Genomic DNA, 111,113 nt, shown 5'->3' on the forward strand with positions numbered 1-111,113 from the left:
TTACGCCGACGTGAAAGATTTTCGTCGAATCCATAATCAACTCGATCGCTCAGGTCGATGTATAGCGCCAGACACCTCGGTCGGTCCCCTCTCCCTCTGGGAGAGGGCTAGGGTGAGGGGCTGCTTTTCAGATCACAACGACAACACCCCGCTATACAACCCATACGCCGCCAGCCCCGCCCCGATCACCACGCAAGCAAAAATCCCCTTTTCCACCGTAGTGAAAACCGGTTGCCCCTGTTCACGCTTGGCCTTGGCAAACAGAATCACCCCCGGCGCATACAGCAGCGCCGACAGCAGCAGATACTTCACCCCACCGGCATACAACAGCCACACCGCGTAAACCAGTGCGATGCCGCCGATCAGCAGATCCTTTGTACGTTCCGCCGAGGCGTGTTCGTAGGTTTCGCCGCGCCCGCTGAGCAGCACCGCGTAGGCCGCCGACCACAAATACGGCACCAGAATCATCGACGAGGCCAGGTAAATCAGACTGGTGTAAGTGCCCGCCGAGAACAATGTGATCAGCAGGAAAATCTGGATCATCACATTGGTCAGCCACAGCGCGTTGACCGGCACGTGGTTCTTGTTTTCCTTCTTCAGGAACGCCGGCATGGTTTTGTCTTTGGCCGTGGCGAAGAGGATTTCCGCGCACAGCAAGGCCCATGACAACAACGCGCCCAACAGCGAAATCGCCAGCCCGACGCTGATCAGCAACGCACCCCACGGCCCGACGATGTGTTCGAGCACCGCTGCCAGTGATGGGTTTTGCAGATTGGCCAGTTCCGGCTGACTCATGATCCCCAGCGACAGCACGTTGACCAGCACCAGCAGCGCCAGCACGCCGATAAAACCGATGACCGTGGCACGGCCGACGTCGCTGCGTTTTTCTGCGCGAGCCGAATAGACGCTGGCGCCTTCGATGCCGATGAACACGAACACGGTGACCAGCATCATGTTGCGCACCTGGTCCATCACCCCGCCGAAGTTCGGGTTGCTGCGGCCCCAGATGTCACGGGTGAAAATGTCAGCCTTGAATGCCACGGCAGCGATGACGATGAACATGATCAGCGGCACGACCTTAGCCACGGTGGTCAGTTGGTTGATCAGCGCCGCCTCCTTGATCCCGCGCATCACCAGAAAGTGCACCGCCCACAACAGCACCGAAGCGCAGCCGATGGCGATCGGCGTGTTGCCCTGACCGAACACCGGGAAGAAATAACCGAGGGTGCTGAACAGCAACACAAAATAGCCGACGTTGCCCAGCCAGGCGCTGATCCAGTAACCCCACGCCGACGAAAAGCCCATGTAGTCGCCGAACCCGGCCTTGGCGTAGGCGTAGACGCCCGAGTCCAGCTCCGGTTTGCGATTGGCCAGGGTCTGAAAGACGAAGGCCAGCGTCAGCATGCCGATCGCGGTGATGCCCCAGCCGATCAGGATCGCCCCGGCATCGGCGCGCGCCGCCATGTTTTGCGGCAACGAGAAAATCCCCCCGCCGATCATCGACCCCACCACCAGCGCGATCAACGCACCAAGGCGCAGCTTTTGCGTCGGTTGCGACATGCAGATCTCCTTGAAAGAGCCGTTGTTGTTTATTTGTAACAACTGCCGACTAAAAGCCTAAGGGTAGATGACGTTTATCAGGTAATGGCCAATTTCGCACCGTTATATATAGCCGACCACGATAACGCTTAGCACGTTAAGTCAGTTTTGTGCGCCAATCTTGATTATTCAATTCTGTACTGAAAACAGATGACGGACATTTGCCAAACGCGGAAAAGCAACTAGCGTCATAGTTCGAAAGCATTAATTGCTATTCCCAATTGCGTAAGCGAAACGGCTCTGGGACGGGCCTTCCAGAGCACAGTGCTATGCCCGCAACGGGTGGATAAGTCATTCATTAACAATGGAATGTGGCCATGCACTGATCCAAGTCAGCTATTCGAACAGACAACGGTACTAGGCTGTGAGCTCTCCTTTCCTGCAATGGAGTCATGCAAATGTCTGAAGCGCCCGGAAAACTAAGACTCGGTGCACTGGTTGCACTGGTAGTCGGTTCAATGATCGGTGGCGGGATATTTTCGTTGCCACAAAACATGGCCGCCAGCGCCGACGTCGGTGCAGTGCTGATCGGCTGGGCCATCACCGCCGTCGGCATGCTCACCCTCGCATTTGTTTTTCAAACCCTCGCCAATCGCAAGCCTGACCTGGACGGCGGGGTCTACGCCTACGCCAAGGCCGGATTCGGCGACTACATGGGTTTCTCATCGGCCTGGGGCTACTGGATCAGCGCCTGGCTGGGCAACGTCGGTTACTTCGTTCTGCTGTTCAGCACCCTCGGCTATTTCTTTCCGATCTTCGGCGAAGGCAATACCCCGGCGGCGGTGATCGGCGCGTCCTTGCTGCTGTGGGGCGTGCATTTTCTGGTGTTGCGCGGGATCAAGGAAGCGGCGTTCATCAACCTGGTGACCACCGTCGCCAAGGTCGTGCCGCTGCTGCTGTTCGTGTTGATCGCAGTCTTCGCGTTCAGACTGGACATCTTCACCGCCGACATCTGGGGCGTGAAAAACCCCGATCTGGGCAGTGTGATGAACCAGGTGCGCAACATGATGCTGGTCACCGTCTGGGTGTTCATCGGTATCGAAGGCGCGAGCATCTTCTCCGCCCGCGCCGAGAAACGCTCGGATGTCGGCAAGGCCACCGTGATCGGCTTCATCACCGTGCTGCTGTTTCTGGTGCTGGTGAACGTGCTGTCGCTGGGCATCATGACCCAGCCGGAACTGGCGAAACTGCAGAACCCGTCGATGGCCGCCGTGCTTGAGCATGTGGTCGGTCACTGGGGGGCGGTGCTGATCAGCGTCGGCTTGATCATCTCGCTGCTCGGTGCGCTGCTGTCGTGGGTGCTGCTGTGTGCGGAGATCATGTTCGCCGCCGCCAAAGACCACACCATGCCGGAGTTTCTGCGCAAGGAAAACGCCAACCATGTGCCGGTCAACGCCCTGTGGCTGACCAACGCGATGGTGCAGGTGTTCCTGATCATCACCCTGTTCTCGGCCAGCACTTACCTGTCGCTGATCTACCTCGCCACCTCGATGATTCTGGTGCCCTACCTGTGGTCGGCGGCCTATGCCCTGCTGCTGGCGGTGCGCGGCGAGAGCTACGAAGGCTTTGCCGCCGAGCGGCGCAAGGATCTGATCATCGGCGGTATCGCCCTGATCTATGCGGTGTGGTTGTTGTACGCCGGCGGGGTCAAGTACCTGCTGCTGTCGGCCCTGCTCTACGCGCCCGGCGCGATCCTGTTCGCCAAGGCCAAGCTGGAACTCAAACAACCGGTTTTCACCAACGTCGAGAAGCTGATTTTCGCCGCAGTGGTCGTGGGTGCCGTGGTGGCGGCCTACGGTCTCTACGATGGCTTCCTGACGCTGTAACCCCTGATTGAATTGTCATCTGGAGGAACACAGAAATGACCACGGAAAAAGTGAAGTACGGCGTCCACTCCGAAGCCGGGAAACTGCGTAAAGTCATGGTTTGCTCCCCAGGTCTGGCCCATCAGCGGCTGACCCCGAACAACTGCGATGAACTGCTGTTCGATGACGTGCTGTGGGTGGCGCAGGCCAAGCGCGATCACTTCGACTTCGTCACCAAGATGCGCGAGCGCGGCATCGACGTGGTGGAAATGCACAACCTGCTGACCGACATCGTTGCCATCCCCGAAGCGCTGGACTGGATTCTTGAGCGCAAAGTCACTGCCGACTCGGTGGGCCTGGGCCTGATCAGCGAAGTGAAATCCTGGCTGAAAAGCCTCGAGCCACGGCACATCGCCGAATTCCTGATTGGCGGCGTGTCGGCCGATGATCTGCCGGACAGCTTCGGTGGCAAGACCATCCAGATGTTCCGCGACTTCCTCGGCCACTCCAGCTTCATCCTGCCGCCGCTGCCCAACACCCAGTTCACCCGCGATACCACCTGCTGGATCTACGGTGGCGTGACGCTGAACCCGATGTACTGGCCGGCGCGCCGTCAGGAAACCCTGCTGACCACCGCCATCTATAAATTCCATCCGCAATTCACCAACGCCGAATTCGAGATCTGGTACGGCGACCCGGACAAGGACCACGGCAACTCCACCCTCGAGGGCGGCGACGTCATGCCGATCGGCAACGGCGTGGTGCTGATCGGCATGGGCGAGCGCTCATCGCGGCAGGCCATCGGCCAACTGGCGCTGAACCTGTTCAACAACAAAGCGGTGGAAAAAGTCATCGTCGCCGGCCTGCCGAAGTCCCGCGCAGCAATGCACCTGGACACCGTGTTCAGCTTCTGCGACCGCGACCTGGTGACGATCTTCCCGGAAGTGGTCAACCAGATCGTCGCCTTCACCCTGCGTCCTGACGAAAGCAAACAGGGTGGCATCGACATCCGCCGCGAAGAAGGCAGCTTCCTCGACACCGTCGCTGCGGCGCTGAACCTGCCGAAACTGCGCGTGGTGGAAACCGGCGGCAACAGCTTCGCCGCCGAACGCGAGCAATGGGACGACGGCAACAACGTGGTGGCAATGGAACCAGGCGTGGTCATCGGCTACGACCGCAACACCTACACCAACACTCTGCTGCGCAAGGCTGGCGTGGAGGTCATCACCATCAGCGCCGGCGAACTCGGCCGAGGCCGTGGCGGCGGCCACTGCATGACCTGCCCGATCATCCGCGACCCGATCGACTACTAATCTTTGAGCCTTCGCCGCGACTTATCGAGCGCGGCCAAGGGGATAACCGAAACCCAAGGAGATCCATCATGGCTTTTAACATTCACAACCGTAACCTGCTCAGCCTGGAACACCACACCCCACGTGAGCTGCGTTACCTGCTCGACCTGTCCCGTGATCTGAAACGCGCGAAATACACCGGCACCGAGCAACAACACCTGAAGGGCAATAACATCGCCCTGATCTTCGAGAAAACTTCGACCCGCACCCGTTGCGCCTTCGAAGTGGCGGCCTATGACCAAGGCGCCAACGTCACTTACATCGACCCGAACTCGTCGCAAATCGGCCACAAGGAAAGCATGAAGGACACCGCCCGCGTGCTCGGGCGCATGTACGACGCCATCGAGTACCGTGGCTTCAAACAGGAAATCGTCGAGGAGCTGGCCAAGTTCGCCGGCGTGCCGGTGTTCAACGGCCTGACCGATGAATATCACCCGACCCAGATGATCGCCGACGTGCTGACCATGCGTGAGCACGCCGACAAGCCGATCCATGAAATCAGCTACGCCTACCTGGGCGACGCGCGCAACAACATGGGCAACTCGCTGCTGCTGATCGGCGCCAAACTGGGCATGGACGTGCGCATCTGCGCGCCAAAAGCACTGTGGCCGCTGGACGATCTGGTGGCGCGCTGCAAAAAATACGGTGAGGAAAGTGGCGCACGCATCACCCTCACCGAAGATCCGAAAGAAGCGGTCAAGGGCGTGGACTTCATTCACACCGATGTCTGGGTATCGATGGGTGAACCGGTGGAAGCCTGGGCCGAGCGCATTCAGCAACTGCTGCCGTATCAGGTCAACGCCGAGCTGATGAAGGCCACCGGCAACCCGCGTACCAAGTTCATGCACTGCCTGCCGGCGTTCCACAACAGCGACACCAAGGTCGGCAAACAGATCGCCGAACAATATCCGCACCTGAAAAACGGTATTGAAGTGACCGACGACGTGTTCGAGTCGCCGGCCTGCATCGCCTTCGAGCAAGCGGAAAACCGCATGCACACGATCAAGGCGATTCTGGTCTCGACCCTGGCTGATCTCTGACGCCACAGCGCTCCCACTGAAGGAACCGGAAACCCAATGTGGGAGCGAGCCTGCTCGCGAAAGCGGTGGGTCATTCAACAGCGATGTCGACTGATCTGACGCGTTCGCGAGCAGGCTCGCTCCCACAGGGATATCGGTTCCAGCAGGGAGATCGAATCGTTTGTCATTCCTCTGCTTAGAAGGATTGCACCATGCGTATCGTCGTAGCCCTGGGCGGTAACGCCCTGCTCCGCCGTGGTGAGCCGATGACCGCTGACAACCAGCGCGCCAACATCCGCATCGCCACCGAGCAAATCGCCAAGATCCATCCCGGCAACCAACTGGTCATCGCCCACGGCAATGGCCCGCAAGTCGGCCTGCTGTCGCTGCAAGCGGCGGCCTACACCTCTGTCACCCCATACCCGCTGGACGTGCTCGGTGCCGAAACCGAAGGCATGATCGGCTACATCATCGAACAGGAACTGGGCAACCTGCTCGACTTCGAAGTGCCGTTCGCCACCCTGCTGACCCAGGTTGAAGTCGATGCCAACGACCCGGCTTTCAAGAAGCCGAGCAAGCCGATCGGCCCGGTCTACGAGAAAGCCGAAGCGGAAAAACTCGCCGCCGAGAAAGGCTGGGCAATTGCCCCGGATGGCGACAAATTCCGCCGCGTCGTAGCCAGTCCACGGCCGAAGCGCATCTTCGAAATCCGCCCGATCAAGTGGCTGCTGGACAAGGGCAGCATCGTCATTTGCGCTGGTGGCGGCGGCATTCCGACCATGTATGACGAAAACCGTAACCTCAAGGGTATCGAGGCGGTGATCGACAAGGACCTGTGCTCGTCGTTGCTCGCCGAGCAACTGGAAGCCGATCTGCTGGTGATCGCCACTGACGTCAACGCAGCGTTCATCGATTACGGCAAGCCGACGCAGAAAGCCATCGCCGAAGCCCACCCGGACGAACTCGAACGCCTTGGTTTCGCCGCCGGTTCCATGGGACCGAAGGTGCAGGCAGCCTGCGAATTCGCGCGCCATACTGGCAAGGTCGCGGTGATCGGTTCGCTGGCCGATATCGAAGCCATCGTCCAGGGCACCGCCGGTACGCGGGTCAGCACGGCGAAGCCGGGGATCAGCTACCGATAACAATAAACGCCGGGGCAGGCTCAAGACCTGCTCCGCTTCCATGCCTTGAAAGGAGTAGCTCAATGGCCCAGTTCGAACCCGGTCATCTGCACATCGAGCGGCACGCGTTGACCGACGATGACGTCAATTACAACGTGCATCTGGACTATGAAGTGTTCACCGATCCGCAGAAAGGCAAGGGGATTCAGTTCACCCTGCACGGCAGCATGCAGGGCAAGGACATGAAGGAGGCGTTTTTCCTGCCCAAGGAAGAGGCCTACAACTTCGCCCGCGATGTCACGCGGATCGCCGAGAAGTACGGCATACCCAAGACCCACAGCCAGATCGGCTCGGTGCACAAGCATTACGATCTGATGTTTGAAGACATTCGGCAGAAGTTGAATATGCAGTCGGGGGATCCGGTGAACCTCGAGCATTTCGAATAAAAATCAAAAGCCCCTCACCCTAGCCCTCTCCCGGAGGGAGAGGGAACCGATTGGGGGATGCTGCAGCATTGCGTCGACCTGATCCTGCATCACTGAATCCATAATCGCCCGGTACTTTCAGGTCGATGCATAACCCCAGACACCTCGGTCGGCTCCCTCTCCCTCCGGGAGAGGGCTGGGGTGAGGGGGCTTTTGATTTAAGGCATACTTGCCCCCCTCCGCTCTGCAGATCACTGAACCGCCCCCATGCGTATCCACGTCAGCTTCATCGACCGCGTCGGCATCACCCAGGAAGTCCTGGCTATCCTCGGTGGGCGCAATCTCAATCTGGATGCGGTGGAGATGATCCCGCCGAACGTCTACATCGACGCGCCGACCCTCAGCCCGCAAGTGCTCGAAGAACTGAAAGATGCGCTGTTTCGCGTGCTCGGCGTGGAAGCGGTGACCGTGGTCGATATCCTCCCCGGCCAGCGCCGGCACTTGCAGCTAGATGCCCTGCTCGCGGCGATGACCGACCCGGTGCTGGCCCTCGACAGCGCCGGCAAGGTGCTGTTGGCCAACCCGGCGTTGATTGCCCTGTACGGTCGCGAACCGGCCGGTGAAAGTGTCTCGGCGCTGTTCAACGATCCGGGCCTGCTCGATACCCTGCTGGAAAACGGCTTTCGCCTGCCGCTGCGCGAGATCACCGTCAACGGCCAGACCCTGCTGCTCGACGCCACGCCGATCACCGACGCCGGCGCCCTGCTGACCCTGTATCAACCGAACCGCATCGGCGAACAACTCTCGGCACTGCACCACGATCACGCCGAAGGCTTCGACGCGCTGCTCGGCGAGTCTCCGGCGATCCGCACACTCAAGGCCCGCGCGCAACGCGTCGCCGCCCTTGATGCACCGTTGTTGATTCAAGGCGAAACCGGTACCGGTAAAGAACTCGTCGCCCGCGCTTGCCATGCCATCAGTGCGCGGCACAGCGCTCCGTTTCTCGCCCTCAACTGCGCGGCGCTGCCGGAAAACCTCGCCGAGAGCGAACTGTTCGGCTATGCCCCCGGCGCCTTCACTGGTGCGGCGCGTGGCGGTAAACCGGGGCTGATGGAACTGGCCAACCAGGGCACGGTGTTTCTCGATGAGATCGGCGAGATGTCGCCGTACTTGCAGGCCAAACTGCTGCGCTTTCTCAACGATGGCAGCTTTCGTCGGGTGGGCGGTGATCGTGAAGTGAAGGTCAATGTGCGCATCCTCAGCGCGACCCACCGCGATCTGGAAAAAATGGTCAGCGAAGGCTTGTTCCGCGAAGACCTGTTCTATCGCCTCAATGTGCTAAACGTCGAAGTGCCGCCGCTGCGTGAACGCGGTCAGGACATCCTGCTGCTGGCGCGCTACTTCATGCAGCAGGCCTGTGCGCAGATCCAACGCCCGGTCTGTCGTCTGGCGCCGGGGACTTATCCGGCGCTGCTCGGCAATCGCTGGCCGGGCAACGTGCGGCAACTGCAGAACGTGATTTTCCGCGCGGCAGCGATTTGCGAGAGCAGCCTGGTCGATATCGGCGACCTCGACATCGCCGGCACCTCCGTCGCGCGCCAGACCGACACTGAGGTGGAAAGTCTCGAACAAGCGGTCGAATCGTTCGAAAGGGCGCTGCTGGAAAAGCTTTACGTCAGCTATCCCTCGACCCGGCAACTGGCGAGCCGCTTGCAAACCTCGCACACCGCCATCGCCCATCGCCTGCGCAAATACGGCATTCCCAATAAACCCTGACTCACCACGCATCCCTATTGCAGGCTCGCTCCCACAAGGTTTTATGGCGGATTCAAAATCCGTTCAAAAACGACCTCTATCTGTACCGAAAGCGCTACAGCGGAACGATATCGCTACACCCGCCTGTGACCAGCGCTGCGCAACGCTTTGATCCGATTAAGCTTTTCTCCTCGCCCCAAGCTGTAGCGATTTCGCTACAGGCGCAACCTGCCGACACCCACCTAAAAAATCCAAGCCATTGATTTATATAGATAAATCAACCTTGGCCGCATTCTTGCTACCTGCCTCCTCATCTATAAAGGGCTTCCCCGCCCCAAGCTTTCCACCGCGTCCACCAGACGAGTCTGGCCCCTGAGGAGTTTCCATGAGCGAGTTGCGTTTTACTGAAGATCACGAATGGCTGCGCACCGAAGCCGACGGCAGTGTCACTGTCGGCATCACCGCATTCGCGCAGAACGCCTTGGGCGACGTGGTGTTCGTGCAACTGCCTGAGCTGCAGGCTTACGAAAAAGGCGCTGAAGCCGCCACCGTGGAATCGGTGAAAGCCGCCAGCGGCGTGTACATGCCGCTCGATGGCGACGTGCTGGAAGTCAACCCGGCGCTGCAAGACGCTCCTGAGCTGGTCAACGAAGATCCGCTGGGCGAAGGCTGGTTCTTCCGCTTCCAGCCAAGCGACGCCGCCGCTGTCGGCAAACTGCTCGATCAGGACGCCTATGACCGCCTGATCAAAGCCCAAGCCGAAGCCTGAGGAATTACGCCATGACCGCCATCAATCTCGGCACCGCCAACGAATTCATCGCCCGTCACATCGGCCCGCGCGCCGGTGACGAGCAAGCCATGCTCAACAGCCTCGGCTTCGATTCCCTCGAAGCGCTGAGCGCCAGCGTCATCCCGGAAAGCATCAAGGGCACCAGCGTGCTCGGCATGGACGACGGCCTCAGCGAGGCCGACGCCCTGGCGATGATCAAATCCATCGCCGGCAAGAATCAGCTGTTCAAGACCTACATCGGCCAGGGCTACTACAACTGCCACACGCCGTCGCCGATCCTGCGCAACCTGCTGGAAAATCCGGCCTGGTACACCGCTTACACCCCATACCAGCCAGAAATTTCCCAGGGCCGTCTCGAAGCGCTGCTGAACTTCCAGACCATGATCAGCGACCTCACCGGCCTGCCGATCGCCAACGCCTCGCTGCTCGACGAAGCCACCGCCGCTGCCGAAGCCATGACCTTCTGCAAACGCCTGAGCAAGAACAAGGGCAGCCACCAGTTCTTCGCCTCGATCCACAGCCATCCACAGACCCTCGACGTGCTGCGCACCCGTGCCGAGCCGCTCGGTATTGACGTGGTCGTGGGCGATGAGCGCGAACTGACTGACGTCACGCCGTTCTTCGGCGCGCTGCTGCAATACCCGGCGAGCAACGGTGATGTGTTCGACTACCGCGAACTGACCGAGCGCTTCCACGCCGCCAACGCTCTGGTGGCCGTGGCCGCTGACCTGCTCGCCCTGACCCTGCTCACCGCACCGGGCGAATTCGGTGCCGACGTCGCCATCGGTTCGGCGCAACGCTTCGGCGTGCCGCTGGGCTTCGGTGGCCCGCACGCCGCTTACTTCTCCACCAAAGATGCGTTCAAGCGCGACATGCCCGGCCGTCTGGTCGGTGTCTCGGTTGACCGTTTCGGCAAGCCGGCCCTGCGTCTGGCGATGCAGACCCGCGAGCAGCACATCCGCCGTGAAAAGGCCACCTCGAACATCTGTACCGCCCAAGTGCTGCTGGCCAACATCGCCAGCATGTACGCCGTCTACCACGGCCCGAAAGGCCTGACGCAGATCGCCAACCGCGTGCATCACCTGACCGCGATTCTGGCCAAGGGCCTGACCGCGCTGGGCGCTCAAGTCGAACAAGCCAGTTTCTTCGACACCCTGACCATCGCCACCGGCGCGCACACCGCCGCGCTGCACGACAAGGCGCATGCTGAGCAGATCAATTTGCGCGTGATCGACGCCGAACGTCTGGGCCTGTCGGTCGACGAAACCACCACTCAGGCTGATATCGAAACCCTGTGGGGCCTGTTCGCCGACGGCAAGACCCTGCCGGACTTCGCTGCGCTGGCCGCCTCGGTGCAGAGCACCATCCCTGCTGCGCTGGTGCGCCAGTCGCCGATCCTCAGCCACCCGGTGTTCAACCGTTACCACTCGGAAACCGAGCTGATGCGCTACCTGCGCAAACTGGCGGACAAAGACCTGGCGCTGGATCGCACGATGATCCCGCTGGGCTCGTGCACCATGAAACTCAACGCCGCCAGTGAAATGATCCCGGTGACCTGGGCCGAATTCGGTGCACTGCACCCGTTCGCCCCGGCCGCACAAAGCGCCGGTTACCAGCAACTGACCGATGAGCTGGAAGCGATGCTCTGCGCCGCCACCGGTTACGACTCGATCTCGCTGCAACCGAACGCTGGTTCGCAAGGCGAATACGCAGGTCTCCTGGCGATCCGCGCCTACCACCAGAGCCGTGGCGATGAGCGCCGCGACATCTGCCTGATCCCGTCGTCGGCCCACGGCACCAACCCGGCCACCGCGCAAATGGCTGGTATGCGTGTGGTCGTCACCGCGTGCGATGCCCGTGGCAACGTCGACATTGAAGACCTGCGCGCCAAAGCCATCGAGCACCGCGAACACCTCGCCGCGCTGATGATCACCTACCCGTCGACCCACGGCGTGTTCGAAGAAGGCATTCGCGAGATCTGCGCGATCATTCACGACAACGGCGGCCAGGTGTACATCGACGGCGCCAACATGAACGCCATGGTCGGCCTCTGCGCACCGGGCAAGTTCGGCGGCGACGTTTCGCACCTGAACCTGCACAAAACCTTCTGCATCCCGCACGGCGGTGGCGGCCCGGGCGTCGGTCCGATCGGCGTCAAATCGCACCTGACCCCGTTCCTGCCGGGCCACGGCCAGATGGAACGCAAGGAAGGCGCGGTCTGCGCGGCACCGTTCGGCAGCGCGAGCATTCTGCCGATTACCTGGATGTACATCCGCATGATGGGTGGTGCCGGTCTGAAGCGCGCTTCGCAACTGGCGATCCTCAACGCCAACTACATTTCCCGTCGCCTCGAAGAGCATTACCCAGTGCTGTACACCGGCAGCAACGGCCTGGTGGCGCACGAGTGCATCCTCGATCTGCGTCCGCTCAAAGACAGCAGCGGCATCAGCGTCGATGACGTCGCCAAGCGCCTGATCGACTTCGGCTTCCATGCGCCGACCATGTCGTTCCCGGTCGCCGGCACATTGATGATCGAGCCGACCGAAAGCGAATCCAAGGAAGAACTGGACCGCTTCTGCGACGCCATGATCCGCATCCGCGAGGAAATCCGCGCAGTGGAAAACGGCACCCTGGACAAGGAAGACAACCCACTGAAAAACGCCCCGCACACCGCAGCGGAACTGGTCGGCGAATGGACCCACCCGTACAGCCGCGAGCAAGCCGTTTATCCGGTCGCGTCGCTGATCGAAGGCAAATACTGGCCGCCGGTCGGCCGTGTCGACAACGTCTTCGGCGATCGCAACCTGGTCTGTGCCTGCCCGTCGATCGAAAGCTACGCTTAATGGAATGAGGGGCTGAATATCGGCCCCGATTTCAGCAATACCCTAGATCCCCCTGTGGGAGCGAGCCTGCTCGCGAAGGCGCCATTTCAGTCAACGTAAATGGTGGCTGATCCGACGCTTTCGCGAGCAGGCTCGCTCCCACAAGGGATCTGCACCGATCTCAAAAACTGCGCCAATCCCCATAACAAGAAACCGGAGAACCACTCATGTCGTTAAGCGTGTTCGACCTGTTCAAGATTGGCATCGGTCCCTCCAGTTCCCACACCGTCGGCCCGATGCGCGCTGCTGCGCGCTTTGCCGAGGGTCTACGCCGTGAAAACCTGCTGACCAGCACCGCCAGCGTGCGTGTCGAGCTGTACGGTTCGCTCGGTGCTACCGGCAAAGGTCACGGCAGCGATAAAGCCGTGCTGCTCGGCCTTGAAGGCGAGCACCCGGACACAGTCGACACCGAAACCGTCGCCGCGCGCCTGCAGGAAATTCGCGGCAACGGCCGCTTGAACCTGCTCGGCGAACACTGCATTGCGTTCAACGAGAAAGAACATCTGGCAATGATCCGCAAACCGTTGGCCTATCACCCCAACGGCATGATCTTTCGCGCCTTCGATGCGGCGGGGATTCAGATCCGCAGTCGCGAGTACTACTCGGTTGGCGGTGGTTTTGTTGTCGATGAAGATGCAGCCGGTGCCGATCGCATCGTCGAAGACGCCACGCCACTGACCTTCCCCTTCAAAAGCGCCAAGGATTTGCTTGGCCATTGCGCTACGTACGGGCTGTCGATCAGCCAGGTGATGCTCACCAATGAAAGCGCCTGGCGCCCGGAAGCCGAAACCCGTGCCGGCCTGCTGAAAATCTGGCAAGTGATGCAGGACTGCGTCGCTGCTGGCTGTCGTAACGAAGGTATCTTGCCGGGCGGTTTGAAGGTCAAACGCCGGGCGGCGGTGCTGCATCGGCAATTGTGCAAGAACCCGGAATCGGCCCTGCGCGATCCGCTGTCGGTGCTCGACTGGGTCAATCTTTATGCACTGGCGGTCAACGAAGAAAACGCCAACGGCGGACGCGTGGTCACTGCGCCCACCAATGGCGCGGCGGGGATCATTCCGGCGGTGCTGCATTACTACATGCGTTTTATCCCCGGGGCGAATGACGACGGTGTCGTGCGATTTCTGCTGACCGCTGCCGCAATCGGCATTCTTTACAAGGAAAACGCTTCGATCTCCGGCGCCGAAGTCGGTTGTCAGGGTGAGGTCGGTGTGGCCTGTTCAATGGCGGCCGGCGCTCTGTGCGAAGTGCTCGGCGGCAGCGTGCAACAAGTCGAAAACGCCGCGGAAATCGGCATGGAACACAACCTCGGCCTGACCTGCGACCCGATCGGCGGCCTGGTACAAGTCCCGTGCATCGAGCGCAATGCGATGGGTTCGGTGAAAGCCATCAATGCCGTGCGCATGGCCATGCGTGGCGACGGCCAGCATTTCGTCTCCCTCGACAAAGTCATTCGCACCATGCGCCAGACCGGCGCCGACATGAAAAGCAAATACAAGGAAACCGCCCGCGGCGGCCTGGCGGTCAACATTATCGAATGCTGATTACGAACTCAGCCAAACGTAACTAGCTCCCTCTCCCTCCGGGAGAGGGCTGGGGTGAGGGGCTCTTGATCTTGCCTCTCACCCGCAACCCAAATTCAAAGGAGCCACGCATGTCCACCGAACAACTCTCGAAAACCCCGCTGCACGCACTGCACCTCGAACTCGGCGCGCGCATGGTGCCGTTCGCCGGCTACGACATGCCCGTGCAATACCCGCTCGGAGTGATGAAAGAACATCAGCACACCCGTGAGCAAGCCGGGCTGTTCGACGTCTCGCACATGGGCCAGATTCGTCTGACCGGTGCCAATGCGGCCAAAGCCCTGGAAACCCTGGTGCCGGTGGACATCATCGACCTGCCGGTGGGCATGCAGCGTTATGCGATGTTCACCAACGAAAGCGGCGGCATCCTCGACGACCTGATGGTTGCCAATCTGGGCGATGACGAGTTGTTCCTGGTGGTCAACGCCGCGTGCAAGGATCAGGATCTCGCGCATCTGCAAAAACACATCGGCGATCAGTGCACCATTACGGCGCTGTTCGAAGAGCGCGCCCTGCTCGCCCTGCAAGGTCCGGCAGCCGTCACGGTGCTGGCGCGTCTTGCGCCGGACGTGACGAAGATGACCTTCATGCAGTTCAACCGTGTGTCGTTGCTGGGCGTGGACTGCTTTGTCAGCCGTTCGGGCTACACCGGTGAAGACGGTTTCGAAATCTCTGTACCGGCCGCCGAAGCGGAAAAACTCGCCCGCGCCCTGCTCGCCGAACCAGAGGTCCAGGCCATCGGCCTCGGCGCCCGTGATTCGCTGCGTCTGGAAGCCGGCCTGTGCCTGTACGGCCATGACATGAACACCGAAACCACGCCGATCGAAGCCAGCCTGCTTTGGGCGATCTCCAAGCCACGCCGCGCCGACGGCGCACGGGCCGGCGGTTTCCCGGGCGCCGAGCAGATCTTCGCGCAACAACAGAACGGCGTCGCACGCAAACGCGTCGGCCTGCTGCCACAGGAGCGTACCCCGGTGCGTGAAGGCGCAGAGATCGTCAACGAGGCCGGCGAGATCATCGGCAGCGTCTGCAGCGGCGGCTTTGGTCCAACCTTGGGCGGGCCATTAGCGATGGGTTACCTCGACAGCGCCTACGTCACGCTCGATACACCTGTGTGGGCCATCGTCCGTGGGAAAAAGGTGCAAATGCTTGTAAGCAAAATGCCATTTGTTCCACAACGCTACTATCGCGGTTGATCGACTGTTTCTATAAGTAACGCGATTGCGTTATGCGTGCACTAATGTGTAACGCAATCGCCATAAAACAGTGCGTTTTTTATCATCTGTTTCGAATATGAACGTTGCTTATAACGACTGCAAAAAACTGAACCAGACAATCGTCTAAGACTGCTCTAGTGAACTGACTAATTGCCGCGAAGAGCAGTAAAACCGGGGCCTCCGCAGGGCTTGTTTTTTCTCCCGTAGTTGGCGTAGAGTTTGTCCACTGTGTTTGCATGGGTCAGCTTGGAATCGTGACCTGGGCAGTAGCCTACAAGTTAGCTACATCCCGCTCGACGTCTTCTTACTCCTTGCAACCAGCTCCAGTACTCTTTCATGTGAAAGGGGCTGTCATCAATTTATGCGTCAAAGGAAATAAGAAATGTCCACACGTCAGAGCGGTACCGTCAAGTGGTTTAACGACGAGAAAGGTTTTGGTTTTATCACTCCAGAAAGCGGTCCGGATCTGTTCGTACATTTCCGCGCCATTCAGGGCAACGGCTTCAAAAGCCTGAAAGAAGGCCAGAAAGTGACTTTCGTTGCTGTGCAAGGCCAGAAAGGCATGCAGGCTGACGAAGTACAAGCAGAAGCCTGATCTTCTGATACGAAAAAGCCCCTGATATTGATATCAGGGGCTTTTTTGTGCGCGCTAATCCGTAAAATGGCGCTTCCATTCACGCCTTGAGGCTGCCATGTCGAAACACCTGCTCACGCCGCAAGGGGACTTTCCTCCCGTTGCTCTCGGTCGTCGTCTGGCGGCAATGTTCTACGACTTCCTGCTGTGCACCGCCCTGCTGATCGTCACCGGATTCATCTATAAGTTGATCCAGGCGGCGATCATTGGCGAAGAGCGTCTGCGAGTGATGACCGACGCCGGCCAGCTGGATGGTGATCCGCTCTACTCCACGGTGCTGCTGTTGGTATTGTTCGGCTTCTTCGCCAAGTTCTGGACCCACGGCGGGCAGACACTGGGCATGCAGGTGTGGGGGATCCGCGTGCAGAACGCCAACGGCACAGCGATCAGCCTGTGGCAGGCGCTGCTGCGCTTTATGGTGTCGATCGCGTCGTGGTTGTGTATCGGGCTGGGGTTCTTCTGGTCGCTGTTCGACAAGCAGAAACGCACCTGGCACGACATCTATTCGGATACGCGTGTGGTGCGGATCCCGAAGAAGAGCAAATAATTTCCATGCTCAAGAGTCGGCCTGTGGTGAGGGGATTTATCCCCGTCCGGCTGCGTAGTAGTCGTAAAGGAGCCCACGCGGTATCCCTGATATGCCGCGGTGTTTGATTTAGGGCGGCTTCGCCACCCAACGGGGATAAATCCCCTCACCACAGGGCTCACTCATACAAGGGGTTCTCTCAGGCGTTGCCGGCCAATTTCATCCGCGCTGCCTGGGTGAAGTCGAGCATGCGCTTCAATGGGCGGATCGCTTGGGGAATCAGCGCCGGATCGACAAAGATCTCGTTGGTGCCTTCCTTCAAGCTCTTGAGCGTGCGCTCAAGGGTGTTCATGGCCATCCACGGGCAATGTGCGCAACTGCGGCAAGCCGCGCCGTTACCGGCGGTAGGCGCTTCGATGAAGACCTTGTCCGGGCACAGCTGCTGCATCTTGTAGAAGATGCCACGGTCGGTGGCGACGATCAGGGTCTTGTTCGGCAGGCTTTGCGCGGCAGCGATCAACTGGCTGGTGGAACCGACGGCGTCCGCCAGTTCGATCACCGAAGTCGGCGACTCGGGATGCACCAGAATCGCCGCGTCCGGGTACAGCGCCTTCATGTCTTCGAGCTGCTTGGACTTGAATTCTTCATGGACGATGCAAGCACCGTCCCACAGCAGCATGTCGGCGCCGGTCTTGCGCTGAATGTAGGTGCCCAGATGCTTGTCCGGGCCCCAGATGATCGTCTCGCCGTTGTCCATCAGGCTTTCGACGATCTCCAGTGCACAGCTCGAAGTCACCACCCAGTCGGCCCGAGCCTTCACGGCGGCGGAAGTATTGGCATACACCACCACGGTGCGCTCTGGATGCTGATCACAAAACGCCGAGAACTCATCGACCGGGCATCCCAGGTCCAGCGAGCACGTCGCCTCCAGGGTCGGCATCAGCACTCGCTTTTCCGGGTTGAGAATCTTTGCCGTCTCGCCCATGAATTTCACGCCGGCGACCACCACGGTCTTGGCCGGATGGGCGTTGCCGAAGCGGGCCATTTCCAGGGAATCGGATACACAGCCGCCGGTCTCTTCGGCCAGGGCCTGAATCACCGGATCGCAATAAAAGTGGGCAACCAGCACCGCGTCCTGAGCCTTGAGCTCGGCGGCGATGGCGGAACGGTAATAAGCCTCCTCTTCTGCCGTCAGCGGTTTGGGCTGTTTGGCGTCGAGGTGGGCTTGAACCAGAAGGCGTTCGGAAATCTGCGTCATGTTCGCAAGACCTGCAGGCGCATTCGCGCGAAAGTCGAGTATACACCCGGCTCCGGACCGCTAGAGGGTACCGCCGGGAGAGTGAGTATCATCAGGCACGGGACAGCGTTGAAGCTGCGCAAGGCTACAGAATATCCCGTTGAGACAAAAGATGATTCTGACCTGTATCAGGTCGGGTCGCACTGAAACATCGAACGCCCGAATTGCAGGCAAAAAAAAACCCGGAAATCCTCACTTTCGTGGGCCTTCCGGATTTTCTAAACCGCCAAATATGGTGGGTCGTGTGGGATTCGAACCTACGACCAATTGGTTAAAAGCCAACTGCTCTACCAACTGAGCTAACGACCCGCTGTGTGGTGGCGCGTATAATACTGATTTTTAAGGACTATTCAACACCTTTTTTGAAAAAGATCAAAAATAAGGAGTTGGATCGCTCACACCCGCCGCCGCGAAGCCTTCAGCACGCAGGCGGCAGCTGTCACATTTGCCGCAGGCGCGGCCGTCATCGTCTGCCTGATAGCAGGAAACCGTCAGGCCATAATCCACGCCCAGCTTCACGCCAGCCTGGACGATCTGCGCCTTGCTCAGGTTTTGCAGTGGCGCCTGAATGCGGAAGCCATTGCCTTCCACGCCCGCTTTGGTGGCCAGATTGGCCATGCGCTCGAACGACTCGATGAACTCGGGACGGCAATCCGGGTAGCCGGAATAATCCACTGCATTGACGCCGATGAAGATGTCGCGCGCGCCGAGCACTTCGGCCCAACCCAATGCCAACGACAGAAACACCGTGTTGCGCGCCGGCACGTAAGTCACCGGAATGCCTTCGCCCAGCTCTTCCGGAATATCGATGCTGGTGTCAGTCAGCGCCGAGCCGCCCATGCCATTGAGGTTCAATCCGATGACCTTGTGCTCGACCACTCCCAGATCGCGAGCAACGCGGGCGGCGGCATGCAATTCAGCATGGGAGCGCTGGCCGTAATCGAAGCTCATGGTGTAGCAGGCGTAGCCTTCGGCGCGTGCCATCGCCACCACGGTGGCCGAGTCGAGGCCGCCCGAAAGCAGGATAACGGCACGTTTTTCGGTAGTGTTCGGTTGTTCAATCATCTCAGCGCCCCGGCTCATCATTCCATAGATATTTATGCAACTGCAGTTGCAGCCGCACTGGCAGGTTATCTGCCACCACCCAATCCGCCAGATCCCTGGCATTGAGGTCATGATGACTTGGGGAGAAAAGCACTTCACCCGCACGTCTATCAAGCCCGTACTGGATCAGTTTCGATACCGCCCAGTCATAGTCTTCCCGCGAGCAGATGACAAATTTCACCTGATCGTTGCGGGTCAGCAGTTCGATGTTCTCGTAACGGTTGCGATGGGCTTCTTTCGAGCCCGGCGTTTTCAGGTCGACGACGCGACTGACACGCGGATCGACGGCGGACACGTCGAGGGCGCCGCTGGTTTCCAGCGACACCTCGTAACCGGCACCACACAACCGTTCAAGCAAAGGAATGGCGTTCGGCTGAGCCAACGGCTCACCGCCGGTGACACAGACGTAGCGCGGACGATATCCGGCCACTTGCTCAACGATGTCGTCGAGGGTGCGGACGGTGCCGCCGCTGAACGCATAAGCGCTGTCGCAGTATTGGCAACGCAACGGGCAACCGGTCAGGCGCACGAAAACCGTGGGCAGCCCGGCAGTCCGAGTTTCCCCCTGCAACGAGTAGAAAACTTCGGTGATTCTCAATGTGTCTTGCATAGTCGCCACGGGCGTAACAGCTAAACAGGCTGTCCGCCTCCGTCAGGCACTTCAGGCAATCCCGCCAACGCGTAGACCACAAGAAGCGTGTTTCAGAAAAAGGGCGTGAATTCTAACGAAAAAACCCGCGACAAGCGCGGGTTTCTTCAAAACACGGATGAACAGGCTTACATGCGCTGCAAATCACGCTGGGCCAGCTGCGCGGCGGAAGTGCCCGGATATTGGGACACCACCTGCTGCAGAATGCCTTTGACCTTGTCGGTATGACCGAGGCGGCGTTCTACGTCAGCCAGCTTGTACAGCGAATCCGGCACTTTGTTGTGCTTGGGATACAGCTGCGAAACCTTGGCAAAGGCCTGACCTGCACCTTGCAGATCACCCTTGGCCAGGTTCACTTCGCCCAACCAGTACTGGGCGTTGCCCGCGTACTGGCTGTTGGGGTATTTGCGCAGGAAAGCGGCGAAGGCCTGGCTGGCCTTGTCGAAATCCTTGGCTTTGATCAGGTCGAAAGCGGCATCGTAATACAGCTTTTCCTTGGCCGGATCAGCCGGTTCGCTACCCGCAGCAGGGGCCTGGGCTGCCGCAGCAGCACCCGCGCCTGCGGCAGCACCGGCAGCAGCACTTGCATCGCCACCGGCAGAAGAATTCTCGGGAGTCGCGGCTGGTGCAACGCCGGATCCTATGCGCCGATCAAGATCCTGGTATCGCTCCAGGGATTCCTGCTTCATGCGCGAAACCTGATTCTGCAGTTCTTCGATCACGCCCTGTTGGCGCGAGATCTGATCCTGCATCTGTTGCAATTGGTTGAACAGCATGCCTTGTGCCGAGGCAGGGGCCGAAGCCGCTCCCCCGGCATAGGCGCCGTTCGTACCGTAACCCGCAGGCGGATAACTGCTCCCGCTATTGTTATAACCGGAGTTGTCATCGACCACAGGAACCGCAGCCCACGCCGCAAGCGGCGCGAGGCTGAGAGCCAGAACAGTTACAGCACGACGGCACGTTCGCATATCGAATTACTTACGCAGTTCGACGCGACGGTTCTGGGCCCAGGACTGCTCGTCGTTGCCGGTAGCAACTGGACGCTCTTCGCCGTAGGAAACCAGTTCCAGCTGAGCTGGGGAAACACCTTGCAGTACCAGGTAGCGCTGAACGGCTTTCGCACGACGCTCGCCCAGTGCCATGTTGTACTCACGAGTACCACGTTCGTCGGTGTTGCCTTCCAGAACAACGCGAGCGCCGTTTGCTTTCAGGTCTTTGGCGTGAACGTCCAGAGCGCGCATGGCTTCTGGCTTCAGGTCCGAGCTGTCGTATTCGAAGTAGAAGGTGGTGATTGCGCGCAGAGCAGCTTCTTCGCTCAGGGAACCGTCAACGGCACCGGTGTTTGCGCCGTAACCAGCGTTTGGATCAACAGCGCCTTCACCGGCGTTGTCGCCGCCTTTGGACGAGCAACCTACAGCTACAGCCATGGCCAGAGCCAGCGCAGCAAATTTACCAAACTTCAGCATTTCCATCGTGAAACTCCTAATGAACCCCAGTGTGTTAAGTAAAACGTGTAGCGCCCGCTCACTTCAGGTAAGGGGACCAGGACGGTTCTCTGACTTCGCCTTGAGCGGTAGGAAGCGGGAGCCTCACGCGTCCATTAATGGACACGAGCATCAAGACTCCCCGGCCCTGTTGGCGGGTGGCGTAGATTACCATGGTGCCGTTGGGCGCAACAGTAGGTGACTCGTCCAGAGTGCTATCAGTGAGGATCTTTACACTACCTCGCTGCAGATCCTGAGCTGCCACCTTGAAATTGGTGAAGCCATCCTGACGATGAATCATCACCAAAGTCTTTTCATCAGCCGAAAGTTTCGGGTTGGCGTTGTAGTTGCCCACGAACGTCACACGCTCGGCACCACCGCCACCGACGCTGGTTTTATAGATTTGCGGCTTGCCGCCACGGTCCGAGGTGAAATAGATGGTCGAGCCATCCTTGCCCCAGAACGGTTCGGTATTGATGCCCTGACCATTGGTTACGCGGCTGATCTGGCGCGAACCGAGGTTCATCACGTAGATGTCCGGGTTACCGTCTTTCGACAGAACGAACGCCAGGCGATTGCCATCCGGCGACCAGGCTGGCGCGCCATTGAGGCCTTCGAAGTTGGTGATCTGCTCACGGCGACCGGTGTCGATGTTCTGCATGAAGATACGCGGACGCTTCTGCTCGAACGACACGTAGGCGATACGCTTGCCATCCGGTGCAAAACGCGGCGACAGGATCGGCTCGCGCGATTGCAGCAGAGTCACTGCGCGGGCACCGTCATAGTCGGAACGTTGCAGGGTGTAACGCGTGTTCTTCTCGGAAAAACGCTCGGCCGTCACGTACAGCAGGCGCGTCGAGAAGGCACCCTCAATGCCGGTCAGCTTCTGGAACGACTGATCGGAAATGAAGTGCGCCATGTCACGGATCTGGTCGGTCGTACCGGAAACACTGCCGTCCGCCACTTTCTGCTCGGTGGCGACGTTGAACAGTGCCCACTGCACCTGCAGACGACCGCCCGCTGGAGCGATGCTGCCGACCATCATGTACTGAGCACCCACCGCCTTCCAGTCACGGAAGATGATTTCGCTCGGCTGGCTTGGCTGGCTAATCATGTTGGCTTTCGGAATCGGCGAGTAATAGCCCGAGTTGCGCAAATCGTTGCCAATGATTTCAGCCATGTCATCAGGCAGCACGGCGCCGCCCTGCATGCCGAACGGTACGACGGCGATCGGGGTGGCCCGATCGCTGCCGCTGGTGACCAGAATGTTCTTTTCATCTGCCGTCGCGATCCCTGCCATGCAGCAGATCACGACCAGCATTCCTCGAAGAAGGTTTCTCACAAGGCTAGATCCTCAGGTGTGAATGTCATCTTGAATGAACGATACGGAGCGAAATCGCTCGGCTTCATTCCCTGCATTTCTGTCAAACGTCCAATATTCTTCACTGCCGCGACTGCCGATGCATCGAACGGACCGTCACCACTGGACTTGGCGACGCTGACCGAAGTCACCGTGCCGTCCGGCAACATGCCGATTTGCAGCACGACCGTCATGCCTTTGCGCGCCGAAGGAGGACGAGCCCAGCCTTCCGCTGCACGAGCGCGAATCAGGTCATCGAAACTGCCGGCAACTTCGTCACCCTGCTCATCTGCCAGGGCCTGCTGACGCTGCGGCGTGTCGGAAAGCAGATCTGCCAGGGCCTGGGCCTTTTTGTCTTCGGCGGATTTGCGTGCCGCTTCCTGCGCTTTCTTCTTCGCAGCATCGGCAGCAGCTTTCTTCTTCGCGTCTTCGGCGACTTTCTTCTTCGCCTCTTCAGCTTCAGCTTTCTTCTTGGCGTCTTCTGCGGCTTTCTTCTTCGCGTCTTCGACGATCTTCTTCTTGGCTTCTTCGGCAGCGGCCTTCTTCGCCTCTTCCTCAGCAGCCTTTTTCGCTTCGTCTTCGGCCTTCTTCTTGGCTATATCAGCCAATTGTTTCTCTTCGGCCTTTTTCGCTTCGGCTTTCTTCGCGTCGTCGGCTTTCTTGGCTTCATCAGCCTTTTTCGCCTCGTCGGCTTTTTTCGCCTCGTCGGCCTTCTTGGCTTCCTCGGCCTTTTGAGCCGCTTCCTCTTTCTTTTGTTCCGCCGCCTTCACCGCTTCCTGCTCGATCTTTTTCTGCTCCATCTGTTCGACTTCGGTCTGGCGCGCGGCGGATTTCTTCGCCTCACCCGCAATCTTCTGATTGGTCTGGGTGGTCGCCTGACTTTTCGATTTCAGCTGGTACAGAGTCGCCTGGACGATCGGCTTGGCCGGCGGCAGTTCGGGCGTGAAGGCAAAACTGACGAACAGCATGCCGAACACCAGCACGTGCAGGACGATTGCCAGAACACTAGGCCAGAAGTAGCTTTCCGAGGCGGACGGCTCTCGCTGTTGCTGCATCAGGGGGCCTCGGTAATCAGACCAACGTTACCGACCCCGGCTTTCTGCAACCCGCCCATGGCACCCATGACGGCGCCGTAGTCGACAGTCTTGTCGCCACGAATGAACACCTGAGTGCGTTTGCCGCCCTCGGTGCCGGCGCGGATGATCTTGGTCACCGCGTCAGTCATCTGTGGCAGGGTCATGGCCCTGTCCTGTTGCTTCTCGGTGTCGACTTCGCTGCCAAGGTTCCAGTAGTAGGTCTTGTCAGCCTTGATCGAAATGGTCAGGACCTGAGTGTTGTTGTCCTGCGGCAAGGCTTCGCTGGAAACCTTGGGCAGATCAACTTTCACGCCCTGATTGAGCATCGGCGCGGTCACCATGAAGATGACCAGCAGCACCAACATCACGTCGATGTAGGGCACCACGTTCATCTCGGCGACCGGCTTGCGCTTTTTGCGAGCTCGAGCGATTAAAGCCATCGGGAAATACCTGCTTATTCTTCGCTGGTGTGCACTTTGCGGTGCAGGATCGCCTGGAATTCATCGGCGAAGGTGTAGTAGCGGCCCAGCAAGGTTTCGCTGCGCGCAGCAAAACGGTTGTAAGCGATGACCGCCGGGATCGCAGCGAACAGGCCGATCGCGGTGGCGATCAGGGCTTCGGCGATACCCGGAGCAACGGTGGCGAGCGTCGCTTGCTGGGCGCTGGCCAGACCACGGAAGGAGTTCATGATCCCCCACACGGTGCCGAACAGACCGATGTACGGGCTGACCGAACCGACGGTGGCGAGGAACGGCAGGCTCTGCTCGAGTTTCTCTTCTTCGCGCGAGATGGCCACGCGCATGGCACGGGCGACACCTTCCATCACGGCTTCAGGATCGACACCTGGCTGCTGACGCAGACGGGAGAATTCCTTGAAGCCGGCACGGAAGATCTGCTCCACGCCCGAATCCGGATCAGGGTTGCTGCCAGCCTGACGGTACAGTTTGGACAGGTCGATACCCGACCAGAAGCGCTCTTCGAAGCTCTCCAGGGCGCGTCGACCGGCGCGCAGCAAGTTGCTGCGCTGAAAGATCATGATCCATGAGGTCACCGATGCGGCCACCAGGGTCAACATTACCAACTGCACCACGATGCTGGCATTGCTGACCAGGCTCCACATGGAGGAATGGTCGACGACGTTAGCTTCCACGCTTTATCTCCTGCTTTGAGTGTGTACCCGGGCCGACCGCGTCGGCGAAGGCCGCACGCAGGTCTTCGGGAAGGGCCCGGGGTTTCAAACTGTCGGTGCGCACGCAGGCCACCAAAAACTGCCCTTCGCAGAGCAGCACATTATCCGTGGCCCGCCTGACCTGCTGTCGGAAGCGCAGGCTGGCACGGTTCAATTCGATTACATCAGCGCTTACCAGCAGTTCGTCATCCAGTCGCGCCGGCGCGTAGTAGCGCGCTTCGCTGGAATGCACGACGAACAACAGGTCCTCTCCGGCAAGCACAGATTGGGCAAAACCCAGTTCCCGTAGCCGCTCGGTTCGAGCCCGTTCCATAAACTTGAGGTAATTAACGTAATACACGATGCCGCCCGCATCGGTGTCCTCGTAATAAACGCGACAACGATGTGCGAACGGCTCAAGCCCGTTTTGCGCGCGCATACTCTAGTGCTTACTCCTCAGGTTGCCAATCCGGCCAGACAACTGTTTTTCGTGGTTTCAAAGCTTTAACGCAAAAGTACCGTCGTCTGACAGTACAAACCCTGAATAAATCACCAACAAATGTGTATCAATCGTCGACGGCGTCGAGAAACTCGTCTGCCACGGGCATCTCGCCCATGCGTGACGGAACATTCAAACCGAAATGCAGATAGGCATGCCGCGTCACTACCCTGCCCCGTGGCGTGCGCATGATGTAGCCCTGCTGGATCAGATACGGTTCGAGCACGTCTTCAATGGTGTGGCGTTCTTCACTGATCGCCGCCGCCAGACTGTCGATACCAACCGGACCGCCGTCGAACTTCTCGATCATGGTCAGCAGCAGACGCCGGTCCTGGTGATCGAAACCGTGTTCATCGACGTCCAGCAGGTTCAGCGCCAGATCCGCCACCGCTTTGGTGATGTGGCCCTTGGCGCGTACTTCAGCGAAATCGCGCACCCGCCGCAGCAGACGGTTGGCAATTCGCGGCGTGCCACGAGCGCGACGGGCGATCTCGAACGAACCTTCCGGGTCCAGCGGCAGACCGAGAATTGCCGCCGAACGACTGACGATCGTTGCCAGATCCGCCGTGCTGTAGAACTCCAGACGCTGGACGATACCGAAGCGATCACGCAACGGATTGGTCAGCATGCCGGCGCGGGTGGTGGCGCCGACCAGAGTGAAAGGCGGCAGATCGAGTTTGATCGAACGCGCCGCCGGCCCCTCGCCAATCATGATGTCGAGCTGAAAATCTTCCATCGCCGGGTACAGCACTTCTTCAACGATCGGCGACAGACGATGAATTTCGTCGATGAACAACACATCGTGCGGCTCAAGATTGGTCAGCAACGCGGCCAGATCACCCGGGCGTTCCAGCACTGGCCCGGAGGTGCTCTTGATCGACACGCCCATTTCCTGGGCAATGATGTTCGCCAGCGTGGTCTTGCCCAGCCCCGGCGGGCCGAAGATCAGGGTGTGATCGAGGGATTCGCTGCGGCCACGGGCAGCCTGGATAAACAGCTCCATCTGCTCGCGCACGGTCGGCTGGCCAATGTAATCAGCCAGGCTGACCGGGCGGATGGCCCGATCCTGGACTTCTTCGCGCTCGCGCGGGCTGTGCGCGGCGGCGATCAGACGATCAGCTTCAATCACTTAAATCATTCCCTTCAGAGCGCGGCGGATCAGGTCTTCGCTGCTCAGGTTCTTGTCTTTGATCGCGGAAATCGCCTTGCTCGCTTCCTGCGGCTTGTAGCCCAGCGAGATCAACGCGCTGACCGCATCGGTCTCGGCACTGTTGACCGGCGCCGGGCCGTCCGGCTGATTCGGCACCAGCGCGAACATCGCCGGCGAAGTTTCCCAGGCCTTGAAGCGATCTTTCAATTCCACCAGCAAACGCTCGGCGGTTTTCTTGCCAACCCCCGGCACCTTGGTCAGCGCCGAAGTGTCCTGAGACTGCACGCAGCGCACCAGCTCGTCGACTTCCAGGCTCGACATCAACGCCAGCGCCAGTTTCGGTCCGACGCCATTGAGACGGATCAGCTCGCGAAAGAAGTCTCGCTCACGCTTGCCGGCAAAACCATAGAGCAATTGCGCATCTTCGCGTACGACCAAATGGGTGTGCAGGGTCAGCGGTTCGCCGACCGACGGCAGACGATAAAGGGTGGTCATGGGCACTTCCACCTCATAGCCAAGGCCGTTCACATCGAGAATCAGGTGCGGCGGCTGTTTCTCAGCCAGGGTGCCGCGCAAGCGTCCAATCACGTTTTGAATCCTTGAGCGCTGGCCAGCCGTGGGCTGGCGACGATTGAAGGTGGCTTGCGCGCCGACAACACAGGCACCGCGAAGTCACTTTCGAGAAAATTGATGCTGATGCTATCAGAGACGCAGGCGCCCGCCACGACTGCGTGCGGTTCCCAGCCCGTGCGGCAGCAGGCTTGAGCGCGTGTGCGCATGGCAAATGGCAATCGCGAGGGCGTCGGAGGCGTCGATCTGCGGCTTGCTGGTCAACTTGAGCATGTGCATGACCATCATCTGCACCTGCTCCTTATTGGCCGCACCGGTGCCGACCACCGCCTGTTTGACTTGCGTGGCGGTGTACTCGGCGATTTCCAGACACTCTTCGGCGCCGGCGACAATCGCAGCGCCGCGCGCCTGCCCGAGCTTGAGCGCCGAGTCGGCGTTTTTCGCCATGAACACCTTTTCGATGCCCATGGTCACCGGGCCGTAGGTCTTGATGATTTCGCGCACGCCGCGATAGACGATCTGCAGACGCTCATGCAGCTCGCCGGAGCCGGTGCGAATGCAGCCCGAGGCCACATAGATGCAGCCACCCCGCCCGGTATCGCGAACGATCCCGTAACCGGTGATGCGCGAACCGGGGTCGATACCAAGGATTAGAGTCATAACGCCTGCAGATTCATAAAACGATTTACCTGACAGCCAATAGCAAATGTGGGAGCGAGCCTGCTCGCGAAGGCGGTATGTCAGCAGATACAGGTGCTGAATGACACACCGCTTTCGCGAGCAGGCTCGCTCCCACAAGGAAGACTAGTCGCTTATCAGCCAAGCTGAGCGGCGACGTCTTCCGGGATGTCCGCGTTGGAGTAGACGTTCTGCACGTCATCCAGGTCCTCAAGCATGTCGATCAGCTTGAGCACTTTCTCCGCACCTTCCAGATCCAGCTCGGCGCTGGTGGTCGGCTGCATGACGATTTCCGCATCATCGCCCTTGAACCCGGCCGCTTCCAGCGCGTTGCGCACCGCATAGAAACCGGTGAACGAGGTGAACACGTCGATCGAACCGTCTTCGTGGGTGACCACGTCATCGGCATCGGCTTCCAGTGCCGCTTCGGTCAGTGCGTCTTCATCGACGCCCGGAGCGAAGCTGATCTGGCCCTTGCGCTCGAACAGATACGCCACCGAACCATCGGTGCCGAGGTTGCCGCCACACTTGCTGAACGCGTGACGCACAGCCGCCGCAGTGCGGTTGCGGTTGTCGGTCATGCACTCGACCATCACCGCCACACCGCCCGGGCCGTAACCTTCGTAGGTCAGTTCTTCAACGTTGTCCGCTTCAGTGGCGCCGGCACCGCGCGCGACGGCACGGTCGATGATGTCGCGACTCATGTTCGCGCTCAACGCCTTGTCCAGAGCCAGACGCAGACGCGGGTTGGAACCCGGATCACCGCCACCCTGACGGGCCGCAACGGTCAGTTCACGGATCCACTTGGTGAAGATCTTGCCCCTCTTGGCATCCTGACGTTCTTTGCGGTGCTTGATGTTTGCCCACTTGGAATGACCTGCCATAACTTGCTCCGAATGCTCTTTGAAACCTTGCCCGCCCCGCCGAGGCAGCGGCCGGCAATTGAAAAATTCGACCTGAGAAAGAAAAAAGGCGCATCCGAAGATGCGCCTTCAGGCCCGTCTTACTCAGCCTTTGGCGTTTCGCGCAGGCGAATGTGCAGCTCGCGCAATGCCTTGGCATCCACTACGCCCGGAGCCTGCGTCATCACGTCGGCAGCACTCTGGGTTTTCGGGAAGGCGATCACTTCACGGATCGACTGGGCGCCGGTCATCAGCATCACCAGACGGTCCAGACCGAAGGCCAGACCACCGTGCGGCGGTGCACCGTACTTCAGCGCGTCGAGCAGGAAGCCGAACTTCTCTTCCTGTTCCGCTTCATTGATGCCCAGCAGACGGAATACCGCTTGCTGCATTTCCTTGCGATGGATACGGATCGAACCGCCGCCCAGCTCGGTGCCGTTCAAGACCATGTCGTACGCACGGGACAGTGCGCCGGCCGGGTTGGCTTCGAGCTCCTGCGGGGTGCACTTCGGTGCAGTGAACGGGTGGTGCAGCGCCGAGAAGCTGCCGTCGTCGTTCTCTTCGAACATCGGGAAGTCGACGACCCACATTGGCGCCCACTCGCAGGTCAGCAGCTTCAGGTCGTGACCGAGTTTGATACGCAGCGCGCCCAGGGCTTCGCTGACGATCTTGGCCTTGTCGGCACCGAAGAACACGATATCGCCATCGACTGCGCCAACGCGATCGAGGATCACGTTGAGCTTGTCTTCCGGGATGTTCTTCACGATCGGCGATTGCAGACCTTCAACACCGGCGGCACGCTCGTTGACCTTGATGTACGCCAGGCCCTTGGCACCGTAGATGCCGACGAACTTGGTGTAGTCGTCGATCTGCTTGCGCGGCATGCTCGCCCCGCCTGGAACACGCAGTGCGGCGATGCGGCACTTCGGATCGTTGGCCGGGCCGCTGAAGACTTTGAAGTCGACTTCTTTCAACTGGTCGGCAACGTCAACCAGTTCCAGCGGAATACGCAGGTCCGGCTTGTCCGAACCGTAGCGGCGCATGGCTTCTTCGAAGGTCATGTGCGGGAATTCGCCGAACTCCAGGTTCAGCACTTCCTTGAACAGGTTGCGGATCATCTGCTCGGTCAGGCCCATGATCTCTTTTTCATCGAGGAAGCTGGTCTCGATGTCGATCTGGGTGAATTCCGGCTGACGGTCGGCACGCAGGTCTTCGTCACGGAAGCACTTGGCGATCTGGTAGTAACGGTCGAAGCCGGCGACCATCAGCAGTTGCTTGAACAGCTGCGGCGATTGCGGCAGGGCGAAGAACGAACCGGCGTGGGTACGGCTCGGCACCAGATAGTCACGCGCACCTTCCGGAGTGGCCCGGGTCAGGATCGGCGTTTCGACGTCGAGGAAGCCGTTCTCGTCGAGGAAGCGACGGATGCTGGTGGTCATGCGCGAACGCAGGCGCAGCTTCTCGGCCATTTCCGGACGACGCAGGTCGAGGAAGCGATAGCGCAGGCGGGTTTCTTCGCCGACGTCGGAGAACTCGTTGAGCGGGAACGGCGGGGTTTCCGACTCGTTCAGCACTTCCAGTTCATAACCCAGCACTTCGATCATGCCCGAGGCCATGTTGGCGTTGGTCGCGCCGGCCGGACGCAGACGCACCTTGCCGGTGATCTTCACGACGTATTCGCTGCGCACGCGGTCGGCGGCGGCGAAGCTCTCGGCGCGATCCGGATCGAACACCACCTGAGCCAGACCATCACGATCACGGATATCGAGGAAAATCACCCCGCCGTGGTCGCGGCGACGGTGAACCCATCCGCAAAGGGTAATTTCCTGGCCTTCCAGGCTTTCGTTCAGTTGGCCGCAATAGTGGCTGCGCATCATGGTGTGGTTCGCTTCTCGTAATTCGAAATTCGGTGGAGATCCCGCCGCCATCAAGCAGGGCGGAAACTCACGCGTGTCGTTCGTTCAGGGTTGGAACCCTAGTCAGCTTTGTCGCCACCGGCCAGATTCTTCTTGGCTCCGGTCTTGAAGTCGGTCTCGTACCAACCGTTGCCGCTGAGGCGAAAACCCGGCATGGACAGCTGCTTCTTCAGTTCGGGCGCCTGGCAGGCAGGGCAATCGACCAACGGTGCGTCGCTGATCTTCTGAATGGCTTCCAACTGATGACCACAGGAAGCACATTGGTAATCGTACATTGGCATGGAGGTGTCTCGGCGATCAGATTGCTGCCGCGCGAAGGGCTTTGCGGCGAAAGCGCGGGATTATATCGATTAAATGCGGGCTGTGCAGCCGTAACGCTGCACAGCCCGCAACCTCGTTGCACCCGCCGTTCAGCGCGAAACTGCGGGTGCGAGATCTTTGATCCCGTTCATGACGCAAACCACCCGCACCAGCGCACTGAAATTCTTCACTCCGCCGTAACGCAGATGCACCTCACGATCAACGTGGGATAGTAGTGTGCTGATCGAGCAATGATTGTCCTCGGCCATGCCGCCGAGGATGTTCCAGTAGACCTGCTCGAGTCGCAGGCAGGTCGCAAAACCATTGAGGCGAATCGACCGCGACAGCGGCCGGATCAGATTCATGTCGAACTCGCTGACGAACGGATCGACCTTTATTACATGCCGCGAAGCCGACATCCTGTCGCTTCGCCTGTCTCCTTCTACCATAGCGTTGACACTCCTTTGCCATGACTGCTGATTTATAAGGCAACATCCTGCGCCTTCATAAAAACCCAGTGACAAAGTTAGCGCCATACGACTTGTTGACCAGCCTCGTAGGATAAGCCAACGACAACGGTAAGAGTCTGGAGAGCATGCGGACGACCTCAGGCCGTCCGCAGCGGCCGGGTCATTCCTCGAGCAGCGCGCGCAGCATCCACGCAGTTTTCTCGTGCACCTGCATGCGTTGGGTCAGCAGGTCAGCGGTCGGCTCGTCGCTGACCTTGTCCAGCAGCGGGAAAATGCCGCGCGCGGTACGGGTCACCGCTTCCTGACCTTCGACCAATTGCTTGATCATGTCTTCGGCGCTCGGCACACCGACTTCTTCTTTAATAGAAGAAAGACGCGCGTAGGTCGCGTAGGCACCCGGCGCCGGGAAGCCCAACGCACGGATACGCTCGGCGATCAAATCGACGGCCAGCGCCAGCTCGTTGTATTGCTCTTCGAACATCAGGTGCAACGTGCGAAACATCGGGCCAGTGACGTTCCAGTGGAAGTTATGGGTTTTCAGATACAGCACGTAGGTGTCCGACAGCAGTCGCGACAGCCCTTCGACGATGGATTTGCGGTCTTCTTCACTGATACCGATATCAATTGCCATGCTTGCCCCCTAACAGTGATTGAATTCATCCAGCAGGTTCGGTCCCACTGTAGCAAGGCAAGAGCCGGCTCGCAGCTATGAATCCGTGGTCAGACTGCGACAAATCGACCGTTTTTCTGCCGCTGGCCGGGCTGATTTGAGTAGCCGCAGGCTTTGCTGTTAAATAGGCAGTGTGTCGCCATGCCCTATTTTCCGGGGTGTTGCGCATAGGCTGATGCCGTGTACGTGTCCACCGCCTCTTATTTTGTCCTGAAGCGAACCGTGCGCCTTCAGCTCTTCCTTGTGAGCCGTCATAACGTGAGCCAATCAAAATGTTGAAAATCGTCCACCTGCTAATGGGCGCAGCAGCCTTGCTGCTGTCGTTCATACCCAGCCTGAAAGCCGAAGCCGTTCCTTACCTGCAACAGCCCGATGCACTTTACCTGGCCTTTTTCGGCCTGCTGAACCTGGTCATCGCTCCAGTGATTCCTTACTGGAACAAAGGCCCGCGCCAGCATCTGCAAAATCTGGTCAGCGCCCTTCTGGTACTGACTGTCGTCCTGCAAACTTTGACCCTGATCGCGCCGATGCCGGTCATCGCTGGCCAGCCGGCGGTGTTGTTCAGCCTGGTGATCGCCCTGGTTGCCGTGCTGCTGCATCTAGCCGTGAGCTTCTACAAATCGTCACCGGCCGCTGCGCCGACTACCTATGACATGAGCAATCGCGATACCGGCACCGTGAAGTGGTTCAACACTTCCAAGGGTTTCGGGTTTATCTCCCGGGATTCCGGCGATGATATTTTCGTGCACTTTCGCGCCATTCGTGGCGAAGGCCACCGCGTCCTGGTCGAAGGCCAGCGCGTCGAGTTCTCGGTAATGAACCGCGACAAAGGCCTGCAAGCCGAGGACGTGATCGCCGCCCTGCCGCGTCGCTGATCCAAAGCAAAAAAAAAACCGCGAGCAGCCTGACTGTTCGCGGTTTTTTTATGCCTGCCGAATGGCTCAATAATGCGGCGGCGGTGCATCTTCCTCAAAAGCACCGAACTGCCCGACCATCTCTTCGTGACGCTTGATCAGCGCTTCCATCTGCAATTGCAAGCGCTCGATGACCTTCTGCTGCGCCACCAGCACATCGTTCAAAGCCTGAATGGTGTCATCCTGAAAGGCCAGACGGCTTTCCAGATCGGTAACGCGTCCTTCAAGGCTCATTACTCAGCCCTCCAAAAAAGTGAATTCATCGGTCAGCACCAGACGCAAGCGTTCGCGAATGGTCGCTACCTGTTCTGCGCTGTAAGGCCTGGCCGGATGCTTGCCCCAGACCGGCGCCGGCCATGCCGCATCGTCACGCTTACGCACGATCACATGCATATGTAACTGGCTGACAACGTTACCCAGGGTTGCCACGTTCAGCTTGTCCGCGTCGAACGAATCCTTGAGCAACTCGGCGAGGGTGGTGGTTTCCTGCCACAGTTGCTGCTGATCGGCGACATCCAACTGAAACAACTCGCTGATATCCTCGCGGCGAGGCACCAGGATGAACCACGGGTAATTGCTGTCGTTGGACAGCAACAGCCGGCACAACGGAAAGTCGCCGATGACCAAGGTGTCCTGTTGAAGTCGTGAATCCAAAGCAAACACTGTGAGCACTCCCGCTGATCCTCTAACTCAGCTTAGCGGCGGCCCATTCGAAGCAGCGCGCCAAGCGACAGAACGGCAGCATACCTGCGAATGCAGCGAGCTTCACGCCGCTGCCAGCAGTAAATCGTCAGGCGCTCCGACATGAAACATTTATCCCGGCCGCGCACCAACACAGGCCTCGACATGAGCCTTGACGTGAAGAGCTGCACGAAAATCCTTGATCTACCGTACCTCAGGTCAGTCGCCGCCAGATTGCCCAAGGCTGGATTCATGATTTTTTTGCACCAAAACTGCACAACACGACTACGCTCACTGGGTCGGGCATCCGCTAAATACTCAGTAAGGGGTGAACCGGTAACGTTTTTTGCTGTCCTGCGCACCCTGGGTACGCTGCAACACCATTGGGAGAACCTCGTCAAGCCCGCAGCAAAAAAGGCTCCGGAGCCCCGTTTTCACACGGTTTTCACATCTGCGAGCGGCCCATAGAAAAATAACCGCAGCGTTTTCGCGGTTTGTGCACGCTTGTTGCATTAGTAACCGTATGGACTATAAGCGCACCACTGGAAGTGGTCGCTTGAAGCCAATAAAAACAGTGGCAGGGTTGCCCGATGGAGATTCAAGTGTTTTGCCAGGGACTCTTTTTTAGCGATGCAAAAAAGGCCCGGAAACAGCGATAAAGTTGTCAGTCCGGCTGCATCGGTACTGTGAATTTGCGACATCCAGCGCTCCTTTTGCGACAACGCCGTAAAGAAGCTGAAAGGTTGATTTCGCAAGTATCGCCAACAATGTCGGCGTGATATAAGTTTGCGCCGACACAAAAAGAAAGAGCCGCCCAGATAATAAAACAGGTGGGACGGCAGTACTCTTCTAAAAACCAAAGGAGCAAATCACGATGCGCGTGATGAAGTGGAGCATGATCGCCCTGGCTGTTGCAGCAGGCACCTCGCAGTTCGCAATGGCGTCTTCTCAAGATGAATCGAAAGGTTTTGTTGAAGACAGCAGCTTCAGCGTCAAGACTCGCATGCTGTATATGAACCGTGATTTCAAGAACGAAAACCTGAAAAGCAGCCCGTCGGGTGAGCGCCAGGGCTATCGGGAAGAAACCGGTATTGGCATGCATGCCATTTACGAGTCCGGCTTCACCCAAGGCACCATCGGTGTAGGTGTAGATGCTTTCGGTCTTGGCTCCATCAAGCTGGACACTGGACGCGGCCGCACTGGCAACGGTCTGTTCGCTCCCGATAGCGACGGCAGAGCTGAAGACACTCAGTCGAAAAGCGGTGGAGCAGTCAAGTTCCGTCTTTCCGACACTGTCCTGAAATACGGTAACCAGTTTGTCGCCAGCCCGGTTTTTTCCACCGACGACAGCCGCTTGCTGCCTGAGACCGCTACCGGCACCATGCTCGTATCCAAAGAGATCCCGGGCCTGGAACTGAGCGCAGGTCGCTTTACCGCGCTGAGCGCGCAAAGCCAGATGGGTCGTGACTCCATCGTTGAAGGTGGCCTGAAATCCGCTGACATCGCCGGTGCTACCTATCAGTTCACCGACAGTTTTGTCGCCGGTGTTGCAGCATCCGACGTGGAAGACCACTTCAAGAAGCAATACGTCAATCTGAACTACACCCTGCCGATCAACGACGAACAGTCGCTGAACTTCGATTTCAACGGGTACAAGAGCAAGAGCCAGGGTCAAGACCTGTCCGGCGACATCGACAACCGCATCTGGTCCCTTAGCGCTGCTTACAGCATCGGCGCGCACAAATTCACCCTCGCCCACCAGCGCTCCAGCGGTGACACCGGTTACGTGTACGGCGTGGACGGCGGCGGCACGATCTTCCTCGCCAACTCCGTGCAGTACTCTGACTTCAACGGTGCAGACGAGCGTTCGTGGCAGGGCCGTTATGACCTGAACATGGCTACCTTCGGCGTACCTGGTCTGAGCTTCATGACCCGTTACATCAAAGGTGACAACATCAGCACCGGCGCTGAAGAGGGCAAAGAGCACGAACTGGACTTCGAATCCAAATACGTTATGCAAAACGGTCCAGCGAAAGACTTGTCTTTCCGCCTGCGTAGCGCCTGGTATCGCTCCAACACTTCTTACAACGGTGGTGATAACAACGACCTGCGTTTGATCGTTGAGTATCCACTGAGCATCCTGTAATAAGGTTGCGAAGCTGACGTACTGTAGAGCTCTGCTCTAACAAAACCGCCCTCCTGAATCAGGAGGGCGGTTTTTTTATGGATGAATAACTGATCAAACAGAAAAAACATTAGCCAGCTACTTATTAGCAAGGATAGTTTTATCGCGCCGATAAAAAACCCGAGAGTGCACACACTGCTCGGGTTTTATATTAGTTGCTGACTGCCAAGCCAACTTCAAAGACGCTTACTGCGTGGCAGATTCCTGCACTACGCGTATAACCCGCTGCGGAAATGGAATATCAATCCCGGCAGCCTTCAAACGATCACGCGCCTGTTCATTGAACATGAACATCACGTCCCAATAGTCCGCAGTTTTAACCCATACGCGCAGGGATACAGTGATCGAACTGTCGCCCAATGTCGAAATCACTGCCTGTGGCTCCGGGTCCTGCATGACGCGGGGATCCTTGGCCAGATCCAGCAATACCTGACGGGCCTTCTGCAGATCCGCTTCGTAATCCACGCCGACATCAAACACGACTTTGCGGGTTGGCTGACGGTTGGTGTTGGTGATGATGCCGTTCGACAGGTTGCCGTTGGGCAGGATGATGGTCTTGTTGTCGCCGGTACGCAGCACGGTGTGGAAAATCTGGATGCTGTCGACGGTACCCGCCACGCCCTGGGCTTCGATCCAGTCACCGATGCGGAACGGGCGGAACAGCAGAATCAGTACGCCGCCAGCGAAGTTCGCCAGGCTGCCCTGCAAGGCCAGACCGATCGCCAGACCCGCAGCACCGATAGCCGCGACGAACGAGGTGGTTTCGACGCCGATCATCGACGCGACGCTGACAATCAGCAGCACCTTGAGAATGATATTGGCCAAGCTGCTGATAAAGCCTTGCAGCGCGAGGTCGGCATTGCGCAGAGCCAGCAGACCGCCGAGTTTTTGCGTGACCTTGTTGATCAGCCACCAGCCGATCGCCAGGGTAATCACTGCCAGCAGTACGCGGCTGCCGTATTCCATGATCATCGGGATCCACGCCTGGGACGCCTTGACCAGGTGGTCCACTTCCGCATTCAAATCCATGTTCTATCTCCTGATTTCCGGCTTCCCGGGGTGTATTCAAAACAACTGTGGGAGCGAGCCTGCTCGCGAATGCGGCGTGTCAGTCAACTTTTCGCTGAATGAAACACCGCATTCGCGAGCAGGCTCGCTCCCACATAGCCTTCAGACCAAGCTTAGTCGCGGAAGTTGTTGAACTGCAGCGGCATGCCGAATTCCCTGGCACGCAGGGCCGCGATGGCTTCCTGCAAATCGTCGCGCTTCTTGCCGGTGACACGCACCTGCTCGCCCTGAATGGCGGCCTGGACCTTGAGCTTGGCTTCCTTGATGTGGCCGACGATTTTCTTTGCCAGCTCCTTGTCGATGCCTTCCTTGAGGATGGCGTCCTGCTTCATCAGTTTGCCCGAAGCGTAAGCATCCTTGACCTCAAGGCACTGCACGTCGATCTTGCGCTTGGTCAGCGCCAGCTTGAGGATTTCGATCATCGCTTCGAGCTGGAAAGCAGCTTCGGCGGTGAGGCTGACGGTCAGGTCTTTTTCCTTGAACTCGAAGCTGCCCTTGCCTTTCAGGTCATAACGACGATCGAGTTCCTTCACGGCGTTCTCGACCGCGTTGGTGAGTTCGTGTTTGTCCAGTTCGGATACCACGTCGAACGACGGCATGTAATCTCTCCAATAAAAAGGCGCGCTCGATGTGGATGGAGCGCGCTTGGCTTGCGGTTAAAATCGGGCTCATTATAACGGGTCTTTTCCTACCGATACGGCGAGCCGCACATGCCTGCAAGCAATCGAGCAAAAAACTGATGTCGACCACCTGGCATGTACTTGGCGCCGGCAGCCTCGGCACACTCTGGGCGACACGTCTGGCTCGCGCCGGCTTGCCTGTGCAACTGATCCTGCGCGATGCCGCGCGTTTGCACAGCTACGAGGCAGTGGGCGGCTTGACCCTGGTAGAAAACGGACAAGCTCACACCTATGCAGTTCCCGGCGAAACCCCGGACAGCCCCGAGCCAATTCGCCGTTTACTGGTCGCGTGCAAGGCCTATGACGCCGAAGAGGCCGTCGCCCGCCTCGCTTCACGCCTCGCTCCGGACGCCGAACTGATCCTCCTGCAAAACGGCCTTGGCAGTCAGGACGCCGTGGCCGCGCGGGTACCGCAAGCGCGCTGCATCAGCGCGTCCAGCACCGAGGGCGCGTTCCGCGATGGCGATTGGCGCGTGGTGTTTGCCGGTCACGGTTTCAACTGGCTGGGCGATGCGGCAAATCCGCTGGCGCCGGTCTGGCTGGACGATCTGCAAGCGGCGAACATTCCCCATGAATGGAGCGCTGACATCCTCACCCGACTGTGGCGCAAACTGGCGCTGAACTGCGCGATCAACCCGCTGACCGTGCTCCACGATTGCCGCAACGGCGGGCTGAGCGAGCATCACTGCGAAGTTGCCACACTCTGTGCCGAATTGACCGAACTGCTCGAACGCTGCGGCCAACCCGCTGCGGCGGACAATCTGCAAGCGGAAGTCGAACGAGTGATCCACGCCACCGCCGCCAATTACTCTTCGATGTATCAGGACGTCGCCAACCAGCGCCGCACCGAGATCAGCTATCTGTTGGGCCACGCCTGCAAAGTTGCCGAGCGCCATCAGTTGAACCTGCCGCATCTGCAGCAGTTGCAGCAACGCCTGATCGCTCATCTGCACAAGCGTGGATTGCCCAGCGACTGAGCAGCCGCTAGGCTGACGACTTGTTCCCCTGCTGCGATAAACCTGATGCCATTGCGCCAGCGCCTTGAAAACCTGCCGGTCGGCCAGAAACTGCTGGCCGCCCTGCTGGTGTTGTTGACCACGGTTCTGCTGGTCGCCAACCTGACCTTTATCAGCGCCGCCTACTACATTTCTCAGGAAAGCATGGCGCCACAAGCCCTGCAGACCATCGGCCGGCTGATCGCCAATCCGAGTCTGGTCAGCGATGCGCTGGAGTCGCCGCGCAGCGCCGAGCGCCTGCTCAAGGAACTCGACAGTTATTCACCGCTGCGCGCCGCCGCCCTGTATGACGGCAAGGGTGAACGCCTGGCGCAAGTGCAGCGCGGCGAAAAACTCAGCCTCCCCGAGCGCTACCGCCATGTCGAAGCCTGGCAACTCACCGAGTTTCGCAGCAATCAACTGATCACCCTGCCCCGCCCCGGCGCCGCACCGGGGCATCTGTTGCTGGTGGCCAGCAGCGAACTGCCGATGGCGTTCTACACCGGCACTCTGACCGCCAGCCTCGGCATCCTGATCTTCAGCGTACTGCTGTGGCTGGTGATTGCCCGGCAGATCAAGCGCCTGATCACCCGGCCGATTCATCAGCTGGAGGAATTGTCCCGGCAGGTCACTCGCGAAGAGAACTACGCCTTGCGCGCCGCGCGCGGCAACCACGACGAAATCGGCAGTCTGGCCGAGGCGTTCAACACCATGCTCTCGCGCATCGAAGCCCGCGAGCAGCAGCTCAAGCGTGCCCGCGACGACTCGCAGGCCGCATACGATCAGGCGCAAGGCCTGGCCGAGGAAACTCGCCACACCAACCGCAAGCTGGAGCTGGAAGTCCAGGTGCGCAGCAAGATCGAAAAGAAACTCACCGGCTTCCAGAATTACCTCAACAGCATCATCGACTCGATGCCCTCGGCGCTGATCGCCCTCGACGAGCAGCTCTACGTCACCCAGTGGAACCAGGAAGCCAGCGCGCTCTCCGGCACGCGCCTGGACGAGGCGCTGAACCAGCCGATCTTTCTCGCCTTCGAACCGCTCAAGCCGTTTTTACCGCAGCTCAAGGCCACTGTCGAACAACACACCGTGGCTAAAGTCGATCGGGTGACTTGGTTCAAGGACGATGAACCCAAGCATTACGCGCTGACGTTTTACCCACTGATGGGCGGTGCCGGGCGCGGCGTGGTGATCCGTATCGATGACATCACTCAGCGTCTGTCGCTGGAAGAAATGATGGTGCAGTCGGAGAAGATGCTCTCGGTCGGTGGCCTCGCGGCCGGCATGGCCCACGAAATCAACAACCCGCTCGGCGCGATCCTGCACAACGTGCAGAACATTCGCCGGCGTCTGTCGGCGGATCTGCCGAAGAACATCGAGACCGCCGAGCAACTGGGCATCGAACTGGACACGGTAAACCGCTACTTGCAAGGCCGCGAAGTCCCGCAACTGCTCGATGGCATTCAACAGGCCGGCGCCCGCGCGGCGAAAATCGTCACGCACATGCTCAGCTTCAGCCGCCGCAGCACCCGGCAAATGGCGCCGTGCGATCTACCGGCGCTGATCGATCAGGCCGTTGAGATCGCCGGCAACGATTTCGATCTGGCCATCGGCTTCGACTTCAAGGGCCAGGCGATCATCCGCCAGTTCGACCCGGCACTGGGTCCGGTGCCGGGCACCGCCAACGAACTGGAACAGGTGCTGCTCAATCTGCTGAAAAACGCCGCGCAGGCGATTCATCAGCGCGAAGACGACAGCGAGCCGGGCCGGATCATTTTGCGTACCAGACTCAATCCGCCGTGGGCCGAGATTCAGGTCGAGGACAACGGCATCGGCATGAGCGAGAACGTGCGCAAGCGCACTTTCGAGCCGTTCTTTACCACCAAGGAAATCGGCCAGGGCACGGGGCTTGGTCTGTCGGTGTCGTACTTCATCATCACCAACAATCACAAAGGCCAGATGGAAGTGCAGTCGGCGCCCGGCCAGGGCACTTGCTTCACTCTGCGTCTGCCGCTGGTGCAGCCTGCGCCGTTGACCACCGAAACCAATTCACTACCGAGGTAACCCATGGGCTTTCGCTTGTCGAAGATCTACACCCGCACCGGCGACAAAGGCGAAACCGGCCTCGGTGACGGCCGTCGCGTCCCCAAGGATCACCCGCGCATCGAGGCGATCGGCGAGGTCGATACGCTGAACAGTCAGGTCGGCGTGTTGCTCGCCGGTTTGCTCGCCGAGCGCGAAGTGCATCCGGCGCTGAATGAAATCATCGAAGTGTTGGCGCCTTGTCAGCATCGCCTGTTCGACCTCGGTGGCGAACTGGCGATGCCTGAATATCAGGCGTTGAATGAGGCCGAAATCGAGCGGCTGGAAGCGGCCATCGATGTGTGGAATGAAGAGCTGGGGCCGCTGGAAAACTTCATCTTGCCGGGTGGTTCGATGTTGATTGCGCAGGCACATGTCTGCCGCAGTCTGGCGCGCAGTGCCGAGCGGCGGTGTCAGCATTTGAATGCGCTGGAGCCGTTGGCCGGGGTTGGCCTGGCGTATATCAATCGGTTGTCGGATTTGCTGTTTGTTGTGGCGCGGTTGATTGCGCGGCGGCAAGGGGTGGCGGAGATTTTGTGGCAGCCGGCTGCGAAACCTGGAGGAAAGTAGCGCCTGTCAGGGCGCCTTCGCGAGCAGGCTCGCTCCCACATTTGACTGCATTCTGACTGGAGAAATGCAATCCACTGTGGGAGCGAGCCTGCTCGCGAAGAGGTCGGTAGCCCTTACACTGGATCAGGCCAGAACGCCCGAATCCCCGCCACACCCTGAGCCCCAGTACCCCAAGCCTTCTCGCGCTCCGCCGGCCCTACTCCACCCAGCAGAAACACCGGTTTACTGAAACCGTCAATCAACGCCTGTGCCTGCTCCCACCCCAATGGCTGCGCATCCGGGTGCGTCAGCGTCGGCTGCACCGGCGACAGAGTGACGAAATCAACGCCCATCTGCTCGGCCAGCGCCAGCTCTTCAGCGTCATGGCACGACGCCGCGAGCCAGCGCTCAGCTGGCAACGGACGTCCTGCCGCTGCGTATTTACGCAGTTGGGCAGCGGTGATGTGCCATCCGGCAGACGGGAAATCGCCGAGCCATTCGAACGGCCCTTTGATCATCAACTGCGCCTTGCCGGCGCACAGGCCCACCGCATCCACCGCCAGATCCCGGTATTTCGGGTCGTAGCCGTTGGGTGCGCGCAGCTGGATCAATTTGATTCCGCCGGCAATCGCTTTCTGGATGCCGCGCAACAAGGCCGGGCCTTCCAGATCTTCGGGAGTGATCAAGTATTCGGCAGGCAAGCGCGCCGCCGCGACGATCGGCTGATTGGCCGCCGGGAACTCGTAGTTGATCAATTCCCTGGCAGTGACCCAGGCCAGTGGCTGGCCTTCAGCGCCGTGGGGTTCGCCACTGAACGCCGAGACTTCCCAGACATCCAGCAAGACCTGTTTGTCCGGGTAATCGTGGCGAACCTTGATCAGCGGCCGGGCAGCATCAACGACGATGCCCAGCTCTTCGTGCAGCTCGCGAGCCAGCGCCGATTCGACCGATTCGTCAGCCTCGACCTTGCCACCGGGAAATTCCCACAAGCCGCCTTGATGCTGGGTGTCGGCACGGCGGGCGATAAGGATTTTGCCGGCGCCGTCACGAATGACGGCAGCGGCGACGTGGACGCGTTTCACGGGTTCAATTCCTCCAGTCCAGCCTTTTGCCACGCTTTGAAGGCGGGCCATTGGTAGATGGTTTCAACATAAGCTTCGTCGACCGCCGGCAGCTTCACCTGATAGGTGCGCAAGCGCACGGCGATCGGTGCGAAAAAGGCATCGGCAAGGCTGACACGACCGAACAGGTACGGCCCCTCTTCCGTCGCCGCCGCGCGGCATTCGGCCCACAGCGCGAGCATGCGTTCGATATCGACCTTCACTTCTGGCGGCACCGGGTTCAGCGGTGCGTCCTGGCTCAGGTTGAACGGCATGTGGTTACGCATGGCGAAGAAGCCGCTGTGCATTTGTGCGCAGGCCGAGCGGGCCTGGGCGCGGGCGAAGGTATCGCTCGGCCAGAGTTGCTCGGACGGAAACTGCTCAGCGAGGTACTCAGCAATGGCCAGCGAATCGGCGATGGTGCCACGGGTGGTTTGCAGCAGCGGCACCTTGCCGGTCGGCGAGTGCTTGAGCAGGCGCTCGCGGGTGTCGGGTTTGCCGAGCTTGATCAGCTCTTCGCTGTAGGGTGCGCCGGTCAGGTCCAGCGCCAGTGCCGCACGCAGGGACCAGGAGGAAAGCAGTTTGTCGCCGATGATCAGGTGCAGGGACATGGTGTGGCGCCTTTTCGTCAGGGAAACAATCCAGAATGTCTGGCGTCTGGTCGTCCGTCATCGCGGGCAAGCCCGCTCCCACAGGTTTTGGTGGTGTACACGGCATTTGTGAACGACCGCAATCACTGTGGGAGCGGGCTTGCCCGCGAAGAGGCCGGCAGCCCACTCCCACACCTTGAATCAAGTACGGTATTCAGCGTTGATCTTCACGTACTCATGCGACAGGTCGGTGGTCCAGATGGTTTCGCTGCAATCACCGCGGCCCAGTTCGATGCGGATGGTGATTTCTTCCTGCTGCATCACGGCCGAGCCCTGGGCTTCAGTGTAGGTCGCGGCGCGGGCGCCACGGCTGGCGATGCACACGTCGCCGAGGAATACGTCGATCTTGCTCACGTCCAGGTCCGGCACGCCGGCACGGCCCACGGCAGCGAGGATACGGCCCCAGTTCGGGTCAGAGGCGAACAGCGCGGTCTTGATCAGCGGCGAGTGGGCCACGGTGTAACCGACGTCCAGGCATTCCTGATGGTTGCCGCCGCCATTCACTTCAACGGTAACGAATTTGGTTGCGCCTTCGCCGTCACGCACGATGGCCTGGGCGACGTCCATGCACACTTCGAACACCGCCTGTTTCAGCTTGGCGAACAGCTCGCCTTCAGCGCGAGTGATCTCGGGCAGCGCGGCCTTGCCGGTGGCGATCAGCATGCAGCAGTCGTTAGTCGAAGTGTCGCCGTCGATGGTGATGCGGTTGAACGACTTGTTGGCGCCGTCGAGCATCAGGTTGTGCAGCACCTCGCGGGAAACTTTGGCGTCGGTGGCAATGTAACCCAGCATGGTCGCCATGTTCGGGCGAATCATGCCGGCGCCCTTGCTGATGCCGGTGACGGTGATGGTCACGCCGTCATGCGCGAACTGGCGGCTGGCGCCCTTGGGCAGGGTGTCGGTGGTCATGATGCCGGTGGCCGCGGCTTCCCAGTTGTTCTCCGACAGATCATCCAGCGCGGCTTGCAGTGCGCCTTCGATCTTCTCGACCGGCAGCGGCTCGCCGATCACGCCAGTGGAATACGGCAGAATCTGGCTGGCGTCGACGCCGGTCAGCTCGGCCAACTTAGCGGTGGTGCGCTCGGCAGCCGCCAAGCCAGGCTCGCCGGTACCGGCGTTGGCATTGCCGGTGTTGGTCAGCAAGTAACGCACAGCATTGTGCACGCGCTTTTTCGACAGGATCACCGGCGCGGCGCAGAACGCGTTCAGGGTGAACACGCCAGCCACGGTCGAACCTTCAGCACAGCGCATCACTACCACATCCTTGCGCCCCGGGCGCTTGATGCCGGCCGAGGCGATACCGAGTTCAAAACCGGCAACCGGGTGCAACGTTGGCAAAGGACCAAGACCAACAGCCATGAATGCGCTCCTTACTCAATGATGTCAGCACCGCCACGGGAAAGGACGGTGGGATAAATGGCAAAACGCCGCGACGGCAGGAGCCGGTCGCGGCGCGGGGTGTTCAGCGATTGAAACGGGTTTTACTGGATCTGCCCGTGGCAATGCTTGTATTTCTTGCCCGAACCGCAGTAGCACAGTTCGTTGCGGCCCAGCTTCTGCTCGTTGCGCACCGGGGCAGCGGCGGTGGCCAGTGCCACATCGACCTCTTCACCCAGCGCTTCCGGCTGATCCAGGCCAGGCGCTTCGGCGTGTTCGAACTGCATGCGCGCCGCCAGTGCTTCGGCTTCCTGACGCAGGCGTTGCTCTTCGGCTTCCGGATCTTCGCGACGCACCTGAACATGCGAGAGCACGCGGATCGAGTCGCGCTTGATCGAATCCAGCAGCTCGGAGAACAGTGTGAACGACTCGCGCTTGTATTCCTGCTTCGGGTTCTTCTGCGCATAGCCACGCAAGTGAATGCCGTGACGCAGGTGATCCATGGTCGACAGGTGATCTTTCCACAGGTCGTCGAGTACGCGCAGGACAATCTGCTTCTCGAACGAGCGCAGCGCCTCGGCACCGGCCTGATCTTCCTTCTCGTTGTACGCCGCCATCAGCTCGGTCATGAGCTTCTCGCGCAGGGTTTCTTCGTACAGGTGATCGTCTTCGTCGAGCCATTGCTGGATCGGCAGTTTCACGCCGAAATCGCTTTCGATCGACGCTTCCAGACCGGCCACATCCCACTGCTCTGGCAGCGATTGCGGCGGAATGTGCGCACTGACGGTAGCGTTGAGCACGTCCTGACGGAAGTCGGCGATGGTCTCACCGATGTTGTCAGCGGCCAGCAACGTGTTACGCATGTGATAGATCACTTTACGCTGTTCGTTGTTGACGTCGTCGAACTCGAGCAGTTGCTTGCGGATGTCGAAGTTGCGGCCTTCAACCTTGCGCTGCGCCTTCTCGATCGCGTTGGTCACCATACGGTGCTCGATCGCTTCGCCCGGCTGCATGCCCAAGGCTTTCATGAAGTTCTTCACCCGGTCGGAGGCGAAGATGCGCATCAGGCTGTCTTCCAGCGACAGGTAGAAGCGGCTCGAACCGGCATCGCCCTGACGACCGGCACGGCCACGCAGCTGGTTGTCGATACGGCGCGATTCGTGACGCTCGGAAGCAATTACCTGCAAGCCGCCGGACTCCAGCACTTGCTGGTGACGCTTCTGCCAGTCGGCCTTGATCTGCGCGATCTGCTCAGGAGTCGGGTTCTCCAGCGAAGCGACTTCCACTTCCCAGTTGCCGCCCAACAGGATGTCGGTACCACGACCGGCCATGTTGGTGGCGATGGTCAGCGCACCCGGACGACCGGCCTGAGCGATGATCTCAGCTTCTTTTTCGTGGAACTTGGCGTTGAGAACCTTGTGTTCGATGCCTTCTTTGACGAGCAATTCGGACATGTGCTCGGACGTCTCGATGGTCGCGGTACCCACCAGCACCGGACGACCGGCGGCCATGCTTTCCTTGATGTCCGCGACGATCGCAGCGTATTTCTCTTCGGCGGTGAGGAACACCAGGTCGTTGTAGTCTTTACGCGCCAACGGTTTGTTCGGCGGAATGACCATGACTTCCAGACCATAGATCTGGTGGAATTCGAACGCTTCGGTGTCGGCGGTACCGGTCATGCCGGACAGCTTGGTGTACAGACGGAAGTAGTTCTGGAAAGTCGTCGAGGCCAGGGTCTGGCTCTCGGCCTGAATGTTCAGACCTTCCTTGGCTTCGATAGCCTGGTGCAGGCCTTCGGACAGACGACGACCCGGCATGGTACGACCGGTGTGTTCGTCGACCAGTACGACCTGACCGTCCTGGACGATGTATTCGATGTTGCGGTTGAACAGCTTGTGCGCACGCAGACCGGCGTAGACGTGGGTCAGCAGGCCAAGGTTGTGCGCCGAGTACAGGCTCTCGCCTTCGGCCAGCAGGCCGACGCGGGTGAGCATTTCTTCGATGAACTGGTGACCGGCTTCGTTGAGTTCGACCTGACGGGTCTTTTCGTCAACGGTGTAGTGGCCGGCCTTGGTGACCTGGCCTTCGACTTCCTCGACGTGCAGTTCCAGCTGCGGGATCAGCTTGTTGATCTCCATGTACAGCTTGGAGCTGTCCTCGGCCTGACCGGAAATGATCAGCGGGGTACGCGCTTCGTCGATGAGGATGGAGTCGACTTCGTCGATCACGGCAAAGTTGAGTTCGCGCTGGAATTTTTCATCCATGCTGAACGCCATGTTGTCGCGCAGGTAGTCGAAACCGAATTCGTTGTTGGTGCCGTAGGTGATGTCGGCGGCGTAGGCGGCACGCTTTTCTTCCGGCGGCTGGAACGGCGTCACGACGCCGACGGTCAGGCCGAGGAATTCATACAGCGGGCGCATCCAGTTGGCGTCACGGCGGGCCAGGTAGTCGTTCACGGTCACCACGTGCACGCCCTTGCCGGACAGTGCGTTGAGGTAAACACCCAGGGTGGCCACGAGGGTCTTGCCCTCACCGGTGCGCATTTCGGCAATCTTGCCTTCGTGCAGAGTCATGCCGCCGACGAGTTGCACGTCGAAGTGGCGCATGCCCATCACACGCTTGCCGGCCTCGCGGGCTACGGCAAAGGCTTCCGGCAACAGCTTGTCGAGGGTTTCCCCTTTGGCGATACGGGCCTTGAACTCGGCGGTCTTGGCGCGCAATTGATCGTCCGAAAGGGCCACCATTTGCTCTTCGAAGGCATTGACGAGCTGCACCGTCTTGAGCATGCGTTTGACTTCACGCTCGTTCTTGCTTCCAAAAAGTTTCTTTAACAAAGGCGCAAACATATCGGCAGGATCTTCCACACTAAAGGGATGGAGGGCGGCCCCGTGAGTCGCCCGTGCAGCCCTCATGGCCGCATGCGAACGAGCATTCTACCCGGAAACGGTGGTGAGGAAAGTGGCGATGTTCCACGATGCTGGCACTGCGCTTTGACGGGGCTCACTTAAAATAGGGGCGTTTTGCTCAACTTCAACCCGTCGGGGGAAAGAAGTCAGGCGTTGATTTAATGAGCAAATCAGGGACAAAAGCAATGGCCCAGAGGTTCCGCAGCTTTCTGCTACCATGGCGCCTCTGTGACTTTCAGGTGTTCGATCATGGCGTTTCGCCCTCTCACGGCCAGAGCACCCGCCGTTCTGTTACGTGAAGCCAAACCGCTCAAAGCCATCCTCGGCCATGCCCAGCGCCTGGAGCATTTGCAGCGCCTGCTCGAAAGCCAGCTGCAACCGGCCGCCCGCGAGCATTGCCGGGTGGCCAAATGGCGCGAAGGCGAGCTGTCGCTGGTGGTCACTGACGGTCACTGGGCGACGCGCCTGCGCTATCAACAGAAACGCCTGCAACGGCAACTGCAACTGTTCGAAGAGTTCGCCAACTTGACGCGGATCAAATTCAGCGTGCGCCCGCCGATCGTGCAGCATCGGGCAGTTGGGCACTCGATGGATCTGTCCAGCAGTGCGGCAGAGACGATTCAGTCGACGGCCGACGGGATCAGCGATCCGGGATTGCGCGCGGCGCTGGAGCGGCTGGCGGCGCATGCCAAGGGGAAAGCCTGAAGCAAAATCAAAAGATCGCAGCCTTCGGCAGCTCCTACAGAATGAATGCATTTCAACTGTAGGAGCTGCCGAAGGCTGCGATCTTTGCTTTTAGCGGCGCTTGCTGCCGCCGAGCAGCGACCCCATCAACCCGCGCACCAACTGCTTGCCGAGATTATTGGCCGCCTGGCGCATCGCCGATTTCAGCGCCTGCCCTGCCGCCGTGCCGAGGAATTCGCCAGCGCGGTCAGCCAGGCTCGGCTCTTCGGCCGCAGCTTTGCCCGCTGGTGTTTCAGCCTCGGGCGCCAGCCCTTTGCGTCCCATCAGGATTTCATAGGCCGACTCGCGATCGATCGGCTTGTCATAACGGCCCTTGAACGGCGAGCCGGCGATCAGCACGGTGCGCTCGGTTTCAGTCAGCGGGCCGATCCGCGATTGCGGCGGTGCCACCAGCACGCGCTGGACCATTTCCGGCGTGCCCTTCTCGGTCAGCGTTCCCACCAGCGCCTCGCCGATTCCCAGTTCAGTCAGTACCGACAGACTGTCGAACGCCGGATTCGGCCGAAAGCCATCCGCAACCGCACGCAGGGATTTCTGCTCTTTGGCGGTGAACGCACGCATGCCGTGTTGAATGCGCAAGCCCAACTGCGCCAGCACGTCATCCGGCAGGTCCGCTGGCGACTGGGTGACGAAATACACGCCAACGCCTTTGGAACGAATCAAGCGCACCACTTGCTCAAGCCGTTCCTGCAGAGCTTTGGGCGTGTCGCCGAACAGTAAGTGCGCCTCGTCGAAAAACAGCGCCAGCAGCGGTTTGTCGGCGTCGCCGCGCTCGGGCAGTTGCTCGAACAACTCGGCCAGCAGCCACAGCAGGAACGTTGCGTAAACCTTCGGCGCCTCGTGCACCAGACGGCTGGCGTCGAGCAGATGGATACGTCCACGGCCATCGGCGCCCGGTTGCAGAATGTCTTCGAGTTGCAGCGCCGGCTCGCCGAACAGGGCTTCGGCGCCCTGCTGTTCTAGCGTCGCCAACCGGCGCAACAGTGCCTGGCTGGAACCGGTGGTCATCAGCGCGGCGTCTTCGCCGAGCAACTGTGGATTGTCCTTGAGGTGATTGAGCAGCGCTTTCAGATCCTTGAGATCCAGCAGCAACAGCCCTTCGCGATCCGCCACCTTGAAGGCCGCGTACAGCGCCGACTGCTGACTGTCGGTCAGCTCGAGCAGGCTGCCGATCAGTAGCGGACCCATTTCGCTCAGCGTGGTGCGCAACGGATGTCCGGATTCACCGTGGATGTCCCACAGCGTGACGGGATAAGCCTGGGGCGTGTGACCGAGCCAGGGCATGCCGGCGATGCGCTCGGCCACTTTGCCCTGCGGGTTGCCGGCAGCACCGAGGCCGCACAGGTCGCCCTTGATGTCGGCAGCGAACACTGCCACACCGGCGTCGCTGAACGCTTCGGCCAGGCGCTGCAACGTCACGGTTTTACCGGTGCCGGTGGCGCCGGCGATCAGGCCGTGGCGGTTGGCCAGGCGCATGGCCTGAGCGATGGGTTGCGCGGCCGGATCAGCGCCGATAACGAGTTGCGAGGAGTCAGGCATTTTCTCACCCAATGGTTAATCTTTGATGACACATGGCCGATACATAAATTGGACAGACCCGCCAGAAAACCGGGTCGGACATTTCCCTAAGGAGAGCCGGAAATATCAATTTTTCAACCTTGCCCATAGTGCGCGTCTCTATCAAAGCACGCCCAGGACATTAAGACCTTAGCGGAACCCCAAGCCATGAACAAAAACCTGCGCTTCAGCCATAAGATTTTGCTTGCCGCCGCTCTCATCGTCATTGCCGCTTTTGCCTCGTTCACGTTGTACAACGACTGGCTGCAGCGCAATGCGATCCGCGATGATCTGAACAACTACCTCAATGAAATGGGCGAGGTCACCGCCGGCAACATCCAGACCTGGCTCAGCGGGCGCATTCTGCTGATCGAGAACGCCGCGCAGAACATCGCCATCAACCCGGAACCTGCCACGGTCGCCAGCCTGCTGGAACAGAAAAGCCTGACCTCGACGTTCATGGCCACCTACCTGGGCGATGCCACCGGGCATTTCACCATCCGCCCGGACGTGAAGATGCCGGACGGTTTCGATCCGCGCGTACGCCCTTGGTATAAAGGTGCCGAAAGCAGCAGCACCTCGACCCTGACCGAACCCTACATCGATGCGGCCACCGGCCAGTTGATCATTTCCATCGCCACCGCGTCGAAAAAGGCCGGGCAGAGCGTCGGCGTGGTCGGCGGCGACCTCAGCCTGCAATCGCTGATCGACACCCTCGCCGCGCGGGATTTCGACGGCATGGGCTATGCGTTTCTGATCAGCGCCGACGGCAAGATCCTCGTCCACCCGGACAAGGCCCTGGTAATGAAGTCGCTCAAAGAAGCCTACCCGCAGGACACGCCGCGCATCAGCAGCGATTTCAGCGAAGTGACAGTTGATGGCAAAACCCGCATCGTCACCTTCGCTCCGATCAAAGGCCTGCCGTCGGTGAACTGGTACATCGGTCTGTCGATCGATAAAGACCAGGCCTACGCGATGCTCAGCGAATTCCGCACCTCAGCGGTAATCGCAACCATCATTGCCGTGGTAATCATCATTGCCCTGCTCGGCATGCTCATCCGCCTGCTGATCCAGCCGCTGCACGTGATGACCCGCGCCATGGAAGACATCGCCGACGGCGAAGGCGACCTGACCAAACGCCTGAACATCGTCAATAACGATGAATTCGGCATCCTCGGCACCGCATTCAACCGCTTCGTCGAGCGTATTCACGGTTCGATCCGCGAAGTGTCCTCGGCCACCGGCCAGGTCAACGAGGTCGCCCTGCGCGTGGTCGCTGCGTCGAACTCGTCGATGTACAACTCCGACCAGCAAGCTTCGCGCACCAGCAGCGTTGCTGCCGCGATCAATCAGCTCGGCGCCGCCGCCCAGGAAATCGCCCGCAACGCCGCGCAAGCGTCGAATCAGGCCAGCGACGCCCGGGGTCTGGCCGAGGATGGCCAGCAAGTGGTCGAGCGCAGCATCAAAGCGATGAACCAGCTGTCGAGCATGCTCAGTGCGTCGAGCACCAACATCGAGTCGCTGAACAGCAAGACCGTCAACATCGGCCAGATTCTCGAAGTGATCACCAGCATTTCCCAGCAGACCAACCTGTTGGCGCTGAACGCGGCGATCGAAGCGGCGCGCGCCGGTGAGGCCGGTCGTGGTTTTGCCGTGGTGGCCGACGAAGTGCGCAACCTCGCGCACCGCACTCAGGAATCGGCCCAACAGGTGCAGACCATGATCGAGGAGCTGCAAGTCGGCGCCCGGGAATCGGTGAGCACCATGAGCGACAGCCAGCGCCACAGCCAGGACAGCGTCGAGATCGCCAACCTCGCCGGCGAACGCCTGAACAGCGTGACCCTGCGCATTGGCGAGATCGACGGGATGAACCAGTCGGTGGCGACCGCGACCGAAGAACAAACCGCTGTGGTCGAGTCGATCAATGTCGATATCACCGAGATCAACACGCTGAACCAGGAAGGCGTGGAGAACCTGCAAGCGACGTTGCGCGCTTGTTCGGATCTGGAGCAGCAGGCTTCGCGTCTCAAACAGTTGGTTGGCAGCTTCAGGATTTAAGCTGCGGCGACTGGCCACTTCGCGAGCAGGCTCGCTCCCACAGGGAAAATGCATTCCATTGTGGGAGCGAGCCTGCTCGCGAATATCTACCTTTCAACGAAACCCGACTGACACCCCACCGCGCAATCCCGACCGAACATCTATTCTGGATAAAGGTCAATCAAGGGAGAACAACACAGCGGAGGGTTGCTCACCGTGCATATCGCCGACATCACCATGTTCTACGCCCCGGCCAGCGGTGGCGTGCGGACTTATCTGGATGCCAAACACCGTCGCCTTGGCGAGCGCAACGCCATTCGCCACAGCCTGCTGATCCCCGGCGCGAGACTGGGTGAACATGACGGCATTTATACGGTTCCAGCGCCCGCCCTGCCCTTTGGCAAAGGCTATCGCTTCCCGCTGCGGCTGGCGCCATGGCGAAACGTCCTGCAGGATCTGCAGCCGGATCTGATCGAAGTCGGCGATCCCTACCTCACCGCATGGGCGGCGCTGGATGCGCGGCGGCAGCTGGACGTTCCGGTGATCGGCTTTTATCACTCGGATCTGCCGCTGCTGGCGGGCAATCGCATGGGCCATTGGGTCACACCGAATGTCGAGGCTTATGTCACGCGTCTCTACGGCAATTTCGACCGCGTTCTCGCACCGAGCCAGGTCATGGCCGACAAGCTCATCGGGCTTGGTGTACGCAATGTCCATGTGCAACCGCTGGGCGTGGATCTGCACACATTCCATCCCGACGCCCGCGACCCCGGGCTGCGGGCCGAGCTGGGCATTGCCGAAGACACGCGCCTGCTGATCTTTGCCGGGCGCGGTTCCAAGGAGAAAAACCTGCCGGTGCTGCTCAAGTGCATGCAACGCCTCGGTCCGCGCTATCACTTGTTGTTGGTCGGCTCGTCGATGCCTGCGGCGGTGCCGGACAACGTCAGCGTCATCGACGAATTCTGCCTGGCGCCGAAAGTCGCGCGGCTGATGGCCAGCGCCGATGCGCTGCTGCATGCCGGCGACCAGGAAACCTTCGGCCTGGTCATCCTTGAGGCCATGGCCTGCGGCATTCCCGTGGTGGCGGTGGCGGCCGGGGCGTTTGAAGAGATCGTCAACGATTCCTGCGGCCTGCTCTGTGCGCCGAACAATCCGCAGGCCATGGCCAATGCCGTGCGCGAGCTGTTCAGTCGCGGCTGCGCCCGCCTCGGTCAACAGGCGCGCCAGCACGTCGAACGGCATTATGCCTGGGACACCGTGGTCGACAGCCTGCTCAGCCACTATCACGCCGTGCTCGGCCATACGCTGCCACGGGTGGCCAATGGTTGAAGAAATGAAAGCTGTTTGCCTGGTGTTGCATGATGTGGCGCCCTCGACGTGGGCGGATTACCAGCCCTTCGTCGAGGCTGTCGATGCCTTGGGTGATGTGCCGATGACGTGGCTGGTGGTGCCGGATTTCCATCGCCACGATGCGCTTGACGCCAACCCGGCGTTTCGCCGAGTGCTCGATGCCAGGGTCGCCCGAGGCGATGAACTGGCGCTGCACGGCTACTACCACGACGATCAGGAACCCATGCCAAACACCCCGCGCGACTGGTTCATGCGCCGGGTCTACACCCATGAAGGCGAGTTTTACCGCCTGTCCCGCGAAGCTGCCCTTGCCCGCCTGCACGCAGGTCTGGACATGTTTCAGCGCTACGACTGGCCGGTGCAGGGTTTCGTCGCCCCGGCCTGGCTGATGAGCGACGGCGCCCGTCAGGCCTTGCGCGAATTGCCGCTCAGCTACACCAGCGATCCGCAGCACCTTTATCGCTTGCCCGACTTCAGCGCCATCGATGCACCGGGGCTGGTGTGGAGTGCGCGCAGTGCCTGGCGTCGTGGCTTGTCGAAAATCGTCAGCGACCAGCGTGAACAGCGCTGGCGCGAGGCATCGGTGATTCGTCTGGGCCTGCATCCGGTGGACATGCGTCACCGCTTTTCTCGCGATTACTGGTTGCACACGCTGCAACGCCTGCTGGCGGAGGGACGCGTGCCGCTGACCAAGATCGACTGGCTGGCCCGACAGCGCGGTCAGCTGGAACGCGCAGCATGAAGCGCAGCCTGTTGTTGCTGATCGGCCTGCTGGCGGCGGTACTGATTCCGGTACTGCTCGGCGGCGGCGAGACCTGGTCGCGCCTGCGCAGTTTTCCGCTGAACTGGCTGTTGATCATGTTCGGCATGATTCTGCTCTGCTGGGGGATCAATACGCTGCGCTTGCGTTTGTTGCTCGGCGACCAGCGAGAAAAAGTCGCGCCCTTGAAAAGCCTCGGCGTGGTGATGGCGGCCGAGTTCGCGTACTGCGCCACGCCCGGCGGTAGTGGCGGACCGCTGACGATCATGGCATTGCTCGCCCGGTGCGGCGTGCGTCCGGCGCGGGGCAGCGCGGTGTTTGCCATGGATCAGCTCAGCGATCTGCTGTTCTTTCTCTGCGCACTCAGCGGGATTCTGATCTATGCGCTGTTCCAGCACCTGAGCGATCGCCTCGAGTGGCTGCTGACCGTCAGCGCCGTTTCGTTGTTTGGGGGGTTGTTCAGTTGCGTGTTGATCGCGCGTTATCACCGAGCGTTGATTCGCCTGAGCGGGCGGCTGTTGGCAGGAATGAACGTGACGGCACGCACTCGTCGACGCTGGGCGCGCAAGTTGCTGCACTTTCTCGCAGCGTTTACCGATACCTTGAAGTTGCCCTGGCAGACGCTGGTTCAGGTGTTCGCCCTGACCTGCGTGCACTGGCTGCTGCGCTACAGCGTGCTGTATCTGGCCCTGCGCGGGCTCGGCGCGGATTTGCAGTGGGCGTGGAGCTTTCTGGTGCAGATGCTCTCGCTGGGCGCCGGCCAGTTCAGTCTGTTACCCGGCGGTGCCGGTGCGGCAGAGCTGACCTCGGCTGCGCTGCTCGCGCCGATGGTGGGCAAATCCACCGCAGCGGCGGCGATCCTGATCTGGCGCGTGGTGACGTATTACTTCTATCTGCTGGTTGGCGGCCCGGTGTTCGTGCTGATGCTGGGCAAGCCGTTGCTGAAGAAGTTGATGAACGTCAGGCAGGCTTCTTAGGTTCGTCCTGCTCTTGCTGGAGCTGCTCCCAAAGCTCGGCGGCACCGGGGAATCCGGTGCCGTCGTCCGGGCTCATGTCATCCGGGTCGTAACGACTCAGGCAACCCTCGCCGAGAGTGGCGGGCGCTTTGGAAGTGGCTTTGTCCAGCGGATCGCTCATGACTTTTCCTCGGGTTCAAATGACAAGGGCCTGAGCGATTCAACGCCCAGGCCCTTGGTTTTTCAAGCGTGTCGTGCTCGATCAGAACACGACTGTCTTGTTGCCGTGCACCAGCACGCGGTCTTCCAAGTGATAACGCAGACCACGGGCCAGCACCATCTTCTCGACGTCACGGCCGAAACGCACCATGTCTTCGATGCTGTCGCTGTGGCTGACACGCACCACGTCCTGCTCGATGATCGGGCCGGCGTCCAGCTCTTCAGTGACATAGTGGCAGGTTGCGCCGATCAGCTTGACGCCGCGCAGGGACGCCTGGTGATACGGCTTGGCGCCGACGAACGATGGCAGGAAGCTATGGTGAATGTTGATGACTTTGTGCGCGTACTCGCGACACATGTCCGGCGGCAGGATCTGCATGTAGCGCGCCAGCACCACCACTTCGGCGTCGTGCTGTTTGACCAGCCGCGATACTTCGTCGAATGCTGGTTGCTTGTCCTGCGGATTGACCGGCACGTGGTAGTAAGGGATGCCGTGCCACTCGACCATGCTGCGCAGGTCGTCATGGTTGGAGATCACGCAGGCGATTTCGCAATCCAGTTCGTCGCTGTGCCAGCGGTGCAGCAGGTCGGCCAGACAGTGGGATTCGCGGCTGGCCATCAGCACCACGCGTTTTTTCTGCTCGGTGTCGGTGATGCGCCAGTCCATCGAGAACTCTTCGGCGATCGGCGCGAACTTCTCGCGCAATTCTTCAATACCGAACGGCAGGGAATCGGCACGGATTTCGTGACGCATGAAGAACCAGCCCACTTGATTGTCAGAGTGGTGGCTCGCTTCGGTGATCCAGCCATTATGAGAGGCCAGAAAATTACTGACTTTGGCAACGATGCCAACGCGGTCCGGGCAAGAAATCACCAGCCGAAAAGTGCGCATGAGGGGGAAACTCCAGAACTTCACAAAGGCCGCCATTCTAGCGACTGCGCAGGAAAACTGCAGTACGCATACGCGCCGGGTGGGACAAAGCATGGACAAACGGCTTTCTGACGCAGGTCTTACGTCAAGACCGTGACGCTTTAGCGGGGCTTTTGTCAGACAACTGTAAATATCTGTGCTGACTGCATCACATTATTTAACGGAACATTCAAAGCGCGGCTAATTCCTGTAACTCATTTAAATAAAAAGCCGATCTAAATGTTTACTTGATGAAACAGCCTGACTATTATTGCGGCACTGTCCCCTGTCATTCAGCATTCTACAAAAGGTAGTACTCATGTCCTTGATCAACGAATATCGCGCCACCGAAGAAGCCATCAAAGAGCTGCAAGCCCGTCTGAAGAACCTGTCCGAAGACGACAAACTGCAAGCCGAACTGGAATTTGAAGGCAAACTGCGCACGCTGATGGGTGAATACTCCAAGTCCCTGCGTGACATCATCGCGCTGCTGGATCCAGAAGCCAAATCCAAGGCTCCACGCGGCGGCGCAGTGAAAACTACCGGCACCAAGCGTGCACGCAAAGTTAAGCAATACAAAAACCCGCACAACGGTGAAGTCATCGAAACCAAAGGTGGCAACCACAAGACTCTGAAAGAGTGGAAAGCCAAGTGGGGCGGCGACGTGGTTGAAGGCTGGGCGACCCTGCTGGGCTAAGCCGCAACGCCTTCGCAGAGCGATCCGCGAACAAAAGAACGCCAGCTAGCGCTGGCGTTTTTTTATGCCCGTAATTTATTGTCCGGGCATGTTCGATTTCACAGATTCAAACGTTTGCGTAATGCCTGGACATAATTCTGCCAGTCATTGAGCACCTCTCGCTGCATCGGTGACGCACTAAGCGACCATTGCTCTGCCGCCTCGATAAATGACTGCACGGTATTCGGCGCACCTGCCTCTGGTTGCGTCAGGCGTTGCTGACAAAATAATTTCCAGCGCTCTTGCTCGGCCACATCCAGGGTGTCCGGAAAGTTGCGTGCTCGATATCGAAAAAGTAATTCAGGCAAACGTTCATCATCGAAAGGCCACTGCTCTTGCGCCAACTGCGCAGGATCCGCCGTTCGAACTTGTTCGCATAAACGACGATCACGATCACCGATAAATCCATCGTACAACTGCTGCTCGGGATCTTCGCTGGGAGTGAAATCTTCGCTGGGAGTGAAATCTTCGCTGGCATAAATCGCCGCGACTTTATCTTTCCAGACTTGTTGTGCGTCAGTTAGTCGCACTGCCCGCTCATGATAAAGCGCCATGTCCAGCCCAAGGCGCTGCTGGTCTTGTGCGCGCAATACCGCCAGCGGCGCTACAACAGGGCAGCGATTGATATGAATCAGCTTGAGCGGTACCGGTAACTCACCTTCGGCCAACTCATCGCGACGGGTATAAAGACGCTGACGCAGGGCTTGCGCATCGAGGTCCAGCAACCCCTGCGGATCAAGATGCAGATCACAGACGATCAAGGCGTTTCGATTCTTCGGGTGCCAAGCCAGCGGCAACACCACGCCGACATAACTGCGCGCCGCCGAGAAACGCCCGGACACATGCACCAGTGGCTGCAACAGGCGGATCTGATCCATCACCTTCTGTTTGCTGCGCAACTGGAACAGCCACTCGTAGAGCTTGGGTTGTTTCTCGCGAATCAGCCGCGCCAACGCGATGGTGGCGCGCACATCCGACAGCGCCTCGTGGGCATGGCCGTGATCGATATTGTTAGCCGCTGTGAGGCGTTCGAGCTTGAGGGTCACGCGGCCTTCATCATCGGTCGGCCAGACCAGACCATCGGGGCGCAATGCGTAAGCGGCGCGCACCACATCAATCAGATCCCAGCGACTGTTGCCGCCCTGCCATTCACGGGCATAGGGGTCGAAGAAATTGCGATACAGGCTGTAGCGGGTCATCTCGTCGTCGAAACGCAAGGTGTTGTAACCGGCGCCACAGGTCCCCGGTGCGGCCAGTTGCGCATGTACGCGAGTCATGAAGTCGGCTTCGCTCAGGCCTTTTTCAGCGAGCTGGCCCGGGGTGATGCCGGTGATCGCGCACGCCGCCGGGTGCGGCAGGATGTCCTCGCTGGGCTGGCAATAGAGATTGACCGGCTCGTCGATCTCGTTGAGCGCATGGTCGGTGCGAATCCCGGCCACCTGCAGCGGTCGGTCGTTGCGCGGATTGATGCCAGTGGTTTCGTAGTCGTACCAGAAGATTGAAGTCACGGGCGAATCCTGAACAGAAGATCGGCGAAGTCTAGGCGTTTCAGGGTTGCCACGGCCAGCCTGGTCGCCCTCGAACAGCAATTTCTCCAGATTCCTACAACTGGAATGCATTGCCCTTGTGGGAGCGAGCCTGCTCGCGAAGGCTTTCCGTCAGTTGCACATAGGCTGACTGATCCACCACATTCGCGAGCAGGCTCGCTCCCACACCCGAGAGGCTGCTAGCATCAGGCGCACTTGCATCCCGAACAGGCGAACATCAGGTAGCCCATGCTCGAGCCCACAGCACCGCGAAGGAAAGCACCGCTGGATACCCGGCATCAGGTCGAAACGCCGGAAGGCATCGATCTGCCACTGCGCCCCGCCGGGTTGATGGTGCGCGCCGTGGCGTTTGCCATCGATCTAGGCATTCGCGGCTTGATCCTCGGCGTGCTGTTTATCGCGCTGGCATTTCTCGGCAAGCTCGGCATGGGCCTCGGTTCCTTGCTGCTGTTTGCCATCAGCTGGTGGTACATGGTGCTGTTCGAGGTGCTGCGTCAGGGCCGTTCGCCGGGTAAGCAATGGCTGGGTTTGCGCGTGGTGCACGATGACGGCACGCCGATCGGCTGGTCGGCCTCGCTATTGCGCAACCTGCTGCGCTTTGTCGATCTACTGCCCTTCGGCTATTTCCTCGGTGCGCTCAGTTGCCTGCAACACCCGACCTTCAAACGTCTCGGCGACATTGCCGCCGGCACCTTGGTGGTTTACAGCGAACGCCCGCTGAGCCGTCCGCAACTGCCTGACGCTGAACCTCGCCGCAGCCCCGTTCCGCTGACCTTGAGCGAACAACGCGCGGTACTCGGTTTCGCCGAGCGTCAGGCCGAGCTCTCTCCCGCACGGATCAACGAGCTGGCGGCATTGCTGGCGCAGCCGCTGCACATCTCTGCGCCCAAAGCCGTGTCTGAACTCAACGGCATCGCGCGCGGCCTGTTGGGGCCGAGCGCATGAAGCAGAGCCTGTTCGAAAGTCGCCACAAGGCCGAATGGGAGCGCTTCGCCGTGGCGCTCGAACGCCTAGAACAAGGCAAGGAGACAGCGCAAGTCAGCGATTTCCCCAAGGCCTATCGACGTCTCTGCCAACATCTGGCTCTGGCCCAGGCGCGCGGCTACAGCAGTTTTCTGATCGATTCATTGCAACAACAAGTGCTGCGCGGCCATCAACAGCTCTATCGGCATCGCAGTCGGCTCGGGGCGCAAATCATCAGCTTTATCCTCGCCGACTTCCCGCGACTGGTGCGCGAACAGTGGCGTTTTGTTGCGGCCGCCAGCCTGTTGTTCTTCGGCAGCCTGATCGGTTTCGGCGTGCTGGTTTATCTGAACCCGGAACTGATCTACAACCTGATCCCGGCCGAGCAGGTGCGCGAGATGCAAGGCATGTACGACCCCGTTGCCGGCCACCTCGGCCGCTCAGCGGAACGTGCGGCCAGCGAAGACTGGGTAATGTTCGGCTATTACGTGATGCACAACACGGGCATCGCCTTTCAGACGTTCGCCAGCGGTTTGCTGATGGGCGTGGGCAGCGGTTTTTTCCTGCTTTACAACGGCATGATCATCGGCGCGGTGGCCGGGCATCTCAGCGAGATCGGTTTCGGCCAGACCTTCTGGTCGTTCGTGATCGGCCACGGTGCGTTCGAACTGAGCGCCATCGCCCTCGCCGGAGCGGCGGGCCTGAAGCTGGGCTGGGCGCTGATCGCCCCCGGACGTCTGACATGGGGCGAGGCGCTGCGCCTGGCCGCGCGCAAAAGCGTGTTGCTGGTGTGTGGGGCCATGCTGTTCCTGTTGATCGCAGCCTTTATCGAGGCTTATTGGTCGTCGAAAACCAGCGTAACGCCGCTGACCAAATACGCCGTCGGCGCCGCGCTGTGGCTGGCCGTCGCGGTGTATCTGCTGTTTGCCGGAAGGATTCGTCATGCGCCTGAGTGACGCCAGCGTAGTGATCCGCCCGCGCACGACCTGGGAAGCCATGGACCTGGGTGTGTTGATGAGCCAGCAGCATCGGCGGTTGTTGATGACCAGTTGGGCGATCGTCACCCTGCCGCTGTTCGCCCTGCTCAGCCTGTTGCTGTGGGATTCGCCATCGCTGGCGGTGTTCATTTTCTGGTGGCTGAAACCGGCCTACGAACGCCTGCCGCTGTACATCCTCTCCAAAGCGCTGTTCGGTGAAACGCCAACCCTCAGACAAGCCTTGCGCGAGTGGCCGCGCCTGCTCAAGCCGCAACTGCTGGCCAGTCTGACCTGGCGCCGGCTGAGCCTGAGTCGCAGCTTTGTGCTGCCAGTGACCCAACTCGAAGGGCTCGACGGCGAGGCCAGACAACAACGTCTGCAGGTGCTGCTGCAACGCAACGGTGGCGCCGCGCAATGGCTGACGATTATCGGCGTGCATCTGGAAACCGCACTGTGGATCGGCTTGATGCTGCTGTTCTACATGCTCTTGCCGCAGCAGATCGAAACCGACTGGGACTGGCAGTCGCTGCTGCTCGCCGCCGATCAGGACTGGCGCTGGCTGGAGCACCTGACCAACGTTTTTTATGCGCTGATCCTGGTGGCCTGGGGACCGGTGTATGTCGCCTGCGGCTTCAGCCTGTACCTGAACCGTCGCACGCAACTGGAAGCCTGGGACATCGAGCTGGTTTTCCGCCGTTTGCGCCAGCGTTTGAACAGCAGCGTGCTCGGTGTGTTGCTGGCGGCGTGTCTGCTGCTGCCGAACCTGCAACCGGTATGGGCCAGCGATACGCCGGATGCTCCACGGTTGCTCAATCAGCCGCTGACCAGTCAGGCATCGCGCGACAGCATCCAGTCGCTGCTCGAACAACCGCCGTTCAAGAACAAGGAAAGCGTCACCCGCTATCGCTTCGGAGACGACCCGGCAAGCCCGGCCAAGGACGCGCAACCGGGTGAGGCTCCGCAGTGGCTGAAAACCCTTCTCGGTTGGCTCGACGGTCGACACCTTGATGCCTTGGCGAACGTGATTGAAGTGCTGTTGTGGGGCGCGCTGATTGCCGCGCTGGGCTGGCTGGTCTGGCGTTATCGCGAATTTCTCCGGGCCTTCGTCAGTCGTCGCCCGAACCTGCCAGCGCGCAGCAAACCACCGGCGGCGCCACACGTCTTCGGGCTGGATCTGAACCGTGAAACCCTTCCCGATGACATCGCCGCCAGTGCCGAACAATTGTGGCTGAGCGAACCTCGCGCCGCGCTGGGCCTGCTCTATCGCGGCCTGCTCAGTCATCTGCTGCATGATTTCGACCTGACGCTCAAAGCCGCCGACACCGAGAGCCAGATCCTCACCCGCATCGAGCAATTGCAACGCCCGGACCTGCTCGCCTACAGCCGCAACCTCACTGTTCACTGGCAGAACATGGCCTACGGGCACCGACTTCCAGCCGCGCACCTGCAAGCAGAGCTGTGTAACGGCTGGCGTGAATTGTTCAGCAAAGGATCCGGGCATTGAACCGGCGCATCGGCGGGTCGTTGGCTGCGCTGGCGCTTTTGCTGCTTGGCGGCTTGAGTCTGTTCCTCTACCTCAAAGCCCGTCCTTATCAGGAAGTCATCGATCACGGCCCCTCGCCTGCTGCGCAAGCCAATCCCTATCTGGCGGCAGAAATGTTCCTGCGCGAGCGCGGCCTCGCGGTCAGCCACGCCGAGACCTTGACGGTGCTGCCGCAGATTGATCCGCACAGCCACACCTTGTTGCTGTTCGGCGAGCGCGCACGGATGACGCCGCGTGAAGTCGATCAGGTGCTGAACTGGACTCGCGCCGGAGGACGTCTGGTGTTCGTCGCCGAATCGTTGTGGGATGCGCAAACCGGGCAAAGTAATGATCTGCTGCTCGATAAGGTGCAACTGCACCAATCGCTGAGCAAGGACTTGAAAGATCCTCCCGAGGACGGGGAAAAGGACCGCTTCCCGAAACTGACCAAACTGTATCTGGAAGATGAAGACGCGCCGGCCTACGCCGGTTTCGACACCGACTTCCACCTCGACGACCCGAACAATGTCGCGCAAGCCTGGGCCAACAGCGCCAAAGCCACGCACATGATGCAACGGGTGTACGGCCTCGGCACGATCACCGTGGTCACCGATGCCGAGCTGTGGAAAACCCCGGCTATCGGCAAATACGACAACGCCTGGCTGCTCTGGTATCTGAGCGCCGACACCGACGTCACGCTGATTTACAACACCGCGCACGATGGTCTGTGGACGTTGCTCTGGCGCTACTTTGCGCAGGCCATTGTCGCCCTGCTCGCCTTGATCGGTCTGTGGTTGTGGCAGGCGAGCGTGCGCCACGGGCCGGTGCAAATGCCCGCGCCAGCGGGTCGCCGTCAACTGCTGGAGCATCTGCGCGCCAGCGCCGATTTCCTCCTGCGCCACAACGGCCAGCAGGCGCTGCTCCAAGCCTTGCAACAAGACATCCTGCGCCGCGCGCGCCGCCGCCATCCCGGTTTCGATCAATTGAATGTGGCCGAACAATGGCTGGCGTTATCGCGCCTGACCCGGCAACCCACCCGCGCCATCAGCCAGGCCCTAAGCCCACGACCGAAGCAGCGTTTGTCCAGCGCCGAATTCAGCCGTCAGGTCGCTCATCTGCAAACCTTGAGGAACGCGTTATGACTGAACAGATCGAGCCCGGCAGCGCGACGCACGCCGCCCAGCAGCGCCAGCGCGCCAGCCAGTTGGCGCAGGCAGTGCGCAACGAATTGAACAAGGCGCTGATTGGCCAGGATGCGGTGGTCGACGCTGTCCTGACCGCGCTGATTGCCGGCGGCCACGTGCTGCTTGAAGGCGTGCCCGGCCTGGGCAAAACCTTGCTGGTGCGAGCACTGGCGCGATGCTTTGGCGGCGAGTTCGCGCGCATCCAGTTCACCCCTGATCTGATGCCCAGCGACGTCACCGGTCACGCCGTGTATGACCTGCAGACCGAGCAGTTCAAGCTGCGCAAAGGCCCGCTGTTCACCAACCTGCTGCTGGCCGACGAGATCAACCGCGCCCCGGCGAAAACCCAGGCGGCGTTGCTCGAAGCCATGCAGGAGCGCCAGGTGACACTCGAAGGTCGCGCCCTGCCCATCGCGCAACCGTTCATGGTGCTGGCGACGCAGAATCCGATCGAACAGGAAGGCACCTATCCACTGCCGGAAGCCGAGCTTGACCGCTTCATGCTCAAGGTGCGCATGGATTACCCCGACGCCGATCAGGAGCTGAACATGGTCCGTCAGGTCTGTCGTTCGACCCGCGCCGACATGCTCGATGTGCAACCGCTGCGCACGGTGTTGCAAGCCAAGGATGTTCAAGCCTTGCAGCGCATCGCCAGTGACTTGCCGCTGGACGATCAGGTCCTCGATTACGCCGTGCGCCTGGCGCGCAGCACGCGCACCTGGCCGGGGCTGACCCTCGGCGCCGGGCCACGCGCCTCGATTGCATTGGTTCGCTGTGCCCGTGCCCGGGCGTTGTTGCGCGGCGGCGAGTTTGTAATCCCGGATGACATCAAAGGCTGCGCGCTGGCGGTGTTGCGTCATCGCGTGCGCATCGCGCCGGAGCTGGATATCGAAGGCCTGCAGGTCGATCAGGTGCTCACGCAATTGCTCGATCAAGTGCCGGCGCCGCGCCTGTGAAACCGTCTCGGCTGCTGCTGATCTGGCTGGCCCTGCTGGTGGTTGTCAGTATCGTGCTCGGCGCGTTGCAGGCGTTGCAGATCGACCTCCCGTCCAGCCTGATTTCGATCAACTGGGGTTTGCTCCTGGCGCTGCTGGCCTTGGCGGTGATCGACGCTGTGCGCCTCAGACGCCTGCCCTCGCCGCGCATCAAGCGACAGATGCCCGGCAGCCTGGCATTGGGGCGCTGGGCGGAGGTGAAGCTGGAGGTGGCCCATGAATTTGCCGAGCCACTGGCCATTGGACTCTTCGACCACGTTCCCGACAGCCTGGCGTTTGAACATCTGCCGATGCTTGTCGAGCTTCAACCCGGCCATTTCAGCCAGATCAGCTACCGTCTGCGTCCTCTCGAACGCGGGCATTTCAGCTTCGAACAGTGCGAAGTCAACCTGCCCAGCCCTTTGGGATTATGGTCCGGCAAACGCCTGCTCAGCGTCCGCGACGAGACCCGCGTCTTCCCGGACTTCGCCCGGCTTTACGGCGGCGAGTTGCGCGCCGTCGACAACTGGCTCAGCCAGCTCGGCGTGCGCCAGCGACAACGTCGCGGTCAGGGTCAGGAATTCCATCAGTTGCGCGAATTTCGCGAGGGCGACAGCCTGCGCCAGATCGACTGGAAAGCCACCGCCCGTCAGCGCACACCGATTGCCCGCGAGTACGAAGACGAAAGAGATCAGCAGATCATTTTCATGCTCGACTGCGGCCGGCAGATGCGCAGCCAGGACGGTGAGCTGTCGCACTTCGATCACGCGCTCAATGCCTGCCTGCTGCTCAGTTATGTGGCGTTGCGCCAAGGGGATGCGGTGGGCATGAGTACCTTTGCCGGTGATAAGCCGCGCCATGTCGCGCCGGTTAAAGGCAGCGGCCAACTGAATGTCTTGCTCAACGCTGTTTATGACCTTGGGAGCACTCAGCGCCCCGCCGATTATCAGGCTGCCGCCAACCAGCTATTGGCCCGCCAAAAGCGCCGGGCGCTGGTAGTGCTGGTAACCAATTTGCGCGATGAAGACGAGCAACTGCTGGCCGCAGTCAAACGCCTGAGCGCACAACATCGGGTGCTGGTGGCGAGCCTGCGTGAACAGGCGTTGGATACATTGCGCCAGACCACGGTGCAAACGTTGCCCGAGGCGCTCGCCTACTGCGGCACCATCGATTTTCTCAATGCCCGCTCGCAACTCCATGAGCGGCTGACTGCTCATGGCGTTGCAGTGATGGATGTTCGGCCCGCCGAGCTGGGGGCCGGACTGGTGACAAGTTACATGAGCTGGAAAAAGACCGCTGCGATCTGACAGATTCGATCAGTTGGTGACTGCAACATACACTGCGCCGCTGTCCGAAGTGCCGTCGCTGTTTTCTACTTTGACGACCAGCGAAATCTGCTCCGTAAGGTTCATCGGCCGCCAGTGAGCCTGGTATCGCCCGCGGTGATCGGTAAACGACTCAGTGAACGGTGCTCCATTAGTGGAAACAAGGATTTTCCGTCTGGGCATGGGCTCTCGCCCCTCCTTGGCCACAATCAGCGCGGTCATGGAGACGTAGGTCTGCAAGGGAACCGGATTAGGCGACGCAACAACGGATTCCACCGCTGCTGGACACTCAGTGACGGTCAACCAGAGCGTTTTTACCACCCAGCCAGCCAAACCACCCTTTACCGACGCCCGCAATGCAGCCTCGCCTGCTCCTCCCAAGACAATGCGCGCCGTTGCCTTGCCTTCGGCATCCGTCAGGGTTGTCGGCAGCGAGGTGCGGTCGTACTCCCACATCACTTCGACATTGGCCAAGGGTTGCGCGGTACTGGCTGACACTACCAGGACTTGCGCGGTCATCACCTGCCCCGGATACCCGCTCGGATCAGCGCTGATCAGTTCCTTGATCTCCCGGGGCTCGTGCAGAACAAACGGTAAAGAAATCGACTCCGAATACAGCGCATCGCCCACCGTAGCGGTCAGTTGCGCCGCACCCGGTGTCGTCGGCACAAACCGTATCCGCGCTTCACCGTAGAAGTTGGTAGTGGTGGTCACCTCACCAAGGTCCGGACTGCTCCAGACAACCTTCATCCCCACCATCGGTCTGCCACTGATGCCCGACACAATGGTGATCTGCTCAGATACAGCCTCGCCCCAAAACAGCGTCTGACTGCTGCGCGAACGATCCGCAATTTTTACCACCTGCGCGCCTTGCCCCAGCGACATTGCAATAACCGGAGAAAGCCTGGCCAACCGCGCCGAGGAAAAGCGCAGGCCGAAACGCCCGTCCTTGAGGTCGCCCGCGTTGAACCGATAGGTCATTCCAGCGCTCGAGAAAAGCCTGGGGTCACCCAGACGTGGCTCCTCGAAGCGCATGCCCAATTCCGTCGGCCCGGTGCCGGTCATGCCCAGCGTCAGGTGCTGGTCAAACAACGCGCTGCCCGCCGGGGCACTCACGCGCAATTGGTGCTGCCCCTTGCGCCGAGGGAACTCAGCGCTTTGACCCAGTGGCTGAAACGGTTGGGAGTCGAAACTGTATTCAAATCCGGCCCAGGGATCCCCTTCCAGCGCTAGAACCTTCATGGTTCGGCGCTCTTCAAAACGGTCATAAGGGCTGATAACCGCCGCTGTCACCACATGTTCACCTGCGGTGGATGGCGCAAAGGGAAAACCACTCCAGCCGTCGGCAGCCGTCCTGTGCTCTTCGGTGCTGCCGTCGCCTGTCCATTGAACAGGCACTTGATCCAGAGCGAGGTCGGGACGATAAGGGGAGCGTACCTTCAGCCACATCCACGCAGGATCCTGCCCAATGACCGGATCCACCGCAGATGCACGGGCGTCTTCGATAGTGATTTTATTGTGGCCCAGGGTCATCGTATTGATGTCGCTGAAACCATGGGTATCGATAACGAACCGAAGTGCGAAGACACCGGGTTTGGTACTTTTTGAACAGTCCAGCGTCCAGATAAACCCGCTGTCATCCACAAAATTTTCGCTTCCGCGGGGTGGACTCAATTCGATTCCGAGCTCTGCCGCCGGGCTTCCACTCCATACCAGATCCATGGCAATACCCACTAAAGGGCTTAGCGCATTGGTGCGGAAGATATAGCGATGTACAGCGCCGATACACGGAAAGAGTGGCTGGCCCCTGAGATCGGTCATCTGATCCAGGACCACGGTCATTTCTTCATGGAGGTCAGGTGATAACAGTCGGCAAGAAAAATCCTTGTTCGTGAGAATGTCGGTGCGCAAACTCACCTCGAAAATACTGCTGGTACTTTCGATACGATCAGAGCTGAACAACCAACTCAAATCTTCCCCTTCGCGCAATATTCTCGGTACGTCAAGGTCGCTCACCGCCAGACCGTTCTCTGGATTTTCGTTCCGCCATCCGAGCGTAATTGCCTCGCCAATCAACGGGCTGCCCGCTAATGCCCGGACCGTCAGGATATGCCTCTGGCCGCGCTTGCATGCGATTCCGTCATGGGCAATCGGAACGGCATCAAACGTGATGCTGACCTTGTCCTTCCATTCGTCTCGTGCAAACGCCGTGACCGAAAATGAGTGTTCATCTGCCGGTCCGCCTTCGTAGGCACTCACACTGGCGGTAATCGTCTCGTTGCTCAAAGCCGTCAACGGTCGGTAATACAGGCTGGCCCAGCCCCCACTGCCGGTACGAGACTCGACAATGCCCTCGGGGGTTTGCCAGTCGACGATTGCATCAATCACTGGCTCACCGGCACCTTTGTCAGTGACATGCACCACCTGCACCCGCATCAACGTCTTTTCGGAGTCCTCGACGACCGGTGTAATATTCGGGCCGCGCGTGTCAGCGATCCTGACCTTGTTGCGCGCCAGCGACATGGGTTTACGCGGCGATGGCAGTAACAGCTTCGAGCAGACCAATGACAGTTCGAAGCGACCGTCCAGCCAGTCCTCGCAGGCCAGCGTCCAGAGACTATCGTCCCCATCGAAAGCGACCGGTTGCTGGAGTGGCGGGTTGACCGTGACCTTCAGCTCTTCATGCCCGACGCCGCTCCAGTGCAGCGATAGATCAGTCGCCAGCAAAGGGCTGTCGGCGGGCAAGCGCACAATGAAGGGGTAATCAGTGCCACGATTGGGATAACCGATCGCGCTCCACAGGGTTACCTGCGATTCGACAACGCAACGCAAGTCCATCCAGGGATCGGTCGCCAGCACCGTGACCGAAAACTCGAGAGTCACCTCGCCACTAGGGTAATAAGGACTGTCGACCGAAGCTGTGAGGACGAAATCGCCTGCTTGCTCAGGAACGAAATCGAAGTAGACCAAGCCTTGTTCATCAGTGATGCTGGTGCCCAGCACACCTTGCCCGGCAGTCGTCCACCTGACTTCCCGGCCATCAAGCGCCTGACTGGTGTAGTAAGAGAGAACCTGCACACCCAAACGGACGCTTTGCGCATACTCCAGGACCGGGTAATAAGCCGCGCACTGTACTTCGCGAAGCGCTAATCGGTGATGCCCCAACGACACGTCGATCGTGTAAGGCTCGGCGTTGTACTGGTTCACCAGACTTATCGTGAAGTCATGAGCCTTTTCCTCCTGCATATCCGGGCAATCGAGCGACCACTGCGACAATAGCGGTTGATAGGCGCCCCAGTCGGGGGTCGCCTTGACTGACTCCATCGGGTTGCCGTGAATGATCAATGCGATATTCGTATCCAGCCAGGCGCTGCCGTCTGCCGGAATAAAAGACAGGCCGTGGGGAATGAACAGAGAGTCGTCCGGGTCATCGCCAAGGGAAGCGCCCAGGCAAAGGTATAACGTCTGGCCTGGTGGCAGATCTTCGCTATCCAGTCGCACCGTCTGCAGTTGCAGCGGTTCAAGCTTCAGTTGCAGGTCGATTCGAGTGATGCAGATTGCCGAACGATTGTCGCCCGTGTTGTCAGGGACACCGCTGACCTCGAAGCTCAATGCGTCATCGCTGACGAATTCCAATTGATCCAGCGACCGTTGATACGCGCGCGGCTTGAATTCAAGCGGCTGTCCCGCCAGCCGTCGGGCGTTTTCGAGCTCCGGATTCCGACCTTCTGGCGCCGTGAGCTCGATGCTCATCAACACTTCACCGCGCTTGCGGATGTGCAACCAGCCCGATTCGCCCGACCATGAAACGCCGGGCCGCAGTTCACATAAAAACGTCAGTTCGTAACCGGCTTGTGCACCGGGGGTTTTGGGAGCTTTGACTTCCTGTGTGGCCGAAGCCCCGACACCGACCTCCATGAAATTGACTAACTCGCCATCATAAAACTCGCTCGCCAGGCCAACCCTACCGCTGGTACGCCACTCTTTGAGCCGATCATTGAAGTCACCATTGAGCAGCAGGCTTTCATTTTTTTGCACGACGGGCTCATTCATGATCGCTGGCTCCGTTGCGTTGGCGCGCCAGGTAGGTGTTTTCAGCCTCGGTCACCAGGTCTGTGACCTTTTGGACGTACGTCGGCTCGCCGGCCTTGATGGAGTACCGCACGCGAAGAATGATATTGGTCAAGGATTTGAGCATTGCAGCTTGCGGCTGATTAAGCGGGCGAGGAAAACTCAGCCGCCAATGGGAAACGGCACCCGTGTATTCAAACGGGTTGAGCAATCCTTCGTCGGGTTTCTGGTGGGTCTGGCCATTATCGCCAAGCCCGACCGACAAAACGATCTGCTGACCGCTGCGCAGGTTGAACAGCAGATCGCCAGGTGCGATTGCGGTGGGGTTATGCAAATACTGCACAGACTGTGTGGTCGGTCGGGTCGCGGTCACGCTACTGATCTGCAGCAACGTTGCCCGCACATCCTCGTAGGGACCGGCCAGCACAGGCAGATCGACTTCCACCGAACTGATCTGCCGGCAGAAATGGTCAGGATGATCACGGTCGAACAACAACTGGGTCAGTCTGAACTCCAACACACCTGTTGCCATCAATTGCGCGTGTGCATCTGCCCAGCTGGTTATGCCCTCTTGAGGCTCGATTCTGTCGTCGAACAACTGCCGCAAGGAAATGGTTTTGATCAGTTCCGGCCGCCGCTCGTAGCTTTGCAAGCGCCTGCGCTCCTGGTCCAGCAGGTACATATGCAGTTGTTCACCCGAGCCCAGACCATAACGGTGATCGAGCCAGGCCTGAGGCAAAGGGACGGGGGCATCATAATCCCCGGTTTCGGCAGCCAGTGAAGCCTGAGCACTAAGGCACAGGCTGACGACTGCGTCGTACGCCTGATAGTGCAGAGCCTTGAGCTGGCCAAGCATCCAGCCGAACAGCTCGGCATTGCTCGCGCGTTTTTTAAGGAAGTTGTACATGGTCAACGCTTGGCTGTTGGCCCTGAGCGTCTGTTCAAGGCTGGATCTCGCCGCGTTGATCGCATGGCTTTGCGCTTCGATCTGCGCATCGATTGCGCCCACCTCCGCCAGCGCCTGATCGCGTTGCAGCGCCCACTCACTGCGGCGACGGCGATAACCTTCAGTGGTGGCCTGTCGGTCGGCGTCGATTTGCAGCAATGACGAAGAAACCTCCAGGCCGAAAGCCACCGCATCGAAAGTGTGTTCGGGTTTGAAGCCACCGTTGGAAGTACCATAGATTTTTGGCAACGCCGCGATGACGCCCCCTGCCACCCTGACAACTTTGGCCTGCAGTGCTGATGTCTTCGACTGCTGCAGACTGGCCATGACCTGATACTCGATCGGCGAAACGTTTTCGCTGTAACGCATTGCATAGGCGTCGGCCCGGTCCTGCGCCATTGCCCGACTCTGCTTCAGCGCTGTGACATTCGCCTCCAATTGGGCGATGGATTGTTCCTGTACCGTTTCGGCATAGCGACCCAGCTCGAGCAAATGGTTCTGCTGCGATTCTTCCTGCTCGGCACGGTCGCGTTGCTCGAGCAGACGCAGCACCAGACTGCCGAAATCCCGCAGGCTCTGTACCCCGCGCAACGCGACTTCGAACGTGACCCGCCAGCGATACGCATTGACCACCAGGCGCCCGCCCATCGGTCTGGGCCCGGCCGCGCTACCAGCGGCCAGATCGCGGAGCAATTGCCTGGGATCGGTCATCGGGCTGAACAGCAACACGTCCAGCGGCTTGCCATCGATCGTGAGATTGTTGCGCAGGTTATCAAGGCGTTGCTGCGGCTTTGCGAACAGGTCGAGCAGCGATTGATTGATCGGAATTCTAAAAGGTTCGCAGGCCAACAAACCCAGGATCGGCGGGGTGTCGGAAGCGATCGGGTAATCTGCCAGGTTGAAATCCAGCGTTTTTTCAAGCGCTTCAAGCAGGGGTCGCGATTCGCAATTGTCCAAGAGGTTTTCCACGGTGTCGGTCTGCCAACGAGTCGCTGTGTCGGCGGTGGGCGCCTTGCCCATCAGAAACCCGGCCTGGACATAGCAAAGCTTGGCGGCCACCAGACTGTCACGGGTCAATTGTCGGTAATACCAATCGCCCCACGCCATCAGGTTTTCTACGTAGTCGGTGAACATCAGGATCTGAAAATGTGCGGGTGCGGCATAGCCAATGGCATCCGGATCGAGGGGATTCTGGATTTCCCACCCTGGATTGCCCGGCGCTGTTGCGATATCCAGAGGCCGGCAACGCCAATACGCCGGTTTCGGGTTCGCGATCGGAACCGGCGGATTGGCCGGATCTGCGGTGGCCTGTGGATCGAATACGTAATGCAGCCAGCTCTGCGCTTCCTGAAAGCGTTCTTCGTCGCGCAACCGGGTGGCAATCAAATGCGGCAGGTGAAAAAACAGCTCCCAGAAGTTCAGACCATTGGCACCGTCGAAGGCACCATTGGGTGGTTCAACGAACTCTGCGCCGATCGGCGACGGCTCGCGAATGAACTGGTTGGACCAGTCCAGCACGGCGTCCACGGAAATATTCGAGCATCTCACCAGTTCCGAGCCAAACAAGGAGTTGAGCCGAATGAATTTCAACGCCAGTCCAGCTTGATTGAATGAAAGAAACTGTGCCCCGTCGGTACTGTTCTTGTGCAGAGCTGGCGGGACGAAATCCATGAGATCGACAATCGTCAGGTCGAACTCTTTCTGTCCTGTCGGGGAAGTGGGAGAGGCGAATAAAAACGTGACTGGCGTGGGCCAGGTGCCTTTCGTCCGCGAGGCAGTCCACGACTGAGTTACCCAGCCCCCGCCTGCATCCTGTTCTTCGAGGATCGGCGGCGGGTCACTATCAGAAGGCAGACCTGCAATTTGCAGCACCATTTTCAACCGAGCGCTGTCCAGGCCCGAGGGGCTGCAAAAACCCTGCACCGTCAGCACATCTTTGTCATCCGCGCGCGTTGCCATAACGTGCAGGTCGAGATAGGGCGTCAGGGAACCATGGGTCTGTATGCGAGTGACAACAGTCACCTGACTGTTCAGTGGGTGCTGAACCGTATCGTTGCTGACAAATCGCTCCTCAAGCGCCAGATCCAGCCATGCGCCACCGTCCAGAAGGGGGCGCATCAGAACGTCGTAGACACCATGCACCCGCAGACTGCCGGATGGCGAAGATAGGTTGCCCGTCAGTAAAATCCCCAACTTGCCCTTCGGATTCAGATAATCGACCTGCACCGTCGCAATCAGTCTGGAGCTCGCCAAACCCTCGTCCTTGTGTTCTGAACTGTGCACACACAACGGCGCAGACCACTGCCCGTTCTGCTTCATGAATGCCAGATTGATCACCAGTTTGCTCGGGCTGAGCGACTCCGCTGCGCTCGCGACTACCGCGTCGCGCCATTCGGCCCAGACCACACACAACCGGCCATTCCAGAACACGGGGCGGATATCCAGCACCTGATCGGCGGTCGGGATTTCCACGGCCTGCCATTCACTCCAGACCGCCGGATTGACCGAAACGCTGGTTGCGCCCAGTTCGATCTCGGCCTTGCGCCAGAAATACTGAAACGGCTGCACCCGCTGCCGCCCCAGAAAGTAGTAATCAGCTTTGGCCGGTGTCACGCCGTCCATGAAACAGCTGATCACATCGAGATCGCAGACTTGTTCGAATGCCTGCAAATAATCCTGCAGCGCCGCCTGCACGGTATCTTTGTCCAGACGGGCCTGGTTCAGGTTGTTTTCCAGATTCTTGAACAGACTGGTTTTGCGCAATCGCACCGATGGAACGATGAAGTTTTCCGCATAGCATGAAATCTGGTGGGGCACGGTCCAGTCGGGATAATTGCTGAAAATCTCCCATTCGCGCAGATGACGCTTGTCGAACTCGTGATCCCGGAATCCTGGTTCCAGCTTTCGATACACCGCATGGATGTACTGCTGCACACAACTTATCGCTTCGGCAACTCTGGAACTCTTGACCTGATAAGTATCCAGAGGATCCATGCGCAGCAATTCAAACAAGTCTTCAGGTGTTTTCAGAAAAGGGTATTTATCATTGGCCACTTGACCGATGCAGTATTCAAGAAGTGCCGAGCGACGTTTTTCCAGCAGCCCGCCAATATTACTCAGTGCCATGATCTTGCTCCTTGGAATATGGCCCGGGGAAAAACGTTCGCCAGGCAGTACGCAACGCCCTGCCGCTACTCCCTGGCAAAGGTAATGGCATGGGGGAATATTCTTTCGCTTTCCCCAGACTGAGAGCGAACGCTGAACACGAATGTGCCGCCCGTCTTGCTTGAGACAAAAACCCGGGTAAGCCCCTGCTGATCAGTGAACCCCTGCGCCGGCCGAATAGTGACGGCATCCATCTTCGCGGGCGGAACGCTCTTGCCGAACCACTCCACGAGCGAGTTTTGTCCGCGGTTTCCGTAGTCGTCCTCCAGCACCGCATACAGTTCTACTTCATGACCGTATTTCACTGTTTCCAAAGGCGTAGGTGAAAGTTCTGCAATAGGGAACGACAACGTAGTGAAGTCGGCAGTTATTTCTATGGGAGGGGCGTATTGCGGCTCGAACAAGTCCAACCAAAGCATTGGCGTGTCGCGGCCCATGACCTTGCCGGGGATAAACTCGGCCAAAAGTGTCCCGTCCGTTCCCGTCGCCTTGTATTCAATGGTGCCCAATGTGGCGCGCCAATAAACATTGACGCCACTCAGCGACTTTCCATTGGCGTCTTTGAGGGTCACTTTATAAGTGACTTTTTCGTCTGGCTTGTTAGCCACGACGGTGCTGTCATCCACCACTTCGCACGTGATTGTGACCAGCCCTTTGACGTCGCCTGGAACGTGCACGATCGGGGCACGAGTATCGGACTCGCCGAGCAGGGCATGTTCGGCGGCATCGGCATAGGATTTTTTGTCGACGGTTTCGGGCAGATTACCAATGAGAAAAATCGTTAACGCATCCATGCCGCTCTCGGTGGACAGCGCCAGCACGCGCATCAACAAATCGAGCTGGGGAAGGTTTTTCAACACCTTCAGGTCGGGATCGATGCGGCTCACACATTCGCGCACTTCCTGAACGCTCCAGCCAAAAAAATCGGCCAGTTTGATCGCCGCCGCCTGTTGTGCCAGCCATCTCGCATCTCCGGTGACATCCGGCAATGCGTTGACCTGGCGCAGGTAGTCCAACAGCTTCTGTGGCGGTTGGCCGCTCGAGGCTGAGGCGAGGGCAAAAGCGCGAGTGAGCATGGTCAGGTAATAAAGCGTGCGCACCGTCAACGCATGCTTGTCGTCCTGAACCAGCCAGTCCTTGTAGCCGCTATCCAGATAATCCTGCAACAGCGCCGCGCTTAACCCCAGGGTCGACACCACCTCACTGCGCCGGCGAACTTCAGCCAGTAGATCGAATGATGTGTCGGCAACTCGGGGGCGAGTTCGGCCGCCCCCTTCGCTCCCCGCATCCGCTTGCTCCAGCACATGCAGCAGTAACTGATGCACCGTGACGTCTGCCCAGTTCAGGACCGGCAATGCCTGATCCACGCCAACGCCGGCGTATGCCGCCAGCGTCTCCTTGACCAGCGAAGTCTGCGCATCGCGCATCTGTAAAAACGCGCTGACCATGCTGTCGATGATGCTCTGCCGCAACGCTGGCTCGATCTCACCCAAGGCGCTGTCGACCGCCCAGGCGATTTTTTTATGGACGGAGGCCAGATACATCTCAGCGCTTCCCTCCGGAGGCAGGATCAAACCATGCCCGTCGGTTATCGGCCCCAGGCTGTCGGCGGATGTCGCGAGAAATTCGATCCAGTCCGCGGCCCCGGCTGCCGGAACGCCTGCCATGAGAAACGTACTATTGGACAACTGTGCAGTCGGCAGCAAATTGCGAACCTGCTCGAAAAACTGCTCATCCTGTTCGGATGGATCCTGAGCCGCTGGCGCAGCGACCGCATGCTGCAACACCCACAACACCGGCAGATTGTTTTGCGCGCACCACTGCACGCAACTTTGCATAGCCTCGATCAGTTCCAGCGCATCCGGTGAACCGTCCGGTACATCGTGGATGACAGGAGTACCGGCCAAGCCATTGACCCAGTCATCGCCGCCCAGGATCGATAGCATCAGCACGCCTTCAACCGGAGTGATGTTCAACAGCCGGGCCAGCCTCACCAAACGGTAGAAGCTCGAGATGATCGCTGCGTTGCGCTTCAATTTGTCGGTCAAGCCATGAGCCTTGGCCACAGCGTTCGCCAGCACGTAATAAGTCTGCGGATCAATCGCCAGACCACTGCAGAGCTGGCTGATCGTCAGATCCACCACGCCCGGTATCGGCGCCACCGCAAACTCATCGTTGTCGAGCTTGAAAGGCTCGCGATAACCGGTTTGAAAATTGAACACCTGATCGAATTGCGAGAGCGCTTCACCGCGGCCATAAACCGACAGCTCACCCACAAACACAGCAAAGTCCGCGGCGGTGCATTCGTAGCGCTCGCGCAACGTCTGGAACAACCCAAGCGCATGAACCGCGCCACTGGAGATGTCCATCCCGTTGCTGTGACCTTTCGTTGAATTGCCGCGCCCTGTTGCCCGGATGACCGATGTCAACACTGCGTCCAGCTGTTCGAACGGCAATCCTGTCCAGTTGGCCAGACGCACCATCTGATTCATCCGGGTATAGCGGTTGAACCCGATGAGTTCGTCGGGGTTTGCCGTCATTCGAATGCGAGGCTTGGTTGCAGGATCGAAACCCACCGCCGGCGCAGTACCGTCATTGATGTAAACCGAACCCGAGCGCTCGCTTTCAGGCTGCTTGGGCGTTTCATCCGGGTAGGTCACATTGGCCGAGCGCACGGGAGCAAAGTCGCCAATCGACAGAAGAGCCTCGATCTGTCGGCTGTCGAGCTTGGTGCGCTGACCGAAAAACTCCACCTGATTGAGATTCGAATACATCTCGGTATAGGTACCAAAGTTGTGCGCAAAAAAATCTTCGCGAAGGGCGAAATCCGCACGCGGTTCGGTCAGCAACTGGCGCTGATAAGGGCCAAGCCGCGAGGCATGGGCGAAACCCTGTGCAGTATTGGCACCTCGAGCATTGGCTTGCAGAAAATAGGGATAAGCCAGGTCGACCCGGTGCTCGAAGTCGCCCACCGACAAGTCATGAAACTGCGCGATACCATCAATTGTGACCCAATGCTGGTAATAAGGCAGACCATTGGGGTAGCGGGCTGCGATCAGCGCGTCTTCGATGGATTCGATATCCGTTTGCGCCGCGATGAATTTCTCCAGCACCTCAACGATGATGTCCACAGAAGAGATCGATTGATAAACCGCATTGAAGTCGACCTTCAGTGCCAAGAGATCTGTGCGCCGGTTATGCAGCGAGAAATCGTCTTCCTCTCTGATACCCTCCAGACGGTCACGAACCCAGCGCAACAAGTCGATCAGATACGCCACTGGCGACCAGATGGACTCCAGTGCATCTGGCGGGCACAACGCGGAAAAATCGGTACCGATCAGAGCGTGATAATTGGGACCGTCCACGATCGATAACAAACCGCTGGAGCTGCGCTTTGGCGCGGGCCTGGTGCCCCTCAGCGTCTGCTCGATAAATTGGCGCCGCTGAGACGTGGCTATGCTATTGGCGCCGCGCCAATATTGTTGCGCTTGCTCAACGCTGAGCTGATGCTCTTGGACCATGCATTGAACACCCCTTTCAACCAGTGGATAAATTGATCCACCGTTTTGCAGGTATGTCTCGAGGTTCTGCAGTCCGACGTTCTGTGCTCGTTGTTCCTCGCTGAACAACTCATCGAACAGTTGCAGGGCGGGACGGCGCGAATCAACCATGATCAGATTCCTTTAGGCGACAACTGGCCCGCGCAACCTGACGTCCTTCGTCAGGCTGCACATTCAGTGAGTACGATTGAGCGCTTCGAACGCCGTCAAGTCCACTGTCAGTTCTGACAGTTTTGATAGCCGTTCGTCGGAAGCCGGATTTCAGGAGTCGGCGTGGGGCAAGCGCGCAGCTTCGACTTCAAAACGCGCACTGTCGGCCCAATCAGACATCGTTGCGTCATCCGCCGCGTCAGTCAGCGTCTGCCGGAATCGGTACCAGTTGCCCGCCAGAGGCAGTGCCCTTGTCGCAGCCTCGCGCCAGTGCTCATCGACCACGGGTACCTGAGCCAGCCACTGCACATCCGGGTTGTACCAACTCACGATGGCGCCCACGCCCGGACGGCCCTTGCCGCTGAACTGCACTGGATGACTGACCCAACGTCCGGCTGCAGGCCCGTCGAGCACAGGTCGGAAAGTACCCAGAATGACCGAGCGCAGGGTTTCAAATGATTCGAACCCGTCCAGAGATGCGACTGCCTCGAGCCGGTAAAGCCCCCCGCCGAGCAGACTTGCATCGAGCATCACTGACCAGGTGCGATTTTCCTGCACGACGGCGCTTGCCGGCTCGGAACGCGCGGCACCTACCAGCGTCACCGTAACCGTATCGCCCGGCACGCCAAAACCGCACACCACCACCTGCTGCCCGATGGCATCGCCTTCGATCGGGGTTTCAATGAAGGGTGCCGCTGGCACAATGTCAAAGTGCAGCGGCTCGCTGTCTTTCGACTCCTGCAATTTGCCGCTTTCATCCATGAAACTTTGCCGGGCCCAGATCGTTTTGCTGCCCACCGGCAACGTCACTTCGGCTTGCCAATTGCCCGCCCAATCCACAATGACATCACTGAGCAGAGGTTCGGCAAGCCCTTGCAGACAGACTTCGACAACCCCGCCCCTCATGCCCGAACCCTTGAGCAACGCGGTTCGTGGCAACTTGCCGTGTTGTATCGGCTGGAGAAATTCTGGCGGTAGCAGCACCACCGTCAATTCATGCTCGTCACTGTGTAGCGACGGTCGACCGTCCAGTGTCTGCTGGGCGTCAAAGGTGTAGAGCCTGAATTGCTCGAGGCTCAGGTCAATCGACCAGTCGCCATCCTGGCTCAATATTTTCGGATCGCCCAAGGGACGATCAAACTGCTTGTCGCGCAGTTGCAAAGTGGCGCCCACCATACCCATCGTGCCCTCGACCGTTACAGCACGACCGACTTCCGAGCCGTCCGGCGGCTGGGTAATCACTGGCGTGACCATCGCTCTCCTGACTATGAAGGTCGTGGACGTCGGCTGCGAAGTTTGCTGCGCGGCGACTTGGGTTACCGTGACGGTATGTGTGATATCCAGGGCAAATTCTTTGTCGCGCCTGAACTGCCATGTGCCAGCACTGACGATGCCCTTGTGCACAATGCCAGTTTCGTCGCTGTACTCAATGTTCACGGTTGCACCCGGCCAGCACGTGCCGCCGAACCTGGGCGAAAGTCCGTCATCTTCAGGCTCGTTCAAGCCAGGGGCCTGCGGCGGGATGGTGACTTTGAGGACAAACCAGTTTGGCGACTGGTGCCCGTCGAGAAATTGCTTTATGTGTACTTCACGTTCGAACGAGGGTCCCCAAACGCTCGAAGCCTGGGTGGACCACCGCCCGCCGACGACCTCCACTTCAGGCGCTTCAAGATATGGGCTATTGGGCCTGCGTGGCTGAACCAAGGCTCTGTTGAAACCTTTGCCGCTGAAGGTCGGTTGGTAGTCGCTGGTGAATTGCACATCACTGACATCGGGGAGGATATTCTTTACTTCGAAGGTCAGCGGCAGCGAGTCGATCCAGCCGCTGGCGTTGTCTCTGATCTTCTGGACGGCGTTGATTTTATAGGTGCCAAATTTCCAGCCCGTTACGGTGGTGCTCCAAGTGCCGTTGCGCTGTACTTGTGCATTTGGAGGCGCGACCGGCATTGGGTCGGCTGGACTTTCGAGGATAGTGAACTCGATTTCGGTTCTGAGCTTCTCGTCGAAATGTCCGGTGCCGGAAAATGTGATCGTTTCATTGGCTTGCGTATATGTGACCGTCGGCTTGCCCGTGCGTACTCGTATGCCGAAGGGTTGGCTGGTCAGTGATGTCGTTCCCAAATAGGTATGCGTGCCGACAATTGAATGCGGACCAGGTGTCAGCGTGAAAGATGCAGACCATGCGCCTGTGGCGGCATCGGTTGGGGTGCTGATTTGAGCTTGGGTGTTTTCCGAACGCACAGCAACAGCACTGGAGATCCCGGCGACGACAGTGCCTGTGAACGTCGATGTCATGTCCACCGTCTGCGTCAATCCAGGAGACGTTATTCGAGGGGGGTCAATAACATAAAAATTTCGTTGGACTGACGGCACAGATGTTGCACCATCGTATCTTTGACTGGCGACTAGAGAATAATTTTTGCCGAACGCAAACTTATAAGTGCTGGTACCACCCCATGACCCATCAATTTCGATCTTTGCGTAGGCCAATACTTTGATCGATGTGTCTTTGATGTAAACATCCACTCTTGTCAACTCTTGGTGCAGACCGCCTGTACCCGCAAATTGCGGCGTTTGTGTACTTATAACCTGCGGCAACGGCCTGAGCGTTACAGGCTTGAGTACGGTCAGTGACGCTTTCCCCGCGTAGCGCCCCTGCGTATTTCCATACTCCTCACGGATAATGAAATCCTGTAAACCCTGAGGGACATTATCAAGGAGCGTGACAGTCCAATTTCCGTAGCCATTGGTAATGGCCGTTGTGCTCAGTACAGTGCCTGAATTGGGACGCACAAGCGTGATTTTGCTGCCTTTACCGGCGAGGCCTGGAACCGTTGTAGTCACAGTACGATTGCTGGCAATGCGAGCAGCCTTTCTGACCAGCAAAGTCCGCGGTGTCCACCTTGACCATTGATCAATGTAATCCCATCTTCCATCAACTCTGACTTGCAGGTCACTCTCGGGAAGGTCTTCGACTCGAATACTGTGCCAGACGCCCCCCAACCATGCACTTTCAGTGATACGTCGGTAGTAATTATCGGCTCCGTGAAAATCCAGATGAACGTTGTGATAACGGCCATCGTTTACCGGTATACGAAACTTGAAGTCCATCGTGGTATCTACTAACAGTGACTCGGAGCCGGCCTCATACTCCAAATCCGCGACCAGGATTCCCGGCTCTTCGGAAATCGGATCATCGGATTTTTGGGAAGGGCGATGGTCCTCAGGAAACGGGCCATCTTCTGGAGGATTGGAGCCTGGGTTCTCATGGTCGGACATGATCGAGCTTCCTTATACCGTCGGTACCTGGGTGCCTCATTGAAGAACCGTAAGCACGAAATGACACCTGTAAAACCTGACAGTCCCGATCAGCGGTAACTATTCCCACGCCGCAACATGCAGACGTCCTTCAGCCATTAACACGCGGCTACATCGGCTTGCGCCGTTGCCTACACATCACTCAGAATCCGCCGGCTTGTGCGCTTTGAAGCTGCCCCGTAACTTGATCCGTGCCGCTGCCAATCAGTGGTCGGGTTTAGTCGCCCGGGTCGTGCATTGCGCATAAGCGTCATCAAGTCGGGTAATCCCTATCCCCGCACTCGATGGTGGCTGTTCGCAGGGCGCCTCAGGGCGCGCCGGTTTGTGCACTCCCGGTCGACTAACCTGCTTACAGCCGCCACCCTTTCGTTTAGTCGCGAAGAGGTGGATGCCCCAACTATGAGTGTGCAGACAATGATCAAACCAACACCCAATCCCCCCGAAACCGAAGACTCGACCTCCCCCTACGCTTCCCCCGATTCCACCAGACTCCACGAGGCCGCTGAAAAAGCCCTCGATCACTACCTGAAAAAACCCGCCGCTGCGCCGTCGTGCAATTCCGTCGATCGCGGCATGCAGATGTTCATGGTCGCGCCCGACATCAACCCCGAAGCGATGGCCATTCAAACCTACGAAACCTTTTCTTCGGTCAGCATTCTGCTGCTCGACCTGGCGGACAGCCTCGAGGACAAGCCGCGACATCTGGCGATGGCGATCTATCAGTTGAGCGAGATGGGCTTATTGCTGGCGGAAAAGGCGCTGGATCAGGAGCGGGCGATCGCGGTGGCGTGACGTAAAAATCAAAAGATCGCAGCCTTCGGCAGTTCCTACATCTGGAATGCGTTCCCCCTGTAGGAGCTGCCGAAGGCTGCGATCTTTTGCTGTTCAGGCAGAAGCGGGCAACGGCTGAAAACTGAAATACTGCTTCAGCGCCAGCACCAGTTGGCCGAACTCCGGCGGAGCGCGGCGCAGGATGAACCCGGCGTCGTAATGCAGCGGCGTGGCGTCTTCATGGCACCACACGCAACAGGCGCTGAAATCGATGACTTGCTGGCTGCCATCGCGGGCGGGGACCTTGAGGCGTAACTGAAAATCCACCCCGATCATCATCGGCAACTGGCTGATCAGCATCAGCCCGTCCGTAGACACATTGCCGAGAAAGCCGACGGGTTTGTCGGTGACGCTGTTGAACACTCTGAGGTAATACGGCAGTTGATGCCGTTCGATCCGGCGGTCGGTAAACATGATGTGCTGTTCGCCATGCAGGGCTCCGTCACGGAGCCGCACCTGTGCTTCGGAACGAACCTGTGCGGCAGGCCCGCTCTCCCCGCTTCCGGTGTGACGGTCGCGACAATCGCCGTCACCTTGTAACTGCCAGTCGCAGGTGTTGCGCCGTTATCGAGAAAAGGCTCGAAACGGTTTCCTTGACTATAGCGGAGCTTGTACAGACGGCCAGATTTTGTACGAAAAGCGCGTCAGAAGCGCGTCGGCCGAACCACCGCAGCGGCGCTGCGTGTCGGGTAATGGCCCAGGCTCTGCAACGTTTCCAGACGCGCGCGGGCGCGGTAGGCGTATTCGCTGTTGGGGTACGAAGCGATAATGAACTGGTAGGTCTGCACCGCGTCGATGTAGAGCTTCTGCCGTTCCAGGCACTGACCGCGCATCATCGACACTTCCGGCCACACGTACGGGCGGGCGCGGCTGGCGCGTTCGACCTTGGACAGTTCGAGCATGACCTGCTCGCAGTTGCCGCGTTCATAGGCGCTGTAGGCGTTGTTCAAATGGTGGTTCATCGACCAACGGGTGCAGCCCGTCGCGGCGAGGGCGCTGAGGGCAAGGGCGGCAATGGGCAACAATCGCATGGGGGTTCTCCTGTCTTGTGCTCTGTATCGACCCCAGGTCGGAAAACTTCAGACGCGCTGGTCGCAAAGTTGCCGCGTTCAATAAAGAAAACGATAAGTAGTGCATTCGAACAATGACTACACCCTTCGAGCATAGTAGCCTCTGCCTGCGCTTGAACTCAGGAGTCTTTGCATGTCCGTCCGTCGTACCAAAATCGTCGCTACCCTTGGCCCGGCCAGTAACTCGCCGGAAGTTCTCGAACAGCTGATTCTGGCTGGTCTGGACGTCGCCCGTCTGAACTTCTCCCACGGCACCCCCGACGAGCACAAGGCTCGCGCGAAGCTGGTGCGTGACCTCGCTGCCAAGCACGGCCGCTTTGTCGCCCTGCTCGGTGACCTGCAAGGCCCGAAAATCCGTATCGCCAAATTCGCCAACAAAAAGATCGAGCTGAAGATCGGTGACAAGTTCACCTTCTCCACCAGCCATCCGTTGACCGAAGGCAACCAGCAGGTGGTCGGCATCGACTACCCGGATCTGGTCAAGGACTGCGGCGTGGGCGACGAGCTGCTGCTCGACGACGGCCGTGTGGTGATGCGCGTTGAAACCGCCACCGCCACTGAACTGCATTGCGTGGTGACCATCGGTGGCCCGCTGTCCGACCACAAAGGCATCAACCGTCGCGGTGGCGGTCTGACCGCGCCGGCCCTGACTGAAAAAGACAAGGCCGACATCAAGCTCGCCGCCGAAATGGAAGTCGACTACCTCGCCGTATCCTTCCCGCGCGACGCCGCCGACATGGAATACGCCCGTCAACTGCGTGACGAGGCCGGCGGCACTGCCTGGCTGGTGGCGAAGATCGAACGCGCCGAAGCCGTGGCCGACGACGAAACCCTCGACGGCCTGATCAAGGCCTCCGACGCGGTGATGGTTGCCCGTGGCGACCTCGGTGTGGAAATCGGCGATGCCGAACTGGTGGGCATTCAGAAGAAAATCATTCTGCACGCACGTCGCCACAACAAGGCCGTGATCGTCGCGACGCAGATGATGGAGTCGATGATCCAGAACCCGATGCCGACCCGCGCCGAAGTATCCGACGTGGCCAACGCCGTGCTCGACTACACCGACGCCGTGATGCTCTCGGCCGAATCCGCCGCTGGTCTCTACCCGCTGGAAGCCGTGCAGGCGATGGCGCGCATCTGCGTCGGCGCCGAGAAACACCCGACCGGCAAGACCTCCAGCCACCGCATCGGCAAGGAATTCAGCCGCTGCGACGAGAGCATCGCGCTGGCGACCATGTACACCGCCAACCACTTCCCGGGCGTCAAAGCGATCATCGCGTTGACTGAAAGCGGCTTCACCCCGCTGATCATGTCGCGGATCCGCTCCTCGGTGCCGATCTACGCGTTCACCCCGCACCGCGAAGCCCAGGCCCGCGCAGCAATGTTCCGTGGCGTCTACACCATCCCGTTCGACCCGGCCTCGCTGGAACCGCACGAAGTCAGCCAGAAAGCCATCGACGAGCTGACCAAGCGCGGCGTCGTGGAAAAAGGCGACTGGGTCATCCTGACCAAGGGCGACAGCTACCACACCACTGGCGGCACCAATGGCATGAAGATCCTGCATGTCGGTGATCCGCAGGTCTGAGTGACCGGCAGCTGAAACGCAAAAGCCCCGCCATGTGAATGGCGGGGCTTTTTTGCTTATGATTCAACAGATATTTTGTCTGGTAAGGCCCTTTTGCGAGCAAGCTCGCTCCCACACTTGAAATGCAATCTCCTGTGGGAGCGAGCCTGCTCGCGAAGGCGTCTTGACACTCAGCGAAAGAACCCGCTCAACGCCGCCACCGCCTCTGGCGAACGCAGCCGCTGGGTAAACAATGCGCCCTCCTCCTCGATCACTTTGCGCAGCAGCTCGCGATCGGGCGCTCGCATCAGTTGCTTGCTGATGTGCACCGCTTCGGCCGGCAGCTCATCAAACCGCAGCGCCATTTCCCGGGCCTTGCTCAACGCAGCCGCGCCACTGTCCAGCGCGTCTGTGGCAATTCCCCATTGCGCAGCCTGTGCGCCGCTAAAGCCTTCGCCGAGCAATAACAACTCAGCCGCTTTCGCTTGCCCGAGCAAACGCGGCAGGATCAGGCTTGAACCGAATTCGGGGCACAACCCGAGGTTGACGAACGGCATGCGCAGCCGGGCGTCGCGGCTGACATAGACCAGATCGCAATGCAGCAGCAGGGTCGTGCCGATACCCACCGCAGCACCGGCCACGGCGGCGATCACCGGTTTGCGGCATTCGAGCAGATTGAGCATGAAGTGAAACACCGGGCTGTCGAGGTCGCTCGGCGGTTGTTCGATGAAGTCGGCGATGTCATTGCCGGCGGTGAAGCACTCGGCGCTGCCGCTGATCAGTACGGCATTGATTTCGGGGTCGCTGTCGGCCTGTTTCAGTGCTTCGGCGAGGCGGCTGTACATGGCGCGGGTCAGGGCGTTTTTCTTGTCCGGGCGGTTGAGGCTCAGGGTCAGCAAACCGCGTTCGCGTTCCAGCAGGATGGCTTCGGTCATGGCGTGTCTCGCGTCTGAAAATCAGCGCTCAACCACGGCTCACAAACACGTCGGCCAGCAGTTGATTGCGCGGCAATCCGGCCAGATACAGACGCTTGGCGAACGCGTCGACACTGGTCGTCGAGCCGCAGACTAAGGCCAGGGTCTGCCGGGAAACAAGGCGCAGTTGCGCCAAAGCGGCGGCCGAGTCGGCCGCTGCCCACAGCTCGACATTGAGGTTTTCCCGCTGCGCGGCCAGTGCGGCAAGGGGTTTGGCCAGATAGTGTTCGCGTTCGTCATGGGCCAGGTGAATGACGCGAATGGCGCCTTGGTGATCCTCACGCAAGGCCTCACGCAGCACCCCGAACAACGGCCCCAAACCAGTGCCGGCAGCCAGCAGCCACAGCGGCCGGGCGTGCCAGTCCGGATCGTAATGCAAGGCACCGCCGCGCAGTTCGCCAAGGCGGATCGAGTCGCCGATCTGCAGCTTGCGTGCGGCATCGATGAATTCGCCGGGCTGGCGGCAATCCAGGTGAAACTCGAGAAAGCGGTCTTCTTGCGGCAGGCTCGCCAGCGAGTACGGTCGGGCGATGTGGCCGATCCACAGCACCAGATGCTGGCCGGCGCTGTAGCGCAATGGCCGCTGCGGGGTCAGGCGCAGGCGCAGAACGCTGTCGCTGAGCCAGTCCAGCGCTTCGACCACGGCCGGGCGGCCGTCGCTGATCGGGTCGAAAGTGTGTACCTGCAAGTCTTCGACCACCTGACACTGACAAGCCAGGCGCCAACCGTCCTGACGTTGCTCGGCACTCAAGGCATCCGGACGATTGTCGGCGGGCAGGCCCTGGATGCATTGCACCAGACAGGCATGGCAACTGCCGGCGCGGCAGCTGTAGGGCACGGCAACGCCGTTCTGATTGAGACTGTCGAGCAGGTTGCTGCCCGCCTCAACCGTCCACTGCCGATCACCGACGCGCAATTCAGGCATCAATGTTCTCCCACGCGGCGGCACAACGATTGCGCCCGTCACGCTTGGCCCGATACAGCGCCTGATCGGCACGCTGCAACGCCTCATCCAGATCATCGCCAACGGACAGCAGGGTCATGCCCGCCGACAGGCTCAGGTTGCGCACTTGCAGGCCCATCAATTCCACCTCACTGAAGGCGATGCGCAAACGCTCGCAACACGCGGTCAGGCGTTCGGCATCGCAGTCGGGCACCAGCACGACGAATTCCTCGCCACCATAACGCGCCAGCACGTCACCGTCGCGCAGACAGGCTTGCGCCACCCCGGCAAACGCCTGCAATACCTGATCGCCGGCGGCGTGGCCGTGCAGGTCGTTGATGCGCTTGAAGTGGTCCAGATCGATCAGCGCCAGCCCGTGCATCACGTCGCTGTCCAGCGCGTTCAGCTCGCGGGAAGCGATGCGCAGGAAATGCCGGCGATTGAACAGCCCGGTCAGTTCGTCGGTGGCGACCAGATCTTCAAGCTGGCGCATCATCCCGCGCAGGGTGTCCTGATGCGCCTGCAAGGCAAACCGACGCTGGCGCTGACGTTGTCGGGAAACCTGGACAAAACGTGCGTAAAGCACCAGCCACGCCAAGACCATCGCCAGAATGCACACCTGCAAAGCCGCGAGCGCAGGCTCGGCCAAGCGGAAGTGATACGCGTCCCACAGGGTAATCGCGGAAAAACTGAAAAACACCAACAGCGCACAGCGGATGAACACCCGTCGGGTGAGATGGAACAGGCCGAACAGCAGAATCAGCACATAGAACACCAGAAACGCACCGCGCGCCTCGTCGACATGGGCGATCAGCCACGTCTGCCAGCCCAGACCCATCAGCACTTGCGCTTCGGTCAGGCTGGGGTCGGCGAAGCGCTGGTTGCGCCCGCTCCAGAACATCGCGAAAAGGCTCGCCTGACTGATCACCACCAGCGCGCTGCCGATGGCCACGCCACTGAGCGATTGCTGGTAATGCCCGGTGAAAAACGCCAGCCACAGCAGCAGCAGAGCCAATCCGTAGGTGGCCGCAGCGAGGGCGAAGCGTTTGAGCAAAAGGCGTTGAATGGCGTTATGGGTCAATCGTTGACTCACCGTGCGATAGGAGGCTGACCGAGTGTCCTACTCTACAGACCGGATGCCACTTTAGAGGGCCGGTCGCTAAATGACCACCGATTTTCGGGCTCGAAAATTGACGTCAAAAGTGTGGCCCACTGACACCGCCAAAAGCCCCTCACCCTAGCCCTCTCCCAGAGGGAGAGGGGACTGACCGGGTTGTTTATCCGAGTTACACCGACTTCAAACATCGCGCCGAACTCGAGTCTGGAAACGGCACAAAACAGCTTCATTTTCCTGAGCCGGACTTAGTTTTTGAACAAGATGAAGATCGGCTCCCTTTCCCCCTCGCCCCATCTGGGGGAGAGGGCTGGGGTGAGGGGGGCGATCCTGAAGTGCAAACCCGCTGTCCGATATTCGCCCACCCATGCGACCAACGAATGACTGCCGGCGCGTGTACGCCCCACCGAGGCGCGGTATACTGCCGCGCCTTTTTAGCGTCGCGCCAGCAGCCCCGGCGTGCCAGAGGATCAGCTGTGAGCCGAAAGCCTCAAGCTGCCCCATAGAATGTTCCCGTGTTTCAGAGGAGCGCGACTCATGACCGTGATCAAGCAAGATGACCTGATTCAGAGCGTTGCCGACGCCCTGCAGTTCATTTCCTATTACCACCCCGTGGATTTCATCCAGGCGATGCACGAAGCCTACCTGCGCGAAGAATCGCCAGCGGCCCGTGATTCGATGGCGCAGATCCTGATCAACTCGCGCATGTGCGCCACCGGCCATCGCCCGATCTGCCAGGACACCGGTATCGTCACCGTGTTCGTCCGTGTCGGCATGGACGTGCGCTGGGATGGCGCCACCATGGGCCTGGACGACATGATCAACGAAGGCGTGCGTCGCGCCTACAACCTGCCGGAAAACGTCCTGCGTGCCTCGATCCTTGCCGACCCGGCAGGCGCTCGCAAGAACACCAAGGACAACACCCCGGCCGTAATTCACTACTCCATCGTCCCGGGCAACACCGTGGAAGTGGACGTGGCGGCCAAGGGCGGCGGTTCCGAGAACAAGTCGAAAATGGCCATGCTCAACCCGTCCGACTCGATCGTCGACTGGGTATTGAAAACCGTGCCGACCATGGGCGCCGGCTGGTGCCCGCCGGGCATGCTCGGCATCGGCATCGGCGGCACCGCCGAGAAAGCCGCGGTGATGGCCAAGGAAGTGTTGATGGAATCCATCGACATTCACGAGCTCAAGGCCCGTGGCCCGCAGAACCGCATCGAAGAAATGCGTCTGGAACTGTTCGAGAAGGTCAACCAGTTGGGTATCGGCGCCCAGGGCCTCGGTGGCCTGACCACCGTGCTCGACGTGAAGATCATGGACTACCCGACCCACGCCGCATCCTTGCCGGTGTGCATGATCCCCAACTGCGCCGCTACCCGTCACGCACACTTCGTGCTCGACGGTTCCGGCCCGGCCTCGCTGGAAGCGCCACCGCTGGACGCCTACCCGGAAATCGTCTGGGAAGCCGGCCCGTCGGCGCGTCGTGTCAACCTCGACACCCTGACCCCGGAAGACGTGCAGAGCTGGAAGCCGGGCGAAACCGTGCTGCTCAACGGCAAGATGCTCACCGGTCGCGACGCCGCGCACAAGCGCATGGTCGAGATGCTGAACAAGGGTGAAACCCTGCCGGTGGATCTGAAAGGTCGTTTCATCTATTACGTCGGCCCGGTTGATCCGGTCGGTGACGAAGTGGTTGGCCCGGCGGGTCCTACCACCGCAACGCGGATGGACAAGTTCACCCGCCAGATCCTCGAGCAGACCGGCCTGCTGGGCATGATCGGCAAGTCCGAGCGCGGCCCGACCGCGATCGACGCGATCAAGGACAACAAGGCTGTGTACCTGATGGCAGTCGGCGGCGCTGCGTACCTGGTTGCGCAAGCGATCAAGAAGTCCAAGGTGCTGGCATTTGCCGAGCTGGGCATGGAAGCGATCTACGAGTTCGAGGTCAAGGACATGCCGGTCACCGTAGCGGTGGACAGCAAAGGTGAGTCGGTACACATCACTGGCCCGGCGATCTGGCAACAGAAGATCAGCGAAAGCCTGGCGGTAGAAGTGCAGTAAGCCTCAGGCGTATGAAAACGGCCGGCGCATCCGCAAAGATGCCCCGGCCGTTTTTGCTTGTTCAAACCAATCGCGATAACAGAATTTCCCATGCACAGAAAATGATCTTGCGCACCTGTCAGATCTGACAGGTCCATCTCTGGCCCACTCCTGTTAGCGTCTGTCCATACGCCCTATGTAGCGCGAACGGATTCGACCATGGCCGATCAAGACCTCAGCATCACAGCTCCTTCCATCGCCAAGAGCTCATCGATCGCCACCATCGGCAAAAGCTGGAGCGCCGTCGGGCCGACCGCCTCGGCTGGATGCGAATTGCTGATCCCGCTATCGAGCGGTCGTGGCTACGACCCGCAAATACCCTTGGCAATCAACAGCCAGAGCGGTAACGGTCCGTTTGGCCTTGGTTGCCACCTGGGCCTGAGCCAGATCAGTCGCCGCACCAACAAAGGTGTTCCACGTTATACCGAGCACGATGAAATCATCGGGCATGACGGCGAGGTGTGGATGCCGGAGCTCGATGATGCCGGAGACTTGAAGTCACGCACGGAACACAGCTACAGAGACCGCCCCATTCCCGAACACAACGTCGTGTCTTACCGGGCGCGGATCGAAAGCGATTTTTCCCTGCGCGAATGCTGGCATCCGGCTGACGGTGGAACCCCCTTCTGGCTGGTCCACGGTGCCGACGGCACGTTGCATGTCTACGGCAAAACCAGCGCCTCACGCCGTGCCGACCCCGACGACGAATCGCGCATCAGTAGCTGGCTGCTGTGTGAAAGCATGAACGCCCATGGCGAACACATCTGCTACGAGTACAAGCCCGACGATCAGCCTGACGAGCACGATCCGATTCACGACTACCGCGCCCAGCGCTATCTGCGCCGGGTGTGTTATGGCAATGCCACGGCGAGCGACCGTCTCTATAGCTGGGACACCGACCGGCCGACGGATTTGCCTTGGCATTTTCAACTGGTGTTCGATTACGGCGAACGCAGCAGTTCGCTGACGGAGACCCCGAGCTACGAAGAAGTGAACCGCTGGCGGCTGCGACCGGATCCGTTTTCCACCTATGGCCAGGGTTTTGAACTGAGCACCCGCAGGCTGTGCCAGCAAGTGTTGATGTTTCATCACTTCCCCGAAGGGCTGGCGACAGAGGCGAAGCTTGTACGTCGCCTGCTGCTGGAATATCGACCTATCCAGAACTCTGCTCCGTGGGCCTACAGCCAGATCAGCGCGGCGCACTATCAGGCCTTCGATGCGCAAGGCAATGTCGAGCATTCACCGCCGCTAGAGTTCGAATACTCGCCCTTCGAGATCAACAAGACACCTGCACGCCTGTTGGAAAACGAGACTCAACCGGGCATCGAAGACGGCGGGTTCTACCAATGTGTCGATCTGTATGGCGAGGGCGTGCCGGGTTTTCTCTGCCGCTATGACAACGCCTGGTACTACCGCGAGCCGCTGCGCGCGGCGCCTGGTACCGAACTGATCGGTTACGGCCCATGGGCTCTGCTGGACAAGATCCCGGTGGCAGATCGTAACCGCGCCGTGGCGCAACTGCTGGATCTGACCGGCGATGGGCGCCTGGACCTGATCATCGCCCGGTTGGGTTACTGCGGGTTCCATGCGCTGAATGCGCAGCGACAATTCGAATTGTTCAGCGCGTTCGACACGTTTCCCCGGGAACACCAGGATCTGACTTTGACCATGGGGGATTTCAGCGGGGACGGCCTGATGTCAGCGGCCAGCATCAGCCACGATCGTGTGAGGCTCTATGCCAGCCTGCGCGAAAAAGGCTTCGCCGCCGCACAGGAAATCCCCCATGCATACGAAGACGACCGTCTGCCGGTATTCAGCAACTCGCGAACCGAACTGGTGCTTCTGGGCAATCTGCTCGGCAGCGACATGCCCGAGCTGTGTCGCATCCGCCATGACGAAGTCCGCTGTTGGCCGAATCTTGGTCATGGCAAATTCGGTCAAGGTCGCAAGATCAGTGCCCTGCCCTTCACCTACGACGAATTCGACGCCGCACGAGTGCGCCTGGCCGACCTCGATGGCTCCGGCGCGCCCGCGCTGATCTATCTGCGATCCGAAGGATTCGACATTTACCTGAACCGGGGCGGCAACGGTCTGGAGCAGATTCCCGTCAGCGTGCCGTGGCCCGAAGAGGTGCGCTATGACCGCTTGTGCCAGGTCAGTTTCGCCGACCTGCAAGGCCTCGGTTGCGCCAGCCTGATTCTGACGGTGCCGCATATCCAGCCTCGGCATTGGCGCTACGATTTTGTTGCAGCCAAGCCCTATCTGCTGGTCAACAGCAACAACAACATGGGTTACTCCAGCAGCGTGACTTATCGCAGTTCGGCTCAGGAATGGCTGGATGAAAAGGAGCGGCTGCTGGCACTTGCGCGTGCACCGGTATGTCATCTGCCGTTTCCGCAGCCCGTGGTGAAGAAACAGGAGCAACACGACGAGATCACCGACAACCGGTTGACCCAGTCATTCACCTGGCGCGAAGGGTTCTACGACGGCAGGGAACGGGAGTTTCGCGGGTTCGGCTATTTGCAGCAACTTGACTGCGAGATTGGAGCCGATCCTTCAGAGCCTGGCTTCAACGAGCCGGTGCAAACATGCACCTGGTTTCACAACGGGCAGGAAATGAATCGTTCCCGCGAGGATTATTTCAACGCGGACGTGGACGCCTGCCCGTTGGGCGAAACCCTGTTCAGTCGTTATCACCCCAAAGGTGAAATCGATGAGCCTGTCACCCCGGAAGATGCCGACAGTCGCTACCGGATTGCGCAGGCACTGGTCGGCTCGGTCGCCCGAACGGAGACCCTTGCCTACCAGGAAGATTCGCAGGTACCTGGCGCTGCCAAGCTGTACTCGGTAGAGGAAAAGCGTTATCTGGTGCGCGAGGTGCGGCCCCAGGGGCCATATGCCGCAGCCGTTCTGCTGCCCCTTCAGGTTGAAGCAATCAGTTATCAGTACGACGGCTTTATCAATGACCCGCTGTGCCGCCACGATGTCAGCCTGCGCTGGGACGCTTATGGCGCCGCGACCCATGCACTGACGGTGAGCTATGCGCGCAGGTTGACCGCCCAGAGCCCGCCACCCTTCACCGAGGACCACCTGAATCAATGGTGGTCCGACGCTCACGACGAGGCGCAGCAATACTTTTACATCAGTGAGACCCGTGCGCGTCTGATCAATCTGCCAGAGCCGCAGCAATGGCGACTGGGCTTGCCCTATCAGGAACGGGGCGACGCGCTGAAATTGGCCAAAGGTACGCTACCCGGCGAGCTGAACCCGGCACAGATATCTTTCGAATCGTTGAGAAAGCTGCAGGATTCGCAAGAATGGGCCATCGAACGGGTACTGACTTCCCAATCCATACAGCACTATGTGGACGTAGAGGGTATTGAACTGGAAGACGGCGTCGCCGGATTCGAAGCCCTGTCGCATTCTCTGGAGCTTGCCCTGCTGGACAAGACCGCGCTGGACGCTTACAGCATTGTGCCGGATCTGAACATTCGCGAGGCCCTCAAGGCAATTGGTTACTCGCCCATGCCGATGCTGTTCGAAACGCCGCCGAGCGAGGAACAAAACCTTTGGTCATCGCGGTTCAATCTGGCTCGGTACGGCGACTTGCAAGCGTTTTATAAAGTGCTCGATTTCAACGAAACGCCAAGCCATGGCGTGACCAAAGCCGAATACGATCAACACTGGCTGACGGTCATGCGCATGGAGTTGCCCGACGGTTGTGCCGTGCAGGTCGCGGAATTCGATTACCACGCCCTGAAACCCAAGCGAATCACCGACGCCAACGACAACACTGAAGAAGTCATCCATGAGCCTTCCGGTCAGCCGCTGGTCATCAGCTTTCACGGTACCGAGAATGGCAAACCTGCCGGATTCGACAAGCTGACCGATGACTGGACCTTGCCGGCCCCCAGTCCGGAACAGGCCATCCAGTATCCGGAGGACACTGTAAAAAACGCAGCCAGCACCCTGCACAAAAACCTGTTCAGCTGGATGGGCCTGATACCCGCCTCCACGCTTCAAACCCTGTCAATCAAGCAGGACGATCTGTTGCCCGGCGGGCAGATCCGCGCCAGCGCAAGACGCCGGCTTGCGCAAAATCACGTCCTGACGCCTGAAGACCAGCAATTGCTCGAGGCAATTGAACTGGCGTACCGAGAGCCGGTACACACCGTGGTGCTCAGTGCCGACCGCTATCCCTATGACACCGTCAAGGCACAGATCCAGATTGTCAAAACCTGCGTCGATGGCTTTGGTCGGGTACTGCAAACCCAGCAGAAGGTCGACCCCGGGCTGGCTTATGTGGTGGGTGAGGATGGTCAATTGCTGATCGAAGAAGGTGAGCAACCGACGCAGACACGCTGGCGTATCAGCGAACGCGTCGAATACAACAACAAAGGTCTCGCGCAGCGCCAATACCGGCCGTTTTTCGCTAACACGCACCGCTACGTCAATGATCAATCGCTGCGCCAACTCGGGCTCTTCGATCAGCTGTTCTATGACGCAACGGGACGTCCGATCAAGCTGATCAACGCCAAGGGCGACTTTTCCCGCGAGACGTATCATCCCTGGTATCACACCAGCGAAGACTTCAACGACACCGCTGAAGAGGTGGTGTCTACGCGTGGGTCAGGCGCATGAGCGCCTCCACACATTGGCGCACGCCTTTGCTGACCGTCAGCGACGGACGTGGCCTGCCAGTCCGTCAGGTCGCTTATTTGCGTACCGTGGCAGAGGACGCGGTCAGCGCTGTTGTGACGTTTCAGGAACACGATGTGGCCGGACATCCGGTCGCGCAACAGGATCCGCGCCTGCCCATTGCAAACACCACCACTGTTTATTCCATCAATGGCGATGCGGTGTTCACCGACAGTGTCGATAGCGGCTGGCGTTTGCTGCTGCCGGGGCCGGCCGGGGAGCCTCGGCAGCAATGGGACGCGCGCGGCCATGTCTGGCAATCGACCTTTGACGGGCAATTGCGCGTGGTGCAGCTCGAAGTGTCGGGAAACGGCGAAAATCAGCTCGATACCTTCACTTACGCTCCGGGCTCTGCCGGAGCAGACTCCAACCTGCGCGGCCGGTTGATCCAGCAGACAGATCCGTCAGGCTCGCTGGATATCACCAGCTATGCCCTCACCGGACAGGCACTGGTGGAAAAGCGCACATTTGATGATCACCAAGCGTTCACCAGCCATCAGGTGTTCAGTCCGCTTGGCGCCGTGCTTGAACAGACCGACGCCGGCGGCCATCGCAGAACCTCGCGCTATGGGCTTGCCGGGCAACTCAGGCAAATGCACTTGCAAGTGAAGGCGAACATCACGCAAGTCCTGGAGGATGCGCACTACAACGCCAATGGCCAGCTCATCGAGCAACAGGACGGCAACGGTGTGCTCAACGAATGGACCTACGATCCAGCCGACGGACGCTTGCGCACGCGGATCAGTCATAAGCCCGGCCAACCCGCATTGCAGGATCTGCAATATTTCTACGATCGCGTCGGCAATATCATCCGCATCGAAGACCACGCCTTCGAGCCCACCTGGTTCGCCAATCAACGGGTCGACGGCCACCGTGAATTCAGCTACGACTCCCTGTATCGCCTGATCCGTGCGACCGGTCATGACGACGCCCTGCCCCCGGACATTCCCGGCCTGCCGCGACCGCCCGACGAGCGAAACCGCCTCAATTACACCCAGACGTATAGCTACGACGATGGCGGCAATCTGACCGAGTTGCGTCATCAGCGCGACGGCAACAGTCGCACCCGCACGATGCGCATCGACGACAAAAGCAATCGCGGGGTGCGTTGGCAAACAGGTGACGAGCCGCCGGACTTCGACATCTGGTTCGACCCGCACGGCAATCAACGCAAGCTGCGCCACGGTCCGTCATTGCACTGGAACAGCCGTGACGAGCTGGAGCGCGTGGATCTGGTTATCCGTCAGGACAGCGATAACGATGCCGAGTATTACCAGTACAGCGCGGGCCAGCGGGTCCTCAAATGTCATGAATGGTTCACCGACAAGGTCCGCCACTTCCAGCAGGTGCGTTACCTGCCGGGGCTGGAAATTCGCAGCAAGGACAACGGCGAAGAGCTGCACATCATCAGCCTCGGTAACGCGCGTTGCCTGCATTGGGCGCAACGTTCAGCGCCGATAGACGACCAGATGCGCTACACCCTCGAAGACCACCTAGGCTCTTGCGTGATGGAGCTCAATGAAGACGCTGTGGTCACCAGCGCAGAAGGCTATTACCCGTTCGGCGAAACCGCGTGGATGGCGCCGGAATCGGAAATCGAATACCGCTTTATCCGTTATTCCGGCAAGGAAATGGATGTCAGCGGTTTGTACTATTACGGCGCCCGTTATTACGCGCCGTGGTTGCAGCGCTGGGTCAGTGCGGATCCGGCGGGGGATGTGGATGGGTTGAACCTGTATGGTTTTGTCGGTAACAACCCGATTCTGTTCATCGATAACGACGGTAACAAAAAAGACTTGCCGTCTGACGTCAGGCAGGACATCGCGACCTACGCAAAAGTCCTGGATAACCTGGGCAATGAGCTGCAAACGTACAATCGGCAATTGAACGGACTGTTCAGCGCTACGGACATTTCCAAACGCATGGCCATAAACACCGGCTTCAACATTGGCAAGGGAGTTGCCACCACGACAGCAGGGAAAGGCGGCGAAGCACTTGGGACGCTGATATTGCCCGGAGTCGGGACATTTATCGGAGGGATCGTCGCCTCAAAAATCTCCGGCGCGGCAATCGACAAACTCGGCGAAATTACAACTGTTTCCACTCCCGTCCTGCCCGATGCCAAAAAACTGAACCCCGAGAGCATTCACAGCAATGCCACAACAAGCATTTTAACCCCTCTGAGATACGCAAAAAAAATAGCCAGATCTTATGATCCTCGGACTTCCGAGGGAGCAAATAAGCTGATCGGAACAGTAGCCGAGAAAACGCTCAGCAAGTTTGCGCAGGTACCCGCTGCGAGTGACATGATGGCCATTGCTTACGCGGGGAAGGACACAGCCACAGCGCTGGCCGGTTTAAGGGATATCGAAATTGATGACCTCGAGACAGCGTTGGGTTTGATTATCGACATGCTTGAACAGGACCAAAGCGACATCAATGCGGCTTTCAGTGAAATCGGAGTCAACGAATTTTATGACCAAGGCCTGGTGGGCTCATTCGGTTTTGCGCTGGACCTTGCAAAAGGTAGCGTCGGAACCCAGAACTCCAGCTCAATCAGCCGGGATCGGATCAAGAAAGAAATTTCCGTGCGCATGGCTGAAGCAAGGCGCGGTATTGAGTTGATTGGCAGATATCGCCAATACAGCGGTCAAAAGACGGCGTAAACAAGTTCGCCTACCTTCAGGCAGTTTTGCCGTGGTTCTGCGCCTGGATAAATCATGAGCACCTGGCCCTTGAATAGATCAACGCATATCCATACGCCAAGCGTGCAGGTCAAGGATCCTCGGGCTTTGGTTGTCAGGCATATTGCCTATCTGTGTGCAACGACGCATGGAGAAATCAAGCCCCTGATCACCTGCCAGACTCACAACCCTGCCGGGCGCCTGCTAGAAAAACGGGATCCGCGCTTATCTGCACCCAACCTCACTACTCACTACTCGCTCAACGGCATCGTGTTGAAAATCGACAGCGTCGATGCCGGCTGGCGTTTGGTCCTGCCGGGACTGGCCGGTGAGCCTCGGCAACGTTGGGACGAGCGCGGCCATGCCTGGCGATCGACCTTTGACGACCAGCTGCGTGTCGTCAGACTCCAGGTCACCAGAAAGGATGAGGAGGAAGAGGAAGAGGTCGAAACTTTCCTCTACGCCGGTGGCGCCGACACCACCAACCACAACCTGCGCGGACGGTTGATCAAGCAAACCGATGCGTCTGGTGTTCTGGCGATATCCAGCTATTCCCTCGCCGGCCAGCCGATGCAGGAAACCCGAACTTTCCAGGACACACAGGCTTTCACCAGCCATCAGGTGTTCAGCCCGCTGGGCACGGTGCTGGAGCAAACCGATGCCGGCGGCCATCGCAGAGCATCGCGCTATGGGCTTGCCGGGCAACTCAGGCAAATGGAGCTGCAAGTCGAGACGAAAGTCACGCAGGTCTTGCTGGATGCGCAGTACAACGCCAACAATCAGATCATCTCGCAACTGGCCGGTAACGGTGTCCTGAGTCAGTGGACGTATGACCCGGCCGATGGACGCCTGCATACGCGCACCAGTCAGAAAACCGCTCACCCCAGATTGCAGGATCTGCAATATTTCTACGATCGCGTCGGCAATATCATCCGCATCGAAGACCATGCCTTCGAGCCAACCTGGTTCGCCAATCAACGGGTCGACGGCCACCGTGAATTCAGCTACGACTCCCTGTATCGCCTGATCCGCGCGACCGGTCATGACGACGCCCTGCCCCCGGACATTCCCGGCCTGCCGCGACCGCCCGACGAGCGAAACCGCCTCAATTACACCCAGACGTATAGCTACGACGATGGCGGCAATCTGACCGAGTTGCGTCATCAGCGCGACGGCAACAGTCGTACCCGCACGATGTGCATCGACCAGAAAAGCAATCGCGGGGTGCGTTGGCAAACAGGTGACGAGCCGCCGGACTTCGACATCTGGTTCGACCCGCACGGCAATCAACGCAAGCTGCACCACGGTCCGTCATTGCACTGGAACAGCCGTAATGAGCTGGAGCGCGTGGATCTGGTTATCCGTCAGGACAGCGATAACGATGCCGAGTATTACCAGTACAGCGCGGGCCAGCGGGTCCTCAAATGTCATGAATGGTTTACCGACAAGGTCCGCCACTTCCACCAGGTGCGTTACCTGCCAGGGCTGGAAATTCGCAGCAAGGACAACGGCGAAGAGCTGCACATCATCAGCCTCGGTAACGCGCGCTGCCTGCATTGGGCGCAACGTTCAGCACCGATAGACGACCAGATGCGCTACACCCTCGAAGACCACCTCGGCTCTTGCGTGATGGAGCTCAATGAAGACGCTGTGGTCACCAGCGCAGAAGGCTATTACCCGTTCGGCGAAACCGCATGGATGGCGCCGGAATCGGAAATCGAATACCGCTTCATCCGTTATTCCGGCAAGGAAATGGATGTCAGCGGTTTGTACTACTACGGCGCCCGTTATTACGCGCCGTGGTTGCAGCGTTGGGTCAGTGCTGATCCGGCGGGGGATGTGGACGGTTTGAATCTGTATGGTTTTGTCGGTAACAACCCGATCGTCCACGTCGACCAGACCGGTGCCTTCAAAGTGGTGTTTGACCTGGTCAGAAAAGCGGTCGGTATTTTTGATAAAGCGCAAACTGCGGCGGAGCAATTGCACAACCTGACCACCGAGTTCGATGGCCTGATTCCTGAAGGCCAGAACATCGAGGAGGTGCGCAAAAGCATGACGTTCGGCAAATTCATCACCTCCCGGGCCGGCATCAAATCGGTCTTTTACGGTATCGGCAAAGGCATCGCCATCGGCAGTGTCATCGGCACCGTGGTACCCGGAATCGGCAACGCCATCGGTTCCGGCGCAGGGGCAATCGCGGGGGCGATTGTGTTCCCGGTATTGCGTTACCACTTTTTCAAGAAGGGTTTGAAAGCAGCGCAGACATTGCACACCCAAGAGCTCAAGGACGGGCTGAAAACGCTGGGCGACGGTGCTGCAAAAGCCGTCGACGGCGCGGGGGCTCTTCTCGATGGAGGTGCTGCGCTTATCGACAGCATCAAGACTTTCACGGATAACCTCAACAGCTACTCCGAGCACATCCAGAAGATGTTCTACGCCCAACTGGACGCACTGGATGCAGAAAAACAGCGTCAGGTCATGAAGCTGTCCAGGAATGGTGTAGACCCGTTCGAAGCCATCGACAAGGTCATGCAAACCGCCCAGGCGACTATCGAAGCGCCAAGCGAGGCGCAAGGCGTGACTGAACGCCTGCAGCAACTGGAGCGCTCGCTCGCTGCGGAACCTCAGGCAAGACCGGTGCCGAAGCCGAGGTTGAATCTTGTGCATCGACGTCAGGTACAGGAGACAGCTGTCTAGCAGACACGGCCGGCGCGAACAGCGCGCCCGGCCACCTCGGCCCATGCTATCGTGCCCGCCCGTCCTGCCGACCTTTCATCCAGCATGCTGCCGACTTCCCGTACCCTGCGTCTGTCGTTGTATTCCCTGCTGATCATCGCCGGCACGGTCATTGCCGCGACGCTCGCGATGCGCCACGCGGAACGTCAGGCGCTGGAAGAAGACGCCGCCCGCGCCAATCAGCAACTGGGGTTGTACGCCAACTCCTTGCACACCCTGATCGACCGCTATCGCGCCCTGCCCGCCGTACTGGCGCTGGATCCGCAATTGCGTTCGGCCCTGGCCGGCCCGGTCGATGCAGCGCAGCAAGCGGCATTGAATGTGAAGCTGGAAAAGATCAACGGCGCCGCGCAATCCTCGACCCTTGAACTGCTCGATCGCACCGGCCTGGCCGTGGCCGCCAGCAACTGGCGCTTGCCCAGCAGTTACGTTGGCCACAATTACGGCTTCCGCCCCTATTTCAGCCAGACCCGCACCCAAGGCACCGGGCGTTTTTACGCGGTAGGCGTGACCAGCGGCATTCCCGGGTATTTCCTTTCCAGCGCCGTACTTGGCGACAACGACGAGTTTCTCGGCGCGATGGTGGTCAAGCTGGAGTTTCCCGAACTGGAGCGCGAATGGAGCCAGGGCAGCGACACGCTGCTGGTCAGCGATGCACGCGGGATCATCTTTATCGCCAATCAGCCGGGCTGGCGTTATCGCGCCTTGCGAGCATTGAGCGCTGATGATCTGGCCGAGATCAAAACCACGCGTCAGTACGACAAGCAATCGCTGGTTCCGCTGACCCATTTGCCGCTGCGGCGCTTCGATGACAACAGCGATCTGCGCCGGGTCGAAGGTCCGCAGGGCACGGCGGACTATCTGTGGGAATCGCTGCCGCTGACGACCGAGGGCTGGACCCTGCATCTGCTGCGTCGTCCGCAAGTGGCCTTCGAAGATTTGCGCAACGCCGCGCTGGCCGCCGCTGGCGTGTGGCTGGCGCTGGTGTTCCTGTTGTTGTTCCTCAATCAGCGCTGGCGGCTGGCCAAGGTCCGTCAGCGCAATCGTGAAGAGCTTGAGCGTTTGGTCGAGGAGCGCACCCGTGACTTGCGCACCGCGCAGGAAGGTCTGGTGCAGTCGGCCAAACTCGCCGCGCTGGGGCAGATGTCTGCGGCGCTGGCTCACGAAATCAATCAACCGCTGACCGCCCAGCGCATGCAACTGGCAACCCTGCGCCTGCTGCTCGAACATGGCCGCGTCGATGACGCCTACAAGGCGCTGAAACCGGTGGACGACATGCTCACGCGCATGGCCGCCCTTACCGGCCACCTCAAGACCTTCGCCCGCAAAAGCCCGAGCGGCTTGCGCGAACGTCTGGATCTGGCGACGGTGGTCGATCAATCGCTGCAACTGCTCGATGCGCGACTGCGTGACGAACAGGTCAGTCTGGTGCTGCATCTGACCCGCCCGGCGTGGGTACGCGGTGATGCGATTCGTCTGGAACAGGTGCTGATCAACCTGCTGCGCAATGCGCTGGATGCGATGCACGGCAAAGCCTGCAAGCGTCTGGAAATCCGTCTGGAGGCTGATGAACAATTGTGGCGGCTGAGCGTCAGCGACAACGGCGGCGGCATTGCCGAGGAACATCTCGGCCAGGTGTTCGATCCGTTCTTTACCACCAAACCGGTGGGTGACGGTCTGGGCCTGGGGCTGGCAGTATCCTTCGCCATCGTGCATGAATCCGGCGGACGCCTGAGCGTCGAGAATGGCGACCACGGCGCGGTGTTCAGCCTGACCCTGCCAATCGATCTGGAGGCACATATCTGATGCTCAATTCGGTGATGGTGGTCGACGACGAAAGCAGCATTCGCGACGCCGTTGAACAGTGGCTGAGCCTGTCGGGGTTTCAGGTGCAATTGTTCAGCCGTGCCGAAGAATGCCTCGCCGCGCTCCCGGAACATTTTGCCGGGGTGATCCTCAGCGACGTGCGCATGCCCGGCATGGACGGTTTGCAATTGCTCGCCGAAGTGCAAAAGCGCGACAGCGATCTGCCGGTGATTCTGCTCACCGGCCATGGCGATGTGCCGATGGCGGTCGAAGCCATGCGCGATGGCGCCTACGACTTTCTGGAAAAACCGTTCAGCCCGGAAACCCTGCTCGGCAGCCTGCGCCGGGCGCTGGACAAACGCCGCCTGGTCCTGGAAAACCGCGCCCTGCACGAACTGGCCGACAACCGCGCAAAGCTCGATGCGACGCTGCTTGGCGTGTCCCGCGGCTTGCAGACATTGCGTCGGCAAGTGCTGGATCTGGCGACGTTGCCGGTCAACGTGCTGATCCGTGGCGAAACCGGCAGCGGCAAGGAACTGGTCGCGCGTTGCCTGCATGATTTCGGCCCGCGCGCCGGCAAACCTTTCGTGGCGCTGAACTGCGCGGCGATCCCGGAGCAACTGTTCGAGGCCGAGCTGTTCGGCCATGAGAGCGGCGCGTTTACCGGCGCCTCGGGCAAACGCATCGGCAAGCTGGAATATGCCGATGGCGGCACGCTGTTTCTCGATGAGATCGAAAGCATGCCGCTGGCCCAGCAGGTGAAGTTGCTGCGGGTCTTGCAGGAGCAAAAGCTTGAGCGGCTGGGGTCGAACCAGAGCATTCGCGTTGATTTGCGTATCGTCGCGGCGACCAAACCGGACCTGCTCGACGAAGCCCGCGCCGGACGTTTTCGCGAGGACCTGGCTTATCGCCTCAACGTCGCCGAACTGCGCCTGCCGCCGCTGCGCGATCGCCGCGAAGACATTCCGTTGCTGTTCGAGACCTTCGCGCAGAATGCCGCTCAGCGTCTGGGCCGGACCTTTCCGCCGTTGACCGGTGCGCAGCTCAGTCACCTGCTCAGCCATGACTGGCCGGGCAATGTGCGCGAACTGGCCAACGTCGCGGAACGTCAGGTATTGGGGCTGGATGAACCGGTCGCCGGAATCGATCCGGGGCAATCGCTGGCGGCGCAGCAGGAAGCCTTCGAAGCGCAATGTCTGCGCGCGGCGTTGACCCGGCACAAGGGTGATGTGAAAGCCGTGCTCGAAGAACTGCAACTGCCGCGCCGCACGTTCAATGAAAAGATGCAGCGGCATGGGTTGAGTCGGGAGATGTTTCTGGCGGAGTGAGGCAGAGATTTGTGGTGTAGCTGAAATCCATCCCCCTCACCCCAGCCCTCTCCCCCAGGGGGGCGAGGGGGGAGGGAGCCGATCTCCATGCTTTCCCGAATCTGTATTCGACTCGATGTTGCAGGTCGATGTAACCCACCAGAACACCTCGGTCAGTCCCCTCTCCCTCTGGGAGAGGGCTAGGGTGAGGGGCTTTTGATCTTCACGCGGTAAGCGGAAATCCGCTCACTCAGCCCAATCAGTCGGCACAAATCCGCTCACTCCTCCCCGCCACCCCCTCTAAACCGGCCCTCCTTCCCTTGGCACACCTCCTGCTATAGCCCTGGCAGGCTGCGTTCCGACGCGCTCCACAAAAACAATTAAACGAAGGATCCTTCAATGGATAACTCCAACGCCCTGCCCCTTGGGTCGGCTGCCGTGCCGGCCAAACCGAGAACCACCGCCAGCCGGATCAAATCGATCTTCAGCGGCTCTGTCGGCAACATGGTCGAGTGGTACGACTGGTATGTGTATGCCGCCTTCTCCCTGTACTTCGCGAAAACCTTTTTCCCCGCCGGTTCCACCACCGCGCAACTGATGAACACCGCTGCGATCTTCGCCGTGGGCTTCCTGATGCGTCCGATCGGTGGCTGGCTGATGGGCATGTACGCCGACAAGGTCGGGCGCAAGAAAGCGCTGATGGCCTCGGTGTACCTGATGTGCTTCGGCTCGCTGCTGATCGCCCTGAGCCCGAATTATGAAACCATCGGCATCGGCGCGCCGATCCTGCTGGTGTTTGCCCGCCTGCTGCAAGGCCTGTCGGTCGGCGGCGAGTACGGCACCTCGGCGACTTATCTGTCCGAGATGGCGACCAAGGAACGTCGCGGCTTCTTCTCCAGCTTCCAGTACGTGACCCTGATCTCCGGGCAGCTCATCGCCCTCGGCGTCTTGATCGTGCTGCAAAACATGCTGACCACCGAACAGCTCTACGCGTGGGGCTGGCGTATCCCGTTCGCCATCGGTGCGCTGTGTGCGGTCGTGGCGCTGTACCTGCGTCGCGGCATGGAAGAAACTGAGTCGTTCACCAAGAAAGAAAAATCCAAGGAAAGCGCGATGCGCACCTTGATGCGCCACCCGAAAGAGCTGTTGACCGTGGTCGGCCTGACCATGGGCGGCACCCTGGCGTTCTACACCTACACCACCTACATGCAGAAATACCTGGTGAACACGGTCGGCATGAGCATCTCCGACTCGACCACCATTTCCGCCGCCACGCTGTTCCTGTTCATGTGCCTGCAACCGATCATCGGTGGCCTGTCGGACAAGATCGGTCGTCGCCCGATCCTGATCGCCTTCGGCGTGCTCGGTACGATCTTCACCGTGCCGATCCTGATGACCCTGCACACCATCCAGACCTGGTGGGGCGCGTTCTTCCTGATCATGGCGGCGCTGATCATCGTCAGCGGCTACACCTCGATCAACGCGGTGGTCAAAGCCGAATTGTTCCCGACCGAAATCCGCGCCCTGGGCGTTGGCCTGCCGTACGCACTGACCGTGTCGATCTTCGGCGGCACCGCCGAATACATCGCGCTGTGGTTCAAGAGCATCGGCATGGAAACCGGTTACTACTGGTACGTCACCGCGTGCATTGCCGTGTCGCTGCTGGTGTACATCACCATGAAAGATACCCAGAAGCATTCGCGGATCGTCACTGACTGATCGCACCGCATCGCTGGCAGGCCACAAAATCTGTGTCCTGCCACGAACCCTACGGGGTCTCGCGTCTGGCTGGAAATATGCGCTGGGTCCTTGCACTATGGCTGCATCCGAATGCAGCTCAGGAATCCGCTCCCCATGCCCGATGACATCCACTTCTACGAACCCGCCAACGGCCACGGCCTGCCTCACGATCCGTTCAACGCCATCGTCGGCCCGCGCCCCATCGGCTGGATTTCCTCGCAGGATGCCGAAGGCCGGCTCAATCTCGCGCCGTACAGTTTCTTCAACGCCTTCAACTACGTGCCGCCGATCATTGGTTTTTCCAGTGTCGGGCGCAAAGACAGTCTGAACAACATCGAGCAGACCGGTGAGTTCGTCTGGAACCTCGCCACCCGCCCGTTGGCCGAGCAGATGAACCAGAGCTGCGCGATGGTCGCGCCTGAGGTCAACGAGTTTGAACTGGCGGGGCTGACGACCGTAGCGTCAAAGGTGATTTCGGTCCCACGGGTCGCCGAAAGCCCGGTGTCCTTCGAGTGCAAGGTCACGCAGATCATCCAGCTGCAACGCGCCGATGGCGAAACGGTGCCGAGCTGGCTGATCCTCGGCGAGGTGGTCGCGGTGCACATCGCCAAATGGCTGCTGAAGGATGGCATCTACGACACCGCCGCCGCACAACCGATTCTGCGCGGCGGCGGGCCGGCGGATTATTTCCAGCTGGGGCCTGAGGCGCTGTTCAAAATGTGGCGCCCGGGGGCGCAGAAGTAATTACCAGATCAGCTCGGCGTCATCAGTGACGCCCTTGAGCTTGTCCAGTTCGTTGATGGCTGCATCATCGGCAGCAATGGCGCCGGGGAACACCTGCTCATTGAGCAATTTGTGAAAGCGTGGGGCGCCGCCATCGACCAGGGCCTTGACCGCGATCGCCGCGTAATAACCCTTGTTGCCGCCCAGCTCGACGGGGACGACTGCGGAGACTGCTTCGAAGCGTTCAAACTCTTTACGTGCCATGTCGCGGATCCTGGCTCAATCAAATAAGCCGGACATTAAACCCTCAACCGGCGAGTTTGTGTATCGGCGCCGCGCATTGACCGAGGGCCTGCGCGGCGGAAACGTCCCTGAACGTGTGGAAGTCGAGGCTGTTGACCACCAGGTCCTGGACCAGCTCAGCGAAGACTTCCATCGACGGACTGTTGAAATACGCCGTCATCATTTGCTGACTGCTCCAGTAGCCGCTGACCAGCCACAGGTCGGCGTCGCACTGCGATTGTTGCAGGGAAAAACTCAGGCAGCCGGGCGCCGCGCGCGAGACTTCGATCAATGCGCTCAGGCGCACACCGAGTTCCGCCGAGCGCCCGGGCTGGGCACGAACGAAGGCCATATGACTGACAGGCATCTGCTTGGACATGATCAACCCTCCATGAAATCGCGTGGCAGCCGGGGGACGGGCTGCGACTGAAGCAAAGATTAAGGGCCGGGCCGGCTGCGCCGTTAGTCGATTCCTGCCTTCGCGTTGCACAATCCTGCGAGACTGCGCAGACGACCTGTAACAACCTGTAAACCCGCGCAACACGTCTGTCATACGCGTTTTGTGTAGGAGCTGCCGAAGGCTGCGATCTTGTGCTTTTGCCTCGAAGATCAACGGATCGCAGCCTTCGGCAGCTCCTACAGAATCGTATGGCGGGAGACCTGTGCGCACCTGCGGGCAGAATCAGGCAAGCATTTGGCAGAATGTGTCTACCGCCGCCGCTTGCACAAACATATGCTCTGCTGCATTCCCCCTCACTTGCCGAGGATGCCGTGCATGACGTCATTCGATCGTTTTCAAGCCGAACCCAGCGCCGACATGGAAAAGCAGCGCGCGGAGCTGGCGGCGATCATCCGCCGCAACACCAGCGACGATGGCAGCTACCAGACCGCCATCGGCTCACTGGTGATGTCGCGCCATACCCAGTCCCATGACTTTGCCCCGGTGCTCGCGCAGCCGGCGCTGTGCATCATGGCGCAGGGGCGCAAAGAGGTCCGCCTGGCCGACGAGTTCTTCAACTACGACCCGCTGAATTATCTGGTGGTGTCGGTTTCGATGCCGCTCAGCGGGCGCGTGGTCAATGTCTCGCCGGAAGAACCGATCCTCGCCGTGCGCCTCGACATTGATCCGACCGAAATCACCGCGCTGATCGCCGACGCCGGCCCGATGGGCGTACCGACGCGGCCGACCGGACGCGGTCTGTACGTGGAAAAAATCGACAGCGCCATGCTGGATGCGGTGCTGCGTCTAGCGCGGCTGCTCGACGCGCCGAAAGACATCGCCATGCTCGCGCCGCTGATTCGCCGGGAGATTCTCTATCGCCTGCTGCGTAGTCCACAGGGTCATCGTTTGTATGAGATTGCGATTGCCAACAGCCAGAGCCATCGCATCAGCCAGGCAATCAAATGGCTCAACGGCAATTTCGAGCAACCGCTGCGCATCGATGATCTGGCGCGGGAAGTGAACCTCAGCGTGTCGACGTTGCATCATCGCTTCAAGGCGATGACCGCGATGAGTCCGTTGCAGTACCAGAAGCAGCTACGCCTGCAAGAAGCACGGCGGCTGATGTTGACCGAAGGCCTGGAAGCCTCGGCAGCAGGATATCGGGTGGGCTATGAAAGTCCGTCGCAGTTCAGCCGTGAGTACAGCCGACTGTTTGGTGCGCCACCGTTGCGGGACCTGGCGCGGTTGCGGCTGTCGGTGTAACTCCATAGAAGCCCCTCTCCCTAGCCCTCTCCCAGAGGGAGAGGGAACCGATTGGGGGATATTGGAGAGGTTCAGCGACTTGCGATATCGGTGCTGAATCCGGAATCAGCCAAGCCAGGCCAACCCGGCGTTGGGTTGATGACCTTCAAATCCATAATCGACTCGGTTTTTCAGGTCGACGGAGAACGCAAGACACCTCGGTCAGCTCCCTCTCCCCCCGGGAGACGGCTGGGGTGAGGGCAGGCTTCTACACCGCGCGCACGACGTGCTTGATCTCCAAAAACGCCGCCAACCCCCAAGGCCCCAGTTCGCGGCCGACACTGCTCTGCTTGTACCCACCCCAAGCCGTCTGCGGGAAGATCACCTGCGGAGCATTGATCCACACCAGCCCTGCCTGCAAGGCATTGGCCACGCGATCCGCCGTTGCAGCATCGCGCGTCACTACACTCGCGACCAGGCCGAACTGCGTGTCGTTGGCCAGCGCAATCGCCTCGCTCTCACTGGCGAAACCGCGCACACACACCACCGGGCCGAAAATCTCTTCACGCCATAAGGCGCTGTCCAGCGACACGTCGGTGAACACCGTCGGTTGCAGGAAATAACCGCGCGGCAAATGCGCCGGACGATTGCCGCCAGAAAGCAAACGCGCGCCCGCACTCAGGCCGCGATCAATATGCCCAAGCACCCGTTGGTACTGCGCCTGATTGACCAGCGCGCCCATCTCCACATCCGCATCAAACGGATCAGCGACTCGAATCGCCTCTGCGCGCTTTTGCAGACGCTGAAGAAATTCGTCCATCAATTCCTCGGCAACCAGCACCCGACTGGTGGCCGAGCACATTTGCCCGGCGTTGAAGAACGCCCCACCACAAGCCAGTTCCACCGCCAGCTGCAGATCGGCATCCGCCAGCACCAGCAACGACGATTTGCCACCCAGCTCCAGACTCACACCCTTCACGGTTTCAGCAGCGCGTTGCATCACCTGCACACCAACAGCGTTGCTGCCGGTAAAGGAAATCTTGGCAATGCGTGGATCGGCCGACAACGGCGCGCCCACCGCCAGACCAGTGCCGCAGACCAGATTGAACACGCCGTCGGGCAAACCGGATGCAGCGATGATCGCGGCCAGTTCCAGCTCCGGCAACGGCGTCACTTCAGAAGGTTTCAGCACCACGCAGCAACCGGCGGCGAGCGCCGGGGCGAGCTTCCAAGCGGTGGTGACCATGGGGAAATTCCACGGCACGATCAGCCCGACCACACCGCATGGCTCACGACGCAGGCGTGCGCTGAAGTCATCGCTGGGCAGCGGCACGTTGCTGTCCTGCCCGGCGTCGAGGCCTTCGGCGAGTTCGGCGTAATAGTCGAAAGTGGCGATCACGTCATCGACATCGATGGCCGCTTCGAACTGCGGTTTACCGGTATTACTCGACTGCAGGTTCATCAAGTGATCGCGACCGTTGCGCACGCCGTTGGCAATGTTGCGCAGGATCGCAGCGCGTTCGGCGCCGGTGGTTGTCGACCAGTGTTTGAACGCCTCGGTCGCCGCGCTGATCGCTTGGTCGACGGCCTGTTCGTCGCCGCCATTGACGGTGGTCAGCAGCGCTTCGGTAGCGGGGTTGATCACCCGCAGATGTTCGCGGCCTGACGACCATTGGCCATTGATGTAGAGGCCGTCGAGTGTGGTTGGAAAGCTGATCATTGGGCCACCGCCTGCATCCACTGGTTCTGGTCGATTTCAATCAGCGTCGGGCCTTGCCGGTCCGTCGCCTCGCGCAGCGCTGCGCGCAATTCGTCGATGCTGCTGATGGCTTGCGCGGCGCAACCGAGGCCCTTGGCCACGGCGACGAAGTCCGGGGTGTAGATGTCCACGCCAACCGGTTCGATGGCGCGGTTGACCATGTACTTTTTGATCTCCTCGTAACCCTGGTTATTCCACAGCAGCACGATCACCGGCACCCGTGCTTCAACGGCGCTGGCCAGTTCCGGCAGGGTGAATTGCAAGCCGCCGTCACCGATCAGGCACACCACCGGCGGGCGCGCGCCGTTATCGAGTTGTCCACCGAGCCACGCACCGATCGCCGCCGGCAACGCATAGCCGAGGGTGCCGTAACCGGTGGATGCGTTGAACCAGCGACGCGGACGCTGGGGGTTGAAAGTGAGGTTGCCGGTGTATACCGGTTGCGTGGAATCGCCGACGAACACCGCGTCAGGCAATTCGTGCAACACGGTTTCGAGGAAACGCGTCTGCGCCAGCGTCGGTGCATCCCAGCTCGCCGCCAATTCATTACGCAGGCGCGCGGCGCGAACATGGCCCCAATCATTACGGCGCTCGGCCAGAGGTTGGTGCGACAAGGCGCTGAGCAATGCTTGCGCGGCATTGCGCGAATCAGCGACCAGTGCGACGTGCGGCGGGTAGTTGCGCACGGTCTGATCGGCATCGATGTCGATGCGCAGCAGCTTGCCGGGAATCTCGAAGCCGCCGGCGAAAGTGACGTCGTAATCGGTCTCGGCCAGCTCCGTGCCGATCGCCAGCACCACGTCGGCTTCAGCGACCAGTGCGCGGGTGGCGACCAGGCTTTGCGTCGAACCGATCAACAACGGATGGCTGGTCGGCAGCATGCCTTTGGCGTTGATGGTCAGCGCCACTGGAGCGTCGAGCAATTCGGCGAGTCGGGTCAGCTGCGGCGCTGCGTCGATAGCACCGCCGCCGGCGAGAATCAGTGGACGTTGCGCGCTGGCCAGCATTTCGCTCATGCGGCTCACGGCAGCCGGTGCGGCGCCGGCGCGATCGATATTCACCGGCAGGCTGGCGAGCAATTCATCGGCCTCTTCCACCAGCACGTCCAACGGAATTTCGATATGCACCGGTCGTGGTCGTCCGGCCTGAAACAAGGCAAACGCACGGGCCAGCACCACCGGCAATTCGGCAGCGGACATCAGCGTGTGCGAGAACGCTGCGACGCCGCCGACCAGTGCGCTCTGGTTCGGCAGCTCATGCAACTTGCCGCGCCCTCCGCCCAACTGACTGCGCGACTGCACGCTGGAGATCACCAGCATCGGAATCGAATCGGCGTAAGCCTGGCCCATGGCCGTGGTGATATTGGTCATGCCCGGGCCGGTGATGATGAAACACACACCGGGTTTGCCGCTGGTACGCGCGTAGCCGTCAGCCATGAACCCGGCGCCTTGTTCATGACGAGGCGTGACGTGGTTGATGCTTGAGCGGGCAAGGCCTCGGTACAGCTCAACGGTATGCACACCGGGAATGCCGAACACCTGCTCGACCCCGTAATTTTCCAACAGCCTGACCAGTACTTCGCCGCACTTTGCCATGTTGATTGCCCTTTCATTCACTGAACACTCCCTGTGGGAGCGAGCCTGCTCGCGAATAAGCGGTCCAGCCAACATCCGTGTCGAACCTTGAACCGTCTTCGCGAGCAGGCTCGCTCCCACAGGGTCCGTGGAGTGCCCATTGGAACGGTGCGCAACTGGCAGCAACAATCGATTAAAAGTCATACTAGCCATGTCCCCACGTCATACCTCAGATCGCCATGAAACGCCTGCCACCCCTGCCCGCTCTGCATACGTTCTGGATCACCGCGCAATGCTGCAATTTCACTCGCGCCGCCGAGCAGTTGCACATCACTCAGGGCGCGGTGAGCCGGCAGATCGCCGGATTGGAAGAACAGCTCGGTTATCCGCTGTTCATCCGTCTGGCCCGAGGTCTGGCGCTGACGGCCGAAGGCCGCGAATGGCTGCCACAAGTGGAGAAGGTTTTCGGGCTGATCAGTGAAGCGACCGAGCAGATCGGGCTCAAACACCAGACGTTGCAACTCAAGGCCCCAAGCTGCGTGATGCGCTGGCTGCTGCCGCGCCTGCTGCAATGGCAGAAGGAACGCCCGGACGTGCCGGTGAAACTGACGGCCTCGCTGCAACACGGTGTGGATTTCCAGCGCGAGCAATTCGACGCCGCCGTGATCTACGGTCCGCCGCCGGACAATTCGCCAGGCGCACTGCATCTGTTCGACGAGCAACTGACACCGGTCTGCTCACCGCAACTGCTCAAAGGTTCGCCGGCGCTGAATTCACCGCAGGATTTGCAGGAGCATCTGTTATTGCACCCGACCCACGACATTCAGGACTGGTCGGTGTGGCTCGATGCAGCGGGATTGCGATTGGGCAACCTTGGCAGCGGGCAGCATTTCGAAACGCTGGATCAGGCGATGTCGATGGCCTCGCACGGCACGGGGGTGGCGATCGGGGACTGGTCGCTGATTGGTGATGATCTGAACGCTGGACGACTGGTGATGCCGTTTGCGTTGAAGGTGAAGACGGGGTTGGCGTATTACGTGGTGGTGCCTGCTGGAGCCGAACCCTCGCCGCAACTTGAGGAACTGATGCTCTGGCTGGTTGAGCAGGCTCATTTGCGCTGAAGCCTCTCCCCTCACCCTAGCCCTCTCCCCAGGGAGAGGGAACTGATTGGGGATACTCAAGAAATTCATCGACCTGACACAGCCACGCCGAATCCATAATCGACACGGTCGTTCAGGTCAATGCGTGACCCAAGACAACTCGGTCGGCTCCCTCTCCCCAGGGAGAGGGAACTGATTGGGGATACTCAAGAAATTCATCGACCTGACACAGCCACGCCGAATCCATAATCGACACGGTCGTTCA

At 59.8% G+C, this 111,113-nt stretch carries 85 protein-coding genes, 1 tRNA gene and 1 pseudogene; 42 read left to right on the forward strand and 45 right to left on the reverse strand.

The window, feature by feature from the left end; genetic code table 11:
• Positions 1 to 132 precede the first annotated feature (132 nt).
• Positions 133 to 1,560: an arginine-ornithine antiporter gene (gene arcD / locus AC0Z5Z_RS24220; protein WP_056787938.1), complete on the reverse strand. Its 1,428-nt coding sequence runs from the start codon at positions 1,558 to 1,560 to the stop codon at positions 133 to 135.
• Positions 1,561 to 1,997: 437 nt separating this feature from the next.
• On the opposite strand from arcD (AC0Z5Z_RS24220), the gene arcD (AC0Z5Z_RS24225) reads away from it, so the two are divergent.
• From arcD (AC0Z5Z_RS24225) to AC0Z5Z_RS24280, 12 genes are all read left to right on the forward strand, one after another.
• The gene (gene arcD / locus AC0Z5Z_RS24225) at positions 1,998 to 3,425 is read left to right on the forward strand and encodes an arginine-ornithine antiporter (RefSeq protein WP_016773517.1); all 1,428 of its coding nucleotides are present in this window, start codon (positions 1,998 to 2,000) and stop codon (positions 3,423 to 3,425) included.
• Positions 3,426 to 3,460: 35 nt separating this feature from the next.
• The gene (arcA, locus tag AC0Z5Z_RS24230) at positions 3,461 to 4,717 is read left to right on the forward strand and encodes an arginine deiminase (RefSeq protein ID WP_016773516.1); all 1,257 of its coding nucleotides are present in this window, start codon (positions 3,461 to 3,463) and stop codon (positions 4,715 to 4,717) included.
• Between the two features lie 68 nt (positions 4,718 to 4,785).
• Positions 4,786 to 5,796 carry an ornithine carbamoyltransferase gene (locus AC0Z5Z_RS24235; protein ID WP_041479782.1) on the forward strand — a complete coding sequence of 337 codons (1,011 nt, stop codon included), beginning with the start codon at positions 4,786 to 4,788 and terminating at the stop codon, positions 5,794 to 5,796.
• 191 nt (positions 5,797 to 5,987) lie between these two features.
• Positions 5,988 to 6,917, forward strand: a complete 930-nt coding sequence (gene arcC, locus AC0Z5Z_RS24240) for a carbamate kinase (protein ID WP_056787936.1) — start codon at positions 5,988 to 5,990, stop codon at positions 6,915 to 6,917.
• Positions 6,918 to 6,979: 62 nt separating this feature from the next.
• Entirely contained in the window at positions 6,980 to 7,342 is a 363-nt protein-coding gene (locus AC0Z5Z_RS24245; protein WP_041479784.1) for a DUF5064 family protein, read from the forward strand.
• 246 nt (positions 7,343 to 7,588) lie between these two features.
• Positions 7,589 to 9,097: a sigma-54-dependent transcriptional regulator gene (locus tag AC0Z5Z_RS24250; RefSeq protein WP_095181474.1), complete on the forward strand. Its 1,509-nt coding sequence runs from the start codon at positions 7,589 to 7,591 to the stop codon at positions 9,095 to 9,097.
• 364 nt (positions 9,098 to 9,461) lie between these two features.
• Positions 9,462 to 9,845, forward strand: a complete 384-nt coding sequence (gcvH, locus tag AC0Z5Z_RS24255) for a glycine cleavage system protein GcvH (protein WP_039758162.1) — start codon at positions 9,462 to 9,464, stop codon at positions 9,843 to 9,845.
• A gap of 11 nt (positions 9,846 to 9,856) precedes the next feature.
• Complete coding sequence (gene gcvP / locus AC0Z5Z_RS24260; protein ID WP_485611754.1) at positions 9,857 to 12,709, forward strand: aminomethyl-transferring glycine dehydrogenase; 2,853 nt, start codon at positions 9,857 to 9,859, stop codon at positions 12,707 to 12,709.
• 206 nt (positions 12,710 to 12,915) lie between these two features.
• A complete protein-coding gene (locus AC0Z5Z_RS24265) occupies positions 12,916 to 14,292 on the forward strand; it encodes an L-serine ammonia-lyase (protein WP_485611755.1) in 1,377 nt (458 codons plus the stop codon).
• A gap of 110 nt (positions 14,293 to 14,402) precedes the next feature.
• Positions 14,403 to 15,527, forward strand: a complete 1,125-nt coding sequence (gcvT, locus tag AC0Z5Z_RS24270; protein WP_236168321.1) for a glycine cleavage system aminomethyltransferase GcvT — start codon at positions 14,403 to 14,405, stop codon at positions 15,525 to 15,527.
• Positions 15,528 to 15,930: 403 nt separating this feature from the next.
• Positions 15,931 to 16,143 carry a cold-shock protein gene (locus tag AC0Z5Z_RS24275; protein ID WP_003227496.1) on the forward strand — a complete coding sequence of 71 codons (213 nt, stop codon included), beginning with the start codon at positions 15,931 to 15,933 and terminating at the stop codon, positions 16,141 to 16,143.
• Positions 16,144 to 16,240: 97 nt separating this feature from the next.
• Positions 16,241 to 16,729, forward strand: coding sequence for an RDD family protein (locus tag AC0Z5Z_RS24280; protein ID WP_016773510.1), 489 nt, complete (start codon positions 16,241 to 16,243; stop codon positions 16,727 to 16,729).
• A gap of 178 nt (positions 16,730 to 16,907) precedes the next feature.
• On the opposite strand, the gene nadA is transcribed toward AC0Z5Z_RS24280, so the two are convergent.
• The 19 genes from nadA to AC0Z5Z_RS24375 form a co-directional block, all read right to left on the reverse strand.
• Entirely contained in the window at positions 16,908 to 17,966 is a 1,059-nt protein-coding gene (nadA, locus tag AC0Z5Z_RS24285) for a quinolinate synthase NadA (protein WP_016773509.1), read from the reverse strand.
• Positions 17,967 to 18,238: 272 nt separating this feature from the next.
• A tRNA-Lys gene (locus AC0Z5Z_RS24290) sits at positions 18,239 to 18,314 on the reverse strand.
• Positions 18,315 to 18,377: 63 nt separating this feature from the next.
• On the reverse strand, positions 18,378 to 19,070 hold the full coding sequence (gene queC, locus AC0Z5Z_RS24295) for a 7-cyano-7-deazaguanine synthase QueC (protein WP_056787919.1): 693 nt from the start codon (positions 19,068 to 19,070) through the stop codon (positions 18,378 to 18,380).
• A 1-nt stretch (position 19,071) separates the two neighbouring features.
• Positions 19,072 to 19,719, reverse strand: coding sequence for a 7-carboxy-7-deazaguanine synthase QueE (gene queE, locus AC0Z5Z_RS24300; RefSeq protein WP_485611756.1), 648 nt, complete (start codon positions 19,717 to 19,719; stop codon positions 19,072 to 19,074).
• A gap of 167 nt (positions 19,720 to 19,886) precedes the next feature.
• Positions 19,887 to 20,726: a tol-pal system protein YbgF gene (ybgF, locus tag AC0Z5Z_RS24305; RefSeq protein ID WP_024014085.1), complete on the reverse strand. Its 840-nt coding sequence runs from the start codon at positions 20,724 to 20,726 to the stop codon at positions 19,887 to 19,889.
• Between the two features lie 6 nt (positions 20,727 to 20,732).
• Positions 20,733 to 21,230: a peptidoglycan-associated lipoprotein Pal gene (pal, locus tag AC0Z5Z_RS24310; protein ID WP_003178634.1), complete on the reverse strand. Its 498-nt coding sequence runs from the start codon at positions 21,228 to 21,230 to the stop codon at positions 20,733 to 20,735.
• 52 nt (positions 21,231 to 21,282) lie between these two features.
• A complete protein-coding gene (tolB, locus tag AC0Z5Z_RS24315) occupies positions 21,283 to 22,563 on the reverse strand; it encodes a Tol-Pal system beta propeller repeat protein TolB (RefSeq protein ID WP_164488347.1) in 1,281 nt (426 codons plus the stop codon).
• A 17-nt stretch (positions 22,564 to 22,580) separates the two neighbouring features.
• Positions 22,581 to 23,657, reverse strand: a complete 1,077-nt coding sequence (gene tolA, locus AC0Z5Z_RS24320; RefSeq protein WP_016773505.1) for a cell envelope integrity protein TolA — start codon at positions 23,655 to 23,657, stop codon at positions 22,581 to 22,583.
• On the reverse strand, positions 23,657 to 24,109 hold the full coding sequence (gene tolR / locus AC0Z5Z_RS24325; protein ID WP_160767866.1) for a protein TolR: 453 nt from the start codon (positions 24,107 to 24,109) through the stop codon (positions 23,657 to 23,659). Before tolR ends, tolA begins: the two co-directional genes overlap by 1 nt.
• Before the next feature lie 23 nt (positions 24,110 to 24,132).
• Positions 24,133 to 24,828: a protein TolQ gene (gene tolQ, locus AC0Z5Z_RS24330; RefSeq protein WP_008080223.1), complete on the reverse strand. Its 696-nt coding sequence runs from the start codon at positions 24,826 to 24,828 to the stop codon at positions 24,133 to 24,135.
• Positions 24,818 to 25,285: a tol-pal system-associated acyl-CoA thioesterase gene (gene ybgC, locus AC0Z5Z_RS24335; RefSeq protein ID WP_252868155.1), complete on the reverse strand. Its 468-nt coding sequence runs from the start codon at positions 25,283 to 25,285 to the stop codon at positions 24,818 to 24,820. The genes tolQ and ybgC overlap by 11 nt, the downstream gene beginning before the upstream one ends.
• A gap of 127 nt (positions 25,286 to 25,412) precedes the next feature.
• Positions 25,413 to 26,474 (reverse strand): Holliday junction branch migration DNA helicase RuvB, encoded by a 1,062-nt coding sequence (ruvB, locus tag AC0Z5Z_RS24340; protein ID WP_024014087.1) that lies wholly within the window; start codon positions 26,472 to 26,474, stop codon positions 25,413 to 25,415.
• Positions 26,475 to 27,083 (reverse strand): Holliday junction branch migration protein RuvA, encoded by a 609-nt coding sequence (ruvA, locus tag AC0Z5Z_RS24345; RefSeq protein ID WP_024014088.1) that lies wholly within the window; start codon positions 27,081 to 27,083, stop codon positions 26,475 to 26,477.
• Positions 27,084 to 27,197: 114 nt separating this feature from the next.
• Entirely contained in the window at positions 27,198 to 27,725 is a 528-nt protein-coding gene (gene ruvC / locus AC0Z5Z_RS24350; protein WP_016773501.1) for a crossover junction endodeoxyribonuclease RuvC, read from the reverse strand.
• A 155-nt stretch (positions 27,726 to 27,880) separates the two neighbouring features.
• Positions 27,881 to 28,627 (reverse strand): YebC/PmpR family DNA-binding transcriptional regulator, encoded by a 747-nt coding sequence (locus AC0Z5Z_RS24355; RefSeq protein WP_024014089.1) that lies wholly within the window; start codon positions 28,625 to 28,627, stop codon positions 27,881 to 27,883.
• 119 nt (positions 28,628 to 28,746) lie between these two features.
• Positions 28,747 to 30,522 carry an aspartate--tRNA ligase gene (aspS, locus tag AC0Z5Z_RS24360; RefSeq protein WP_041479793.1) on the reverse strand — a complete coding sequence of 592 codons (1,776 nt, stop codon included), beginning with the start codon at positions 30,520 to 30,522 and terminating at the stop codon, positions 28,747 to 28,749.
• Positions 30,523 to 30,620: 98 nt separating this feature from the next.
• A complete protein-coding gene (locus AC0Z5Z_RS24365) occupies positions 30,621 to 30,842 on the reverse strand; it encodes an FmdB family zinc ribbon protein (protein WP_016773499.1) in 222 nt (73 codons plus the stop codon).
• A gap of 129 nt (positions 30,843 to 30,971) precedes the next feature.
• A complete protein-coding gene (locus tag AC0Z5Z_RS24370) occupies positions 30,972 to 31,310 on the reverse strand; it encodes a ribbon-helix-helix domain-containing protein (protein ID WP_024014091.1) in 339 nt (112 codons plus the stop codon).
• 181 nt (positions 31,311 to 31,491) lie between these two features.
• Positions 31,492 to 31,962 (reverse strand): Dps family protein, encoded by a 471-nt coding sequence (locus AC0Z5Z_RS24375; RefSeq protein ID WP_041479794.1) that lies wholly within the window; start codon positions 31,960 to 31,962, stop codon positions 31,492 to 31,494.
• 311 nt (positions 31,963 to 32,273) lie between these two features.
• Between AC0Z5Z_RS24375 and AC0Z5Z_RS24380 the strand changes: the two genes are divergently transcribed.
• A complete protein-coding gene (locus tag AC0Z5Z_RS24380; RefSeq protein WP_016773496.1) occupies positions 32,274 to 32,876 on the forward strand; it encodes a cold-shock protein in 603 nt (200 codons plus the stop codon).
• A 66-nt stretch (positions 32,877 to 32,942) separates the two neighbouring features.
• Here the strand turns inward: AC0Z5Z_RS24380 and AC0Z5Z_RS24385 are convergent, their stop codons facing one another.
• A complete protein-coding gene (locus tag AC0Z5Z_RS24385; RefSeq protein ID WP_041479795.1) occupies positions 32,943 to 33,149 on the reverse strand; it encodes a SlyX family protein in 207 nt (68 codons plus the stop codon).
• Positions 33,150 to 33,152: 3 nt separating this feature from the next.
• Positions 33,153 to 33,578: an HIT family protein gene (locus AC0Z5Z_RS24390; protein WP_150741942.1), complete on the reverse strand. Its 426-nt coding sequence runs from the start codon at positions 33,576 to 33,578 to the stop codon at positions 33,153 to 33,155.
• Positions 33,579 to 34,470: 892 nt separating this feature from the next.
• Between AC0Z5Z_RS24390 and AC0Z5Z_RS24395 the strand changes: the two genes are divergently transcribed.
• Entirely contained in the window at positions 34,471 to 35,742 is a 1,272-nt protein-coding gene (locus AC0Z5Z_RS24395; RefSeq protein ID WP_071173364.1) for an OprD family porin, read from the forward strand.
• Positions 35,743 to 35,967: 225 nt separating this feature from the next.
• Here the strand turns inward: AC0Z5Z_RS24395 and AC0Z5Z_RS24400 are convergent, their stop codons facing one another.
• Together AC0Z5Z_RS24400 and AC0Z5Z_RS24405 are read right to left on the reverse strand one after the other, a co-directional pair.
• Positions 35,968 to 36,810 (reverse strand): mechanosensitive ion channel family protein, encoded by an 843-nt coding sequence (locus tag AC0Z5Z_RS24400; RefSeq protein WP_016773492.1) that lies wholly within the window; start codon positions 36,808 to 36,810, stop codon positions 35,968 to 35,970.
• 152 nt (positions 36,811 to 36,962) lie between these two features.
• Positions 36,963 to 37,448 carry a YajQ family cyclic di-GMP-binding protein gene (locus AC0Z5Z_RS24405; protein WP_056787899.1) on the reverse strand — a complete coding sequence of 162 codons (486 nt, stop codon included), beginning with the start codon at positions 37,446 to 37,448 and terminating at the stop codon, positions 36,963 to 36,965.
• Positions 37,449 to 37,588: 140 nt separating this feature from the next.
• Between AC0Z5Z_RS24405 and AC0Z5Z_RS24410 the strand changes: the two genes are divergently transcribed.
• Genes AC0Z5Z_RS24410 through AC0Z5Z_RS24420 form a run of 3 tightly spaced genes read left to right on the forward strand, consistent with a single transcriptional unit; the run spans position 37,589 to position 41,176 of the window.
• A complete protein-coding gene (locus tag AC0Z5Z_RS24410; protein WP_056787896.1) occupies positions 37,589 to 38,506 on the forward strand; it encodes a putative 2-dehydropantoate 2-reductase in 918 nt (305 codons plus the stop codon).
• A gap of 45 nt (positions 38,507 to 38,551) precedes the next feature.
• On the forward strand, positions 38,552 to 40,588 hold the full coding sequence (locus tag AC0Z5Z_RS24415; protein ID WP_076563949.1) for a sensor histidine kinase: 2,037 nt from the start codon (positions 38,552 to 38,554) through the stop codon (positions 40,586 to 40,588).
• Between the two features lie 3 nt (positions 40,589 to 40,591).
• Positions 40,592 to 41,176: a cob(I)yrinic acid a,c-diamide adenosyltransferase gene (locus tag AC0Z5Z_RS24420; RefSeq protein ID WP_150637464.1), complete on the forward strand. Its 585-nt coding sequence runs from the start codon at positions 40,592 to 40,594 to the stop codon at positions 41,174 to 41,176.
• A gap of 113 nt (positions 41,177 to 41,289) precedes the next feature.
• On the opposite strand, the gene AC0Z5Z_RS24425 is transcribed toward AC0Z5Z_RS24420, so the two are convergent.
• The 4 genes from AC0Z5Z_RS24425 to secA form a co-directional block, all read right to left on the reverse strand.
• Positions 41,290 to 42,237, reverse strand: coding sequence for a Nudix family hydrolase (locus AC0Z5Z_RS24425; RefSeq protein WP_056787887.1), 948 nt, complete (start codon positions 42,235 to 42,237; stop codon positions 41,290 to 41,292).
• On the reverse strand, positions 42,234 to 42,866 hold the full coding sequence (locus tag AC0Z5Z_RS24430) for a glutathione S-transferase family protein (protein ID WP_024014096.1): 633 nt from the start codon (positions 42,864 to 42,866) through the stop codon (positions 42,234 to 42,236). Before AC0Z5Z_RS24430 ends, AC0Z5Z_RS24425 begins: the two co-directional genes overlap by 4 nt.
• Positions 42,867 to 43,046: 180 nt before the next feature.
• On the reverse strand, positions 43,047 to 44,264 hold the full coding sequence (argJ, locus tag AC0Z5Z_RS24435; protein ID WP_485611757.1) for a bifunctional glutamate N-acetyltransferase/amino-acid acetyltransferase ArgJ: 1,218 nt from the start codon (positions 44,262 to 44,264) through the stop codon (positions 43,047 to 43,049).
• Positions 44,265 to 44,386: 122 nt separating this feature from the next.
• Positions 44,387 to 47,128 carry a preprotein translocase subunit SecA gene (secA, locus tag AC0Z5Z_RS24440; protein ID WP_038861039.1) on the reverse strand — a complete coding sequence of 914 codons (2,742 nt, stop codon included), beginning with the start codon at positions 47,126 to 47,128 and terminating at the stop codon, positions 44,387 to 44,389.
• A 309-nt stretch (positions 47,129 to 47,437) separates the two neighbouring features.
• On the opposite strand from secA, the gene AC0Z5Z_RS24445 reads away from it, so the two are divergent.
• The gene (locus tag AC0Z5Z_RS24445) at positions 47,438 to 47,893 is read left to right on the forward strand and encodes a DUF721 domain-containing protein (RefSeq protein WP_095181464.1); all 456 of its coding nucleotides are present in this window, start codon (positions 47,438 to 47,440) and stop codon (positions 47,891 to 47,893) included.
• A 90-nt stretch (positions 47,894 to 47,983) separates the two neighbouring features.
• Here AC0Z5Z_RS24445 and AC0Z5Z_RS24450 read toward each other — a convergent pair whose 3' ends face one another.
• Positions 47,984 to 49,471 carry a helicase HerA-like domain-containing protein gene (locus AC0Z5Z_RS24450; RefSeq protein WP_095181632.1) on the reverse strand — a complete coding sequence of 496 codons (1,488 nt, stop codon included), beginning with the start codon at positions 49,469 to 49,471 and terminating at the stop codon, positions 47,984 to 47,986.
• Between the two features lie 186 nt (positions 49,472 to 49,657).
• On the opposite strand from AC0Z5Z_RS24450, the pseudogene AC0Z5Z_RS24455 reads away from it, so the two are divergent.
• The 5 genes and pseudogenes from AC0Z5Z_RS24455 to gpgF all read left to right on the forward strand — a co-directional run.
• A pseudogene (locus AC0Z5Z_RS24455) lies at positions 49,658 to 50,689 on the forward strand (HAMP domain-containing protein); the annotation flags it as partial.
• Between the two features lie 93 nt (positions 50,690 to 50,782).
• The gene (locus tag AC0Z5Z_RS24460) at positions 50,783 to 51,547 is read left to right on the forward strand and encodes a methyl-accepting chemotaxis protein (RefSeq protein ID WP_425375757.1); all 765 of its coding nucleotides are present in this window, start codon (positions 50,783 to 50,785) and stop codon (positions 51,545 to 51,547) included.
• A gap of 195 nt (positions 51,548 to 51,742) precedes the next feature.
• Entirely contained in the window at positions 51,743 to 52,855 is a 1,113-nt protein-coding gene (gpgS, locus tag AC0Z5Z_RS24465; RefSeq protein WP_485611758.1) for an N-acetylglucosaminyl phosphatidylglycerol synthase, read from the forward strand.
• Entirely contained in the window at positions 52,848 to 53,618 is a 771-nt protein-coding gene (gpgD, locus tag AC0Z5Z_RS24470; RefSeq protein WP_252878781.1) for an N-acetylglucosaminyl phosphatidylglycerol deacetylase, read from the forward strand. Before gpgS ends, gpgD begins: the two co-directional genes overlap by 8 nt.
• Positions 53,615 to 54,613 carry a glucosaminyl phosphatidylglycerol flippase gene (gpgF, locus tag AC0Z5Z_RS24475; protein WP_137214015.1) on the forward strand — a complete coding sequence of 333 codons (999 nt, stop codon included), beginning with the start codon at positions 53,615 to 53,617 and terminating at the stop codon, positions 54,611 to 54,613. Before gpgD ends, gpgF begins: the two co-directional genes overlap by 4 nt.
• On the opposite strand, the gene AC0Z5Z_RS24480 is transcribed toward gpgF, so the two are convergent.
• Both AC0Z5Z_RS24480 and purU read right to left on the reverse strand, forming a co-directional pair.
• Entirely contained in the window at positions 54,597 to 54,773 is a 177-nt protein-coding gene (locus tag AC0Z5Z_RS24480) for a hypothetical protein (protein WP_177434899.1), read from the reverse strand. The two genes, gpgF and AC0Z5Z_RS24480, sit on opposite strands and share 17 nt — an antisense overlap.
• Positions 54,774 to 54,854: 81 nt before the next feature.
• A complete protein-coding gene (purU, locus tag AC0Z5Z_RS24485) occupies positions 54,855 to 55,703 on the reverse strand; it encodes a formyltetrahydrofolate deformylase (RefSeq protein ID WP_041479808.1) in 849 nt (282 codons plus the stop codon).
• A gap of 337 nt (positions 55,704 to 56,040) precedes the next feature.
• Between purU and mvaT the strand changes: the two genes are divergently transcribed.
• Positions 56,041 to 56,418 (forward strand): histone-like nucleoid-structuring protein MvaT, encoded by a 378-nt coding sequence (gene mvaT / locus AC0Z5Z_RS24490; protein WP_016773476.1) that lies wholly within the window; start codon positions 56,041 to 56,043, stop codon positions 56,416 to 56,418.
• Positions 56,419 to 56,516: 98 nt separating this feature from the next.
• On the opposite strand, the gene sbcB is transcribed toward mvaT, so the two are convergent.
• Positions 56,517 to 57,965 carry an exodeoxyribonuclease I gene (gene sbcB / locus AC0Z5Z_RS24495; protein ID WP_485611759.1) on the reverse strand — a complete coding sequence of 483 codons (1,449 nt, stop codon included), beginning with the start codon at positions 57,963 to 57,965 and terminating at the stop codon, positions 56,517 to 56,519.
• 267 nt (positions 57,966 to 58,232) lie between these two features.
• Here sbcB and AC0Z5Z_RS24500 point away from each other — a divergent pair, with 267 nt between their 5' ends.
• From AC0Z5Z_RS24500 to AC0Z5Z_RS24525, 6 genes are read left to right on the forward strand one after another with little or no spacing between them, the layout of a single operon-like run.
• Complete coding sequence (locus AC0Z5Z_RS24500) at positions 58,233 to 58,949, forward strand: RDD family protein (RefSeq protein ID WP_460058963.1); 717 nt, start codon at positions 58,233 to 58,235, stop codon at positions 58,947 to 58,949.
• On the forward strand, positions 58,946 to 59,923 hold the full coding sequence (locus AC0Z5Z_RS24505; protein WP_460058965.1) for a stage II sporulation protein M: 978 nt from the start codon (positions 58,946 to 58,948) through the stop codon (positions 59,921 to 59,923). The genes AC0Z5Z_RS24500 and AC0Z5Z_RS24505 overlap by 4 nt, the downstream gene beginning before the upstream one ends.
• Positions 59,910 to 61,448: a DUF4129 domain-containing protein gene (locus tag AC0Z5Z_RS24510; protein WP_485611760.1), complete on the forward strand. Its 1,539-nt coding sequence runs from the start codon at positions 59,910 to 59,912 to the stop codon at positions 61,446 to 61,448. Before AC0Z5Z_RS24505 ends, AC0Z5Z_RS24510 begins: the two co-directional genes overlap by 14 nt.
• Entirely contained in the window at positions 61,445 to 62,608 is a 1,164-nt protein-coding gene (locus AC0Z5Z_RS24515; protein WP_485611761.1) for a DUF4350 domain-containing protein, read from the forward strand. Before AC0Z5Z_RS24510 ends, AC0Z5Z_RS24515 begins: the two co-directional genes overlap by 4 nt.
• Positions 62,605 to 63,606 carry an AAA family ATPase gene (locus tag AC0Z5Z_RS24520; protein ID WP_041479813.1) on the forward strand — a complete coding sequence of 334 codons (1,002 nt, stop codon included), beginning with the start codon at positions 62,605 to 62,607 and terminating at the stop codon, positions 63,604 to 63,606. Before AC0Z5Z_RS24515 ends, AC0Z5Z_RS24520 begins: the two co-directional genes overlap by 4 nt.
• Positions 63,603 to 64,931, forward strand: coding sequence for a DUF58 domain-containing protein (locus AC0Z5Z_RS24525; protein WP_485611762.1), 1,329 nt, complete (start codon positions 63,603 to 63,605; stop codon positions 64,929 to 64,931). The genes AC0Z5Z_RS24520 and AC0Z5Z_RS24525 overlap by 4 nt, the downstream gene beginning before the upstream one ends.
• 9 nt (positions 64,932 to 64,940) lie before the next feature.
• Here the strand turns inward: AC0Z5Z_RS24525 and AC0Z5Z_RS24530 are convergent, their stop codons facing one another.
• The 4 genes from AC0Z5Z_RS24530 to AC0Z5Z_RS24545 form a co-directional block, all read right to left on the reverse strand.
• On the reverse strand, positions 64,941 to 69,002 hold the full coding sequence (locus tag AC0Z5Z_RS24530; RefSeq protein ID WP_485611763.1) for an Ig-like domain-containing protein: 4,062 nt from the start codon (positions 69,000 to 69,002) through the stop codon (positions 64,941 to 64,943).
• Positions 68,995 to 73,092, reverse strand: coding sequence for a Tc toxin subunit A-related protein (locus tag AC0Z5Z_RS24535; RefSeq protein ID WP_485611764.1), 4,098 nt, complete (start codon positions 73,090 to 73,092; stop codon positions 68,995 to 68,997). The genes AC0Z5Z_RS24530 and AC0Z5Z_RS24535 overlap by 8 nt, the downstream gene beginning before the upstream one ends.
• A gap of 65 nt (positions 73,093 to 73,157) precedes the next feature.
• Complete coding sequence (locus AC0Z5Z_RS24540; RefSeq protein WP_423663364.1) at positions 73,158 to 76,802, reverse strand: Tc toxin subunit A; 3,645 nt, start codon at positions 76,800 to 76,802, stop codon at positions 73,158 to 73,160.
• Between the two features lie 150 nt (positions 76,803 to 76,952).
• Positions 76,953 to 80,120 (reverse strand): hypothetical protein, encoded by a 3,168-nt coding sequence (locus AC0Z5Z_RS24545; protein ID WP_485611765.1) that lies wholly within the window; start codon positions 80,118 to 80,120, stop codon positions 76,953 to 76,955.
• 453 nt (positions 80,121 to 80,573) lie between these two features.
• Between AC0Z5Z_RS24545 and AC0Z5Z_RS24550 the strand changes: the two genes are divergently transcribed.
• Positions 80,574 to 80,951, forward strand: coding sequence for a DUF6124 family protein (locus tag AC0Z5Z_RS24550; RefSeq protein WP_133339801.1), 378 nt, complete (start codon positions 80,574 to 80,576; stop codon positions 80,949 to 80,951).
• Between the two features lie 93 nt (positions 80,952 to 81,044).
• Here the strand turns inward: AC0Z5Z_RS24550 and AC0Z5Z_RS24555 are convergent, their stop codons facing one another.
• Positions 81,045 to 81,404, reverse strand: a complete 360-nt coding sequence (locus AC0Z5Z_RS24555; protein WP_041479819.1) for a PilZ domain-containing protein — start codon at positions 81,402 to 81,404, stop codon at positions 81,045 to 81,047.
• Between the two features lie 230 nt (positions 81,405 to 81,634).
• Positions 81,635 to 82,021 (reverse strand): tetratricopeptide repeat protein, encoded by a 387-nt coding sequence (locus AC0Z5Z_RS24560; protein WP_095181453.1) that lies wholly within the window; start codon positions 82,019 to 82,021, stop codon positions 81,635 to 81,637.
• A 172-nt stretch (positions 82,022 to 82,193) separates the two neighbouring features.
• Here AC0Z5Z_RS24560 and pyk point away from each other — a divergent pair, with 172 nt between their 5' ends.
• Positions 82,194 to 83,645, forward strand: coding sequence for a pyruvate kinase (gene pyk, locus AC0Z5Z_RS24565; RefSeq protein ID WP_024014116.1), 1,452 nt, complete (start codon positions 82,194 to 82,196; stop codon positions 83,643 to 83,645).
• A 170-nt stretch (positions 83,646 to 83,815) separates the two neighbouring features.
• On the opposite strand, the gene AC0Z5Z_RS24570 is transcribed toward pyk, so the two are convergent.
• From AC0Z5Z_RS24570 to AC0Z5Z_RS24580, 3 genes are read right to left on the reverse strand one after another with little or no spacing between them, the layout of a single operon-like run.
• Entirely contained in the window at positions 83,816 to 84,559 is a 744-nt protein-coding gene (locus AC0Z5Z_RS24570; RefSeq protein ID WP_485611766.1) for an enoyl-CoA hydratase-related protein, read from the reverse strand.
• A gap of 28 nt (positions 84,560 to 84,587) precedes the next feature.
• Positions 84,588 to 85,523, reverse strand: coding sequence for an iron-sulfur-binding ferredoxin reductase (locus tag AC0Z5Z_RS24575; RefSeq protein ID WP_485611767.1), 936 nt, complete (start codon positions 85,521 to 85,523; stop codon positions 84,588 to 84,590).
• Positions 85,516 to 86,622 (reverse strand): GGDEF domain-containing protein, encoded by a 1,107-nt coding sequence (locus AC0Z5Z_RS24580; protein ID WP_041479822.1) that lies wholly within the window; start codon positions 86,620 to 86,622, stop codon positions 85,516 to 85,518. The genes AC0Z5Z_RS24575 and AC0Z5Z_RS24580 overlap by 8 nt, the downstream gene beginning before the upstream one ends.
• 570 nt (positions 86,623 to 87,192) lie before the next feature.
• Here AC0Z5Z_RS24580 and AC0Z5Z_RS24585 point away from each other — a divergent pair.
• From AC0Z5Z_RS24585 to AC0Z5Z_RS24620, 8 genes are all read left to right on the forward strand, one after another.
• On the forward strand, positions 87,193 to 88,716 hold the full coding sequence (locus AC0Z5Z_RS24585; RefSeq protein WP_016773454.1) for a fumarate hydratase: 1,524 nt from the start codon (positions 87,193 to 87,195) through the stop codon (positions 88,714 to 88,716).
• Positions 88,717 to 88,914: 198 nt separating this feature from the next.
• Positions 88,915 to 93,396, forward strand: coding sequence for a SpvB/TcaC N-terminal domain-containing protein (locus AC0Z5Z_RS24590; RefSeq protein ID WP_485611768.1), 4,482 nt, complete (start codon positions 88,915 to 88,917; stop codon positions 93,394 to 93,396).
• Positions 93,393 to 96,119, forward strand: a complete 2,727-nt coding sequence (locus tag AC0Z5Z_RS24595) for an RHS repeat domain-containing protein (RefSeq protein WP_485611769.1) — start codon at positions 93,393 to 93,395, stop codon at positions 96,117 to 96,119. The genes AC0Z5Z_RS24590 and AC0Z5Z_RS24595 overlap by 4 nt, the downstream gene beginning before the upstream one ends.
• Before the next feature lie 54 nt (positions 96,120 to 96,173).
• Positions 96,174 to 98,834: an RHS repeat domain-containing protein gene (locus AC0Z5Z_RS24600; protein WP_485611770.1), complete on the forward strand. Its 2,661-nt coding sequence runs from the start codon at positions 96,174 to 96,176 to the stop codon at positions 98,832 to 98,834.
• A gap of 84 nt (positions 98,835 to 98,918) precedes the next feature.
• Positions 98,919 to 100,679 (forward strand): ATP-binding protein, encoded by a 1,761-nt coding sequence (locus AC0Z5Z_RS24605; RefSeq protein WP_485611771.1) that lies wholly within the window; start codon positions 98,919 to 98,921, stop codon positions 100,677 to 100,679.
• On the forward strand, positions 100,679 to 102,007 hold the full coding sequence (locus tag AC0Z5Z_RS24610) for a sigma-54-dependent transcriptional regulator (protein ID WP_016773449.1): 1,329 nt from the start codon (positions 100,679 to 100,681) through the stop codon (positions 102,005 to 102,007). The genes AC0Z5Z_RS24605 and AC0Z5Z_RS24610 overlap by 1 nt, the downstream gene beginning before the upstream one ends.
• A gap of 378 nt (positions 102,008 to 102,385) precedes the next feature.
• A complete protein-coding gene (locus tag AC0Z5Z_RS24615; protein ID WP_024014128.1) occupies positions 102,386 to 103,705 on the forward strand; it encodes an MFS transporter in 1,320 nt (439 codons plus the stop codon).
• A gap of 135 nt (positions 103,706 to 103,840) precedes the next feature.
• Positions 103,841 to 104,470 (forward strand): flavin reductase family protein, encoded by a 630-nt coding sequence (locus AC0Z5Z_RS24620; RefSeq protein WP_071173402.1) that lies wholly within the window; start codon positions 103,841 to 103,843, stop codon positions 104,468 to 104,470.
• Here AC0Z5Z_RS24620 and AC0Z5Z_RS24625 read toward each other — a convergent pair whose 3' ends face one another.
• Together AC0Z5Z_RS24625 and AC0Z5Z_RS24630 are read right to left on the reverse strand one after the other, a co-directional pair.
• A complete protein-coding gene (locus tag AC0Z5Z_RS24625; RefSeq protein ID WP_041479831.1) occupies positions 104,471 to 104,713 on the reverse strand; it encodes a hypothetical protein in 243 nt (80 codons plus the stop codon).
• A gap of 43 nt (positions 104,714 to 104,756) precedes the next feature.
• Positions 104,757 to 105,110, reverse strand: coding sequence for a putative quinol monooxygenase (locus AC0Z5Z_RS24630; RefSeq protein ID WP_041479832.1), 354 nt, complete (start codon positions 105,108 to 105,110; stop codon positions 104,757 to 104,759).
• Positions 105,111 to 105,506: 396 nt separating this feature from the next.
• Here AC0Z5Z_RS24630 and AC0Z5Z_RS24635 point away from each other — a divergent pair, with 396 nt between their 5' ends.
• Complete coding sequence (locus AC0Z5Z_RS24635; RefSeq protein ID WP_016773445.1) at positions 105,507 to 106,436, forward strand: AraC family transcriptional regulator; 930 nt, start codon at positions 105,507 to 105,509, stop codon at positions 106,434 to 106,436.
• A 247-nt stretch (positions 106,437 to 106,683) separates the two neighbouring features.
• Here the strand turns inward: AC0Z5Z_RS24635 and AC0Z5Z_RS24640 are convergent, their stop codons facing one another.
• Both AC0Z5Z_RS24640 and AC0Z5Z_RS24645 read right to left on the reverse strand, forming a co-directional pair.
• Positions 106,684 to 108,135: an aldehyde dehydrogenase family protein gene (locus AC0Z5Z_RS24640; RefSeq protein ID WP_485611772.1), complete on the reverse strand. Its 1,452-nt coding sequence runs from the start codon at positions 108,133 to 108,135 to the stop codon at positions 106,684 to 106,686.
• A complete protein-coding gene (locus AC0Z5Z_RS24645; protein ID WP_485611773.1) occupies positions 108,132 to 109,769 on the reverse strand; it encodes a 5-guanidino-2-oxopentanoate decarboxylase in 1,638 nt (545 codons plus the stop codon). The genes AC0Z5Z_RS24640 and AC0Z5Z_RS24645 overlap by 4 nt, the downstream gene beginning before the upstream one ends.
• Before the next feature lie 218 nt (positions 109,770 to 109,987).
• Here AC0Z5Z_RS24645 and AC0Z5Z_RS24650 point away from each other — a divergent pair, with 218 nt between their 5' ends.
• On the forward strand, positions 109,988 to 110,869 hold the full coding sequence (locus tag AC0Z5Z_RS24650; RefSeq protein ID WP_252868188.1) for a LysR substrate-binding domain-containing protein: 882 nt from the start codon (positions 109,988 to 109,990) through the stop codon (positions 110,867 to 110,869).
• The last annotated feature ends 244 nt before the right edge of the window (positions 110,870 to 111,113 follow it).

This window comes from Pseudomonas sp. 1L-E-NC-VB-C3 (genome assembly GCF_057291535.1).

Coding starts and splice junctions, on each gene's coding strand:
- arcD (WP_056787938.1), bottom strand. CDS start 1,560: ATGTCGCAACCGACGCAAAAGCTGCGCCTTGGTGCGTTGATCGCGCTG.
- arcD (WP_016773517.1), top strand. CDS start 1,998: ATGTCTGAAGCGCCCGGAAAACTAAGACTCGGTGCACTGGTTGCACTG.
- arcA (WP_016773516.1), top strand. CDS start 3,461: ATGACCACGGAAAAAGTGAAGTACGGCGTCCACTCCGAAGCCGGGAAA.
- AC0Z5Z_RS24235 (WP_041479782.1), top strand. CDS start 4,786: ATGGCTTTTAACATTCACAACCGTAACCTGCTCAGCCTGGAACACCAC.
- arcC (WP_056787936.1), top strand. CDS start 5,988: ATGCGTATCGTCGTAGCCCTGGGCGGTAACGCCCTGCTCCGCCGTGGT.
- AC0Z5Z_RS24245 (WP_041479784.1), top strand. CDS start 6,980: ATGGCCCAGTTCGAACCCGGTCATCTGCACATCGAGCGGCACGCGTTG.
- AC0Z5Z_RS24250 (WP_095181474.1), top strand. CDS start 7,589: ATGCGTATCCACGTCAGCTTCATCGACCGCGTCGGCATCACCCAGGAA.
- gcvH (WP_039758162.1), top strand. CDS start 9,462: ATGAGCGAGTTGCGTTTTACTGAAGATCACGAATGGCTGCGCACCGAA.
- gcvP (WP_485611754.1), top strand. CDS start 9,857: ATGACCGCCATCAATCTCGGCACCGCCAACGAATTCATCGCCCGTCAC.
- AC0Z5Z_RS24265 (WP_485611755.1), top strand. CDS start 12,916: ATGTCGTTAAGCGTGTTCGACCTGTTCAAGATTGGCATCGGTCCCTCC.
- gcvT (WP_236168321.1), top strand. CDS start 14,403: ATGTCCACCGAACAACTCTCGAAAACCCCGCTGCACGCACTGCACCTC.
- AC0Z5Z_RS24275 (WP_003227496.1), top strand. CDS start 15,931: ATGTCCACACGTCAGAGCGGTACCGTCAAGTGGTTTAACGACGAGAAA.
- AC0Z5Z_RS24280 (WP_016773510.1), top strand. CDS start 16,241: ATGTCGAAACACCTGCTCACGCCGCAAGGGGACTTTCCTCCCGTTGCT.
- nadA (WP_016773509.1), bottom strand. CDS start 17,966: ATGACGCAGATTTCCGAACGCCTTCTGGTTCAAGCCCACCTCGACGCC.
- queC (WP_056787919.1), bottom strand. CDS start 19,070: ATGATTGAACAACCGAACACTACCGAAAAACGTGCCGTTATCCTGCTT.
- queE (WP_485611756.1), bottom strand. CDS start 19,719: ATGCAAGACACATTGAGAATCACCGAAGTTTTCTACTCGTTGCAGGGG.
- ybgF (WP_024014085.1), bottom strand. CDS start 20,726: ATGCGAACGTGCCGTCGTGCTGTAACTGTTCTGGCTCTCAGCCTCGCG.
- pal (WP_003178634.1), bottom strand. CDS start 21,230: ATGGAAATGCTGAAGTTTGGTAAATTTGCTGCGCTGGCTCTGGCCATG.
- tolB (WP_164488347.1), bottom strand. CDS start 22,563: ATGCTGGTCGTGATCTGCTGCATGGCAGGGATCGCGACGGCAGATGAA.
- tolA (WP_016773505.1), bottom strand. CDS start 23,657: ATGCAGCAACAGCGAGAGCCGTCCGCCTCGGAAAGCTACTTCTGGCCT.
- ybgC (WP_252868155.1), bottom strand. CDS start 25,285: ATGCGCGCGCAAAACGGGCTTGAGCCGTTCGCACATCGTTGTCGCGTT.
- ruvC (WP_016773501.1), bottom strand. CDS start 27,725: ATGACTCTAATCCTTGGTATCGACCCCGGTTCGCGCATCACCGGTTAC.
- AC0Z5Z_RS24355 (WP_024014089.1), bottom strand. CDS start 28,627: ATGGCAGGTCATTCCAAGTGGGCAAACATCAAGCACCGCAAAGAACGT.
- aspS (WP_041479793.1), bottom strand. CDS start 30,522: ATGATGCGCAGCCACTATTGCGGCCAACTGAACGAAAGCCTGGAAGGC.
- AC0Z5Z_RS24365 (WP_016773499.1), bottom strand. CDS start 30,842: ATGCCAATGTACGATTACCAATGTGCTTCCTGTGGTCATCAGTTGGAA.
- AC0Z5Z_RS24370 (WP_024014091.1), bottom strand. CDS start 31,310: ATGGTAGAAGGAGACAGGCGAAGCGACAGGATGTCGGCTTCGCGGCAT.
- AC0Z5Z_RS24375 (WP_041479794.1), bottom strand. CDS start 31,962: ATGGCAATTGATATCGGTATCAGTGAAGAAGACCGCAAATCCATCGTC.
- AC0Z5Z_RS24380 (WP_016773496.1), top strand. CDS start 32,274: ATGTTGAAAATCGTCCACCTGCTAATGGGCGCAGCAGCCTTGCTGCTG.
- AC0Z5Z_RS24385 (WP_041479795.1), bottom strand. CDS start 33,149: ATGAGCCTTGAAGGACGCGTTACCGATCTGGAAAGCCGTCTGGCCTTT.
- AC0Z5Z_RS24395 (WP_071173364.1), top strand. CDS start 34,471: ATGCGCGTGATGAAGTGGAGCATGATCGCCCTGGCTGTTGCAGCAGGC.
- AC0Z5Z_RS24400 (WP_016773492.1), bottom strand. CDS start 36,810: ATGGATTTGAATGCGGAAGTGGACCACCTGGTCAAGGCGTCCCAGGCG.
- AC0Z5Z_RS24405 (WP_056787899.1), bottom strand. CDS start 37,448: ATGCCGTCGTTCGACGTGGTATCCGAACTGGACAAACACGAACTCACC.
- AC0Z5Z_RS24410 (WP_056787896.1), top strand. CDS start 37,589: ATGTCGACCACCTGGCATGTACTTGGCGCCGGCAGCCTCGGCACACTC.
- AC0Z5Z_RS24415 (WP_076563949.1), top strand. CDS start 38,552: ATGCCATTGCGCCAGCGCCTTGAAAACCTGCCGGTCGGCCAGAAACTG.
- AC0Z5Z_RS24420 (WP_150637464.1), top strand. CDS start 40,592: ATGGGCTTTCGCTTGTCGAAGATCTACACCCGCACCGGCGACAAAGGC.
- AC0Z5Z_RS24430 (WP_024014096.1), bottom strand. CDS start 42,866: ATGTCCCTGCACCTGATCATCGGCGACAAACTGCTTTCCTCCTGGTCC.
- argJ (WP_485611757.1), bottom strand. CDS start 44,264: ATGGCTGTTGGTCTTGGTCCTTTGCCAACGTTGCACCCGGTTGCCGGT.
- secA (WP_038861039.1), bottom strand. CDS start 47,128: ATGTTTGCGCCTTTGTTAAAGAAACTTTTTGGAAGCAAGAACGAGCGT.
- AC0Z5Z_RS24445 (WP_095181464.1), top strand. CDS start 47,438: ATGGCGTTTCGCCCTCTCACGGCCAGAGCACCCGCCGTTCTGTTACGT.
- AC0Z5Z_RS24450 (WP_095181632.1), bottom strand. CDS start 49,471: ATGCCTGACTCCTCGCAACTCGTTATCGGCGCTGATCCGGCCGCGCAA.
- AC0Z5Z_RS24460 (WP_425375757.1), top strand. CDS start 50,783: ATGTACAACTCCGACCAGCAAGCTTCGCGCACCAGCAGCGTTGCTGCC.
- gpgD (WP_252878781.1), top strand. CDS start 52,848: ATGGTTGAAGAAATGAAAGCTGTTTGCCTGGTGTTGCATGATGTGGCG.
- gpgF (WP_137214015.1), top strand. CDS start 53,615: ATGAAGCGCAGCCTGTTGTTGCTGATCGGCCTGCTGGCGGCGGTACTG.
- AC0Z5Z_RS24480 (WP_177434899.1), bottom strand. CDS start 54,773: ATGAGCGATCCGCTGGACAAAGCCACTTCCAAAGCGCCCGCCACTCTC.
- purU (WP_041479808.1), bottom strand. CDS start 55,703: ATGCGCACTTTTCGGCTGGTGATTTCTTGCCCGGACCGCGTTGGCATC.
- mvaT (WP_016773476.1), top strand. CDS start 56,041: ATGTCCTTGATCAACGAATATCGCGCCACCGAAGAAGCCATCAAAGAG.
- AC0Z5Z_RS24500 (WP_460058963.1), top strand. CDS start 58,233: ATGCTCGAGCCCACAGCACCGCGAAGGAAAGCACCGCTGGATACCCGG.
- AC0Z5Z_RS24505 (WP_460058965.1), top strand. CDS start 58,946: ATGAAGCAGAGCCTGTTCGAAAGTCGCCACAAGGCCGAATGGGAGCGC.
- AC0Z5Z_RS24510 (WP_485611760.1), top strand. CDS start 59,910: ATGCGCCTGAGTGACGCCAGCGTAGTGATCCGCCCGCGCACGACCTGG.
- AC0Z5Z_RS24520 (WP_041479813.1), top strand. CDS start 62,605: ATGACTGAACAGATCGAGCCCGGCAGCGCGACGCACGCCGCCCAGCAG.
- AC0Z5Z_RS24530 (WP_485611763.1), bottom strand. CDS start 69,002: ATGAATGAGCCCGTCGTGCAAAAAAATGAAAGCCTGCTGCTCAATGGT.
- AC0Z5Z_RS24535 (WP_485611764.1), bottom strand. CDS start 73,092: ATGGCACTGAGTAATATTGGCGGGCTGCTGGAAAAACGTCGCTCGGCA.
- AC0Z5Z_RS24540 (WP_423663364.1), bottom strand. CDS start 76,802: ATGGTTGATTCGCGCCGTCCCGCCCTGCAACTGTTCGATGAGTTGTTC.
- AC0Z5Z_RS24545 (WP_485611765.1), bottom strand. CDS start 80,120: ATGTCCGACCATGAGAACCCAGGCTCCAATCCTCCAGAAGATGGCCCG.
- AC0Z5Z_RS24550 (WP_133339801.1), top strand. CDS start 80,574: ATGATCAAACCAACACCCAATCCCCCCGAAACCGAAGACTCGACCTCC.
- AC0Z5Z_RS24555 (WP_041479819.1), bottom strand. CDS start 81,404: ATGTTTACCGACCGCCGGATCGAACGGCATCAACTGCCGTATTACCTC.
- AC0Z5Z_RS24560 (WP_095181453.1), bottom strand. CDS start 82,021: ATGCGATTGTTGCCCATTGCCGCCCTTGCCCTCAGCGCCCTCGCCGCG.
- pyk (WP_024014116.1), top strand. CDS start 82,194: ATGTCCGTCCGTCGTACCAAAATCGTCGCTACCCTTGGCCCGGCCAGT.
- AC0Z5Z_RS24570 (WP_485611766.1), bottom strand. CDS start 84,559: ATGACCGAAGCCATCCTGCTGGAACGCGAACGCGGTTTGCTGACCCTG.
- AC0Z5Z_RS24575 (WP_485611767.1), bottom strand. CDS start 85,523: ATGCCTGAATTGCGCGTCGGTGATCGGCAGTGGACGGTTGAGGCGGGC.
- AC0Z5Z_RS24585 (WP_016773454.1), top strand. CDS start 87,193: ATGACCGTGATCAAGCAAGATGACCTGATTCAGAGCGTTGCCGACGCC.
- AC0Z5Z_RS24590 (WP_485611768.1), top strand. CDS start 88,915: ATGGCCGATCAAGACCTCAGCATCACAGCTCCTTCCATCGCCAAGAGC.
- AC0Z5Z_RS24595 (WP_485611769.1), top strand. CDS start 93,393: ATGAGCGCCTCCACACATTGGCGCACGCCTTTGCTGACCGTCAGCGAC.
- AC0Z5Z_RS24600 (WP_485611770.1), top strand. CDS start 96,174: ATGAGCACCTGGCCCTTGAATAGATCAACGCATATCCATACGCCAAGC.
- AC0Z5Z_RS24605 (WP_485611771.1), top strand. CDS start 98,919: ATGCTGCCGACTTCCCGTACCCTGCGTCTGTCGTTGTATTCCCTGCTG.
- AC0Z5Z_RS24610 (WP_016773449.1), top strand. CDS start 100,679: ATGCTCAATTCGGTGATGGTGGTCGACGACGAAAGCAGCATTCGCGAC.
- AC0Z5Z_RS24615 (WP_024014128.1), top strand. CDS start 102,386: ATGGATAACTCCAACGCCCTGCCCCTTGGGTCGGCTGCCGTGCCGGCC.
- AC0Z5Z_RS24620 (WP_071173402.1), top strand. CDS start 103,841: ATGCCCGATGACATCCACTTCTACGAACCCGCCAACGGCCACGGCCTG.
- AC0Z5Z_RS24625 (WP_041479831.1), bottom strand. CDS start 104,713: ATGGCACGTAAAGAGTTTGAACGCTTCGAAGCAGTCTCCGCAGTCGTC.
- AC0Z5Z_RS24630 (WP_041479832.1), bottom strand. CDS start 105,110: ATGTCCAAGCAGATGCCTGTCAGTCATATGGCCTTCGTTCGTGCCCAG.
- AC0Z5Z_RS24635 (WP_016773445.1), top strand. CDS start 105,507: ATGACGTCATTCGATCGTTTTCAAGCCGAACCCAGCGCCGACATGGAA.
- AC0Z5Z_RS24640 (WP_485611772.1), bottom strand. CDS start 108,135: ATGATCAGCTTTCCAACCACACTCGACGGCCTCTACATCAATGGCCAA.
- AC0Z5Z_RS24645 (WP_485611773.1), bottom strand. CDS start 109,769: ATGGCAAAGTGCGGCGAAGTACTGGTCAGGCTGTTGGAAAATTACGGG.
- AC0Z5Z_RS24650 (WP_252868188.1), top strand. CDS start 109,988: ATGAAACGCCTGCCACCCCTGCCCGCTCTGCATACGTTCTGGATCACC.